This is a genomic window from Janibacter sp. UYMM211, assembly GCF_040547045.1.
GTDB lineage: Bacteria > Actinomycetota > Actinomycetes > Actinomycetales > Dermatophilaceae > Marihabitans > Marihabitans melonis.
The window spans coordinates 278216-381917 of sequence record NZ_JBEPOY010000004.1 but is presented as its reverse complement, the minus strand read 5'-3'; the positions used below and the strand labels follow the sequence as shown (position 1 = coordinate 381917).

Here is a 103702-nt window from a genome sequence, read left to right as displayed (position 1 = left end):
GTCACCTCCGGCCAGGCCCTGGCCGGGGTCGTCGGACCACTGATCGAGGTGCCCGTCCTCGTCGGCCTGGTCTACGTCTCGCTCGCCCTGCGCCGGCGTCCCCGATGGACGCCCGCCACCCCCTCGCCCCAGGAGACCCGATGACCGCCGCCCGCCCCTGCGTCCTCTTCGTCTGCGTGCACAACGCCGGGCGCTCGCAGATGGCCCAGGCCTGGCTCGCGCATCTCGCCGGTGACGCCGTCGAGGTCCGCTCGGCCGGGTCCGCGCCGGGCGACGCCGTCAACCCCGCGGCAGTCGAGGCCATGCGCGAGGTCGGCATCGACATCAGCGCCGCGCAGCCGAAGGTCCTCACGCCCGAGACGGTCCGCTCCAGCGACGTCGTCGTCACCATGGGCTGCGGCGACGCCTGCCCGGTCTTCCCCGGCACGCGCTACGAGGACTGGCCGCTCGACGACCCCGCGGGTCAGGGGGTCGCGGCCGTGCGCCCGATCCGTGACGCCATCCGCGACCGGGTCGTCACCCTGCTCGACTCGCTCGGGGTCGACCGGGCCTGACCACCCGGCGGGGGCCTCGCCCCTTCGCCGGGGTTAGGTTGGCGCTCGTGCCCCGCGACCTCGCCGCCCTCGTCCACCCGTCGTGGGCGCAGGCCCTGGAGCCGGTGGCGGGCACCATCGCCGCGCTCGGCGACTTCCTGAGGGGCGAGGTCGAGGCCGGCCGCGGCTACCTGCCGAGCGGCGAGCACGTCCTGCGCGCCTTCACCATCCCGCTCGAGGACGTCCGCGTCCTCGTCGTCGGCCAGGACCCCTACCCGACCCCCGGGCACGCGATCGGGCTGTCCTTCGCCGTCGCGCCGGACGTCAGCCCCGTGCCGCGCAGCCTGGGCAACATCTACCGCGAGCTCGTCGACGACCTCGGGGTGCCGATGCCGAGCACCGGCGACCTCACCCCGTGGACCGAGCAGGGCGTCATGCTCCTCAACCGCACCCTCACCGTGCGACCGGGTGCCCCGGCCTCGCATCAGGGCAAGGGGTGGGAGGAGGTCACCGACCGCGCCATCGAGGTCCTCGCCGCCCGCGGCGGTCCGCTCGTCGCGATCCTGTGGGGCCGCGGCGCCCGCTCCCTCGCCCCCGCTCTCGGTGACGTCCCGGTCGTCGAGTCCGCCCACCCCTCGCCGCTGTCCGCCCGGAACGGCTTCTTCGGCTCCCGTCCCTTCTCGCGCACCGACGAGCTGCTCACCCGCCAGGGCGCGCAGCCGGTCGACTGGAGGCTCCCATGACCCGCACCTGGTCCAGCTACGTCGCGATCGGCGACTCCTTCAGCGAGGGGATGTCCGACCCCGACCCCAGCGTCGAGGGCTCGTACCTCGGCTGGGCCGACCGGCTCGCCGACGCGCTCGCCCAGCGGCACGAGGACGCGGCCGGCGACGCGGACCAGCCCTTCCGCTACGCGAACCTCGCCGTCCGGGGGCGCAAGCTCGACGACGTCGTCGGCCGCCAGCTCGAGGAGGCCCTGCCGATGGGCGCCGAGCTCGTCTCCGTCGTCGGCGGGGGCAACGACATCTTGCGTCCGAGCGTCGACCTCGACGCCGTCGCGGACCGGCTCGAGGACGCCGTCGCGAGGGTGCGGGCCACCGGCGCCGACGTGCTCCTCGCGACGCCGACCGACCCGGCGAAGGCGGGGCTGCTGGCCTCCCTTCGCCCCCGGCACGCGGTGCACACGGCCAACCTCTTCTCCATCGCCCAGCGGCACGGTGCCAGCGTGCTCAACCTGTGGACGATGCGCTCGCTGCGCGACTGGCGGATGTGGTCGCAGGACCGCATCCACCTCTCCCCCGAGGGTCACCGTCGGGTCGCGCTCGCCGCCCTCGACGCGCTCGGCGTCGAGACCGACCGGGCCGAGTGGGGCGCGCCGCTGCCGACCGCTCCCGTCGCACCGCGCCGCGAGCGAGTCGTCGAGAGCGGTCGCTGGGCCCGCGAGTATGCCGGCCCGTGGGTGCAGCGCCGGCTCACCGGTCGCTCCTCCGGCGACACCCGCGACGCGAAGCGTCCCGAGCTGACGCCGCTGCGGCCGGGCGAGCTGCCCTTCGGCGGCTGAGGCACCACCGTCCCGGGCACCCGGGACGGCTCGTCAGCCGCTGATGCGCCCGTCGCGGAAGTCGCGGAAGGCGGCCCGGGAGGCGTCGTCGAGACGCACGACGGACTGGCCGGCGGCGGTGCCGGTCGGCCCCTTCGCCACGGCTCGACCCACCTGGCCCGGGTCGACCCGGTAGAAGGCGGCGGCGAAGAGGAGCATCTCCTCGCCGGTGAGGTCGGACTCGGTGTGCCGGTCGACGACCGTCAGCGCGCGCGGCAGGACGGCGGGACCGGCGAGCCGGGCCTGGATCGCCGCGGCCGCGAGGAGCAGCCCCTGGTTGCGCGAGCGGTCGAAGTCCCCGCCCGGCAGGCTCTTGCGCTCACGCGACCACGCGAGCGCCTGCCGGCCGCTGAGCCGGCGCGCCCCCTTCGCGATCGTGCCGCCGCTGAGGTGGCTGTCCATGCTGAAGGGCGCCCGGAAGCTCAGGCCGCCGAGGTCGTCGACGACACCCTCGAACCCCTCGAAGCCGGTGAGCACGTAGCCGGTCGGGGTGATGCCGGTGAGGCGGCGCACCGTGTCGACCTGTCCCTGGGGGCCTGCGTAGACGAGGGCGGAGTTGAGCTTGCCCTCGCCGTGGCCGGGGATCGGGACCCACAGGTCGCGGGCGAAGCCCATGAGACCGGCGCCCCCGGTGCCGTCGACGCCGAGCAGCTGCAGGGCGTCGGCCCGGGTGCGCGCGGGGTCCTCGCCGGGGCGGGCATCGGAGCCGATGAGCAGGACGTGCCCGCGGCCGCCGAGCCGGGTCTTGCCCTTCGTCGGGCCGAGCGAGGGCCACCAGCCACCGACGACCTTCCACCCCTGGCGTCCCCTCGGGCGCACGGCGAGGGTGACGTCGCCGTCCTGGTCGCCGCTGCCGGTGACCACGGCGACGTCGTCACCGCGCCAGCGGCCCCGCTCGGCCGAGCCGGTCACGGCCGACCCGTAGCGGGCGGTGACGGCGTCGCGCAGGCCCGCCGGGGCCTTGGAGATCCGGGAGGTGGGCGTGGACCTCGAGGCCGAGGCGGCGGCGGACGAAGGGGTGGCCGAGGACGTCGTCGACGGGGTCGCCGAGGCCCTGGGCTCGTCCGCGGAACCGGTGCAGGCGGCCAGGGCGAGGGCGCTCATCGCGGCGGTGAGCGTCACGGGCAGGGCTGAGGTGCGCACGTCCCCATGGCACCACACGGGGCTGGGTGGTCGCGAGGCTCGCTCGTCTACGCTGCGAGACATGCCCGCAACCCGGCTCATGCCCACGGAGATCGGTGACGACCTCATCGAGATGACCCGCACGATCTGCGACCGGGTGCTGCGCCCGGCCGTCGACGAGACCGAGCGCGCCGCGGAGGGCGGTGAGGTCTTCCCGCGCGAGGTCTTCGCCGAGCTCGGCGAGGCCGGTCTGCTCTCGCTGCCCTACCCCGAGGAGCTCGGCGGCGGCGGCCAGGCCTACGAGGTGTACCTCCAGGTCGTCGAGGAGATCGCGTCGGTGTGGATGTCGGTGGCCGTCGGCACCTCCGTGCACGGGCTCACCTGCTACCCGGTGGCGGCCTTCGGCACCCCGGAGCAGCAGCAGCGGATGCTCCCGGAGATGCTCTCCGGCGCTCAGCTCGGCGCCTACGCGCTCTCCGAGCCCCTCGCGGGCTCCGACGTCGGCTCGATGACGACCCGGGCGACGCGCACCGACGACGGCTGGGTCGTCCGGGGCCGCAAGGCGTGGATCAGCCACGCCGGGCACGCCGACTTCTACACGACCTTCGCCCGGACGAGCGACGACGGCGGTCGGGGCATCACGTGCTTCGTCGTGCCCGCGGACGCGCCCGGCCTGACCTTCGGCACCCCCGAGCGCAAGATGGGCCTGCACGGCGACACCGTCCGCGAGGTCTACTACGAGGACGTGCCGGTCGCCGACGACCACCGGGTGGGCGAGATCGGCCAGGGCATGACGATCGCCCTGTCCGCCCTCGACGCCGGCCGCCTCGGCATCGCCGCCGCCTCGACCGGTCTGGCCCAGGGCGCCCTCGACGCCGCCGCCCGCTACGCGGCCGAGCGCCAGCAGTTCGGCCGGAGCATCGCCGACAACCAGGGCCTGGCCTTCCTCCTCGCCGACATGGAGGCCGCGGTCACCTCGGCCCGGGCGACCTACCTCCACGCCGCACGGCTGCGCGACGCCGGGCGCGCCTTCGGCCGCCAGGCCGCGGTGGCCAAGCTCGTCGCGACCGATGCCGCGATGCGCGTGACGACCGACGCGATCCAGGTGCTCGGCGGCGCCGGCTACACCGCCGACTTCCCTGTCGAGCGCTACTTCCGAGAGGCGAAGGTGACGCAGATCTTCGAGGGGACCAACCAGATCCAGCGTCTCGTCATCTCGCGGGACCTGCTGCGCTCGGTGCGCTGAGGCGCGCGCCGGCGCAGGCACCGGCCGGCGAGCCGGTCAGGGCTCGACGTGCTCGCGCTCCCAGCGCCGCACGATCTCGGCGGTCTCGGCCGGGATCTCGAGCATCGGCACGTGCCCGACGCCGCTGAGCTCCTCGTAGGTGATGTCCGTGGCGACCTTCGCCGCCCAGCGGGCGGCGGAGACGTCGACGAGCCGGTCCTCGGTGCCGTGCACGAGGAGCACCGGCACCGACATCCGGCGCAGCCGCTCGGCGACGACGCGGTGACGCCCGAGGGCGGCGATCATCGTGCGTCCCGCCTCGGTCTGCGCGCGGGCCAGCTCGGTGAAGCCGCGCTGGCTGCGCGCCATGACGACGTGGGCGTCGAGCGCGGCGCGGTCCATCCGGCTCCAGTCGCCGACGCACATCCGCAGCGAGCGCTCGACCTCCTCCTCGAGGGTGATCGGCGTGCCGCGGCGTGTGCGCACCGCGCGGCTCAGGGCGGGCCGCACGAGGGTGGCGAGGGTGCGCGCCTGCACGTGGGGACGGCTGCGCGGAGCCGGCAGCGCCGGGTTGAGCAGGACGACCCCGGCGATCCCGCGCTCGTCCCGCGAGGCGACGAGGGTGACGACGAGCCCGCCCATCGAGTTGCCGACGAGGAGGACCTCGTCGGCGCCGGTGCGCGGCAGGACGACCTCGTCGACGAAGCGGCGCACGAGTTGGGCGTTGGACCCGACGCTCGGGGCGTGCACGTCGGCGCGGGTCAGCCCGTGACCGCCGAGGTCGACGGCGTAGACGTCGCGCTCGCGGCGCAGCTCGTCGGCGAGCAGGACCCAGTTCGTCACGTGCCCCCCGAGCCCGTGCACGAGGACGGCCGGGGTGGCGCTCGCCCCCTCCGGACCGGCGAAGACGGCCATGTGCGCGTCGCCGTCGAGGTCGACGGTCTCGAGCCGGCCGCCCCAGCGGTCGACGGCGGCCTCGAGGGGCGTGCGCTCAGCAGGGGTCATGAGCACAGAGTCTCTCCCGCGAGCCCCCTGGTCCGGTCAGCGGGGTGGTGGTCGTCTGGCTCACTATGCTCGCGGCCATGCGCATCACGGACACCACCGTCGCCCTGGTCACCGGCGGGGCCTCGGGCCTCGGCGAGGCCACGACCCGCCACCTCCACGACCTGGGGGCCGCCGTCGTCATCGCCGATCTCGCCTCGAGCCCCGGCGAGCAGCTCGCCGCAGAGCTCGGGGAGCGAGCCCGCTTCGTCGCCACCGACGTGCGCGACGAGGGCCAGGTCCTCGCCGCCGTCGCGGCCGCCTCCGAGCTCGGCGAGCTGCGCATCGCGGTCACCTGCGCCGGGATCGGCACGCCCGGCCGGGTCGTCGGCCGCAAGGGCCCGCTCGCCCTCGAGACCTTCCGCCAGGTGATCGAGGTCAACCTCGTCGGCACCTTCAACGTCCTGCGCCTCGCCGCCGCCGTGATGGCCGAGCTCGAGCCGGTCGACGGCGACCGGGGCGTCGTCGTCATGACCGCCTCCATCGCCGCCTACGACGGGCAGGTCGGCCAGGCCGCCTACGCCTCCTCGAAGGGGGGCGTCGTCGGGCTCACGCTCTCCGCGGCCCGCGACCTGGCCGACAAGGCCGTCCGCGTCACGACGATCGCGCCGGGGACCTTCGCCACCCCGATGCTGGCGGGTCTGCCCGCCGAGGCGACCGCCGTCCTCGAGGCGCAGGTGCCGCACCCCTCGCGCCTCGGCCAGCCGGCGGAGTACGCGAAGCTCGTCGCCCACGTCGTCGACAACTCGATGCTCAACGGCGAGGTCATCCGCCTCGACGGCGCGCTGCGGATGCCCCCGCGCTGACATTTGTCCTGTCTCCTTGACACAAGGTGACCGACGGGTGGATCCTCTGCTTGTCGCAGTTGCTTGATACAAGGAGTGGTCATGGCCGGTCTGCTCGTCCTCCCCCTCGCCCTGCTGGCGCTCGTCGCCGGGGTCGTCGTGGCCGTCCTGCGGCGCCAGTCCCTCGTCGTGCCGCCCGAGGCTCACGACGAGGTCGCGCGGACCCACCGCCGGCTCGTGCTCCTGCGTCTCGGGGCGCTCGTCGCGGCCGCGGTCACCGGTGTCGCCGTGACCTCCGGTGCCGGCGGCGGCCTGGGCGGCCCCGGTCAGGTCGCCTCGGCCGGGCCCGCCCTCGCCGCACTGGTCTTCCTCGCTGGCTGCTGCCTCGCGGAGCTCACGGTGCGCCGGGCCGCGACCCGGGTCCGCACGGCGAGCCTCGCGCCGCGCTCGGTGCTCGAGGTGCTCCCGCGGGCGCATGCCCGGACCGCCGCCGTGGCGCTGGGGGCCGTCGCGGCGACTCTCGCCCTCGGGACCGCCCTGGGCGACGCGGACGACCTCGGACGGGCCGGTCGCTCGCTGGCGACCCGGTGCGTCGATGCCTCGGGGCTGGAGGTCTCGCACCTGCGCGGGCCCTGGCCCGGGTCGTTCTACGCCCTCCCCGTCGCCGCAGCGCTCACCCTGGCAGCCCTGCTCGCCGCGGTCACGCTCGTCGTCGTGGCGCGGCGGCCGGTGGTCTCGCAGGACCGCGCCCTCGACGCCGCGATGCGACGTTGGTCGGCACGAGACGTCCTCCTCGGCCTGACGCTCGCGTCCTGCGTGACCCTCGTGCCGGTCCTTGTCCTCATGACCGCCGGCCTGGCGGGGGCGAGCTGCCGGCCGACGGGCTACGGCGCACTGGCGCTGCTGTGCGGGGCCCTCGCTCTCGCCGCGTGCTTCGGCACGGCCTGGGCGGCGAGCAGCCTGCTCGTCCGACCGGCCCTCGTCGCGATGCCCACCGCGCAGCCGAGAGAGGTGGCCGGCCGATGAGCGAGGTGAGCGTCGACGTCGCGGATCCGACTCCTCCCTTCGAGCAGGTCCGTCGCCAGCTCGCGGCACTCATCGAGACCGGTCAGATCCCGCATGACGAGCGGTTGCCGTCCGTCCGCCAGCTCGCCGGCGACCTCGGTCTGGCGACCGGCACGGTGGCCCGCGCCTACAAGGAGCTGGAGGCCGCCGGGCTGGTGCAGACGCGCCGCGGCGGGGGCACCCGGGCCTGGCACCCGGTGAGCGGCGGAGCGGAGGCGCGCCTGCGACGCTCGGCCGCGGTCTTCGTCGCCGAGATCGCCGCCCTCGGGGTGACACCGCACCAGGCACGAGCAGCCGTGGACGACGCCTTCGCCGCCCTGCGGGACGAGCCCGGCCCCGCATCGGCCCGCGCTACGGCGCAGTAGTGGTCGCGATCGCGACCAGTACTGCGCCGTAGCGCGTCAGCGCGGGAGCCAGGTCGCGACGAGGTAGCCGACGCCGTACGGCGCCTCGTCGAGCACGACGTCGCCGCGCAGCGCGGTCGCGTCGGCGGCACCGCCGAGGACCTGCAGGGCGGGCCGGCCCCGGCACCACAAGGCGTCCGCGAGGTGGGGGTCGACGGCGAGCAGGGCCGGGCCGTCGACGGCTGCCAGCGCCCGCGAGAGCTCCGCGTCGAAGGCCTCGCTGCGCTCGTCGAGGTGACCCGGAGCCTTGAGGGTCCGGGTCGCGGAGCCGTCGCCGACGACGACGAGCACCGTCGGGGCGTCCGCGACGATCCGGGCGCCGAGGGTCGCGCACTCCGCCGGCGCCGCGTCGTCGGCCACGCTGACCAGACGCACCCGCTCGTACGCGCCGAGTCCGTCGAGCAGCTCGCGCCCGATCTCCAGCCCCGTCGGCAGGGCGTCGGGCATGACCCGGCCGTGCGTGTACCGAGGCGCCCCGGTCGGCGCGTCGAGCGGCCACTCCTGGCGCACCGGGCGGCGGGCGTCTCCCCCTTCGCGATGGGTCGCGGACGCGACGACGACGACCCATGCGCCCGGTGCCGCGGCGAGGGCCTCGGCGACAGCATCGCGCGCGGTCGAGCGAAGGGGGCCGAGCGGGTCGACCGAGCCGCCGAGACCGGGCAGCAGAGCGGGGGCGGCGGGGACGACGACCGCGGAGGCGAGGCTCATGCCAGACCTCGCGTCGTGCGGGCCGGCGGGCGCTCGCCGCGCAGGGTGGCGACCATGTCGAGGACCTGACGCGTCTCGGCGACCTCGTGCACCCGGTAGACGCGCGCACCGAGCCAGGCGGAGACAGCGGTCGTCGCGAGCGTGCCGACGACCCGCTCGTCGACGGGCCGGTCGAGGGTCTCGCCGACGAAGTCCTTGTTCGACAGCGAGACCAGGACGGGCCACCCGGTCTCGACCATCTCGTCGAGGCGGCGGGTCACCTCGAGCGTGTGGTGGGTGTTCTTGCCGAAGTCGTGCGCCGGGTCGACGAGCACCGACTCGCGGTGGACGCCCGCGGCCACCGCGCGGTGGGCGTAGTCGAGGACGCCGTCGAGGACGTGGCGCACGACGTCGCCGTCGTAGCCGGTGCGGAAGGGGCGGGTGCGCACGGCGGCACCGCCCGTGTGCGTGCACACGACGGCCGCGCCGTGCTCGGCGGCGACGTCGAGCAGCAGCGGGTCCACCCCGCCCCACGCGTCGTTGAGCACGTCGGCGCCGACGGCGCACACCTCGCGGGCGACCTCGTGGCGCCACGTGTCGACGCTGATGACGAGGTCGGGGTGCCGATCGCGCACGGCGGCGACGAAGCCGACGACCCGGTCGACCTCCTCGGCGACCGACACCTCACCGCCCGGCGCCGCCTTGACCCCGCCGATGTCGACGAGATCCGCGCCCTGCGCGACGACGGCGTCGACCCGGGCCATCGCCGTGTCGTCGGCGAAGGTCGCCCCCCGGTCGTAGAAGGAGTCGGGCGTGCGGTTGACGATCGCCATGACGAGCAGATCGGTGTCGGCGAAGGTACGCCGCCCCAGGCGCAGGCTCATCGGGGTCCTCCTCCGCCCGAGGTCGCCCCGGGCACGTCGGCGGCCGGTGGCCGCACGGCGAGCGGCACCGGCCGCTCCCGCCAGCCCTCGGCCCGGGTGTGCTGCTGGAGGACCGCGGCACGCGGCGCCCCCGCGTCGCCGTCGCACCGCGAGCGGGCGACGGCGAGCAGCTCGGCGGCCATGACGGCCAGGTCGTGGTCCTGCTGGTGCTCGTGGGCGCGGACGCCGAGGTCGACCTGGGCGATCGCGTCGAGGCCGTACCGCGCGTAGGTGTCGAGCAGGGTCGCGATCTCGACGCCGTAGCCGGTCGGCACGGCGAGCGAGCTCATGAGCTCGCGGCGCGCCGCCCACTCCCCCGCGAGCGGCTGGATGACGCCGGCCAGCTCGGGCCACCACAGGTCGAGCAGGGGCCGGGCGACGAGCTCGGTGACCCGCCCGCCCTGGGTGCTCGCGGCCTCGCCGTCGCGGTCGAGCACCCGGTCGTAGTAGCCCTTGACGAGCTGGGTCTGCGGGTGGGCGAGCAGCGGTCCGAGCAGCCCGGTGACGAAGTGGGTGCCCCACAGCCGGAGGTCGGCGTCGACGAAGACGAGGAGGTCGCCGCTGGTGACGAAGAGCGACTTCCACAGCGCCTCGCCCTTGCCGGGGTGGGTGCCGAGGTCGGGGCGGATCTCGGCGCTCGCGTGGACGACCGCGCCCGCGGCCCGCGCGATCTCGGCGGTGCCGTCGCGGGAGTCGGAGTCGACGACGACGAGCTCGTCGACGAGCGGGTGCCCGTGGTCGCGCGCGGCCCGCTCGACGAGCTCGGCGCGGATCCCGCCGACGACGTCGGCCACGGTGGCGGCCTCGTCCTTCGCGGGGACGACGACGCTCACCCGGGTGCCGCCGGCGACCTTGCGGGCGACGAGATCGGCGAGCGGCCAGTCCTCGTGGCTCGAGCTGCGCGCGTCGAGCCAGGCGAGGGTCTCCGCGCGCATGCCGTCTCCGTCCGTCAGCCGGGGCGACCCGGCGGTCGTCCCGGGCCGACGCTAGCCGACGCCTCCTCCCCCTTCGCCGGGAGATGCCTGACGGCTCCCCGGGAGATCTCCCGGGGAGCCGTCAGGGTGCGGCGCGGTCAGCGCAGGAAGCCGTCGCCGACGACCCGGCCCCACCACCGGCCGATGCCGAGGGTGTCACCGCTGAAGGTGTAGGCCAGGGCGAGCAGCGCGAGCGCCTCGACCCAGTGGCTGTCGACGAGCGGGTTGGTGAAGCCGGCATCCGGACGGCCGATCGGCAGCTCGGCGAGGTACATGAGGCCGAGGAGGACGACACCCGCCCAGGCGGCGACCTTCATGCCCGCGCCGAGCAGGACCGCGACGCCGATGCCGAGCAGACCGGCCATGAAGAGCCAGTCCCAGACCCCGCCGGCGAAGCCGGCGAAGACGTCGCCGAGGGGGCCCTCGGTGACCGCGGGGTTCTTCGTGAGGAAGCCCGTCGTCGGCGAGCCGCCGTCGAGCCAGCCGGCGCCGGCCGGGGTCGTGTAGCCGAAGCCGAAGAGCTTGTCGACGAAGGCCCAGAGGAAGGTGAAGCCGAGGACGACGCGCAGCGCGCCCATGACGTACCGGGCGATCGGCGAGCGGACGACGTCCTCGTGGTGGGTGACCTGCGCACCGGTGGTGCGGCGGGCGTCCTGTGTGGCGGTCATGGTGTCCTCCTGATCGGGAACCGAGTCCGGCAGGATCCCTTCCTGCTGGCACTACCCAATGTAGTACTACGCGATGTCGTAGACAACTCCCCCGGATGTGACGCACGCCGCCTCCCGCGGACGGGAGACGGCGTGGGCACGGGCGAAGGGGGTCAGCGCAGGGCCTGCGCGAAGGCCTCCTCGAGGATGTCGAGCCCCTCGGCGAGGAGGTCGTCGCCGATGGTGAGCGGGGGCAGGAAGCGGAAGACGTTGCCGTAGGTGCCGCAGGTGAGGGTGACGAGACCGCGCTCGTGGCACGCGGCGTTGACCGCGGCGGCCAGCTGGGGCGCCGGCGTCTTGAGGTCGAGGTCCGACACGAGCTCGATCGCGATCATCGCGCCCCGGCCGCGGACCTCGCCGATGACGCCCGTCGAGTCGGCGAGCGCCTGCAGGCGCGGGACGAGGACCGCCTCGATCTCGCGGGCGCGCCCGGCGAGGTCCTCCTCGCGCATCGTCTCGATGCTCGCGAGGGCCGCCGCGCAGGCGACGGGGTTGCCCCCGTAGGTGCCGCCGAGACCGCCGCCGTGCACGGCGTCCATGAGCTCGGCGCGCCCGGTGACCGCCGCGAGCGGCATGCCGCCGGCGATGCCCTTCGCCGTCGTCATGAGGTCGGGCACGACGCCCTCGTGGTCGCTGGCGAACCAGTCACCGGTGCGGCAGAAGCCCGACTGCACCTCGTCGGCGACGAAGAGGATGCCGTGCTCGCGGCACCAGTCGGCCACCCGCTTGGTCCACCCGGCGGGCGGGACGATGAATCCCCCTTCGCCCTGGATCGGCTCGAGGATGACGGCTGCGCAGTTCTGCTCGCCGACCTGCGCGTGGACCATCGAGGTGAAGGCGTCGAAGGCCTCGTCGGCGCACTGCTTCTCGCCGGTGAGCCAGCGGTAGGGGTAGGCCATCGGTGCGCGGTAGACCTCGCCGGCGAAGGGGCCAAAGCCGTCCTTGTACGGCATGTTCTTCGCCGTGAGCGCCATCGTGAGGTTGGTGCGGCCGTGGTAGCCGTGGTCGAAGGCGATGACCGCGCTGCGGCCGGTCGCGTGCCGCGCGATCTTCACGGCGTTCTCGACCGCCTCGGCGCCGGAGTTGAAGAGCGCGGACTTCTTCGCGTGGTCGCCGGGAGTGACCTCGGCGAGCGCCTCGCACACCTCGAGGTACTCCTCGTACGGGGTGACCATGAAGCACGTGTGGGTGAAGTCCTGCACCTGCGCGGTCACGGCGTCCATGACGCGCTGGTTGCGGTTGCCCACGCTCGTCACGGCGATGCCGGAGCCGAAGTCGATGAGCTGGTTGCCGTCGACGTCACGCACGATGCCGCCCTCGGCGGCCTCGACGTAGACCGGCAGGCCGGTGCCGACCCCGTCGGCGACGGCGGCGAGCTTGCGCTGCTGCATCTGGACCGACCGCGGGCCGGGGATCTGGGTCGCGAGGACGCGCTGCTGGGTGATCACGAGCCGATGGTAGGGCCGGGGACCGACTCCCCCGCAACCACCGGTCCGTCGGCCTCCCAGCGCACGAGCCCGAGCGCCTCGAGCTCGGCGAACCATCCACGCATCGGCCAGCGGCCCCACCGCCGGTGCGCCACACGGGCGTTGCGCACGATGTCGACGACGTGCTCGACCGGCGGCGAGGAGACGGGGTGCCACTGGTGGTACGCCTGCGCGCCGCCCACCCAGGTGAGCCCGACGCCGCGGTCGCGGGCCGTCCACGCGAGATCGGTGTCCTCGCCGCCGTACCCGACGTACTCCTCGCAGAAGCCGCCGAGCGTGCGCCAGGTCGACGGGGTGACGGCGAAGGAGAGCGACCAGAAGAGGTCGTGGTCGCCGTCCCTCACGAGCTCCCCCGGCGGGGGTGCCGGACGGGCCGGGTGCGGCCGGGAGAGCCCGGCGAGCTCGTCGGCCCGCTCGGGCAGGACCCCTTCGGGCAGGTAGGTGACCGGCCCGCAGAGCAGGTCGTCGGGCACCTGGGCCGCGGCCCGTTCGTAGCCCTCGAGCAGTCCCGGTCCGGGCAGGCAGTCGACGTCGAGCAGGACGACGAGATCGGCGCCGGCGTCGAGCGCGGTCGAGACGCCCGCGTTGCGGGCGGCGGCGAGCGGCAGCCCGTCGGGGTGGCCGGCCACCTCGACGACGCGGACGTGGGGGTCGTCGCGCAGCAGGGCGACGATCTGCGCGTCGTCCATCGCGACGACGACGTGCGGGGTGCTCGGGGCCACCTCGCGCAGCAGGCGGCGCTGGCGCAGCAGATGGTCGTGGCGGCCGTGCGCGACGGTGACGACGACGGTGCCCTCAGCCACGGCCGACCCTCAGGACGACCTCGGCGGCGCGCTCGGCGGCCCCGTCGGTGCCCCAGTCCTGCCACCGGGTGGGGAAGTCCTGGGCCGCGTGGACGACGTGCGACCAGTCGACCTCCTCGGGGTGCGCGGCGAGGGCCGCGCCGACGGTGACGCAGTAGCGGCCCTGGGCGAGGGCGAGACCCATCCAGTCCTGCTCGTCGAAGGGGCGCGGCTGGGGCACGACGACCGCCGGGACCTCGAGGGCGGCGAGATCGGCGACCGCGTTCTGGCCCGCGTGGCTGACGACGACGCAGGCCCGCTGGAGCAGCGGTCCGAGGTCGCTCACCCAGCTCGACCCGCCGACGACCTGCCAGCGCAGGTCGGGCACGGCCGAGGTGACCATCTCGGGCAGCGCGGGGTCGGGCCAGCCGTCGCCCCCGCCGAGGAGGACGGCGAGCGGCTCGCGGGGCACCGGCGGGCCGGGGCGCAGCGCGCTGATCCCGCCGACGTGGGCGACCTTGTCCTCCCAGCGGCGCAGGTGCGGCGCCGGGCAGACCGACGAGGGCCAGGGCGCGATGATCGCCTCGGCGAGACGGCAGCCGAGCTCGTGGGCGGGGTCGTCGCGCAGCCCGGGCTGGGCGACGACGACGACGGGGACGCCGAGCAGGCGGACGAAGGCGGTGACCTCGACGGAGACGTCGACGACCATGACGGCGGGGTCCTCCTGCGCGACCCAGGCGGCGACCGCCGCCATCCGCTCGCGCAGTCCCTCGTGGCGAAGGGGGACCCAGTGCAGCTGTCCGTCGGCGGTCGTGCCGACGAGGTCTGCGGGCGGCCCGTCGTCGTCGCGGGGCAGGGCGATGTCGACGTCGCCGCGCGAGCCGAGGAGGGTGACCTCAGCCCCTCGTGCGCGCAGCTCCTCGGCGATCGAGCGGGCCCGGCGCAGGTGACCCGCGCCGTGGTGGTGGACGTAGATCCCGACCTTCATCGCGACCTCACGACGTCCTCGAAGAGCTGCTCGTAGCGGTCGACCATGAGCTCGATGTCGTGCGTGCTGCGCGCCCAGTCCGCGACGTCCTCGCGGTCGAGGCGGAGGGCCGCCCGCACCCCCTCGACGACGCGGCAGACGAGCCCGTCGTCCTCCTGGCCCGGCACGAGCACCCCGCCGCGCGGCCCGACGACCTCGCGCAGCCCCCCACGGTCGAGCGCGACGACCGGGGTGCCGCGCACCATCGACTCGGCCGCGACGAGCCCGAAGGGCTCCTCCCACCGCGAGGTCACCAGGCTCACTGCGCTGTGGTCGCGCTCGTGCACCAGCTCCTCGGAGCTGAGGTGGCCGAGCAGCTCGACGTCGGGGCCGAGCACCGGGGCGATGACGGACTCGAAGTACTCGGGGTCGTAGACGGGCCCGGCGATGCGCAGCCGGCAGCCCATGGCCCGGGCGACGGCGATGGCGATGTCGACGCCCTTCTCGGCGGTGATCCGACCGACCCACAGCAGGTGGTCGCCGCCCGGGCCCGGTGGGCCGCCACCGGTGGGCACGCCGTTGCGGATGACCGTCGCGGGCTGCGGCAGGGTCGTCCAGGCGCGGGCCGTCGTCTCGCTCACGCCGACGTAGCGGTTGCGGGGGTCGGCGAGCGCGACGCCCATCTCCATCATCGGCAGGGGCGGGGTGTGCAGGGTCGTGACGAGGGGGAGGTCGAGCACCGCGCTCATCGCGAGCGGCAGGTGGTGCAGGCTCTGGTTGTGCACGAGGTCGACCCCGCCGTCGCGCAGGAGGAGCGACATCGCGCTCGTGAAGGCCGCGTGGTCACGCATCATCGCGGCCGGGGGCACGTCGGGGTCCGCGGCGGCCGCCACCGACAACGGCGGCAGGTCCGGGTAGGGCACGATCTCGTCGGCCAGCGCCGGGTCCGACCCGGGCCGGGCGTGCAACGTCACGTGGTGCCCCCGAGCGCGCAGGGCCTGCGCGAGCAGACCGGTGTGCGACTCCTGGCCCCCGAGCCAGGGCTGGCGAAGGGGGTTGCGAGACGTCGCGAGGACCGCGATGCGCATCTAGACCGCCTCTCTGGTGATCTCGTCGATATAGGTGGCGAAGCCCCCGTCGCAGCGGCCGGCACGACGGCCGGAGCTGCAGACGCGGGTGCGGTCCGTGGCGACCCAGCGGTCGGTGGTCGCGCGGACCGCGTCGACGAGGACGGCGTCCTCGTGGAGCGGGAGGGGCGGGTACCCGCCGGCGGCGAGGTAGGTGCTGGCCCGTACGCCGAGGTTGGCGCCGTGCACGTACGGGTGACCCTCGCCGAGCTCGTGGCGGCAGTGCCAGGCGAGGAGGGCCCGGGGGTCCTCGACGTCACCGGGCTCGACGGTGCCGACGACGGCGTCGAGACCGCTCTGCGCGAGGTCGACCTGGACGGCCAGCCAGTCGACCGGCACGACGGTGTCGGCGTCGGTCGAGGCGAGCCACAGCGCGGCGTCGGGCACCCCGGCGGCGCGGGACCGGGCGAGCACGCACCGGGCGCCGGCGGCGCGGGCCGCGCCCACCCGGCCGTGGTCGCTGACGACCGCGGGCACCCCGGCGGCCGCGACGACGGGTGCCGTCGCGTCGGTGCAGCGGTCGAGGACGACGAGCAGGTCGACGACGACGTCGGGTCGTGAGCGCCGGAGGTGGTCGCGGCTCGTGAGCAGGGCCGCCAGGCACGAGCCGACGAGCAGCTGCTCGTCGCGGGCGGGCACGACGACGGCGACCCGCGCGACCCGGTCGCTCACCGGACCTGCCCTCCGTAGACGTCGAGGAGCACGTCGGCGTCGCGGTAGGCGACCCGCGGCTCGCCGAGCACGGAGCGCACCTGGGCGTGCACGGCGACGCCGTCGAGCGGGATGTCGGTCGTCGGGTGGCTCCAGTGGGCGAGCACGAGCTCGCCGCCGTCGGCGAGCAGACGGCGCACCGACCGCAGCGTCGAGAGCAGCTCGGAGCCGGTGAGGAAGTACCCGATCTCGGAGAGCACGACGAGGTCGTAGACCTCGCCGGTCTCGAGCAGCTCGCGCAGGACGTCGGGGCACTCGCCCTGCACCCACCGGACCTGCGGCGCCGAGCGCGCCGGCGGACGGGCACGGGCCATCTCGAGCGCGCTCTCGCTGAGGTCGACCGCGGTGATCGCGTCGGCCCGCCCGGCGAGCCCGTGGGTGAGCTCGCCGGTCGCGCAGCCGAGGTCGAGCACCCGGCCGTAACGCTCCTTCGCGAGCACGGCGAGCGTCAGCGCCCGCTTGCGCCGCTCGTACCAGGACCCGAAGTCCCACGGGTCGTCGTCGGCGGCGTACATCGCGTCGAAGGCCGCGCTGCGCTCCCAGGACCCGTCCTCGCGGGGCACGCGCGGCAGCGGCGTCGTGCGGATGATCGTCTCGACGACCCGCTCGAAGCGCACGCGCACGTGCGGCCCCAGCAGCACGCCGTCGCCGTGCCCCGGGCCGAGCGGCTCGACCTGGCTGCGGTGGCTCGCCACGGCGGCAGCCTTCGCGCGGAGCTCGGCCGGGCCGAGGTCGACGAGCTCGAGCTGGTCCCACGGCAGCTCGTCGGGGGTCGCCCAGTGCCACAGCCACACGGGCACGAGAGCCACCTGGGCCTGCGTCGTGCGCTCGACGAGGCAGGCGGCGTCGGCGGCTGCGTGGTGGTCGGGGTGCCCGTCCTCGCGCCACGGGGCGAGGACGAGGGCGAGCCGGTCGCCGACGAGGTCGACGACCGCCGCGGCTATCGTCTCGACGTGGTCGGCGAGCCCGCCGTCCGGGAGGGCGAGGCGGTGCAGCTCGACCGAGGCGCCGAGGTGGGCCACGGCGGCGGCGACCTCCTCGCGCCGCACCTCGGCGAGCGCGGCGGGGTCGGTCGAGCCCTGCGGGTGCGAGCGCTCGCCGTCGGAGGCCAGGACGACGTGGGTGGGGATCCCGGCGGCCGCGGCGGCCGCGAGGACCCCGCCCGGGCCGAGGCTCTCGTCGTCGGGGTGGGGGGCGAGGACGACGACCTGCTCGAAGGGGGCGACGAGGTCGGCTGCCGACGTCGAGGGCACCGTGTCCCACCGCGGGTCGAGCAGCCAGGTCGCCTCGTCCGTGCCGGGGTCGGCTGCGTCGAAGGGGCGGGGCCCGCTCATCGCCCGCCCCCGAGCACGAGGGAGCCGAGCCGGGCGAGGTCGCGCTCGGCGTGGTGCTGGCGGACGTAGACGGTGAGGTCGGCGACCCGTCGGGCGTGCTCCTCGTCGCCGGTGAGCGGGCCCGGCCCGAGGGCGTGGCCGGTGATGCGCACGAGCTCCTCGGCTGCCTCGGCGCACGTCGCCCGGACCCGCGCCGCAAGCAGCTCGCCCGCGCCCCCGGTGGCCTGCCCGGCGTCGATCGCCCGGGCCGCGTCGCCGAGCACGCTGGTCGCGGCATGGAGCAGGGTGTCGGCTCGGCCGAGGTGCACGAGGGCCACCTGGTCGGGCTCTCGTCGGGCGCTCGCGGCGCAGAGCGCGTCGCGCAGCGCCGTCGCCGCACCGAGCCACACGGCAGCGACGCCGATCCCGCCCCAGGCGAAGCCCGGGCGTCGCAGGTACCAGCCGTCCTCGCCGAGAGGGAGGGCGGGCACGCCGTCGAGCTCGAGGCTCGTCGAGCGCACCCGGGTCAGCCCGCGCGAGACCCACCGCTGCTCGGGGTGCGAGACGCCCGGGTGCCCGAGGTCGACGGCGAAGGCGCGTCGCATGCCCGGACCGGTGTGGGCGGTGATGACGGCATGGCTCACCTCGGAGGCCAGCGAGCACCAGGGCTTGCGACCGGTGAGCGTCCAGGCGCCGTGCTCGTCCGGCGTGCCGGCCAGGTGGTGACCGGGGCCCTCGGCGGCGTACACGCCCCACACGCCGTCGCTCGTCACGTCGCTCGTCTCGTGCGCGACGGCACTCTGGGCGAGGATCGCGACGGCGTCGAGGTGCGGCTCGACGACCCGGGCGACCGTGAGGTCGCCCGCGCCGACCGAGAGCAGCGCGGTGAGGTAGGGCGCGCTGTCCGACCCGAGGCGCTGGGCCGTCGGGCTCAGCTCGCGGGCGAGGGCGAGCACCTCGTCGAGGTCCCCGCCGTCGGCGACGGCCGCCCCGAGGGTGCGCGCGCGGTCGACGAGGCCGGGGTCGGGTCGCAGGCTCATGCGCCGCCGTCCACGCGCTCGTTGGTGCGGCGGGCGGCGCGGTCGCCGAGGACGCTCAGGGCGTCGACGACGCGCGAGCCGAGGCGCTCTCGAGCCGTGGCCCCGGTGACCCGGGGACGCTCGCCGGACATCGACGGGCCGCGGTCGGGCCCGTCGGGCAGCAGCCGGGCGGCGAGCCCCATGACGCCGACGGTGAGGGCGGGGGCGATGCCGTGGACGCGTCGCCCGATCATCGTCAGGGGGGTGAGCTCGACCTGCGAGCGGCCGGCGAGCACGCCGTCGACGATGCGCCGGGCCGCGCGCTCGGCCCCGATCGACAGCACCGGCAGCGAGGCGCCGGGGGCGAACCACGCGTAGTCGCGCTCGGCGTCCCCGACGAGCTGGGCGGCGACGTGGCCGCCGGTGCGCATGAGGCCGGGCACAACGGTCGTCGCGGTGACGCCGGTCCCGGCGAGCTCGGCCCGCAGGCCCTCGGTGAGCCCGACGGCACCGAACTTCGCGACGGAGTAGGGCAGGAGGTGCGGCACGCTGACGACCCCGCCGACGGAGCTGACGACACCGATCCGCCCGCTGCCGGCGGCGCGCATCGAGGGCAGCACGGCGAGCGCGACGTGGACCGGGCCCATGAGCATCGTGTCGACGGCGTCACGGAAGTGCCCGAGCGTCGTCGAGGACACCGGCCCGACCTGGATGATCCCGGCGACGTGGATCGCGACGTCGACCCCGCCCTCGAGGTCGACGACGGAGCGCACCCAGCTCTCGACGGCGTCCGCGTCGCGGACGTCGCACACCGCGGGGACGAAGGGGGAGCCGGCTCCCCCTTCGCCACGCCCGGACCGGGCCGCGACGATGGTCGCGGCCCGGTCGAGGGTCCCTGCGTCACGGCCGCAGCCGTGCACCCGGTAGCCGCGGCGGGCGAGCTCGATGCTCACGAGCAGGCCGAGCCCGCGCGACGCCCCCGCGACGAGGGCGACGCCCCCGGACGCGGGGACGGCGTGGGACGCGTCGGTGCTCACGGCTTGAGAACGACCTTGATGCAGCCGTCTTCCTTCTTCTGGAAGATGTCGTAGCCGTGCGGCGCGTCCTCGAGCGGCAGCCGGTGCGTCGCGAGGGTCTCGACCCCGAAGACGTCGGCGTCGTCGGTGAGGACCGGGATGATGTCGTCGACCCAGCGCCGCACGTGGCACTGGCCCATCCGCAGCGCGATGCCGCGGTCGAACATCTCCATCATCGGCATCGGGTCGGACTGACCCCCGTAGACCCCGCTCACCGAGACCGTGCCGCCGCGACGGACGGACTTGATGGAGTCGTAGAGCGCGGCGAGACGGTCGACCCCGGCCTTCTTGATGAGCGGCTTGGCGATCGCGTCGGGCAGCAGTCCCGCGCCCTTGACGGCCGCGCCGAGGACCGGCGTGCCGTGCGCCTCCATGCCCACCGCGTCGAGGGTGCCGTCGGCGCCGCGGCCGTCGGTCATCTCCTTGATCGCCGAGGGGATGTCGTCGACCTCGTCGGTGCTCAGCACCTCGACCCCGTACGCCTGGGCGGCGGCGAGCCGCTCGGGCACGTTGTCGACACCGATGACGCGGATGCCGCGGTGACGGGCGATGCGCGTGGCGAGCAGGCCGACCGGGCCGAGCCCGAAGACCGCGAGCGTGTCGCCCTCGCTCACCTCGGCCCACTCCACGCCCTGCCAGGCGGTGGGCAGGATGTCGGAGAGGTAGAGGAAGCGCTCGTCGGGCACCCCGTCCGGCACCTTGATCGGCCCGAAGTGCGCCTGCGGGACGCGCAGGTACTCCGCCTGGCCGCCGGGCACCGAGCCGTAGAGCTCGGTGTAGCCGAAGAGGGCCGCCCCCTTGTCCTGCGAGGTGACCTGGGTCGTCTCGCACTGGGCGGTGTAGCCGCGCCGGCACATCCAGCAGTGCCCGCAGGAGATGTTGAAGGGGATGACGACGCGGTCGCCGGGCTTGATGTGGGTGACCTCGGCGCCGACCTCCTCGACGACGCCCATCGTCTCGTGGCCGAGGACGTCGCCCTGGGCGAGGAAGGGCCCGAGGGGCTCGTAGAGGTGGAGGTCGGACCCGCAGATCGCCGTCGACGTCACCTTGATGACGGCGTCGGTGGGCTCCTGGATGCGGGGGTCCGGCACGTCGACGACCTGCACGTCGCGGGTGCCCTGCCAGGTGAGTGCTCTCATGCTGCTCCTCTCGTCAGGCCGTGATGGCCCGGTCCCAGTGGCGGGGTCCCGCGCACCGGGTGATGAAGGTCTGCGCGTCGTCCGCGCCGGACACCGTGAGGACGGCGTCGTCGGCGTCGACCTTGCCGTCGAGACCGGCGGCGGCGACGAGCGTGCTCGTCGCTCCCCCGAGCCCGATGACCTTGAAGTGGGTGAAGGCGTCGGTGACGAAGTCACGGGCGGCCGGCTCGTCGGCGAGCGCCGTGCCCCCGGCATCGCCGGCGATGATCGCGACGGCGTCGTACAGCACCGAGGGGGCCCCGGCGATCGCCTGGTCCGCGGGGATGCGGCGACCGTCGGAGAGGGTCGTGCCCCCCACGGCGATCGCGATGACCTCGACCATGCCGCCCGCGTCGGTGACCGACTTCTCGACGGCGGCCACGGTGCCGGCGTCCGCGCCCTCGCCGAGGAGCAGCCCCAGCTTGCGCCCGGCGAAGGTCTCCGGGGCGTTGGCCAGGATGCTCAGCGCCGGCGAGGGGTCGAGGTCGGTGCGGGTCTCGACCGCGGCGGGGCTGGCCTCCGGCAGGTCGAGGGCCAGGCCCTTCGCGACCCGGCCGGCGAGCTCCTCGTCGACGTTGCGCAGGTTGGCGACCATCCGTGAGCGGATGGCCTCGACCTCGCACTTGCCGAGCTCGAAGACGTAGGCCGCGACGATGTGGTCCTGCTCGACCGGGGTCTGGCTCACCCAGAACTGCCGCGCCTGGCTGTAGTGGTCGGCGAAGGACTCGCTGCGGATGCGCCGGGTCGTGCCCTCGACCCGCTCCGGCACGGGCACGTGCCCCTCGGCGCCGGCCTCGCGGGGACCGCGCTCGGCGCCGCTGAAGGAGTTCGGCTCGTAGGTCGCACGCCCCGGCTGCAGCGAGGTCTGCATGTGCCCGTCGCGCTGGAAGTGCGCGACGGGGCAGCGCGGCGCGTTGACCGGCAGCTGGCTGAAGTTCGTGCTGCCGAGCCGCTTGAGCTGGGTGTCCAGGTAGGAGAAGTTGCGCCCCTGGAGCAGCGGGTCGTCGCTGAAGTCGATGCCCGGCGGCACGTTCTGCGTCATGAAGGCGACCTGCTCGGTCTCCGCGAAGACGTTGGTCACCGTGCGGTCGAGGGTCATCCGGCCGATCGGGCGGACCGGCAGGACCTCCTCGGGGATGATCTTCGTCGCGTCGAGGACGTCGAAGTCGAAGGAGTCGGCGAAGTCGTCGTCGAAGACCTGCACGCCGAGCTCCCACTGCGGGAAGTCACCGGACTCGATGGCGTCGTAGAGGTCCCGTCGGTGGAAGTCGGGGTCGGCGCCGTTGATCTTCACCGCCTCGTCCCACACGACCGACTGCATGCCCTGCAGCGGGGTCCAGTGGAACTTCACGAAGGAGCTCTTGCCCTCGGCGGTGACGAAGCGGAAGGTGTGCACGCCGAAGCCCTGCATCGTGCGGAAGGAGCGCGGGATCGCGCGGTCCGACATCTGCCACAGCGTCATGTGGGTCGACTCGGGCATGAGCGAGGCGAAGTCCCAGAAGGTGTCGTGCGCCGACTGCGCCTGCGGGAAGCCGCGGTCCGGCTCCTCCTTGACGGAGTGGACGAGGTCGGGGAACTTCAGCGCGTCCTGGATGAAGAAGACGGGGATGTTGTTGCCGACGAGGTCCCAGTTGCCCTCGTCGGTGTAGAACTTCGTCGCGAAGCCGCGGACGTCGCGCGCGAGGTCGAAGGAGCCGAGGTTGCCCGCGACCGTCGAGAAGCGCACGAAGACCTCGGTCTTCTTACCGGCCTGCGCGAAGACGCTCGCCCGGGTGATGTCGGCGAGCGACTCGTAGGCCTCGAAGACGCCGTGCGCGCCGTAGCCGCGGGCGTGGACCACGCGCTCGGGGATGCGCTCGTGGTCGAAGTGGAAGATCTTCTCGCGGAAGTGAGCGTCCTCGAGCAGGGTCGGGCCCCGGTCACCGGCGCGAAGGGAGTTCTGGTCGTCCTCGACGGGCACGCCGTGCGCGGTCGTCAGCGGGGGGCTGTCGCCGCCGCTGCGCTGGTGGAGCTCGTCGCCGGCCCCGCGGACGTCCTCGGAGGTGTTCTTGGCTGCCATGGCTGCTTCCCGGTCGGGTCGGCGTGAGGTCTCGCGCCGTCCCTCGACACAAGCACGCGGGTCCGTCGCAGGACGCGGGAGGAGGCACCCCCCTTGGGGTGTATGCGTGGGCTCGGCAGTGAGCATCGGACGGGCTATTTTGGGCCCATGCACGAAGCCGGTCCGAGCGGACCCATCCGCCTGTCTGTCCTCAACGACTACGAGGTCGTCGTCCACGGGGTCGCCGCCATGCTCGCCCCCTTCGCCGACGAGATCGACGTCGTCGAGCTGGACTGCGACATGCCGCTGTCGCAGCCCGTCGACATCGCGCTGTACGACGCCTTCGCCGCGCCGTCGAACGCCCCCCGCAAGCTCGACACGATCGTCTCCGACGACAAGGTCGGGCACACCGTGCTCTACACCTGGGCCGCCGGGCCCGAGGTCATCGCCGCGGCGCGCGACCGCGGCCTGTCCGGCGTGCTCTCGAAGTCGATGAGCGCCCAAGAGCTCGTCTCCGCGCTGCGCCGGATCTGCGCCGGCGAGACCCTGCTCACCCCGCAGGCCGCGACGGACGTCGAGCCCCGCGCGGCCGGCTGGCCCGGGCAGGAGCAGGGCCTGACCCCGCGCCAGTCCGAGGTCATCGCGCTGGTCACCGAGGGGCTGAGCAACCAGGAGATCGCCAAGCAGTGCTACCTGAGCATCAACTCGGTGAAGTCCTACATCCGCGCCGCCTACCGGACGATGGGCGTCTCCTCGCGCAGCCAGGCCGTGCTGTGGGGCATCGACCACGGCTTCCACCGCGACCAGCTGCGTCTCATCGCCCGTGACGGCGACGGCGCCCGCACCTCCTTCGTCGTCGACGACGGCCAGACGTCTGGCTGAGCGATGCGTGCGGCGGCTCTGCTGCTCGTCCTCGCGCTGCTCACCGGCTGCGCGAGCATCCCTCGCGACCCCGACGGCACCCTGGAGCAGGTCCGCTCCACCGGCGAGCTGAGGGTCGGGGTCTCGCACCACCCGCCGTGGACCGACGTCACGACCGACCCACCGACGGGCTCCGAGGTCGAGCTCGTCACCGCGTGGGCGGAGTCGCTCGGCGCCCGCCCCACCTGGCGGGTCGACGGCGAGGAGGCGCTCGTCGCCGCCCTCGAGCGCGGCGACGTCGACGTCGTCGTCGGCGGGCTCACCGACAAGAGCGCCTGGAGCTCGAAGGTCGGGATGACCCGTCCCTACGTCGAGATCTCCGGGCCGGACGGCAGGCACGCGCACGTCATGGCCGTGCCGGCCGGCGAGAACGCCCTGCAGTCCTCGCTCGAGCGCTGGCTCGACGACCACGGGAGGGCGCCATGAGTACCGAGGGGGCTCTGTCCTTCGGCCGCACCCAGCTGCCCGACGAGCAGCGCCGGGCCCTGACGCGCGCGATCCACCTCGAGTGGGTGACCATCGCCTTCATGACGACCGCCGTCGCCGTCGTCTACCTCGCGATGGGCAGCTCGCAGGCGATGAAGACGGCGTGGGTCGAGGACCTCCTCGCCTTCATCCCGCCGATCGCCTTCCTCCTTGCCCAGCGCCGGGCCCGCCGCCCGGTCGACCCCGACCACCCGTACGGCTACCACCGCGCCGTCGGCGCCGGTCATCTCGCCGCAGCCGTCGCCCTGCTCGGCACGGGCACCTACCTCGCCGTCGACTCCGCGATGGGGCTGATCAAGGCCGAGCACCCCCCGGTCGCCACCGTCGAGCTCTTCGGTCACGCGGTGTGGGCGGGCTGGGTGATGATCGCCGCCATGGTCTACACGGGTGTCGGCCCGGTGATCCTCGGACGGATGAAGATGCCGCTCGCCGACGCGCTGCACGACCGGGTCCTCTACGCCGACGCCGACATGCAGAAGGCCGACTGGCGCACCGCCGCCGGGACGGTCGTAGGCGTGCTCGGCATCGGTCTCGGGCTGTGGTGGGCCGACGCGGTCGTCGCCATCGCCATCTCCTTCTCGATCATCCACGACGGCTGGACCAACGTCCGGCACGCGTCCGGGGCGCTCGTCGACTCGCAGGCCCGCACGGTCGAGGGCTCGCAGCCGCACCCGCTGACCCGCCAGGTCGACGAGGCGCTCGAGGAGATCGCCTGGGTGCGTCGCAGCGGCAGCCGCGTGCGCGACATGGGCCACGTCTTCCACGTCGAGAGCTTCGTCGTACCGCACGCCGGCCACACCCCCGACCTCGGCGACCTCGAGCACGCCGCGCAGGTCGCCCGGGGGCTGGACTGGAAGGTCGACGACGTCGTCGTCGTGCCCGTCCGCGAGATCCCCGAGGAGCTCGACCGTCGAGCACGGGCGAAGGGGTGACCCCTCCCCTGCCGTAGCATCGTGGCCGCGTCCCGCGCGGGGCGCAGGGCGGCCTCGGCCGCCGCCGCTGGCGTGGCGCAACTGGCAGCGCACCTGTCTTGTAAACAGGTGGTTGGGGGTTCGAGTCCCCCCGCCAGCTCTCCCCCTTCGCCGCAGCATGCCGATGGCCGCGACCTGTCAGGTCGCGGCCATCGGTGCGCCCGGGTGGGCGAGCGGGTCAGCGCAGGACGTTGCCGTTGAGGTAGCTCTGCAGGCGCGAGGTGGTCTGCGGGCCCCAGGCGCCGTCGGGGGTGGCGCCGACGCGACGCTGGAGGGCCTTGGTCGTCAGCGGGCCGATGGCGCCGTCGCGGGCGACGCCGAGCTTGCCCTGCATCTTCATCTTGTCGCTCGTGTCGAGCCAGCCGTTGACGGAGCCGCCGACCCAGGTCTCGATGCCGGCGTTCGTGCGCGGGCCCATGACGCCGTCGACGGCGAGCTTGCCACCGGTCGAGGTGACCGGGGGGCGGGTCTCGTCGCGCGAGGGGCGATCGCTGCCGGTGTAGGGGTTGACGGCCAGGCCGTTGGTGCGGGTCAGGCCCGCGCGACGCGAGCACACCGGCCAGGCGCCGGGGCCCTGGACCCGGAGCACCTTCTGGGCGATCTCGATCTGCTGCGAGCGCGTGGCCTGGTGGGCGTAGGCGGCGTAACGCCCGCCGCCGAAGCCGCTCCACGTCTGCGCGGAGAACTGCAGCCCGCCGTAGTAGCCGTTGCCGGTGTTGATCGACCAGTTCTGGCCGGACTCGCACGCGGCGACGCGGTCCCAGACCGTGCCGGCGGCGCCGGCGCTGCTCGCCAGGCCGATCCCGCCGACGACGGCACCCGTCGCGCCGAGGACGGCGACACCGGCGCGCAGGCGCATGCGGCGGCGAAGGGAGGAGCGTTCGGGGAAGTCGGTGGTGGCGAGCATGTGGCGGGCCTTTCGGTTGGCGCGAGGTCAGGGGGTCCTCGCGGGAGCCGTCCGCGACGCTATGTGCACTCCAGTCACACCAACAACACCTGGCGCGTAAATACAGACCTGTAACTCAGGCCCCATCTGCCCCACCCCGGCCCGTCCAGACCCCGGCTACCACGCCGTACTGGTGGTGATCACGACCAGTACTGCGTGGTAGCCGGGTGTCTCGTCGAGTGGGGTCGAGCGTGGGGGCTGCCAGGGCGCCCGGGCACGGCGAAGGGGGCCTGCTCACCGTGGTGAGCGGGCCCCCTTCGCTGGACGCGGGTCGGGTCAGCCGACCGTGTTGAGGTGGTTCTGCAGCGCCTTGACCGTCCTGACGTCCCACGAGCCCGTCCGGCTCACGCCGAGCGTGCGCTGGAGCGCGGAGACGAAGGTCGCGTCGTTGATGTTGCCGTTGCGCTGCGCGGCGGGCACGCCGACCTTGCGCTGGAGGCGGTGCACCTCCCACTTCGCGGAGAGGACGCCGTTGCGCGCCTGGCGCGAGCCGATCCAGCTCTCGATGGCCCGGTTGGTCTGGCGGCCGCGGATGCCGTCGACGGCGACGTAGCCGTTCTCGGAGACGCGCACCTGCGAGCGGGCGGCGCGCTGCGGCTCGGTGCCGACGGCCAGGCCGTTGGCGGTCGTCAGACCGGCACGGCGCGAGCACACGGGCCAGGCGCCGGGGCCCTGGGCCTTGAGGACCTTCTTGGCGATCTCGATCTGCTGCGACTTGCTCGCCTGGTGGGCGTAGGCGGCGTACCGGCCGCCGCCGAAGCCGCTCCACGTGCGCGGGTGGAACTGCAGGCCCCCGTAGAAGCCGTTGCCCGTGTTGATCGACCAGTTGCCGCCGGACTCGCACGCGGCGACGCGGTCCCACACGGTGCCGGCGGAGGCGGAGCCCGCGGTCGCGACGGTGCCGACGGCGGCGGTCGCACCGGCGACGGCGACACCGGTGACGCGCCGGCGGGCGGTCGAGCGGTGGGTGGGCAGGGCGTGCTTGGGCGCGTAGAACATCAGGGGAGGGTCCTCTCAGGGGGATCAACGCACGTGCGCGCCGTCCAGGGGTCAGAGGCGCGACGCGCACGGACGTTACCTTCCCGTGACCTTTCGGGTCAACCGCCCCTCGACGAAGGGGGACCCGCTCACGTCCCCGGGTGGGTCGCCCCCGAGGGGTCGTCTCGCGTGTCCCGCACGCCCGCGAGACGTCGTCTCTGGTTGACCGGCGAGTCCAGCGGGGCGGCGAGCACCTCGCCGAGGGTGACGCCGGTGGCGATGGCCAAGATGATGCCGAGCGCGGTGAGCACGCTGGTCCACCCCTGCGCGCCGGCGTCCGACCCCGGCACCGTGAGGTGGTAGAGCCCGATGAAGATCGACAGACCGGGCATGAGGCCGAAGCTCGCGGGGATGCCGAGGGTGATCGGCGGCGAGTCCATCCGCAGCGCGACGAGACGGGCGGCGAAGCCGAGCGTCACCGCCGCGATGCCGGTCGCCGTCACCCGGCCCAGACCGCTCTGGGTGAGATAGCTCGCGAGGCCGACGGCGACGACCCCGAGCAGGGCCGCAGGCACGAGCATGCGGCGTCGCGCCTGCACGGTGATCGCCCCGGCCGCGCCGACGATCGCCGAGCCGATGAGCACCGTCTGGGGGCTCGCCGATGCCCAGGCCAGCCGGCCGACGTCCGGCGGGCTGAGCACGACGCCGAGCATCTCGACGACGGCCAGCGAGGCGGTCAGACCTGCGGCGACGCCGACGATGAGGCCGAAGGAGTGCAGGAGCACCGCGAAGAGCCGGGCGGTGCCGGTCACCGGGTAGCCCCCGATGATGTCCTCCATCGCCGAGGTGATGGTGCGCGCGGGCAGGAGCATGACGATGCCCCCCGCGACGACGTAGGCGAAGTCCGAGGGCGTCATCGGGAACCACTCGATGGACCCCAGCGCGTACGCGACGAAGGCGACGACGGTCGCGACGGCGCCCCCGATCGCGCCCGTGTAGAAGTCGGGCAGGTGCACCGCCGACAGGGCCCGCAGCACCCGGTCGACGACGATCGCGGTGAGCAGCGCGACGAGCACGCCGACCCACCCGGCGCCGAGCGCCATCGCGACGCCCGCGGCGACCGCGCCCTGGCTCGTCGTGACGATCCACCGGGCCCACGTGCGCGGCGCCCGACGGATCTCCTGCAAGCGCACCCGTGCCTGGTCGATGCTCGTCTCGCCGGAGATGACGTCGTCGACGAGAGAGTGCACGGACGCCAGCCGTCCGAAGTCCATCTGGGGCGCGCGCACGACCCGCAGCCGCGAGATGCTCGACCCCGACGGCGTGCGCGCCTGGATGTGCAGGGACTGCATCGTCAGGTCGATGTCCATCTCGTCGACACCGGCCGCGACGGCGACCCCGATGACGGCGGCCTCGACGGACGGCGCACCGGCGCCGCTGCGCAGCATGAGCTCGCCGACGCGCAGGCAGACGTCGATGACCTCGGCGACCGCGTGCTCCTCGGCGACGGCACGGGTGACACGGGGGTCGCGGTACGGCGTGCCGCGCAGCGACCCGAGCATCGGCAGGGTCTCCGTCGGGGCCTCGCCGCGCACGGTCGGGCGGCGCCGCGGCCTCGGCTGGGCCGCCTTGGTGCCCTGCGGCGGCTTCGTCGGTGCGGTCGCCGGCTTGACGGGGATCGGCTGGCTCGGCAGGCCGGGCTGGGTCGGGATCGGCTGGGTCTGCCGCGGCTGGCGGTACTGCCCGGGCAGCCACGCCTGCCGACCGGTCCGGGCGCCTCGAGGTCGGTCGCTCATCGGTGCTCGCTCACTGCTGCTCGCTCACCGCGCCGGGAGCCAGGTCGTGTCGGGCAGCGGCGACTCGACGAGCGGCCACCACGTCGAGGGGAAGCCCGCGCTCAGCGCGAGGCCGAGCAGGACGACCCCGAGCGCCCACAGCGCGAGGGTGATGCCGGTGCGGGCGGCCGGGCTGCCCGTGACCGCCCGGGTCATGCTCCGGGTGCCGCGCCGCAGCGAGGCGCTGCCCGGCCCCCACCAGACGACGAGCGCCGTCATCAGCCCGGCGAGCGCGAGCCCGGCCGGGTGGTCGGGGCCGACGTCGACGGCGAGCAGCGAGAAGGCGACGGAGACGAGCAGCAGCGTGCTCGCACCGACCGCGAGGGGCAGGAGCATCGCCGCGAGCGCGCCGACGACGGCGACGACGATGTGGAGCGGGGACTTCGCGGCGGCGACCGCGCCGTCGCTGCGGCGCCGGCCGTGCTGGTAGCGGCGCATGACCGTCGAGGTCATCGAGCGGTCGACGAGACGGGCCAGCGCCGAGCCGACGAGGACGGCGACCGCGGTGAGCAGCGGCGCGACCGCCGCTCCCCCGACGACGGCCGCGAGCAGACCGAGGAGCACGCCGGTGCGCCGGGGCAGCCCGATCCGGGGGTCGCCCTCACGGGAGGACGGCGTCGTGCCCGGCCAGGCCTGGGGCGAGGGGTCGAGCTGCTGCGGCGCGGGCTGGGGGGCGAGCTGCTGCGAGGCGTAGGCCTGCGGCGAGTACGGCTGGTGCGCGGGCGGCTGGGTCGTCGTCCGCGGGGCGACGGAGGGCGCGGGCTCCGGCCGGGGCGCCGGGGCGGGGGCGACCGCGGGCAGCACGGAGGTCTGCGGCGCGGCCGGCACGACGCTCGTCGGCTCGCTGCCGGGCATCGCCCGCGCGCGCTGCGGGAGCGCCTCGGTGACCGGGTGCCCCTTCGCGTACGTCTCGAGGGCCTCGAGCACCTCGTCGGCGTGCGGCCGCCGGGCGGTGTCGGGGGTGAGCGCGGCGTAGAGGAGCGGCGCGAGGCGAGGGTCGACCCCGGTGAGGTCGACGTCGCCCCGGGTGACGCGCGACAGGACGGCCTCCATGCCGCCCCGGCCGAAGGGGGGATGCCCGCTCGCCGCGAAGACGAGGGTGGCCGCCCAGCCCCACCAGTCGGTGGCGGCGTCGACCTCGGCGCCCTCGATGATCTCGGGCGAGAGGTACCCGGGGGTGCCCATGACGAGACCGGTCATCGTCATCCGCGACGCGTCGGCGTCGTGGGCGATGCCGAAGTCGATGAGCACGGGGTCGCCGTCGACGAGCAGGACGTTGCCCGGCTTGAGGTCGCGGTGGACGACGCCGATCTCGTGCAGCGATCGCAGCGCCTCGGCCAGACCCCGCCCGAGGCGCAGCAGCTCCTCGGCCGAGAGGGTGCCGTGCTCCTTGACATGGGCGTCGAGCGAGGGCCCGGGGACGTAGCGGGTGACGATGTAGGGCTGGTCGCCGTCGAGGTCGGCGTCGAAGACCGGGGCCACCCGGGGCGAGCGCACCCGCGCGAGGGTCGCGACCTCGCGGGCGAGCCGGGCCCGGGCGTCCTCGTCGTGGGCGACGTGAGGGCGCAGCACCTTCACCGCGACGGCGCGACCGCGCTGGTCGAGGGCGAGGTGGACGACGCCCATCCCCCCTTCGCCGAGCTGCTGGACCACCCGGTAGGGGCCGATCCGCGCGAAGTCGTCGACGACGAGGTCCTCGGAGGTGCTGTCCTGGCCGTCCGGCTCCTCGGGCGCGGGATCTCCCGGGATGAGCTCGGTCGTCATGCCGTCCAGGGTAGGGGCACCGCGCTGGGCGCTCTCGCAGCACCGGCTGTGCGCCGGCTGTGCGTGTCGGGCCGCGCCGCGTCCTACTGGCGGATGTAGGCCTCGAGCTGGTCGCGCTCGGCGGCGAGGTCGCGGATGCGGTGCTTGACGACGTCGCCGATCGAGACGATGGCGACGAGCCGGCCGTCCTCGACGACGGGCACGTGGCGGATCCGCCGCTGGGTCATCGCGCTCTCGAGGTCGACGAGCTGGTCGCCGGCGCTGCACGTGTGCACCTCGGCAGTCATGATCGAGCGCACCGGCCCGTCGACGATCGCCGCGCCCTCGGAGTGCAGGTGGCGCACGACGTCGCGCTCGCTGACGATCCCGTCGACGCTCGCGCCGTCCGTGGAGACGACGACGGCACCGATGCGGTGCTCGGCGAGGAGGGCGAGGAGCTCGCCGACGGTGGCGTCGGGACCGATGGTCACGACGTCTTGGCCCTTGTCCCGCAGCACGTCCGAGATCTTCATGATCAGACGGTAGTCCCCAGCCCTCTCCACGTGAAGGGGTCATATGGTGGCGGGGCAGGGGCCGCCGCAGTGAGGGAGACCATGGCACGCCGCACGACCTTCGACTTCGTCATCGCAGCCAACCGGCTGCCCGTGGACCGGGTCGTCGGACCGGACGGCGAGGTCGAGTGGCACCGCTCCCCCGGCGGTCTCGTCACGGCGATGGACTCGGTGATGCGCGGCCGCGACGGCGCCTGGGTGGGCTGGGCCGGCGACACCGGTGACGCGCCCGAGCCCTTCGACGAGGCGGGCATGTGGCTCCACCCGGTGCCGGTCTCGGCCGAGGAGGTCGAGCAGTACTACGAGGGCTTCAGCAACGACACCCTGTGGCCGATCTACCACGACGTCATCGTCCCCGCCCGCTTCCGCCGAGTGTGGTGGCAGGCCTACGAGCGGGTCAACCGCCGCTTCGCCGAGGCCATCTCCGAGGTCGCCGCGAAGGGCGCCGTCGTGTGGGTCCACGACTACCAGCTCCAGCTCGTCCCGGCGATGGTGCGCGAGCTGCGCCCCGACGTGCGGATCGGGTGGTTCGACCATATCCCCTTCCCTCCGGTCGAGCTCTTCGCCCAGCTCCCGTGGCGCCAGCAGCTCCTCACCGGCCTCCTCGGGGCCGACTACCTCGGCTTCCAGCGCCAGGCCGACGCGCAGAACTTCGTGCGGGCGTGCCGGCAGCACCTGGGCGCGAGCACGAAGGGGGAGACCGTCACCCTCCCCTCCGACGAGGGGCGCCCCCAGCGCACCGTCCGGGCGAGCGCCGTGCCGATCAGCGTCGACTTCGAGGGCCTCGACGCCCTCGCCCGAACCCCGGAGGTCCAGGAGCGGGCCGCGGAGATCCGCGCGTCGCTCGGCAGCCCGAAGACCCTCCTCCTCGGCGTCGACCGGCTCGACTACACCAAGGGCATCCGGCACCGGCTCAAGGCCTACGAGGAGCTCCTCGCCGACGGCCGGCTGAGCACGCCCGACGTCACCTTCGTCCAGGTCGCCACGCCGAGCCGCGAGCGCGTCGAGGCGTACAAGCAGCTGCGCACCGAGGTCGAGACGACCGTGGGTCGGATCAACGGCAACCACGGCGCGATCGGGTCGCCGGCCGTGCACTACCTGCACCAGAGCTATCCGCGCGAGGAGATGGCTGCCCTCTTCCTCGCCGCCGACGTCATGCTCGTCACCCCCCTTCGCGACGGGATGAATCTCGTGGCCAAGGAGTACGTCACCTGCCGCCACGACAACGGCGGGGCGCTCGTGCTCAGCGAGTTCACCGGCGCCTGGCACGAGCTGCACCAGGCCTTCGTGTGCAACCCCCACGACATCGAGGGGCTCAAGCAGACGATCTTGCGCGCCATCGGCACCGAGACCAAGGACAAGGAGCGCCTCATGCGCGCTCTGCGCCGGCGGGTCGCCGACCACGACGTGCGGGTGTGGGCCGACCGCTTCCTCGCCAACCTCGAGGCCGCGCCGGAGCGCCCCGAGCGCCGGCGGGACGCGTCGTGACCGCAGGCCTGCCCGACGACCTCGTCGCGGCGCTGCAGCGGGTCGCCGGGGTCGAGCGGCTGCTCGTCGCCTCCGACTTCGACGGGGTGCTCGCCCCGCTCGTCCTCGACCCCATGCAGGCCCGTGCCCAGGACGGCACGCTCGAGGACCTGCGCGCCCTCGCCGCCGTCCCGGGCACGGACGCCGCGCTCGTCTCCGGGCGCGACCTCGAGACGCTGGTGACCCTCACCGGGTCCGACGACGGGCTCACCCGGCTGGGCAGCCACGGCGGGGAGTCCAGCCGCGGCACCGCCCCCGAGCTCGACCCCGCTGCCCGGGCCCGGCTCGCCGCGCTCGTCGGGCACCTCCAGGCACAGGTCGCGCAGCGCAGCCCGCGGGCGCGTCTCGAGCTCAAGCCCAGCGCGGCGGTCCTGCACACCCGCGGGCTCGACGAGGCCGACGTGGCGGTCGTCGACGAGATCGCCGACGACGCGGCGACGGCCGACGGGGTGCGCCTCATGCGGGGCAAGTCGGTCGTCGAGCTGAGCGTCGCCGAGGCGGACAAGGGGACCGCCCTGCTCACCCTGGCTCGCGAGCTCGGCAGCGACGCGCTCGTCTACCTCGGCGACGACGTCACCGACGAGCACGTCTTCGAGGCCGCCGGCCCCGACGACGTGACGATCAAGGTCGGCGAGGGCGACACCGCCGCCCACCACCGCGTCGAGCGCTGCGAGGACGTCCCCGCCGTGCTCGCGCTCCTGCGCTCCCTGCGCTCGGGGGGCTGACCCCCCTTCGCCCCGCCTCAGCTTTCCCGCCCAGGGCGGGAAAGCTCGACCTCGGGCAAGAACATTTCCTTCCCGAGGTCGCATGTTCCCGCCCTGGGCGGGAAAGTTCGGGCTCCAGGGCGGCTCAGGTCGGGACGGCCCCGGTGGAGCGGCGCACGACGAGCTCGGGGCGGAAGACGAACTCGCCGCGGGCCGCGGCGTCGCCGGCGATCTCGTCGGTGAGCGCACGCACCGCTGCCTGACTCATCGCCTGCACGCTCTAGCGGATCGTCGTGAGCGGCGGGTCGGTGAAGCCGACGAGCGGCGAGTCGTCGTACCCGACGACCGAGACGTCGTGCGGCACGGAGCGCCCCGTCGTGCGGATCTGGCGGATCGCGCCGAGCGCCATGAGGTCGGAGCCGCACACGATCGCCGTGACGCCGCGCTCGACGAGGTCGGCGGCCGCGACCGCTCCCCCTTCGACGCTGAAGAAGGTGTGGACGACGTGCTCGTCGGGCACCTCGAGCCCCAGCGCCACCATCGACGCGCGGAAGCCGGCGACCTTGCGCCGCGCGGGCACGAAGCGCTCCTGCCCGAGCGCCAGGCCGATCCGCTCGTGGCCGAGCTCGGCGAGGTGGGTGACCGCGAGGTCCATCGCGGCGACGTCGTCGTCCGAGACGAAGGGGGCGTCGACCCCTTCCATGTAGCCGTTGACGAGGGCGATCGGCAGCCCGCGCTCGCGCAGCCGGGCATAGCGCTCGGGCGAGGTGCCGGCGTCGGCGTGCTGCCCGGAGACGTAGATGATCCCGGCGACCCCGCGGCTGAGGAGCATCTCGACGTACTCGTCCTCGTGGACGCCGCCCTCGGACTGCGTGCACAGCACCGGGGTGAAGCCGCGGTGCGCGAGCGAGACCTCGATGGCCTGGGCGAAGGCGGGGAAGATCGGGTTGGTCAGCTCGGGGATGACGAGGCCGACGAGCGAGACCGCCGTCGTGCGCAACCGGGTCGGGCGGTCGTAGCCGAGGACGTCGACCGCGGTGAGGACGGCCTGCCGGGTGCTCTCGGAGACCCCCGGCCGCTCGTTGAGGACCCGCGAGACGGTCGCCTCGCTCACGCCGGCGTGGGCCGCGAGATCGGCGAGCCGGGAGCGGCGCGCGGCCGGGCTCCCGGGCGCGGGCTGCGAGGGATGGTCCACGGGCGCACGATAACCGGGGCTGCAAGAAGTCGGCAACGGCCGACACTTCTTGCAACCGGCCGGTAACGGTTGGGGCGACCACCGGGCGAAGGGGGCGCCGCCGGGCTACGATCGGCGCGCACCACACCACCCTTTACGACGGATCGTCCGGCACGTACCTGCCGGTGAAGGAAAGGCAACGACGCCATGGCAACAGTGAAGTTCGACAGCGCCACCCGGGTCTACCCGGGCAACGACACGCCCAGCGTGGACGCTCTGGACATCGACATCGAGGACGGCGAGTTCCTCGTCCTCGTCGGCCCCTCGGGCTGCGGCAAGTCCACGTCCCTGCGCATGCTCGCCGGCCTCGAAGAGGTCAACGACGGCAAGATCTGGATCGGCGACCGCGACGTCACCGACCTCTCGCCGAAGGACCGCGACGTGGCGATGGTCTTCCAGAACTACGCGCTCTACCCGCACATGTCCGTCGCCGACAACATGGGCTTCGCCCTGAAGATCGCCGGCGTCGACAAGAGCGAGATCCGCAAGCGGGTGGAGGAGGCGGCGAAGATCCTCGACCTCACCCAGTACCTCGACCGCAAGCCCAAGGCCCTCTCCGGTGGTCAGCGTCAGCGTGTCGCCATGGGCCGCGCGATCGTGCGCTCGCCCCAGGTCTTCCTCATGGACGAGCCGCTGTCGAACCTCGACGCGAAGCTGCGCGTGCAGACCCGCACCCAGATCGCCAGCCTCCAGCGCCGTCTCGGCGTCACGACCGTCTACGTCACCCACGACCAGGTCGAGGCCATGACGATGGGCGACCGCGTCGCCCTGCTCAAGGACGGCATCCTCCAGCAGTGCGACACCCCGCGCCGCATGTACGACCACCCGGACAACGTCTTCGTCGCCGGCTTCATCGGCTCGCCCGCGATGAACCTCGTCTCGACCCCCGTCAAGGACGGCGGCGTCCGCTTCGGCTCGACGACCGTGCACGTGGAGCGCGACGCGCTCTCGCAGGCCGGTGACCGGGTCATCGTCGGCGTGCGTCCCGAGGACGTCGAGCTCACCCGCGAGGGTGACGGCCTGGCGATCACCGTCGACGTCGTCGAGGAGCTCGGCGCCGACGCCTACATCTACGGCACGGCCGAGGGCGCCGAGCAGGTCGGCACCACCGACGACGACACGGCGAAGCCCTTCATCGCCCGCGTCGACGGCCGCCGCCCCCCGATGAAGGGCGAGACCGTCTACATCAAGCCCACCGAGGGCCACCTGCACGTCTTCAACAGCGAGTCCGGTCTGCGGATCGGCGACTGACGACGCGCAGCACGCGACGACGGGCCGGCACCTCCACGGGTGCCGGCCCGTCTCTGCCTCCTCCGACCACGGACCGGCAGCCCTCCTGCGTGACACGATGAGGTCGTGACGCTCGAGATCTCTGCGGCCCAGCCCGACCCGGCCCTGCTGAGCCTGCCCTGGAGCACCCCGCTCGAGGAGTGGCCCGAGGACCGCCTCGCCGCGCTCCCCCGAGGCATCTCCCGGCACGTCGTGCGCTTCGTGCGCCTCTCCGGCGGGGTCATCGCCGTCAAGGAGATCAAGGCCGAGATCGCCCGGGGCGAGTACCAGATGCTGCGCCAGCTGCGCCGCCTGGACCAGCCGTGCGTCGAGCCGCTCGGCGTCGTCACGGGGCGGGTCGACGAGCACGGCGAACCGCTCGACGCCTGCCTGCTCACCCGGCACCTGCAGTTCTCGTTGCCCTACCGCGCCGTCTTCAGCCAGCACCTGCGCGCCGACACCGCGACCCGGCTGCTCGACGCCCTCGCCGTCCTCCTCGTGCGCCTGCACCTCATCGGCTTCTGGTGGGGCGACGTCTCGCTGTCGAACACGCTCTTCCGGCGCGACGCGGGGGCCTTCGCCGCCTACCTCGTCGACGCCGAGACCGGTGAGCTGCACAACGCGCTCACCCTCGGGCAGCGCGAGCACGACATCGACATCGCCCGGGTCAACATCGCCGGCGAGCTCATGGACCTCGAGGCCTCGGGCGTGCTGCCCGAGGGCGTCGACCCCGTCGCGGTCTCGGAGCAGATCGTCACCCGCTACCACGCGCTGTGGGCCGAGCTCACCGAGGACGAGTGGTTCGACAGCGGGGACACGTGGCGGGTCGACCAGCGCGTGCGGCGGCTCAACGCCCTCGGCTTCGACGTCGACGAGCTGTCCATCGCGACCGACCTCGACGGCACCCGGCTGCAGATCCAGCCCAAGGTCGTCGACGCCGGGCACCACAGCCGACGGCTGCTGCGCCTCACCGGTCTCGACGTCGAGGAGAACCAGGCCCGCCGCCTGCTCAACGACCTCGACAGCTACCGCGCCGGCACCGACCGCCAGGGTGAGGACGAGGAGATCGTCGCCCACGCGTGGCTCTCGCAGATCTACGAGCCGACGACCCGCGCCATCCCGGCGACGATGCGCGGCAAGCTCGAGCCCGCCGAGCTCTTCCACGAGGTCCTCGAGCACCGGTGGTACCTCGCCGAGCGCCTCGGCCACGACGTGCCCATCGACGAGGCCCTCGCGGACTACCTGCGCGACGTCCTGCCCGGCAAGCCCGACGAGCGTGCCGTGCTCGGCACCGACACCCAGATGCTGCCCGTCACCCCGAAGGAGAGCCCGTGAGCGACACCCCGCCGGTCCCGCCCCTCCCCGGGCAGCCGATCCCGGCGCCCGGTCTCGCCATGGCGATGGGCGACCCGGCCCAGGTCCCGGGCACGAAGGCCTACGTCGAGGCCCGCTTCGGGCGGCAGGCGACCTTCGTCGAGCGGATCCTGCCCTCGCTCCTCGACAGCCTCCTCACCCTCCCGGTCGTCCTCGTGCCGGTGCTCCTGGGCACCTGGCTCGTCGTCGCCGGCAGCCCCGACCAGGTGTCGTGCGGGAGCTACGACGGCACGTGCACGGTGCCGGGCACCGGCAACGGCGTGCTCGTCGCCCTCGGCGTCCTGGCCATGCTGCTCTCGGTCCTGCTCGCGCTCGCCTTCGAGCTGTGGAACCAGGCCTACCGCGTCTCGCGCACCGGCCAGAGCCTCGGCCGCAAGATCTGCGGGCTCCGGGTCGTCAACGCGCGCACCGGCGAGCTGCCGACCTTCGGGCAGGCCCTGCTCAAGGCGCTCGTCGCCGGCTTCGCCGGTCTCATCAGCGCCGTGTGGATGCTCTTCGACGACGAGGGCCGCACCCTCAGCGACAAGGTCGCCGACGCCGCGGTCCTTCGCACCCGCTGACTCCCCCGTCGCCCGACCCGAGGATCAGGCGTCGGCGCGCCGCCGCGAGATCTCGTACATCGTCACGCCGACAGCCATGCCGGCGTTGAGCGACTCGACGGTGCTGCTCATCGGGATCGAGACGATCTGGTCGCACGTCTCGCGCACGAGGCGCGACAGGCCCTTGCCCTCGCTGCCGACGACGACGACGAGCGGCTCGGTCGCCAGGGACAGGCCAGGCAGCTCGACGTCCCCGTCCATGTCGAGACCGACGACGAAGAAGCCGGCCTTGCGGTAGTCCTCGAGCGCGCGGGTGAGGTTGCTCGCCTGCGCGACGGGCACGCGCACCGCGGCGCCCGCGGAGGTCTTCCACGCGCTCGCGGTCATGCCGACGGAGCGACGGCTCGGCACGACGACGCCGTGCCCGCCGAAGGCGGCGACGGACCGGATGATCGCCCCGAGGTTGCGTGGGTCGGTGATGCCGTCGAGGGCGACGACGAGCGGGGCGTCGGTGCCCGCGACCTGGACGAAGTCGCTCGGGTGGGCGTACTCGTAGGGCGGCACCTGGATGGCCAGACCCTGGTGGGTCGCGCCGTCGGTGATGCGGTCGAGCTCGGTGCGCGGCGTCTCGAGGACGGGCAGGCCGCGCGACGCGGCGATGGTCAGCGCCTCTCGGACGCGGTCGTCGCTCTCGACCCGGCCCGCGACGTACATCGTCGAGACCGGCACGTCGGCGCGCAGCGCCTCGATGACCGGGTTACGACCGGCGACGATCTCGGACCCGCCGCTCTTCTTGCGCCCACCGCTGCCGGGCTTGGAGCGCGAGCTCGAGCGGTCGGGCTTCGTGTACGCCTTGTGGTTCGGGCGGTCCGATGCCTTGGGCGTCGGCCCCTTGCCCTCGAGACCCCGACGGCGCTGGCCGCCGGAGCCGACCTGGGCACCCTTCTTGGACCCGGTGCGGCGCACCGCGCCCCGGCGCTGGCTGTTGCCTGCCATCAGCTCTCCTTCTTCGCCAGGCTCCACCGGGCACCGCGGGCGGTGTCCTCGACGGTGATGCCGGCTGCGGTCAACGCGTCACGGATCTTGTCTGCGGTCTCGAAGTCGCGAGCGGCGCGAGCCTGCTCACGGGTCTCGACCTGCAGCTGGACGAGGGCGTCGAGGGCATCGACGAGCTCGTGGTCGGTGCTGCCCGCTCCACGGCCCCACGTGGCCGAGAGGGGGTTGAGCCCGAGGACGTCGGTCATCGCGACGACCGTGCGGGCGATGACGGCGGCCTCCTCGCGGTCGCCGTCGTCGAGGGCGATGTTGCCGCGGCGCACGTGCTCGTGCACGACGGCGAGCGCACCCGCGACCCCGAGGTCGTCGTCCATCGACGCCGCGAAGTCGTCGGGGATCGCGACGGTCGGGTCGGCCTCGAGGGTCGTCTCGTCGGGCAGCGCCCGGCGCAAGAAGCCCTCGATCCTCTCGACGGCGGCACCGGCCTCCTCGAGCGAGCCCTCGTGGTACTCGATCATCGAGCGGTAGTGGGCGGCGGTGAGGAAGTAGCGGATCGTCAGCGGTGCGTACGTGCGGGTGAGCGCGGAGACCTCGAGCGCGTTGCCGAGGGACTTGCCCATCTTCTCGCCGCGCACCGTGACCCAGCCGTTGTGCAGCCAGTACCGGGCGAAGCCCAGCCCCGCCGCGTGCGACTGCGCCTGCTCGTTCTCGTGGTGCGGGAAGCGCAGGTCGATGCCGCCGCCGTGGATGTCGAAGGCGTCGCCGAGGTACTTGCGCGCCATCGCGGAGCACTCGAGGTGCCAGCCGGGACGACCCGCGCCGAAGGGGGTCGGCCAGCTCGCCGTCGCCGGCTCGTCGCTCTTCGCGCCCTTCCACAGCGCGAAGTCGCGGGGGTCGCGCTTGCCCCGGGGGTCGGCGTCGTCGGCGGCGACCATGTCGTCGAGGGACTGGTTGGACAGCTGGCCGTACGTCGGCCAGCTGCGCACGTCGAAGTAGACGTCGCCGCTGCCGTCCTCGGCGGCGTACGCGTGGCCCGCCTCGACGAGCATCTCGACGAGGGTGACCATCTCGGTGATGTGACCGGTGGCGCGCGGCTCGTAGGTGGCTGGCAGGACGCCGAGGGTGTCGAGGGCCTCGGAGGTGAGGCGCTCGTTGCGGTAGGACAGCGCCCACCACTGCTCGTCGGAGTCCGCGGCCCGACGCAGGATCTTGTCGTCGATGTCGGTGACGTTGCGCACGAGCGTGACGTCGTAGCCGTGGCCGCGCACGAGCCAGCGGCGCAGCACGTCGAAGGCGACGGCGAAGCGCAGGTGGCCGATGTGGGGGGCACCCTGGGTGGTCAGCCCGCAGATGTACATGCCGACGTGGCCAGGGGTGAGCGGCTCGAAGTCGCGCGGCTCGCGGGTCGCGGTGTCGTGCAGGCGAAGAGTCACCCGCGCAAGGCTACCGGCGGGTCGGGGCTGCCCCTGCCACTGCGGGGCAGGGGCAGCCCTGCTCACCCGGCGAGGGCGGCGGTGGCCGCCTCGCGGGCCTGGGCTGGTGAGGACGCGGCGAGCGCGGCCCGGGCCGCCGCCGCGCACTGCTCGCGCGACACCTGGGCGAGGCGGGCGCCGACGCCGGGCAGGGCTCCGCCGGCCATCGACAGCGAGGTGATGCCGAGACCGACGAGGACGACGGCGAGCGCCGGGTCCGCGGCGGCCTCGCCGCACACGCCGACCGGCTTGCCCGCCGCGGTGCCCGCGGCGGCCGTCATCGCGACGAGGCGCAGGACCGCGGGCTGCCACGGGTCGGTGAGACCGGCGAGCGAGGGTGCCATGCGGTCGGCGGCCATCGTGTACTGCGAGAGGTCGTTCGTGCCGATCGAGAGGAAGTCGACGTGCTCGAGGACCTGCTCGGCCTGCAGGGCGACCGAGGGGACCTCGACCATGACACCGGGCTTCATCCCGCGCTCGCGCACGAGCGCCGCGAAGTCGGCGGCCTCCTGCGGCGTGGCGATCATCGGGGCCATGACCCACGTGTCGGCGAGCGGTCGGCCGACCTCGCCGGCCGCCTGCGCGAGGGCGTCGAGCTGACGGGTCATCATGCCGGCGTCGAGCTGGACGATCCGCGCGCCGCGCACGCCGAGCGCCGGGTTGGGCTCGTCGGGCTGGGTGACGAAGGCCAGCGGCTTGTCCGAGCCGGCGTCGAGGGTGCGGGTGACGACCTTGCCGTCGGGGAAGGCGCGCAGGACCCCGGCGTAGATGCTCGCCTGCTGCTCGACGGAGGGCTCGGTGTCCCGGCCGAGGAAGCACAGCTCGGTGCGGAAGAGGCCGACGCCCTCGGCCTGGCCGCGCGCGGCGACCGCGGCGGAGTCGCCGTCCTGGACGTTGGCGAGCAGGTCGACGCGCTGCCCGTCGCTCGTGGCGGCCGGGCCCCGCCAGGCCCGGACGCGCTCCATCTCCTGCGCGGAGACCTCGGCGCGGGAACGCGCCTGCTCGGCGTCCGGCTCCACCTCGAGCAGACCGGTCTCGCCGTCGACGAGCACGTAGGACCCCTCGGCGACGACGTCGAGCCCCGAGGCGGCGACGACGCACGGGATGCCGCGCTGCCGCGCGATGATCGACGTGTGGCTCGTCGGCCCGCCGAGCGAGGTGACGAGCGCCTGGACGAGGGCCGGGTCGAGGTCGGCGGTGTCGGCCGGCGCGAGGTCCTCGGCGAGGAGGACGAAGGGGTGGTCGGGGTGGGGCACGCCCGGCTCGGGCAGCCCCTCGAGCTCGGCGACGACCCGCGAGCGGATGTCGCGCAGGTCGGTGGTGCGCTCGGCCATGACGCCCCCGAGCTTCTCGAAGAGGGCGATGAAGTGGTCGACGGCGCCGACGGTCGCGGCGGTGGCGTCCGCCCCCTTCGTCACGCGCTTGCGCGCCTCGGCGATCCAGCCCTTGTCGCGGGCGAGCCCGGCGGTCGCGCTGAGCACCTCGGCGGCGACCCCGGTGACGCGCCCGGCGCGCTCCTCGAGCCGCGAGGCGACGGCGTCGGCGGCGGCGACGAGGCGCTCGACCTCGGCGTCGCGCTGATCGGCGGGCACCTCCTCGGTGCGCACCGGCACCTCCGGCTGGGGCTTGGCCCACACGGCCCGGGCGTAGGCCACCCCGGGCACCACACCGGTGCCCTGGACGGCCGTGGGGCTCGTCGCGGTCTCGGACGTCGTCGTCATCTCGCCTCCGTGAGGTCACAGGTCGGCGCCGACGACGGCGCCGTTGAGGGTCGTGAGCCCGACCTTACTCCCCAACCCTTGACAAAGCCACACATACGGGCATACAAATCTCCCTAAGTCCACACGAACGGGCACAACCGGTGACCGTTTCGGACTCTCGCCCGGGACACCCCCGGCCGCCGCACACGCAAGGAGGCGTCGTGTTCGCCGACGAACGTCAGCAGCTCATCGCCGACCTCGCCCGCCGGGACGGTCGAGTCGTCGTCACCGCGCTCGCGGCCGAGCTCGACGTCGCGCCCGAGACGGTGCGCCGCGACCTCGACGCCCTCGCCACCCAGGGCCTCGTGCGGCGTGTGCACGGCGGAGCCGTCCCCGTCGACGAGACCTCCGGCCGCGAGGCGAGCGTCGACCACCGCGCCGAGGTCAGCTCGGAGGCCAAGGCCCGCATCGGCCAGGCCGCCCTCGCCCTCATCCCCCAGGGCCGCACCTCGATCGTCCTCGACGCCGGCACGACGACCGCCCAGCTGGCCGCCGTGCTCCCGGCCCGCCCCGAGCTGCTCGTCGTCACCAACTCCGTGCCGATCTCCGCCCAGCTCGCGAGCGACCACCCGGGCGAGGTCCACCTCCTCGGCGGTCGCGTCCGCGGGGTCACCCAGGCGACCGTCGGCGAGACCGGGGTGCGCCAGCTGCAGCGCCTGCGCACCGACGTCGCCTTCCTCGGCTCCGACGGGCTGACCGTCGAGCACGGCCTGTCCACGCCCGACCAGAGCGAGGCCTCGGTCAAGCGGGCCATGCGCCTGGCCGCGCGCACCGTCGCCGCCCTCGTCGACTCCTCGAAGGTCGGGCGCGAGCTGCTCTACTCCTTCGCCCGCCTCTCCGACGTCGACGTGCTCGTCACCGACCGCGACGTCGACGTCCGTACCGTCGCCGCACTCGAGCAGACCGGGATCGAGGTCGTCATCGCATGATCACCACCTTCACCGCCAACCCCAGCGTCGACCGCTCGGCCGCCCTGCCCGGGCCGCTGTCGCGCGGCGCGGTCCTGCGCCTCGCCGAGGTCCACGACGAGCCGGGCGGCAAGGGCGTCAACGTCGCCCGCGTCGTGACGATGGCCGGTGTCGCGGCGACCGCGGTGCTGCCGGTCGGCTCCGAGGACCCGCTGCACCGCCTGCTCGACGCCGCGGGCGTCGGGTATGCCGAGCACCGCACCGCCCACCCGGTGCGCACCAACCTCACGATCACCGAGCCCGACGGCACGACGACGAAGCTCAACGAGCCGGGCGCCCCCCTTCGCGCCGAGGACGTCGCGGCCCTCGAGACCCTCCTGCTCGAGCGCACGACCGGGTCCCGCTGGGCCGCCCTGTGCGGCTCGCTGCCCCCCGGCGCCCCCACCGACTGGTACGCCCGGCTCGTGCCGCAGCTGCGCGCGGCCGGCGTCTCCGTCGCCGTCGACACCTCCGACGCCCCCCTCCTCGCGCTCGCCGAGGCCGGCCCGCAGGCCGCCCCCGACCTGCTCAAGCCCAACGCCGAGGAGCTCACGCAGCTCGGCGGGGGCGACCCCGAGGAGCTCGAGGCCGCGGCGGCAGCCGGCGACCTGCGCCCCACCGTCGTCTCCGCCCGCCGGCTCCTCGAGCGGGGCGTGGGCGCCGTCCTCACCACGCTCGGCGGCTCCGGCGCCGTCCTCGTCACCGCCGAGGGCGCCTGGTTCGGCCGGGCCCCGAAGATCACGGTCCGCAGCACCGTCGGCGCGGGCGACTCCGCCCTCTCCGGCTACCTCCTCGGCTCCCTGCGGGGCCTGCCCGAGCGCGACCGCGTCGCGCTCGCCGTCGCCTACGGCTCGGCCGCCGCGCAGCTGCCCGGTACCGGCCTGCCCGGCCCCGACCACGTCGACCCCGCCGGGGTCGAGACCTCCGACATCCACCTCTGACACCCGCTCCGCCCGGGGCACCACTCATGGAAGGCCAGTCATGACAACGCCGTCACCAGACCTCATCACCACGGACCTCGTCCGCCTCGACCAGCCCCTCGGGGCGAGCAAGGACGAGGTCATCGCCGCTCTCGCCGGCCTCGTCGCCGACGCCGGCCGCGCCACCTCGACCGAGGGGCTCGTCGCCGACGCGATGGCCCGCGAGGAGAAGTCGGCCACCGGCCTGCCGGGCGGCATCGCGATCCCCCACTGCCGCTCCGCCGCGGTGACGCAGGGCTCGCTCGCCTTCGCCCGGCTCTCGCCCCCCGTCGACTTCGGCGCGAAGGACGGCCCGGCCGACCTCGTCTTCCTCATCGCCGCGCCCGAGGGCGGGGGCAGCGACCACATGAAGCTGCTCACCAAGCTCGCCCGCGCGATGGTCAAGAAGGACTTCGTCGCCTCGCTGCGCGCCGCCGGCAGCGACGCGGAGGTCGTCGCGCTCGTCGAGGGCGTCGTCAACCCGGCCCCCGAAGGGGGGTCCGCCCCCGCGTCGAGCACGACGGGGAGCACCACGGCCGGTGCGGCCGCCGCAGCCCCTGCCGCGGCGGCCGTCACCTCCGCCGAGCCGGCCCGCCGACGCTCGGTCGTCGCCGTGACCGCCTGCCCGACGGGCATCGCGCACACCTACATGGCTGCCGACTACCTCGTCGCCTCCGGACAGGAGAAGGGCATCGACGTCCACGTCGAGCCCCAGGGCAGCTCGGTCACCGACCCCCTCTCGGCGGAGCAGATCGCCGCCGCCGACGCCGTGATCTTCGCGACCGACGTGGGCGTCAAGGGCCGTGAGCGCTTCGCCGGCAAGCCGGTCGTCGAGTCGGGCGTCAAGCGCGCCATCAACGAGCCCGGTGTCATGCTCGACGAGGCCGTCGCGGCCGCCGACAACCCCTCCGCCCCGCGCGTCGCCGCGGCGAGCGGCAGCGGGGACGAGGTGATCGGGTCCACCGGTCGCCAGCTCGGCTGGGGCAAGCGCATCCAGCAGGCGCTCATGACCGGGGTCAGCTACATGATCCCCTTCGTCGCCGCGGGCGGTCTGCTCATCGCGCTCGGCTTCCTCTTCGGCGGCTATGACATCACCGGCACCGCCGGCGACATCGTCTCCGGCAACAGCCTGACCAACCTGCCGGCAGCCGGCGAGCACGCCCTCTTCGGGTCGGCGCTCATGACCTACATCGGTGCGGTCCTCTTCACCCTCGGCGGGCTCGCCTTCGGCTTCCTCGTCCCGGCGCTGGCCGGCTACATCGCCTTCGGCCTGGCCGACCGGCCCGGCATCGCCCCCGGCTTCGTGGCCGGCGCCGTCGCCGTCGCCACGGGCGCGGGCTTCATCGGCGGTCTCGTCGGCGGTCTGCTCGCCGGTCTCGTCGCGTACTGGTTCACGACGCTGCGGCCGCCGCGCTGGCTCGCCGGGCTCATGCCGGTCGTCATCATCCCGCTGGCCACCTCGCTCGTCGTCGGCGGCCTCATGTACCTCTTCCTCGCCCGCCCGCTCGCAGCGATCACCGAGGGCCTCACCGACACGCTCAACGGCATGACCGGCAGCTCGCTGGCCGTCCTCGGCATCGTGCTCGGCCTGATGATGTGCTTCGACCTCGGCGGTCCGGTCAACAAGGCGGCTTACCTCTTCGCCACGACCGGTCTCAACCCCGACAACCCCGCCTCGCTGAAGATCATGGCCGCCGTCATGGCCGCGGGCATGGTCCCCCCGATCGCCCTGGCGCTCGCGACGACGATCCGCCCGGCCCTCTTCAGTAAGCAGGAGAAGGAGAACGGTCGCGCGGCCTGGCTGCTCGGCGCGTCCTTCATCTCCGAGGGGGCCATCCCCTTCGCCGCGGCCGACCCGCTGCGCGTCATCCCCTCGATGATGCTCGGCGGCGCCGTCACCGGCGCGCTGTCGATGATCTTCGGCGCGGCCTCCCGCGCCCCGCACGGCGGGATCTTCGTCTTCTTCGCCATCGACCGCTTCCTGCTCTTCGCCCTGGCCATCGCCATCGGTACGGTCGTGGCATGCGTGAGCGTGCTCGCGCTCAAGCAGGTCTGGAAGCGCGGCCAGCCGGCCGCGTCGAGCACCACCCCCGAGCCCGCGACCGCCGCGGCCTGACCCCCGAGGAGACACCACATGCCCAGCACGAAGGTCGTCGTCGGCTCCGCCGTCGGACTGCACGCCCGCCCCGCCGGGATCATCGCCGAGCGGGCCGAGGCCCTCGACGCCGAGGTCACCCTCGCGGTCGACGGCGAGGAGCCGGTGGACGCCGCCTCCGCGCTGCTCATCATGACCCTGGGTGCCGAGAAGGGCACCGAGGTCACCGTCGAGTCCGACAGCCAGGAGGCCGTCGACGTCATCGCCGACCTCGTGCGTCAGGACCTCGACGCGGAGTGACCCCGCACGACGAAGGCCCCCGCGTCCCTGACGCGGGGGCCTTCGTCATGCTCCGCTGCCCCGCCTGACGGCGATACCTGCACCTGGCACGGGGTATGTCGCGTACCAGGCGCACACATCGACGTCAGGCACCGGGCGGACGTGCGCCGGTGGTCTCGAGGCTCCTCCGTCGCACCTCGACCAGCGAAGAACGCGACCCCGTCGTCGCACCGATCGACGAAGGGGGCTACTCGCCCCAGCTGTCCCGGCCGGCGGCCTCGGCGCCGATCGTCGTGGAGTCGCCGTGACCGGTGAGGACGACGGTCTCGTCGGGCAGGGTGAGCAGGCGTTCGGTGATGGACTCGACGATGGTCCCGAAGTCGGAGTACGAGCGTCCCGTCGCCCCGGGACCGCCGTTGAAGAGCGTGTCGCCGGAGACGAGCAGCCCGAGGGCCGGCAGGTAGAGGCAGCACGCGCCGGGCGAGTGCCCGGGCGTGTGGATGACGTGCATCTCGAGGTCTCCGACGACGATCACCTGCCCGTCGGACAGGTCGGCGTCGGGCACGCGCTGCGGGTAGGTCATCTCCCACAGCTCGCGCTCCTTCGGGTGCACCCAGATCGGCGCCCCGAGCGCCTCGGCGAGCTCGACGGCGACGTCGACGTGGTCGTTGTGCGCGTGGGTGCAGATGATCGCGTCGAGCGTCCGGTCGCCGACGGCGTCGCGGATCGGCCCGGCCTGGTGGCCGGCGTCGACGACGACGCACTGCTCGTCGTCGCCGACGACCCACACGTTGTTCTCGACCTCCCACGAGCCCCCGTCGAGCTCGAAGGTCCCCGAGGTGAGGACCCGCTCGACGCGGACCCCCATCGGCGAGGTGGGCAGCCGCTGCTCGGCCATCAGATCGTCACCACCGAGCGCAGGACCTCGCCGGAGTGCATCTTGGCGAAGGCGGCCTCGACGTCCTCGATGCCGATCCGCTCGGTGACGAAGGCGTCGAGGTCGAAGCGTCCCTGGCGGTAGAGGTCGACGAGCATCGGGAAGTCGCGGCTGGGCAGGCAGTCGCCGTACCAGCTCGACTTCAGCGCGCCGCCGCGCCCGAAGATCTCGATGAGCGGCAGCGTGACCTCGAGGTCGGGCGTCGGGACGCCGACGAGGACGACGGTGCCGGCGAGGTCGCGCGCGTAGAAGGCCTGCTCGTAGGTCTCGGGACGGCCCACCGCCTCGACGACGACGTCGGCGCCGAAGCCGCCGGTGAGCTCGCGGATCCGCTCGACGACGTCCTCGTCCTTGCCGTTGACGGTGTGCGTCGCGCCGAAGCCCTTGGCGGTCTCGAGCTTCCGGTCGTCGACGTCGACGGCGATGATCGTCGTCGCACCGGCGACGTGCGCGCCGGCGATGGCCGCGTCGCCGACACCGCCGCAGCCGATGACCGCGACCGAGTCGCCGCGGGTCACGCCACCGGTGTTGACGGCCGCGCCGAAGCCGGCCATGACACCGCAGCCGAGCAGGCCCACGGCTGCCGCGTCGGCGTCGGGGTCGACCTTCGTGCACTGGCCGGCGGCGACGAGCGTCTTCTCGGCGAAGGCCCCGATCCCGAGCGCCGGGGTGAGCTCCTCGCCGGTCTCGGCGATGGTCATCTTCTGCTCGGCGTTGTGCGTCGCGAAGCAGTACCACGGCTGGCCCTTGGCGCAGGCGCGGCACTGCCCGCAGACGGCGCGCCAGTTGAGGACGACGAAGTCGCCGGGCGCGACCTCGGTGACCCCGTCGCCGACGGCCTCGACGACACCGGCGGCCTCGTGGCCGAGGAGGAAGGGGAACTCGTCGTTGATCCCCCCTTCGCGGTAGTGGAGGTCGGTGTGGCAGACCCCGCACGACTGGATCGCGACCACCGCCTCCCCCGGTCCGGGGTCGGGCACGACGATGTCGACGAGCTCGACGTCGGCCCCCTTCGTGCGGGCGATGACGGCCTTGACGGTCTGCGGCATGTGGACTCCTTGCTCGGGCGGGTGGTCTGCCCCCATCTTGTCGCGAAGGGGGTGGCCACGGGCGGGCGGGTCCGACCCCGTCGCCGGACCGGCGGGCACGGCCCGCCCCCGCGGCCTACGATCGCGGCCATGGGCATCCACCTCCACGAGATCACGCGCTGGTTCATGTGGTCCGCGCCGTTCCTGCTGCTCGGGGCGGGCATGATCGCCGTGGCGCTCATGCGCCGCGACTCCGGCCGGTGGTGGCAGCTGCTCGCCGGCGCCGGCGTGATGATGCTCGTCTCGCAGATGTGGCAAGTGATCTCCGTCCTCGCGACCCCGCGCCTGTACCGGACGGGCCTGCCGTGGTGGATCCTCTCGGCCCCCCAGACGATCCTCACGCTCGTGACCTTCGGCCTGCTGCTCGGCGCCGTCCTCGTCGACCGGCCCCGCGCGGCGGGCACCACCAGGGCCCCCGGCGCCGTCCCGCCCCCGCCCCGTGCCTGAGCGCCGCGTCCTCGTCGTCGAGCACCAGCAGTCCTGCCCGCCGGCCCTCGTCGGTCGGTGGCTCGAGGACGCCGGTGCCACGCTCGACGTCGTGCGCCCCTACCTCGGCGAGAGCGTGCCGAGCGCGCTCACCCACGACGGCCTGCTCGTCCTCGGCGGGTCGATGGGGGCCGAGCAGGACGACCGCGCGCCCTGGCTGCCCGCGGTCCGAGCGCTCATCCGTGACCACGCAGAGGCGGGGCGACCGGTCCTCGGCATCTGCCTGGGCCACCAGCTCGCCGCGGTGGCCCTCGGCGGCGAGGTGACCCGCAACCCCCTCGGCCAGACCGTCGGGGCGCGCGCGGTGACCCGGGTGCTCGCCGACGACCCGCTCGGCGCGGCGCTGCCGGAGGACTGCCACGTGCCGCAGTGGAACGACGACACCGTCGTCGCCCTGCCGCCCGGCGCGAGCGTCGTGGCCGTCAACGACCGCGCCGACGTGCTCCTCGCCCGGCTCGCGGGCTCGGTCTGGGGCATCCAGGGCCACCCCGAGGCGACGAAGGAGGTCGTCGAGGTCTGGGCGCGCACGGACCTGGCCGAAGGGGGCCTGACCGGCGCCTCGGAGGACGAGCTGCCCGCCGTGCTCGAGGAGGTCGCCCGTCGCCAGCCCGAGACGGACGCGGCCTGGCAGCCCGTCGTCGCGGCCTGGGCGGGCCTGCTCGGCCCGCGCTGATCCTCAGAGCGGGATCGGCAGCGGGAGGTCCTGCTCGACGACGGTGCGCTCGTCCTCGACCGTCCCGTCGGTCGCGACCGTGAGGACGTGCCGCACGAGGTCGCGGTCCTCGGTGGACCAGCGCTGGGTGCGCCAGCCGCCGTCGAGCGCCGTCACCGACCGGTCGGCGACGTCCGCGGCGTGCTCGCGCTGCAGCTCCTGCGCCTGGTCCGCGGCGCCGGAGGGCAGGTCGAGGTCGTCGATCGAGTCGAGCAGCCTGGCCCCCCCGGTGGTCGGGCGCAGCGCCGCAGAGTACGCGTCGGCGACCTGGGTCGCCGTCTCCTCGTCCGCGACGGTGACGCCCTTGACGACCTCGGCCCAGCGCTCGGGGTGACCCGACAGGACGACGCCGCGCGGCTCCCCGTCGCGCGTCACCGCGACGACCTGCAGCCGGTGACGCGCCTCGAGCTGGATGACGAACCACCGGTCGGTGAAGGGGGTCGCGATCGGGCGCGGCCTCGTCTCGTCGGAGCGGGCGAGAGAGGCGACCGAGGGGTCGCTGCTCTCGAAGGCCTCGACCGTGCGCTCCTGCATCATCTGCGTGCCCTCCGTGCTCGTGTCCTGTCCACCGCACCCTGCCAGCAGCCCGCCCGCGACGACGAGCGCCGCGACCCGGCGGCTCACCACCAGGGCCACCAGTCGTGCCGGTCGTCCCAGTCCTCGCGGTGCCGGTCGTAGTAGTTCTGGCCGTCGGTGGACTGCGAGTAGTTGACGCTGGGGTGCTCGCCGCGGAACATCAGCTCGATCTCGTCGTGCCCGGCCTGCGCGGCCTCCTCCTGCGAGGCCCCGCCGGCCAGGGCCGCGTCGTAGGCGTCGCGCCAGGCCTGCTCGTCCGCGCCGACCGGCACGTCGATGCCCTCCCGGCGAGCCTCCTCGTTCCACGTCCACCGGTCGACCTGACCCTCGATCTCCTCGTCGACCTGCGACTGCACGTACTCGTCACGGTCGTCGTGGCTGATCTCGAGACCCTCGTCGCGAGCGTCCCACTGCGCGTGGTTGGCCTCGTGGATGAGCGTGTCCGGGGTGTCGTTGTACTGCCGCTCGTCCTCCGGCAGGCTCGGGTCGTCGACGCCGAAGGTGATGGAGTTCGAGCCCGGGTCGTACCAGGCGCCGGCCTCGCCGTCGTCGTAGCGGATCTCGATGTCGTTGATCCGCAGCCACTCGAGCATCTCGCGCCCCGAGGGCGTGGCCATGAGGTCGCGGGCGAGCTGGGAGTCCGGGTCCAGACCGTCGGGCATCTCGACGTCGGGACCGGGGTCCCCGTCGGTCTCGTAGTCGGCCTCGTCCTTGCGGTCCCACCACCAGCGGTTGTCGCGAGCGTCGTTGTTGTCGGCCCGGGCGTCGCCACCGGGGCCGCCGGTGTCCTGGGCCCGGGGGCCGCCGCCGGTGCCCGCGCCCGCGCCACCGGCCCGCGCGCCCGACGCCTCGTCCTGCTGGTCGGCCTGGTCGACGAGCCGCGCGGCGAAGGCGATGAGGGCCTGCTGAGCGCCGTCGAGACGGCCCTGCGAGTCGCGCGCCGCCTGGAGCAGGTACGCGGAGTCCGGGCCCTGCCAGCCGCCGTCGAGCACCCCGGCCGAGTGCGCGATGACCTGCCCGCAGTCACCGATCCGGCGTCCGGACTCGACGAGCTGGCGGGCCACCTCCCGCATCTGCTGCGGGTCACCACCGTGAGTGAGGCTCATCGCGCCGCGCACCTCCCCTGTCGTCGCGGTCCCGGCCGATGCTAGCCAGACCCGACGGCGGCGCCCATGGGGAGGACTACCCGCTGACGACGAGAGCCGTCGCGATCGCGGCGGCGCCCTCGCCCCGGCCGGTGAGCCCGAGCCCGTCGGTCGTCGTGCCGGCGAGCGAGACCGGCGCACCGCACGCGTCGCTCATCGCCCGCTGCGCCTCGTCGCGCCGGGAGCCGATCTTCGGGCGGTTGCCGACGACCTGCACGGCGACGTTGCCGATCTCGAAGCCCGCCTCGCGCACGAGACGCGCCGCCTCGGCGAGCAGGGTGAGCCCGGAGGCGCCCGCGAGCTCGGGCCGGTCGGTGCCGAAGTGCGCGCCGAGGTCACCGATGCCGGCAGCGGAGAAGAGGGCGTCGCAGGCGGCGTGGCAGGCGACGTCGGCGTCGGAGTGGCCCTGGAGGCCGGTCTCGCCCGGCCACAGCAGCCCGCCCACCCACAGCTCCCGCCCGCTCGCGGGGTCGGCGAGGGCGTGGACGTCGACACCGATGCCGGTGCGGGGCAGCGCAGTCATGGCGCCAGTCTCCCCCAGCCCGGGCACAACCAGGCGGGGGCCGGTGTTGCACCCGACGTGCAGATCTGGGAGTCGGTCGTCATCGGCGCGGGGCAGGCGGGCCTGTCGACGTCCTACCACCTGCGCCGGCTCGGCGTGGAGCACGTCGTCCTCGACGCCGACGAGCGTCCCGGTGGCGCCTGGCAACACCGCTGGGACTCGCTGACGATGGACGACGTGCACGGCGTCGCCGACCTGCCCGACGCCCCCGCCCCGGGCCGCGGCGACGAGCCGGCCAACCAGGTCATCGCCTCGTGGTTCGACGAGTACGAGCAGGCCCAGGAGCTGCCGGTGCTGCGCCCCGTGCGGGTCGACGCCGTCACCGACGAGGACGGGCTGCTCGTCGTGCGCTCGGGCGGACGCTCGTGGACCAGCCGCACGCTCGTCAACGCGACGGGGACGTGGACCCACCCCTTCGTCCCGACCTACCCGGGTCAGCGCGACTTCGCCGGCGAGCAGTGGCACACCGTGTCCTACCCGGGCCGCGAGCACTTCGCGGGCATGCGCGTGCTCGTCGTCGGGGCGGGCGCCTCGGCCGTGCAGCTCATCGGCGAGATCGCGACCGTCGCGGACGTCGTGTGGGCGACCCGGCGGCCGCCGCGGTGGTCCGACGGGGACTTCTCCGGGCGCGCGGCGATCACCGCGGTCCAGGAGCGGCTCGATGCCGGGCTCCCCCCGGCGAGCGTCGTGAGCGTCACCGGTCTGCACCTGCGCCCGCAGGAGGAGGCAGCCGCCCGCACGGGGGTCTACGACCGGCGTCTGCCGATCTTCGAGCGGCTGGAGCGCGACGGGGCGCGCTGGGACGACGGGCGGCTCGAGCGGGTGGACGCGATCGTGTGGGCGACCGGCTTCCGGCCGGCCCTGCGCCACCTCGCGCCGCTCGGCCTGCGCGGCCCGAGGGGAGGGATCCCCCTTCGCCGGGGCGGGTCCGACGTGCAGACGACGGTGACGAGCGTGCTCGACCCCCGCGTGCAGCTCGTCGGGTACGGGCCGTCGGCGAGCACCATCGGGGGCAACCGGGCCGGTCGCGCCGCGGCACGGGCGGTCCGGGACCGGCTCGACGCCGAGCTGGCGGAGGTCAGCGCCCCTCGACGAGCCAGCGCTCGACCCGCCGCAGGTCCTCGACCGTCGTCACCTTGAGGGCCCGCTCGTCGCCCTCGACGACGAGCACCTCGTGACCGAGCACCTCGACGAGCGCGGCGTCGTCGGTGGCCTGGACGCCCGTGGCGTGCGCCGCCCGCAGGAGGTCGGCGCGGAAGCCCTGCGGCGTCTGCACGGCTCGCAGGCTCGCGCGGGCCGGGGTCGCGGTGATCGCCCCACGCTCGTCGACGACCTTGATCGTGTCGACGACGGCGAGACCGGGGACGGCGCCCGCGGCCCCCGCCCGTACCGCGGCGGTCACCCGCTCGAAGAGAGAGGCCGGGGCGAGGCAGCGCGCCGCGTCGTGGACGAGCACGACGTCGAGACCCGGCGGCAGCGCCGCGAGCCCGGCGGCGACGGAGTCGGTGCGCTCGGCCCCACCGGGCACGACGGTGACGGCGGCCCGGGTGCGCAGACGGGCCACGACCCCTTCGGCCTGCGCGAGGTGGTCGGCCGGGGCGACGACGACGACGTGCCCCGCGCCCGAGCCGGTCGCCCCGACGAGCGCGTGCTCGAGCAGGGTCGCGCCGGCGACCTCGACGAGCGCCTTGGGGCGGTCCGCGCCGAGGCGGGTGCCCGAGCCCGCTGCCACGACGACGACGCCCGCACCGTCATCGGTGCGGGCGTCGTGCGTGACGTGCTGCGTCAGCATGCGTCGTGGATCAGGACGCGAGGACCTCGTCGAGCATGACCTCTGCCCGGTCCTCGTCGGTCTTCTCCGCGAGCGCGAGCTCGGAGACGAGGATCTGCCGCGCCTTGGCGAGCATCCGCTTCTCGCCCGCGGACAGACCGCGGTCCTTCTCGCGGCGCCACAGGTCGCGGACGACCTCGGCCACCTTGATGACGTCGCCGGAGGCGAGCTTCTCGAGGTTGGCCTTGTAGCGGCGCGACCAGTTGGTCGGCTCCTCGGCGTGCGGCGTGCGCAGGACCTGGAAGACCTTGTCCAGACCCTCCTTGCCGACGACGTCGCGGACACCCACGAGGTCGCAGTTCTCCGCCGGGACCTCGATCGTCAGGTCGCCCTGGGCGACCTTGAGCTTGAGGTACTGCTTCTCGACACCCTTGATGGAACGGGTCTTGATCTCTTCGATCAGTGCGGCCCCGTGGTGGGGGTACACGACCGTCTCGCCGACCTTGAAAACCATATGGAGGAAACCCCTTTCGCGACCCTCAGGATATCACGGCGTGTCGCTTGACTCCTGGGCTCACGAGATCGACGGGCCCCCTGGGCGCCCCGCTGCGGGCGATCCGGCGGCCGGTACGCTGTGCCTCGTGAAGCCTTCCCAGACCACGCGTGCACGCGCGGGTGCAGCCGCGCTCCTGGCCGTCGCTGCGACCACCGGGTGCAGCTACACCTCCCCCTTCCAGACCGACGAGACGATGTCGCTGGGCGACGGCGTGCCCGTCGACATCGGCGACCTCGAGCTGCGCAACCTCGTCGTCGTGAGCGGCGAGGAGGGCGGCGAGGGCACCCTCACGGGCACGGCGGTCAACACCGGGTCGAAGGACGTCCAGCTGCAGGTCGCGGTCGCCGACGGCGGCGAGCCCGTCACCGCGGACGTGCCCCCGGGCGAGGTCGTCCTGCTCGGCGAGGGCTCCGACGCCGTCAAGCTCTCGAAGGTCCCCGCACCCCCCGGCGCGATGGCCGAGATGACCGTGGCCACCGGCTCCTCCGACGTCACCCCGGTGAGCGTGCCCGTGCTGCCCCCCACCGGCTACTACGAGGAGTTCGCTCCCCCCGGCTACACCCCGCCGGCCGAGCCGTCGGAGTCCGAGACGGAGTCCGAGGAGCACTGAGCCGCTCTGGGGCGCTGACGCAACGGGTGCGCATGACGAAGGGGGCCGGGTCACCGGCCCCCTTCGTCGTCCCCTGGGGGTGTCAGCCCTCGAACTTGTAGCCCAGACCGCGCACCGTGATGATGTGCACCGGGTGGCCCGGGTCGGGCTCGATCTTCGCGCGCAGGCGCTTGATGTGGACGTCGAGGGTCTTCGTGTCCCCGACGTAGTCGCTGCCCCACACGCGGTCGATGAGCTGCACGCGGGTGAGCACCCGCCCGACGTTGCGCAGGAGCATCTCGAGCAGCTCGAACTCCTTGAGCGGGAGCGGGGTGGGGGTGCCGTCGATCGAGACGACGTGGCGCTCGACGTCCATGCGCACGGGCCCGCCCTCGACGGTCGACGGCAGCAGCTCCTCGGGCTCGGCGTTGCGCCGCAGGACGGCCTTGATCCGGGCGAGCAGCTCGCGCGAGCTGTACGGCTTGGTCACGTAGTCGTCGGCGCCGATCTCGAGACCGACGACCTTGTCGATCTCGCCGTCCTTCGCGGTGAGCATGATGACCGGCACGTTCGAGCGCTGCCGGATCGAGCGGCACACGTCGATGCCGGACAGCCCGGGGAGCATGAGGTCGAGCAGGACGAGGTCGGCGCCGTTGCTGTCGAAGGCGACGAGCGCGGCGGGGCCGTTGTCGACCACCTCGACGTCGTAGCCCTCCTTGCTCAGCAGGTAGGACAGCGGGTCCGAGAAGGAGATCTCGTCCTCGACCACGAGGATGCGGGTCATCGTGCGGTTTCCCTTTCGTGCGGCTCTCGCTCGGCGGCGAGAGTCTCCTGTGCGGCGGGCAGGCGGATGGTGAAGGTCGAGCCGTGACCGCCCGAGCTCCAGACGGAGACGTCGCCCCCGTGGTTGGCGCAGATGTGCTTGACGATCGACAGCCCGAGGCCGGTGCCCCCGGTGGCGCGGCTGCGCGCGGCGTCGATGCGGTAGAAGCGCTCGAAGATGCGGCCCTGCTCCTCGGCGGGGATCCCCGGGCCCTGGTCCGAGACCGCGATCTCGACCCGGTCGCCGACGAGGCGCGCGCCGACCCCGACCCGGGTGCCCTCCCCCGAGTACGCGACGGCGTTGCCGACGAGGTTGCGCACCGCGGTGACGAGCAGGGTGTGGTCGCCGAGCACGTAGAGGTCGTCCGCGCACTTGTCGGCGAGGCTGACCCCCTTCGCGTTGGCCGCGACCCGCAGGTGGTCGAGGGCCTCGTCGACGACGTCCTCGACGTCGACGAGCTCGGGGTCGATGAGGACCTCCTGGGCCTGCAGGCGCGAGAGGTCGACGATCTCCTTGACGAGGGCCGAGAGACGCTCGGCCTCGACCTGCATCCGGCTGGCGAAGCGGCGCACGGCGACGGGGTCGTCGGCGGCGTCGAGGACGGCCTCGGCGAGCAGGGCGAGACCGCCGACGGGGGTCTTCAGCTCGTGCGAGACGTTGCCGACGAAGTCGCGGCGCACCTGCTCGACGCGGCGGGCCTGCGTCATGTCCTCGACGAGGAGCAGGACGTGCTTGTCGCCGAGGGGGGCGACCCGGGCGTGGACGAAGGTGCCGGCGCCGTGGGACTCCGCGCGCTGGTCGGCGCGGTGGAGCTCGAGCTCGACCTCGCGGATGACGCCGTCGGCGCGCACGGCCCCGGCGAGATCGGACAGCGACGGGTGGGCCAGGCGGCCGTGCCGCACGAGCCCGTGGGCGACCGCGGCGGGCGAGTTGTTGACGACCCGGTTGTCGGCGTCGACGACGATGCCGCTCGAGCGCAGGACGGCGAGGACGTCGCCGACGCCCGAGGGCAGCTCGGGCTCGGGGGCCGGCGGGGCCGACCGCTCGTGGTCGCTCCAGGCGATGCCCGCCCAGGCGAGACAGACGATGACGACACCGGCGAGGCCACCGAGAATTGCCGCTGTCGTCGGGTCCACGTCACCGAGAGTACGCGTCGGGGCGGGCACACTGAGGAGCGCACACGTCCGGGCTCCGGGGCGCTGGGTGTTGTTCACCTGCCCGCCAGCACGCGTTCACAGATCCCGGGCAGAGTGGCACGCTGATGCACCCGACGGGCCCCGCGCCCACCCGAGAAGGACACCATGCGCACTGTCTTCCACGACGAGCTCGCCCAGATCACCGAGGACCTCGTCGGCATGGCCCGGCTCGTCTCCTCGGCGGTCACGCAGGCGACGACCGCGCTGCTCGACGCCGACATCCAGACCGCCGAGCAGGTCATCGACGCCGACGAGGCGATCGACCTCAAGCGCAACGACCTCGACGCCCACGCCATCGACCTGCTCGCCCGTCAGGCGCCGGTCGCCACCGACCTGCGCACCATCGTCACCTCGATGCGCATGTCCGCCGACCTCGAGCGGATGGGCGACCTCGCCCGCCACGTGGCCAAGCTCGCCCGGCTGCGCCACCCCGAGCCGGCCGTGCCCACCGAGCTGCGCGAGATCGTCACCGACATGTCCCTCGTGTGCGAGCGGATCGTCGCGAAGGTCGCCGACTGCCTGATCAGCCAGTCGATGGAGCTCGTCGACGAGATCCAGCTCGTCGACGACGAGCTCGACGAGCTGCACCGCCGGCTCTACGCCCACTTCGCCGACGGCCAGTGGGCCCACGGCACCGAGGCGGCCGTCGACATGGCGCTGCTCGCCCGTTACTACGAGCGCTTCGGCGACCACGCCGTCTCGATCTCGCAGCGCGTGCGCTTCCTCGTCACCGGCCAGGAGGTCCACACCGACCTCGCGGACTGACGCAGGCCGCCGCACGACGAAGGGGTGGCTCCGGGATCTCCCGGGGCCACCCCTTCGCCATCGGTGGGGTCAGGACCGCTCGACATGACAAACCCCGGCTTCGCACGAGTTTCTTACTCATGCGAAGCCGGGGTTTATCGGGTGACCCGAGAAACTGGTGACGGGTGGGGCGACCGGCGAAGGGGTCAGCGGCCCTGGTTGGCGACCGCGGCGGCCTCGGCGGCGGCGGCCTCGGGGTCGAGGTAGCGGCCGGGACCCGTGGGCATGAGGTCGTCGCCCAGCTCGTAGACGAGCGGCATGCCGGTGGGGATGTTCAGGCCCGCGATGTCCTCGTCGCTGATGCCGTCGAGGTGCTTGACGAGACCGCGCAGGCTGTTGCCGTGGGCGACGACGAGCACGGTGCGCCCGGCGCGCAGGTCCTCGGCGAGCGGGCCCTCCCAGTACGGCATGAAGCGCTCGATGACGTCCTTGAGGCACTCGGTGCGCGGCACGTCGATGCCGGCGTAGCGCGGGTCGTCGGTCTGCGCGTACTCGTCGTCGGGCTCGATCGGCGGCGGCGGGGTGTCGAAGCTGCGGCGCCACAGCATGAACTGCTCGTCGCCGTACTTCTCGCGGGTCGCGGCCTTGTCCAGGCCCTGCAGCGCGCCGTAGTGGCGCTCGTTGAGCCGCCAGTCGCGGCGCACCGGGATCCAGTGCCGGTCGCACGCGTCGAGGGCGAGGTTGGCGGTCGTGATCGCCCGGCGCAGCACCGAGGTGTGCACGACGTCGGGCAGGATCCCCGACTCGGCGAGCAGCTGCCCGCCGCGTACGGCCTCCTCACGGCCGCGGTCGATGAGGTCGACGTCGACCCACCCGGTGAAGAGGTTCTTCTCGTTCCAGTCCGAGCGCCCGTGGCGCAGCAGGATCAGTGTCGGCATGACGCCAGACTAGTCACCGGCCGTGGCGGGCGCCGGGTCGTCCGGGCGCTGCAGGACCGAGCGGAAGGCCTCGAGGTTGCGCAGCGACTCGCCGTTCTTGACCCGCCAGTCCCACTCCTTGCGCATCGAGGACAGGAAGCCCATGACGAGCAGCTCGTCGAAGGGGCCGTCGGCCGCCTCGAGGACGACGCCGAGCAGCCCGTCGAGGAGCTCGTCGTCGACGGAGCGAAGGGGGAGCCGCCCGGAGACGTAGACGTCACCGGAGGAGTCGACCGAGTACGCGAGCCACGGCATGCGCAGGTTGCGGCGCAGCAGGTAGCGGTAGACCTGCTCGTGCCCCTCGTCGGGGTTGCGGATGACGAAGGCGGAGACCGACAGCGCCCGCTCCCCGACGACGAGGGAGACGACGGTGCGCAGCTTGTGCTCGCCGGGCAGGGTGACGACGAACTCGCCGTCGCGCGCCCCGCGCTCCCACTCGACGTCGCCCCCGGCGAGGTAGGTCTCGACGGCGGCGCGGGCCGCAGCCGTGTCGTCGCCCCGGTCCTCGGGCGTGGTGTTTGGCGTGCTCATCGGGCCTCCTCGTGCCGCGCCTGGCGGGCGGCGGCGATCGCGTCCTCGTAGACGCCCACGAGGGCGTCGGTGGTGTGCTCCCAGCCCATCTGCGACGAGCGCTCGACCGCGCGCTCGCGCATCCGGCGGGCTCGGTCCGGGTCGTCGACGACCTCGAGGACGGCATCGGCCCAGACCTGCGGGTCGTGCGAGTCGAGCAGGACGCCGCCGTCGCCGACGGCGTCGGGCAGCCCGCCGCGCCGGGCGGCGACGACGAGCGCACCGCTCGCCGCGGCCTCGACGGCGACGAGGCCGAAGGACTCGTTGTACGAGGGCACCGCGACGACGTCGGCCGCCTGGAACCACCGCGCGAGGTCGGGCCGGCTCACCGGCGGGGCGAGCCGCACGACGTCACCGAGACCGAGCTCGTCGACGAGGTCGCCGAGCCACGTGGGCGCCGACAGCCCGCTGCCCGAGGCGCCGCCGAGCACGGCGACGACGAGCCGCTCGCGCAGCTCGGGGCGCTGCTCGGCGACGCGCGCGGCGGCGCGCACGAGCACGTCGGGCGCCTTGAGCGGCTGGATCCGGCCGACGAAGAGCAGGAGCACGGCGTCGCGGGCGACCCCGACGTGGTCGCGGGCGGCGTCGCGGTCACCGGGCACGAAGGTGTGCAGGTCGACCCCCGGGGGCACGACGGCGACGCGGTCGGGGTCGGCGTCGTAGAGCTCGACGAGCTGGCGGGCCTCGGTCTGCGTGTTCGCGACGAGCCGGTCGGCGATGGCCACGACCTGCGCCTCGCCGATCTCGCGACCCGGGGGCTCGAGGGCGTCTCCCTGCGCCGGGCTGGCGTTCTTCACCCGCGCCATCGTGTGCATGGTGTGCACGAGCGGGACCTGCCAGCGCTCCGCGGCGAGCCAGCCCACCTGACCCGAGAGCCAGTAGTGCGAGTGGACGACGTCGTAGTAGCCCTCCTCGCGCGCGGCGAGCTCGCGCATGAGGCCGGCGGTGAAGGCGCACAGCTGACCGGGCAGGTCCTCCTTCGCCAGGCCCTCGTACGGCCCGGCGAGGACGTGGCGGACGACGACGCCCGGCTCGACGTGGACGACGTCGTCGTCGGCCGCGGCGGTGCGCCGGGTGAAGATCTCGACCTCGACGCCGCGTCGGGCCAGCTCTCGGGCGGTCTCGAGGACGTAGACGTTCATCCCGCCCGCGTCGCCCGTGCCGGGCTGGGCGAGGGGCGAGGTGTGGACGCTGAGCATCGCGACGCGGTGCAGCTCGCTCACGACTCCTCCTCCGGCTCCGGCTCGGGCCGCGCCGAGCTCGTGACGCTGAGGTCGAGCACGGACCCCCACGCGTGCAGGTCGGTGTGTCCCCGGCGCCGCAGGTCGACCGCGCGGGCCACCCCTTCGGGGCCGAGGGCCTGGTCGGTGCGGCGGTCGCTCGTCATCACCGGGGTGGCCCGGCCGATGCCGGGCTCGACCCACCACGCACGACCGCGCAGCAGCCGGTCGGGCAGCGCGGGCGGGTAGCCGAGCGAGCCGAGCTCCTCGGCGCCGTGGAGGACGACCGCGTCGGCCCCCTGGATGTCGACGTAGAGGCGCACCCAGCGGTCGTCGAAGGTCACGGTGATGACGGTCGGCAGCGAGCGCCCGTCGGAGGACAGCGTGCCGGTGTAGCGCGCGATGCCGGGCGAGACGCCGACCCGGTCGATGCGCAGGTCGGACACGGCGTCCTCGACGTCCTCGCGCGGCGAGTCGTCGGAGTCGTCCAGGCTGCCCCGCAGCGCCGAGACCGGGGACCCGCCGCGGACGGTGCGGTAGAGCACGTCGTCGCCGTCGGTGATCCGCAGGCCGCTCTGGTCGAGGGCGACGGCTCGGCCCTCGCCGAGGGTGATCACCCCGCCGGCGCCGTCGGCGATCGTCAGCATGCCGGGCGTCACCGCCTGCACCCCGCTGTCCTTGCCGATGAGCGAGGGCACCCAGCCGATCGCGCCGACCAGCGCGGCCCCGGCGAGGGAGGCGACGAGCGCGAGCATGCTCCAGCTGACCCGACGCTCCCTGACACGCACCAGGCCACCATAGGCGCCGCCTACCCTGGTCCCGTGCCCAGCCAGCGCCCCGTCGGGTCCCCCACGCGCGGCACGACGGCTCCGAACAGGCTGCGCCGGGCCGACCGCTGGCTCGTCGGCACCCAGGCTGCACGCATCCGGCTCGGCGACGACCCTCCCGTCATGGTCGACCTCGGCTACGGCCGGCTCGGCACGACGACCCGCGAGTGGGCCGACCGGCTGGCCACGGTGCGCGACGACCTCGACGTCGTCGGCGTGGAGATCTCGCCCGACCGCGTCGCGGCGGCCCAGCCGCTCGCCCGGCCCGGTCTGCGCTTCGTCCTCGGCGGCTTCGAGGTGCCGACGCCGCCCGCGCGCGTCATCCGGGCCTTCAACGTCCTGCGCCAGTACGACGAGGGCGAGGTCGGACGGGCGTGGGCCGGTCTGCAGGCGGCCCTCGACGAGCACGGGGTCGTCGTCGACGGCACGTGCGGCGAGCTCGGCCGGCTCGGCTCGTGGGTGATGCTCGACCGCGAGGGACCGCGCAGCCTCACCCTCTCGTGGCGGCTGCGCGACCTCGACCTCGACGCGACGCCCCCGTCGGTCGTCGCCGAGCGTCTGCCGAAGGCGCTCATCCACCGCAACGTCCCCGGCGAGGGGGTGCACGACCTGCTGCGCGACCTCGACGACGCGTGGGCGCGCACCGCCGGGTGGGCGACGTACGGCGCCCGGGCGCACGCGGTCGAGGCCTTCGGGCTGCTCACCGAGCGCTGGCCGGTGCTCGACGGGCCGAGGCGCTGGCGGCTCGGCGAGCTCACGCTCGGGTGGGACCCGGTCGCGCCGGCGTCACCAGCGTGAGCGCCCGCTGCCCCGTCCCATGACCTGGTCGATGGCCGGCTTGACGTCGGCGAGGTAGACCCCGGCGGCGACGACGCCGATGAGCCCGAAGAGCCCCAGGCCCCCGAAGGTCGCGACACCGAGGAGGACCGCGACGGCGAGGATGCCCAGCCAGATCGGCTTGGTCTGCTTGCCGGCCGCGACGAAGGCGTCGGCGCGCTGCGTCGCGGCGTGGGCGAGCGCGTAGACCTCGATGGCGACGGCGATCACGCCGAGGCCCATGACGACGAGCCCCTGGATCATCGCGACGGTGTTCATGCGGGCGAGCCTACGGGGGGCACGTCCAGGACGATGGTCACGGGGCCGTCCCCGACGAGCGCGACCTCCATCATCGCGCCGAAGCGACCGGTCGCGACGCCGATCCCGCGCTCGCGCAGGCCGTCCGCGACGGCCGCGACCACGGGCTCGGCGACCGGGCCCGGCGCGGCGGCGCCCCACGACGGCCGCCGCCCCTTGCGCACGTCGGCGTGGAGGGTGAACTGGCTGACGACGAGGACCTCGCCGCCGGTCTCCTCGACCGAGCGCTCTCCCCCGTCGCCCTCGGGCGTGAAGAGGCGCAGCTCGGCGATCTTGCGCACGGTCGTCGCGACCTCGTCCGGCCCGTCCCCGTGGGTGACGCCGACGAGCGCGACGAGACCGGGGCCGATCGCGCCGACGATCTCGTCGTCGACGCGGACCTGGGCCGAGCTGACCCGCTGCAGGACGGTGCGCACGCTCAGAGCCCGACGACGCGGACCTCGCCAACCGGACGGCCGTGGCCGAGCGTCGGCGAGGTGGAGTGCTCCCGGGTGGCCGGCGAGTCGACGCCGAGGCGCAGCAGCGCGGCCGCGAGGACCGCGGTGCGCGCGCGGGCGAAGGGGGCGCCGTCGCTGATCTTCACGGCGAGGCCGAGCCCGTCGGCCGTGCCCGCGGCGAAGACCGCCTCGGCCCCGTCCTTCGCGACGAGGCCGGGCGTGCGGGCCATGAGGTCGGTGACCTCGCGGCCGTCGCCGCCCACGTGCTCGGGGTGGGCGCGCATCGCGTCGGCGACGCGGCGAGCAGCCGTGCCCTCCTCGGCGCCGGCGAGCCGCCCGAAGGCTGCCGCGAGCCCGCCGAGCGGGACGGCCGGCAGGGGGGCACCGCAGCCGTCGACGCTCGTCGTCGTGATCGGGCCGATCTCGCGGGTGACGACCTCCATGACGGCCTGCTGCAGCGGGTGCTCGGGGTCGAGGTAGTCGTGCGTCGACCAGCCGTTGACGACGCAGGTGACGAGCATGCCGGCGTGCTTGCCGGAGCAGTCCTGGGCGATCGGCTCGGGGGCGCGACCGGCGGCGAGCCACTGCGCGTGCTCGAGCTCGCCGATGGGCAGGGCGGGGGTGTTCTGCAGGGCGGAGATCTCCAGCCCGACGCTCGCGAGGATCTCGGTCACCGCGGTGAGGTGACGCTCCTGCGCGGAGTGGCTCGAGCACACCGTCCCGAGGTGGTGGGGGGCGAGGTCGAGGCCGTGCTCGACCATCGCGAGCGCCTGGATCGGCTTGAGGGTGGAGCGCGGGTAGACCGCCGCCGCGGTGTCGCCGACCGCGAGGCGGGTCCGGCCGCCGGCGTCGACCGCGGCGACGCGGCCGTGGTGGGCGGACTCGACGAGGCCCCCGCGGGTCACGTGGACCAGCACGGGGGCCTCGTCGAGGGCGGTGGTGTCAGGGGTCGTGGTGCTCACGGGCCCTGACGATAACCGCCCGGTGCGAAGGGCGTCAGTCGCCGACCTTCTCGGCGGCCTTCTCGGTGGCGGTGGTCGCCTTGGCCGCGGTCTTGCGGGCGCTCGTCGAGGTGGACTTCGCGGTGGAGCGGGTGCGGGTCGCGCCCTTCTTCGCCGTCGTCGTCGTGCGCTTGGCGGCGGTGCGGGTGCGCTTCGCGGAGTCCTTGACGGCCTTCTGCGCGGCGTCGGTGTCGACGGTGACCTCGACCGACTCGGCGACGGCGTCGGCGGCCTTGGCGGCCTCCTTGCGACCGATCGTCAGCGTGGCCTTGGCGGAGCGCTCGACCTCGGCGACCGCGTCGCGGGCCGTGGTGACCAGGCCCTTGCCGAGGGCGACGGTGGCGCGGGCCTGACCGGCGAGGTCCTGGGTGGCCTTCTGCTTGCGGACGCGCTCGACGAGCTTCTCGCCACGGGCGGCGAGGTCGGCGTAGGACTTCTGGGCCGCGGCGGGGGCGCCGGAGATGCGGGCCTGGACCTTCGCGGGGGCCTCGTCGCGCAGCGACTCCACGCGGGCGCTCGCCGTGCGGACGCGCTCGACCGCGAGGTCGGTGGCGCCGAGGGCGGCGTACGGGTAGTCGGTGACGACCTTCTTGACGGTGGTGGTGACAGTCATGGTGGTGCTCCTTGCTGCTGTGATCAGGACGTGGTCTTCGTGGAGCGCGACGTCGCGCTCGAGGTCCGGGTGGCGCTGGTGCGCTTCCGGGGCGTGGTCGTGCGCTTCTTCGGCGTCGTCGACGAAGGGGTGGCCTCCCGCGAGCGGGCGGCGGTCTTCTCCGGGCGGGGCGGCGCCGGGGCGTCCGCCGGCGACCCGACGAAGGAGTCGTAGATGTCGATGAGGGTCTGGCGCTGCCGGCTCGTGAGCCGCAGGTCGGCGGCGATCGCCTCACGGGCGGTCGGGCGCTCGGCCGGGGCCTCCTCGTCCGGGTCGAGCAGGCCCGCCTGCACGTAGAGGGTCTCGGCGCTGATCGACAGCCCCTTCGCGATCTGCTGGAGGATGTCGGCGCTGGGTCGCTTGAGACCCCGCTCGATCTGCGAGAGGTAGGGGTTGGAGATCCCGGCGAGCTCGCTCAGCTGGCGCACCGACAGGCGGGCGCTGAGCCGCTGCTCGCGGAGGTAGTCACCCAGGCCGTTGCCCAGGTCTCCCAACGGATTTCGTGCCATGTCCCCAGTGTGCTTGCCAGAGCAAGCACAATGCAAACTCCAGGCACCCGACGTGACCGACCTCACCCTGGGCCGCTGGACGTCGGTCGTGCCGCTCGGCGGGCCGGGCCGGGCCGCGAGCGCGCCTCGCCTGGGTCGAGGTATCCGGGTGAGCCCGGGCTCGCCCGATCACCTCGACCCGCGAAGGGGGTGAGGTCAGGGGGCGACGACGACGCTCTGGGCGGCGGCGACGGGGTTCTCCTCGCCGGCGGCGAGGGTCGCGGTGGGGTCGACGTTGCGCTTGACCAGCCCGAGCGCGATCGGGCCGTCCTCGTGGTGCCGGGCGACGGAGGTGAGGTGGCCGACGACCTTCTCGCCGAGGCGCAGCGGCTCGCCGGCCGAGGGCAGGAGGTGCCCGGAGCCGTCGAGGTGCAGCGCGACGAGACGGCGGGGCGGGCGGCCGAGGTTCTTCACCCGGGCGACCGTCTCCTGGCCGCGGTAGCAGCCCTTGTGCAGGTGCACGGCGCTGCGCAGCCAGTCGACCTCGTGCGGGATGGTGCGGTGGTCGGTCTCGGCGCCAAGCCGCGGGCGCCACGCGGCGACGCGCAGCGCCTCCCACGCCCACAGACCGGCGAGCTGGCGGTCGCCGATCGCCGACGAGACCTCACCGGCGGGCACGAGCAGCTCGCGCGTGCGCCACAGCCGGCCCGGGTGCTCCTCGCTCGGCGGCCCGTACTCGAAGGTGTCACCCACGGGGCCCGGCCACGGGTCGACCCAGGCGAGGGGCTCCCCTTCGCCGCTCTCGCGCGACCCCGCCTCGCCGAGCACGACGTACTCGCCCGTGCGGTCGGTCACCGTGACGTCGAGCATGAAGCGCATCGAGTCCAGCCAGCCGGCGACGGCCTCGTGGGTGCCGGGCTCGACGGTGATCCACGTCTGCTCGCCGTCGTCGACGACGTGCAGGTCGTGCTCGACATGGCCCTTGGGCGTGAGGATCAGGGTCTGCGCGCTCGTGCGCGGCGCGAGGTCGGTGACCTGCTGCGTGGTGAGCGAGTGCAGCCAGGACAGGCGGGCCGACCCGGCGAGGGTGATGACGCCGCGGTGGCCGAGGTCGACGGCGGCCAGGCCCTCGGCGAGGAGGCGCTGCTCGCGCATCGGGTCGCCGTAGTGGGCGGCGACGGCGCTGTCACGGCCCTCGCCGGCGACGGCTCCCGGGGACTGCAGCAGGGGGCTGGGGGTGCTCATCTGTCTCCTTCGCTCGCGGAGCAGCTGGCGCAGTACCCGTGGATCGCCATGTGCGTCGGGTCGGCGCGGAAGCCGGTCTCCTGCCTCAAGGCTGCCACGAGCGGGTCGGCTCGCTGCACCTCGACCTCGAGGACGGCCTTGCAGCTGCGGCAGACGAGGTGCAGGTGGCCGTGCGGGCGGGCGAGGTGGTAGGTCGGCGGGCCGTGGTCGAGATGCGTGTGCGTGACGATGCCGACGTCCTCGAGGCTCTGCAGCGTGCGGTAGATCGTCGACGGCGGCAGCTCGGCGCCGCCGTCGCGTCCGACGAGGTGGGTGAGGACCTCGGGCGTGAGGTGCTCGCCCCGCGCGAGCACCCCGAGCACGCGGCGGCGCGGAGCGGTGAGCCGCAGCCCGCGAGAGCGGACGAGCGCGCCGAGCGGGTCGGTGGCAGCCATGCCGACAAATCTAGACGCCGACGAGATCCCAGGTGCCGCACCTAGACTCGGCCGGGTGATCGACGACCTCCTCGACGAGCCCGACGACCAGCGGGACCCGCCGCCGAAGAAGAAGCGGCGGCTGCGACGCGCCCTGCTGGTCATCGCCAGCGTCGTCGTCCTCGTCCTCGCCGGGGTCGCCGGCTACGTCGGCTACCTCAGCACGAAGGTCGACGACATCGCCCGCGAGCCGCTCCTGCCGACGCAGGAGGACGGCCAGGAGGGCACGACGAGCGAGGGCACGAAGCTCGTCAGCGGGCGCGGCACGAACTACCTCGTCATCGGCTCCGACGCCCGCCCCGGCGAGTCCGCGTCGCGCGCCGACGTCATCCAGCTCGTCCACGTGCCGGCCGACAGCAGCGGCGTCTACCTCGTGCACTTCCCCCGCGACCTGTACGTGCCGATCCCCGGCAAGGGCGAGGACAAGATCAACGCGGCCTACGCCTACGGCGGGGCGCCCCTGCTCGTGCGCACCATCCAGGACCTCGTCGGGGTGAAGATCGACCACGTCGCCAAGACCGACTTCGAGGGCTTCAAGCAGATGACCGACGCCGTCGGCGGCGTGCGCGTCTACGCCGAGGAGGCGAGCGGCTCCAGCGGCAACGGCGGGGTGGCCATCACGAAGGGGTGGAACGACCTGGACGGCGAGCAGGCCCTGGGCTTCGTGCGCGAGCGCTACCAGCTGAGCGAGGGCGACATCTCGCGCGGCCAGCGCCAGCAGGCCTGGATGAAGGCGATCATGACCAAGGCCCTCTCCCCCGGCGTCCTGCTCAACCCGATGAAGTTCTCCAGCTTTGTCGAGGCCGGCACGTCGAACTCCGTCGTCGACGACACCCTGACGAGCAAGGAGATCCGCGACCAGGCGCTCGCCCTGCGCAGCATCCGCGGCGACGACATCCACTTCATCACCGCGCCCTTCTCCGGCTACGGCACGAGCCCGGGCGGGGCCTCCATCGACGTCCTCGACGAGGAGGGCATGGCCGAGCTCGGCGACGCCCTCAAGGCCGACGAGATGGACACCTACGAGGCGCGCTGATCCCCCCGTCGCCGGGGTGGGACGAGCGCCTCAGTCGACGCGCTTGAGCTCGGCCGAGACGTGGCTCTGCAGCTGCTGGCCGACCGCGGCCATGTCCATGACCCACATGAGGTTGCTGTTGACGTAGCCGTACATCCGTGAGGCCGCCGCGTACTCCTTCGCGTGCGGGCTGCGGATGACGCCGTCGGTGCGCACCTCGACGCGGGCCGGCTCGACGCTGCCGTAGTACATCTCGACGATGCCCGTCGGGTGGCTGAGCAGCAGCTCGGCCTCGCCCTGCCCGCCCGGCCGCCAGAAGCCGAGCTCGGTCGCGAGCGGGCGCACCCGGGTGCCCGCGTCGTCGAGCAGCCAGGTCTGCGACTCCCACCGCAGGAAGGGCCGCCCGTCGTGGGTGCAGATGATCTCCTGCCCGAAGTTCGCGGACTCGATCGTCGGGTAGCCGACGACGCCGGCCCCCTCCCACCGGCCGACGAGCCAGGCCAGGGGGGCGATGTCCGGGTGCAGGGTGGGGTCGATGGTGAACACGGCGCCAGCCTAGGACCCGAGAAGTTGGCAGCCGCCCGGGTTGCAACCAGCGCGCGTGTCGAGATCTCGGGCGAAGGGGGGTCAGCCGAGGAAAGTGCGGGCGAGGGTGAGGACGACCGGGCCGACGACGAGCACGGAGGTCGCCCCGGCGGCGAGCGCGGCGACGGGGTGCTCGAGGGCCTGCTGGCGCGAGACGAGACGGCGCACCGCGAGCGCGACACCGGCGCTGAGGACACCGACGAGGACGGCCCACAGGAGCACCTCGCCGCTGACGACGAGCTCGACGAGGAGCCCGGCGGCACCGCCGGCGACCATCGCGACGGGCAGCATCCACACGTGCAGCCGGGGCCGCTCGAGCGCGAGGTCGACGAGCGCCGAGACGGCGACGGCCACGCCGGCGACGACGACCGGGGCTCGCTCGTCGCTCTCGACGATCGTCAGCACGATGCCACACAGGGCGACGGCGATGCCCATGGCCGTCGCCGTGAGCCACGGCGTGAGCTGGGCACGGGCGCGGGCGTGCACGAGCGGCACGAGGCACATGAGGACGATGCCGATGCCGGCGGCGACGGGCGCCACCTCGAGCAGCGGCTCGGTGTCGGTGGCCAGCCGGGCGCCCGCGAGGCCGATCGCGGTCGCAGCCACGACGAGCCCGGAGGCCGTCGGGGCGAGCACCCCGGCGAGCCGGGGCAGGCCCGCGGCGACGGCGAGCGAGGCGAGGGTGACGACGAGCACGAGACCGATCGGGGACGCGGCACCGGCGGCGAGGGCGAGCGCCAGACCGAGGACGATGCTCGCCGCGGCGACGACCGGACGGGGCCGGGAGGGCTCGCTGGCGGGCAGCTCGGAGCGGGTCGCGTGCTGACCTCGGCGCGAGGCGCGGGTCGGCGCGGTCTCCGGGTTCGACACGCGCCGACCATATCCGACGCCCCCTTCGTAGACTGACGCCCGATGGCCAGGCTCATGCTCCTCACCGACGACCTGGCGCCGAGCGCCGAGGTGCTGCCGGCGCTGGCGCTGCTCGGGCACCACGTACGGACCCTCCCCGCGGAGGCGTCCGCCCTCGTCGACGCCCCGGAGATCGACGTCTGCCTCGTCGACGCCCGCCGCGAGCTCATCCAGGCGCGCACCCTGTGCCGCGTCATCGACGCCACCGGGTCCTCCGCGCCGGTCATCGCGATCCTCACCGAGGGGGGCCTGACCGCCGTCACCGCCGAGTGGTCGGTCGACGACGTCGTCGTCGACACCGCCGGGCCGGCCGAGGTCGAGGCGCGCATCCGCCTGGCGATGGGCCGGGCCAACGCCGACGTCGACGACGAGATCGCCGCGGGCGGCGTGAGCATCGACGAGGCGAGCTACACCGCGCGCCTCGACGGCACGCCCCTCGACCTCACCTACAAGGAGTTCGAGCTGCTCAAGTACCTCGTGACGCACCCGGGGCGGGTCTTCACCCGCGCCCAGCTGCTGCAGGAGGTCTGGGGCTACGACTACTTCGGCGGCACCCGCACCGTCGACGTCCACGTGCGCCGGCTGCGGGCGAAGCTCGGCGTCGACCACGAGGTGCTCATCGGCACCGTGCGCAACGTCGGGTACCGCTTCGTGCCGGACGCCACCGACGCCGAGGAGATGGAGACCACCTCATGACCCGCGAGAGCCCTCGCCCGACGACCCTCGACGAGACCGGGGCCCAGGGCGTGCGCGCCCTCGCAGACGCGGCCGCCCAGGCCGACGGCGTCGCACCGCTCGGCGAGGACTTCCTCCTGCGCCTGGGCACCGAGGAGGGCACCCACCTCGTGAGCCCGGTGGGTCCCCCCTTCGCCGGGTACGCCGGGATCGCCCCCGACGGCGCCGCCGAGCTCGTCGTCCACCCCGACGAGCGCGGGCACGGGCTCGGCACCGAGCTCGCACGCGCGGTCCTCGACCGCGAGCCGCAGGCCCGGCTGTGGGCGCACGGCGACCTGCCCGCCGCCCAGGCCCTCGCCGCCGGGCTCGGGCTGACCCGCGTGCGCGAGCTGCTCGTGCTGCGCCGCCCGCTCGCCGGGGTGCCCGACGCGCCGCCCGCGCCCGACGGCTTCGCCCTGCGCACCTTCCGCCCCGGGCAGGACGAGGACGCCCTCCTCGCGATCAACGCCGCGGCCTTCGCCCACCACCCCGAGCAGGGACGCCTCGACCGGGCGGGCCTGGCGCAGCGCACCGATCAGGCGTGGTTCGACCCCGCCGGTCTCTTCCTCGTCGAGGACGCGAGCGGTGACCTCGCCGCCTTCCACTGGACGAAGGTCGCCGACCCGGCGAGCGGCACCGGCGAGGTCTACGTCGTCGGGGTGAGCCCGCAGCACCAGGGCCACGGCCTCGGCGGGTACGTCACCGCGGTGGGTCTGGCCCACCTCGCGGGCCTGGGTCTGCAGAGCGTCGAGCTCTACGTCGAGGGCGACAACGCGCCGGCTCTGGCGACCTACGCGCGCGCCGGCTTCGGTCGTCACGCGGTGCACTCGATGTACGCGCGTGCCACCGCTGACGCGCTGCCATGATGGGCGCATGAGCGCGGAGCCCTCGACCGAGTCCGAGACGGGTCGCAGCGAGATCTCGACCGTCACCTCCTCCCCCGGCGACAGCCCCGACCTGCGTCCCCGCGCCGCCAACGGGCGCTTCGTGCGCGCGACCGGCGCGACGCCGCCCGCCCCCGACGGCCTGCCAGCCGACCGCTTCCTCGACCGCGAGATCTCGTGGCTGCAGTTCAACGAGCGGGTCCTGCAGATGGCGGCCGACCCCGACATGCCGCTGCTCGAGCGGGCCCGCTTCCTCGCGATCTTCACGAGCAACCTCGACGAGTTCTTCATGGTCCGGGTCGCCGGGCTCAAGCGCCGCATCGCCACGGGCATCGCCGTGCGCAGCGCCTCGGGCCTGGAGCCGCGCGAGGTCCTCGAGCAGATCTCGAAGGTGTCGCACGACCTCACCGCCGCCCACGCCCGGATCTTCGAGGAGTCGGTGCGCCCCGCCCTCGCCGAGGAGGGCATCTCGATCATCACGTGGTCGGAGGTCGACGACGCCGAGCAGGCCCGCGTGAGCGAGATCTTCACCCACGAGATCTTCCCGGTGCTCACCCCGCTCGCCGTCGACCCGGCGCACCCCTTCCCCTACATCTCGGGGCTCTCGCTCAACCTCGCCGTCGTGCTCATCAACCCCAAGACGGGCAAGGAGCACTTCGCCCGGATCAAGGTCCCGCCGTCGCTGCCGCGCTTCCTCGCCGTCCGCCCGGCCCAGGCCAGCGTCACCGCGGAGCTCTTCGAGGCCCGCTTCCTCGCGCTCGAGGAGGTCATCGCGGCGCACCTCGACCAGCTCTTCCCCGGCATGGAGGTGCACGAGCACTACACCTTCCGGGTGACCCGCAACGAGGACCTCGAGGTCGAGGAGGACGACAACGAGAACCTCCTCACCGCGCTCGAGCGCGAGCTCACCCGGCGCCGCTTCGGCCCGCCGGTGCGCCTCGAGGTCGAGGAGGGCATGGACGACCACGTCATGGAGCTGCTCACCCGCGAGCTCGCCGTGCACGAGGACGAGGTCTACCGCCTGCCCGCCCCGCTCGACCTGCGCGGGCTCAACACGATCGCCGACATCGACCGCTCGGACCTGCACTTCGCCCCCTTCGTCGCGCGGACGAACGCCGAGCTGGCCCCCACCGAGTCGGCCAAGCCGCGCGACATCCTCGCGAAGATCTCGCGTCAGGACGTCCTGCTCCACCACCCCTACGACTCCTTCTCGACCTCGGTCCAGGCCTTCGTCGAGCAGGCCGCCGCGGACCCGAAGGTCCTCGCGATCAAGCAGACCCTCTACCGCACGAGCGGCGACTCCCCGATCGTCGACGCCCTCATCGACGCCGCCGAGGCCGGCAAACAGGTCCTCGCGGTCGTCGAGATCAAGGCGCGCTTCGACGAGCAGGCCAACATCGAGTGGGCCCGCAAGCTCGAGCACGCCGGGGTCCACGTCGTCTACGGCATCGTCGGGCTGAAGACCCACTGCAAGCTCTCGCTCGTCGTGCGCCAGGAGGCCGAGGGCGTGCGCCGCTACTGCCACATCGGCACCGGCAACTACAACCCCAAGACCGCGCGCCTGTACGAGGACCTCGGTCTGCTCACCGCCGACCCCGAGGTCGGCGAGGACCTCACCCGCCTCTTCAACCAGCTCTCCGGGCTCGCTCCGCGCAGCAAGTTCAAGCGCCTCCTCGTCGCCCCCCGCTCGCTGCGACCCGGTCTCGTCGAGCGCATCGAGCGCGAGGCCGAGCGCGCCCGTGCCGGCGAGGACGGCTACGTCGGCATCAAGGTCAACTCGATGGTCGACGAGGAGCTCATCGACGCGCTCTACCGGGCGAGTCAGGCCGGCGCCCGCGTCGACGTGTGGGTGCGGGGCATCTGCGCGCTGCGCCCCGGCGTCGAGGGCCTGTCGGAGAACATCCGGGTCCACTCGGTCCTCGGGCGCTTCCTCGAGCACAGCCGGGTCTTCGTCTTCGGCACCGACGAGCACCGCGAGGCGTGGATCGGCAGCGCCGACATGATGCACCGCAACCTCGACCGCCGCGTCGAGGCGCTCGTGCGGATGCGCGACCCGCGGCACGTCGACGAGCTCTTCGAGCTCATGGCGAAGGGGATGTCCGGGGACTACGCGCACTGGAGCCTGCGCGGCGACGGCCGGTGGACCCGCCAGCACCGCGGCGAGGAGGAGCTGCTGCCCGACGTGCAGGCCCAGCTCATCGCGATGTACGCGAAGCGGCGCCGCAAGGCGCGCCGCTGATGCCCGTCGTCTGCGCCGCGGGCACGCTCCCGTGGCGTCGTCGGCGCGGGCACCTGCAGGTGGCGCTCGTCCACCGCCCGCGCTACGACGACTGGGCGTGGGCGAAGGGCAAGCTCGACCCGGGCGAGATCTTCCCCGTCGCCGCGACCCGCGAGACCCACGAGGAGACCGGTCTCGAGGTCCGCCTCGGCCGGCCCCTGCCCTCCTCGACCTACCGCATGCGCGACCGCTGCGGCGAGCCGGTCGTCAAGGACGTCCGGTACTGGTGCGCCGAGGTCGTCGGCGGGCGCGGCCTGCTCGAGCACGAGATCGACGAGGTCGCCTGGCTCGGCGTCGAGGACGCCCGGCGCCGGCTGACGTACCGACGCGACCTCGACCAGCTCGAGGACCTCGTCGAGGCCGACGCCGCCCGCACCCTCACGACGTGGCCGCTCGCGCTCGTACGGCACGCGAAGGCCCACCCCCGCTCCCGGTGGACCGGGGAGGACTCCCTTCGCCCTCTCGACGAGCGCGGGCTGCGTCAGGCCGACGAGCTCGTGCCCCTGCTGCGGGCCTTCGGGGTCGAGCGGGTCGTCAGCTCGCCGTCCGTGCGCGCCGCCGGCACCGTCTCCCCCTTCGTGCAGAGCACCGGCACCCGGCTGCGGCTCAAGCCCGGCCTGTCGGAGGAGGGCTACGCCGAGGACCCGACCCGCGCGGTCCACCACCTCGAGCGGCTGCTCGAGCGCGGCACGCCCGCCGCCCTCGTCTCGCACGGACCCGTCCTGCCCGACCTCGTCACCGCCCTCCTCGCCCGCGTCGACGGGCCGAGGCGTCAGCGCACGCTGGCTCGCGCGGTCCTGCAGGACCACGCCGAGGACGGGATGGCGAAGGGGGAGGTCCTCGTCTGCCACGTCGTCGGGACCGGGGCGGACGCCCGGGTCGTCGCCGCCGAGCGGCACCACCCGGAGGACCGCGCCTGAGCCGCGATACCCCAGGTGCGGGTGGTCCCGCCTCCTGAGGGCGGCCTGGGGATGCTCTGTGCAACCACCGTTCACTGCTCGTTCACCGTCGACCGACCATCCGGTCACCGACGCTCCCTAGCGTCCTCGGTGTACGGCACGGGTGCCGTCCTCATACTCCCTTCGCCCAGGACCGGGCGAGAACCTCAGAGAGGCCCTTTCGTGAAGAGCTCCACGATGAAGCGCGGTGGCATGTCCCTCGCCGCGATGTCCCTCGTCCTCGGCGTGGCCGCCTGCGGCGCCGCCAACGAGACCTCCTCCAGCGCCGGCGGCTCGAGCGAGAGCTCCGGCTCCTCTGCCGCCGGGTCCATCAAGGGCGCGGGCGCCAGCTCGATGGAGAAGGCCCAGGGCGAGTGGATGGCCAAGTTCACCGACACCAACCCCGACGCCACCGTCGAGTACTCGCCGGACGGCTCCGGCACCGGCCGGGAGAAGTTCATCAACGGCGCGGTGAACTTCGCCGGCTCCGACTCGGCGATGGACGAGGAGGAGATGGCGCAGGCGAAGGACAAGGGGTGCACCGGCGAGACCATCCAGTTCCCGGTCTACGTCTCCCCGATCGCCGTGGCCTACAACCTCGAGGGCGTCGACGAGCTCAACCTCTCGCCGGAGGTCATGGCCGACATCTTCAACCGCAAGATCACCCAGTGGGACGACGCGAAGATCAAGGCGGACAACCCCGACGCCGAGCTGCCCTCGACGAAGATCACGACGGTCAACCGCTCTGACGACTCGGGCACCACCGAGAACTTCCAGAACTACCTCGCCGCTGCTGCGCCAGAGAACTGGCCGCACGAGCCGGGTGACGCCTGGCCGGTCAAGGGCGGCGAGGCGGCCAAGGGCACCTCTGGTGTCGTCGACGCCATCGGCGCCGGTGAGGGCACCATCGGCTACGCGGACGCCTCGCAGATCGGTGACCTCGGCGCGGCCAAGGTGAAGGCCGGTGACGAGTTCATCGAGTACAGCCCCGAGGCCGCGGCGAAGGTCCTCGAGACCGCGAAGCGCACCGACGAGGGCAGCAAGACCAACTTCGCCGTCGAGCTCGACCAGGCCAACGCCGGGGACGGCGTCTACCCGGTCGTCCTCGTGTCCTACGCCATCGCGTGCACCGACTACGACGACGCCGAGGCGGCCACGACGACGAAGGCCTACCTCGAGTACATCTCCTCGCAGGAGGGCCAGGACGCCGCCACCGAGGCCGCCGGCAACGCCCCGCTCTCCGAGGCCGCGCAGGAGAACGCCAAGAGCGCGCTGAGCAACATCAAGGTCGACTGAGTCCCCTGGACGCTCCTCGACCACGCATCGATGGCCCCGGACACCCGTCCGGGGCCGTCGGTCTGCCCCTCTCCCTGATCTCCTGAGGACTCCCACGTGAGCACGACAACCCCCACCAGCGGTTCCGCGAAGGCGGTGACCCGCCGCGGCGACCGGATCTTCTCCGGCCTGTCCGTCGGGTCCGGCATCCTCATCCTCGCGACCCTCGCTGCCGTCGCCGCCTTCCTCGTCTACATGGCGATGCCCGCGGTGACCGCCGACTCGACCGACGTGCGCGGGGGCGAGGGCCTGCCCAGCTATGTCGCGCCCCTGATCTTCGGCACGCTGTACTCGTCGATCATCGCGCTGCTCATCGCGATGCCCCTGTCGATCGGGATCGCGCTCTTCATCACCCACTACGCCCCGCGTCGTCTGGCCGCCGGGCTCGGCTACGTCATCGACCTGCTCGCCGCCGTGCCGTCGATCATCTTCGGTCTGTGGGGCCTGCAGATCGCCGGCAACGCCGTGCCGGCCTTCGGGTGGCTCAACCGCAACCTCGGGTGGTTCCCGCCCTTCGGCGGCGACGTCACGGTGACGGGTCGCACGATGCTCATGATCGGGATCGTCCTGGCCATCATGATCCTGCCGATCATGACCGCGGTGAACCGCGAGGTCTTCCTCCAGACGCCGCGTCTGCACGAGGAGGCCTCGCTCGCCCTCGGCGCGACCCGGTGGGAGATGATCCGCCAGGCGGTCATCCCCTTCGGCAAGTCCGGTGTCATCTCCGGGGCGATGCTCGGCCTCGGTCGGGCCCTCGGCGAGACGATGGCTGTGGCCATCGTGCTGTCGGCGAGCGGCTCGGTCATCTCGTGGGAGCTGCTCAGCTCCAACGCCTCGGGCACGATCGCCGGGGACATCGCGCTGAACTTCCCCGAGTCCTTCGGCGTGGAGCGCAGCACGCTCTTCGTCTCCGGGCTGGCGCTCTTCGCCGTCACCCTCCTCGTCAACATCTTCGCCCGGTGGATCATCTCGCGCCGGTCCGAGTTCTCCGGAGCCAACTGATGACCGACATCGACGACAAGGCCCCCGACGCGGCCCCGACGACCACCGGCCAGACGCTCACCGGGTCGAGCAGCCTGGGATCCGGTCCGCAGGCCGGCGCCCTGAGCCAGACCGTCCGCTGGGCCGTCCTCGCGTGCTCCGTCCTCGCCGGTGCCGCCCTGGTGACCCTGGTGTGGGGCTTCAACCTGCTGGGCGTCATGGCGGTCGCCGCGCTCGTCTACTCCGTCGCGATCTACACGACCGCACGTGTGGTCGAGGGCAGCCGGCACGCGACCGACCGCCTCGTCACCGCTGTCGTGACGACGATGTTCCTCCTCGCGCTCACACCCCTGCTGTCGGTGATCTGGACGATCGTCTCCAAGGGCGTCAACCGGCTGGACGGCGCGTTCTTCACCTTCTCCATGCGGGGGGTCGGGGCCGGGGAGATCGGCGGCGCGTACCACGCGATCATGGGCACCCTCATCGTCACGAGCCTGGCGGCCGTCATCTCGATCCCGATCGGGATCTTCGCGGCGATCTACCTCGTCGAGTACGGGCGCGGCAGCAGGCTGGCCAAGGCGCTGACCTTCTTCGTCGACGTCATGACCGGCATCCCCTCGATCGTCGCCGGCCTCTTCGCCATCTCGCTCTTCACCCTTTTCTTCGGGCCGGCCTACCAGGCCGGGATCGTCGGTGCGGTCGCGCTCGCGGTGCTCATGATCCCCGTCGTCGTCCGCTCCACCGAGGAGATGCTGCGCCTCGTGCCCAACGAGCTGCGTGAGGCGAGCTACGCGCTGGGCGTGCCGAAGTGGCTCACCGTGACCAAGGTCGTCCTCCCGACCGCCATCGCCGGGATCGCCACCGGCGTCACCCTCGCGATCGCGCGGGTCATCGGCGAGACCGCGCCGCTGCTCATCACGATGGGCGCGGCGAAGGGGGTCAACCTCAACCCCTTCGAGGGCTCGATGTCGGCTCTGCCGCTCTTCGCCTACAGCTCGTACTCCAGCCCGGGCCTGAACAAGCAGGACAGCCTCGACCTCGCGTGGACCGCTGCGCTGACGCTCATGGCGATCGTCATGCTGCTCAACATCGTGGCCCGGCTCATCAGCAAGTACTTCGCCCCCAAGACCGGCCGCTGACCCGGCCTGCAGAAGGAAGACAAACGACGTGTCCAAGCGCATCGACATCCGCGACCTCGACATCTACTACGGCGACTTCAAGGCCGTCGCAGGGGTCAACATGGTCATCCAGCCCCGCAGCGTCACCGCCATGATCGGCCCGTCCGGCTGCGGCAAGTCCACCGTCCTGCGCTCGCTCAACCGCATGCACGAGGTCATCCCCGGCGCCTACGTCGACGGGCAGGTCCTCATGGACGACGAGAACCTCTACGGCAAGGGGGTGGACCCGGTGAACGTCCGACGCAAGATCGGCATGGTCTTCCAGCGCCCCAACCCCTTCCCGACGATGTCGATCCGCGAGAACGTCCTCGCCGGGGTCAAGCTGAACAACAAGAAGATCAAGAAGGCGGACGCCGAGGAGCTCGTCGAGTCGAGCCTGCGGGGCGCCAACCTGTGGAACGAGGTCAAGGACCGGCTCGACAAGCCCGGCTCGGGCCTGTCCGGCGGCCAGCAGCAGCGCCTGTGCATCGCCCGGACGATCGCGGTCAAGCCCGACGTGGTCCTCATGGACGAGCCGTGCTCGGCCCTCGACCCGATCTCGACGCTCGCCATCGAGGACCTCATCCACGAGCTCAAGGACGAGTACACGATCGTCATCGTCACGCACAACATGCAGCAGGCGGCGCGCGTCTCGGACATGACCGGCTTCTTCAACCTCGAGGCGACGGGCAAGCCGGGCCAGCTCGTCGAGTACGACGAGACGACCCACATCTTCAACAACCCGTCCCAGAAGGCCACCGAGGACTACATCTCGGGCCGCTTCGGCTGACCGGGCCAGCACCCAGACCGAGGGCCGGTCGCACCTGCAGGGAGGTGCGACCGGCCCTCTTGTCGTGCCGGCGGGCGAAGGGAGCTCGCACCCCCGTCGTCTCAGAAGAGGCGCAGCAGGCCCATGGTGACCGCGGCGGAGATGCCGGCGCCGGGGAAGGTGAGCACCCAGCCGCCGACGATGGACTTCGCGACGCCCCAGCGCACGGCCTTGAGCCGCTTCGTCGCGCCGGCGCCCATGATCGCCGAGGTGATCGCGTGGGTCGTCGAGATGGGCGCGTGCAGCGCGGTCGCGGTGTAGAGGATCGCCGCGGCGGTCGCCTCGGCGGCGAAGCCCTGCGGCGGGCCGAGGTCGATGATGCGGCGGCCGAGGGTGCGCATGATCCGCCACCCGCCGGCGTAGGTGCCCGCGCTGATGACGACGGCGCTCATGACGAGCACCCACAGCGGGATCGAGTCGTCGCCGACGGTCTGGAAGCCGCCAACGGTGAGGGCGAGGACGACGACGCCGGCGGTCTTCGCCGCGTCCTGCATGCCGTGGCCGAAGGCCATGGCGGCCGCGGAACCGGTCTGCGCGATGCGGAAGCCGCGTCGCGTGCGGCCCGGGTGGGAGTGGCGGAAGGCCCACAGGATCGTCGTCATCACGAGGTAGCCGACGATGACGCCGATGATCGGGCTGAGCACCATGGGGACGACGACCTTCTCGAAGATCCCGAGCCAGTGCACGACACCACCGCCGACGAGGGCCGCGCCGCCGAGCCCGCCGATGAGCGCGTGCGAGGAGGACGACGGCAGGCCGAACCACCACGTGAGGAGGTTCCACACGATGGCGCCGACGAGGGCCGCGGCGCAGATCTTCAGGCCGAGGGTGCCGGAGGGTGCGTCGATGATGCCCTTGCCCACGGTCTGGGCGACCTTCGTGCCGAAGAAGGCGCCGAAGAGGTTGGCGACGGCAGCCATGGCGAGCGCGGCGCGGGGGGTGAGCGCGCGGGTCGAGACCGAGGTCGCGATCGCGTTCGCCGCGTCGTGGAAGCCGTTCGTGTAGTTGAACCCCATCGCGAGCAGCACGACGAGGGCGACGGGGAGCCAGTCCACCGGTCAGGACTCCTTGACGGCGATCATCTCGACGTGCTGGGCGACGACCTCGAAGGAGTCGGCAGCGCGCTCGAGGCCCTCGATGAGGTCCTTGCGCTGCACGACCTGGATCGGGTCGATGATCGACCCGTCGAAGATCTGCGTGAGCAGGCGGCGGTAGAGCTGGTCGGCCTGGTTCTCGAGGCGGTTGACCTCGATCCAGTAGTCGTCGAGCGACTTCATCGACTGGAGGCGGGGCATCGCGTCGGCGGTCACCTGCGCCATGCGCGAGATGATCTCGATGACCGCGACGACGTCCGCGGGCAGGTCCGGGATCCGGTAGAGCCCGATGAGGAAGCCGACGCTCTCGATCTCGTCGACGCAGGTGTCGATCGCCGCGGCGAGCTCGACGATGTCGACGTGGTCGAAGGGGGTGATGAAGGCGGCGTTGACCTTGCGCACCACCTCGTGGGTGGTCTCGTCCGCCGCGGCCTCGACGTCACGCAGCTGCTCGGTGATCCGCAGCGCCTCCTCGCCGCGGGCCCCGAGGAGGTCGGTCAGCAGGCGCGAGGCCTCGACGCCGTGCTGGGCGGCCACCGCGAGGAGGTCGAAGAAAGAGGTGTCCGACGGGGTGAGGCGGAAGGCCACGGGGGAGCTCCGGTGCGGTGAGGGGCAGACGGTCGTCGCAAGCGTAGGCGCTCCCCGACACCTCCTGCTAACCCGGAGTTCAGCCGGAGGTCGTCCGGGGCCGGCCGTCGGGGCTGCTGCCAGGCTGCACACCGAGCGCTGCGTCGATCTCGGGCTGGCTCAGCGGGTGGTCGGCGTCACGCGCGACCTCGATGAGGGCTCGCACGAGCTCTCGGTCATGACCCGGGGCGACGACACCGGGCTCTGCCTCGTCGGCGCCCTGCTCTGTCGTGGACATGCGACCACGGTAGGAGCCTGCTGCGGGGCGTCGGCGTCGCGACGGCCCCTCCGTGCGGCGAACGGTCTGATGTGCGCCGGGCCGGGAGCGCCTCTCGGCACGAGGCCGCTCGTGGCGGCTATTTTTGGGACCCGGGGCTACCGCGACCCGGCGCACAGACGAGAGTAACGCCCCTCCCCCGGGGAGCATTCCCGGACGGGGGTGATCCCCGGACGGGGGTGATCCCCGGACGGGGGTGATCCCCGGACGGGGTGCCTCGGACGCCGGCAGGTCGCAGGAGCCGGCGGGCTCAGACGAGCTGGCCGGCCCGCCAGAGCACGGCGCACGCCGCGAGGTCGTCGGCCGTGGTCGCCAGGGCCGCGGCCGAGCCGACGTCGGAGCGCTCGTCGGCGGCCCGTCCGGTCGCCGCGACGGAGCAGAAGGCCGCGCACCGGTCGAGGGCGACGTCGAGGTCGCGGTGGAAGGCCCCGCCGAGGACGCCGTCGATCATCTCGCGCACCTCGCCGGGCTCCGGCGGGTCGGGGACACCGGCGATGACGTGCTCGACGGGTGCGACGGGCATGCCGGTCGCGTACTCCCGGCTGGCGCTGTCGGGGCTGCGCTGCACCCACTCCCGCACGAGGTAGAGCCGCCACAGCGCACCCGGCAGGCTGCGGGCCGGGCGGTGCGACCACAGCTCGGCGAGGGTGTCGAGCCCGACCTCCTGGACGAGCCCGACGAGCCGGGCGCCGACCTGCGGGTCGGCGCTGCGGCCCGCGTCGACGACGAGCATCGCCGCGGCGTGAGCGGCCTCGGCCGCCTCGGCCGGGCCGGGGGTCGTGCCGCCGTGCGCCTCCATGGCCTGCGGTCCGTAGTGCAGCGGACGGCGCGGGCGCCGGGGCTCCTCGCCGGTCAGGGTCAGACCTTCGCCCGCAGCATCGCGCGGACCATCGTCGCGGCCTCGGACTGGGCCAGGGAGGTGCGGTCGGTGTCCCACGACGCCCGGAGCAGGCGACGGGTCTCGCCGTTGGCCCACAGGCCCTCGCCGGTGAGCGAGCGGGCGATCCCGTCGACCGCGGCCGGGAGGTCGCCCTCGACGACGGTGACGACGCCCCAGCTCTCCGCGGTCGTCGCGTCGATGGTGCGCCGGCCGAGGGCGAAGGAGAGGGCGCGCTGCTGGCCGATGGCGCGCGGCAGCTGCCAGGCCAGGCCCGGGTCGGGGGCGCCGAGACCGCCGTGGGGTGCCACGCGGAAGGTCGCGTCGGGCGTGCACAGGCAGATGTCCGCCGCGAGCGCGATGCCGAGGCCGGAGCCGGCGGCCAGCCCCTGCACCCCGGCGATGACGGGCTTGGTCGAGGCGTTGAGGATGCCGAACATCTCGTCGAGGGCGGCGGCCTGCTCGAAGACCTGGGTCGTCGGGTCGTCCGCCTGACGGGCGGCCTCGGTGTCCGTGCCGACGCAGAAGTCGCCGCCGGTCGACGTCAGCTCGAGGACGTCGACCGTGTGCGAGCGCAGCGCGCGCTGCACCGCGTCGCGCAGCTGGTGGGTCATCGTCAGGTCGAGCGTGTTGCCGAACTCCGGCCGGGCCAGCTCGATGTGCGCGACGCCGTCGGAGGCGGAGTAGGTCACGTAGGCGCGGTTGTCAGACACGTCGGACAGCCTAGTCAGGAGTGCTCGACGAGCACGACGACGAGGGTCCTCGGCCCGTGCACCCCCTCGACCCGCTGCAGCTCGATGTCGCTCGTCGCGCTCGGGCCGCTCACCCAGGTGAGCGGACGACCCCGGTGAGCCTGCCCGCCGAGGCGGGCGACGGCCTCCGGGACGTCGTGCACGACCTGGTCCGCGCGCACGACGCAGACGTGGCAGTCGGGCACGAGGGTGAGCGCCCGGCGTCCCTGGTCGGGCCCGTGGTCGAGGACGATCGTGCCGGTCACCGCGATGCCCAGAGCGCTCGCGGTGACGACCGCGTCGACGGCGTCCAGCGCGCCCGCCGAGGCCCCCCGGCCCTCGGGGACGACGGTCGCGACCTGCTCGAGCGCGGCCCGCCAGGCGGGGTCGAGCCCGTCGGGCAGGACGACCGAGGTCCGGCCCCGGTCGCGCAGCGCGCCGGCCACGACGTCGGCGACCTCGTGCTCCTGGGCGCGCAGGACGCTCGCGCGGTAGTCGGCGACCCGCTCGACGAAGAGCTCGAGCGTCGCCTCCGGGCTCGACGCGGTCTCCTCCACGACGACGGGGGCTGGTCGCTCCCCCTTCGCCGTCGTGATGTCGGCGGTCGCCGCCCGCACGCGGGCGAGGATCTCGTCACGGGCGCTCATCGCTCGCCCCCCTCTGCGCGCTCGCGCTCCCACCACTGGCGGAAGGTCTCCTTCGGCGGCGTCGGCACGTCACGGGCGTCGCTCCACGCGCCCAGGCCCGGGACGGAGCGGATGGTGCGGTCGCCGACGAGCCGTCCGGCGACCGTGGCGGCCTTCTGCGCGGCGGCGAGCCGGCGCGGGTCCGACAGGACCCAGGCTGCGGCGCTCATCGCCGCGGACTCGGCACGGTGGCCGCCCTGCTGGACGACCTCGCCGCGCAGCTGGACGAGCATCTCCGGGATGTCGATGCGCACCGGGCAGGCGTCGAAGCACGCCCCGCACAGGCTCGACGCGTACGGCAGGGACTGGTCGACCTCGCTCGCCGTGCCGCGCAGCTGGGGGTTGAGCACCGCGCCGATCGGCCCGGGGTAGACCGAGCCGTACGCGTGCCCGCCGGTGCGCTCGTAGACCGGGCAGACGTTGAGGCAGGCCGAGCAGCGGATGCAGCGCAGGGCCTGACGGCCGAGGGCGTCGGCGAGGACGTGGCTGCGACCGTTGTCGAGCAGGATGACGTGGACGTCCTGCGGCCCGTCGCCGTCGTGCGCCCCGGACCACATCGTCGTGTACGGGTTCATCCGCTCCCCCGTGCTCGAGCGCGGCAGCAGCTGGAGCATCGGGGCGAGGTCGGCCCACGTGGGGAGGACCTTCTCGATGCCGACGACGCTGACGAGCGTCTCGGGCAGGGTGAGGCACATCCGGCCGTTGCCCTCGGACTCGACGACGACGAGCGTCCCGGTCTCGGCGACGGCGAAGTTCGCGCCCGAGACGGCGACCTTCGCGCGGAGGAACTTCTCGCGCAGGTGCAGGCGCGCGGCCTCGGCGAGCCGGGCAGGGTCGTCGGTGAGGTCGTCGGGCGCCGGGCGGCCCACCTCGCCCATCTCGCGGGCGAAGATCTCGCGGATCTCGCTGCGGTTGCGGTGGATCGCGGGCACGAGGATGTGGCTGGGGCGGTCGTGACCGAGCTGGACGATGAGCTCGGCGAGGTCGGTCTCCCAGGCGCTGATCCCGGCCTCCTCGAGCGCCTCGTTGAGCTCGATCTCCTGGGTGGCCATCGACTTGACCTTGACGACCTCGTCGGCCCCCTTCGCGCGGGCGATCTCGACGACGACCGCGTTGGCCTCCGCCGCGTCGCGCGCCCAGTGCACGGTGGCGCCGGCGGCGGTGAGGCTCGCCTCGAGCTGCTCGAGGTAGTCGCCGAGGTGGTGCAGCGCCTCGTCCTTGGCCGCCGCGCCGCTGACCCGCAGGGCCTCCCAGTCCTCGATCTCGCCGACGACGCCGGCACGCTTGGCGCGGATCGTGCGCGTGGCGTGGTGGAGGTTGGCGCGCTGCTGGGTGTTCGCGAGCGCCTCCCGGGCGGCCTCGGGGAAGGCCGGCATGCCGACGAAGGTCGGCGAGGTCTGCTGGACCGGTCCGACGCTCATGCGGGGTCCCCTTCGGTCGAGGCGAGGATCTCGGCGAGGTGCATCGTGCGCACCCCGGTGCGCTGACGGCCGAGGATCCCGCCGATGTGGGCCAGGCAGGAGTTGTCGCCGGCGACGACGACCTCGGCGCCGGTCTCGACGACGTGCTGGGCCTTGTCCGTGCCCATCGCGACCGAGACGTCCGAGTTCTTCATCGCGAAGGTCCCGCCGAAGCCGCAGCACTCCTCCGCCCCCGGCAGCTCGACGAGGTCGATCCCCCGCACCGCGCGGAGGAGCTGCAGGGGCCGGTCGGCCACCCGCAGCATCCGCAGCGAGTGGCACGTCGGGTGGTAGGTGACGCGGTGCGGGAAGGACGCGCCGACGTCGGTCACGCCGAGCACGTCGACGAGCAGCTCGGAGAGCTCGTAGACCTTCGGGGCGACGGCGTCGACCTGCGCGACGAGGTCGGCGTCACCGGCAGCCGCCGCGATGGTGCGGTGCTGGTGGCGCACCGACCCGACGCACGACCCGGAGGGGGCGACGACCGCGTCGTAGCCGCCGAAGACGTCGACGAAGCGGCGCACGAGGGGCAGCGCGCGGTCGGCGTACCCGGTGTTCGTCATCATCTGGCCGCAGCACGTCTGCGCCTGCGGGAAGTCGACCTCGCAGCCGAGCCGTTCGAGGAGGCGGACGGTCGCCTTGGGGGTCTCGGGCCACATCGTGTCGTTGAAGCAGGTGGCGAAGAGCGCCACCCGCAGACCGGTGGTCCTCGGGGTGCCGGGCTGCCCGGTGGCCGGGCTCGGGGTGCGCGCGCTCATGGCAGCATCCAAGCAAGGATCGTCGACTGCAGCCCGACGAGGAGGCAGACGGCGAGGATGAGGCCGACGCTCCACGGCAGCACCTTGCGCAGGATGTCGGCCTCGCGGCCGACGAGCCCGACGGCGGTGGCGGCGATCGTGAGGTTCTGCGGGCTGATCATCTTGCCGACGACTCCTCCGGAGGTGTTGGCGGCGACGAGCAGGGTCGGGTCGAGCCCGGCTTCCTGCGCGGCGGCCTGCTGCAGGGTGGCGAAGAGCGCGTTCGCGCTCGTGTCCGAGCCTGTGACGGCGGTGCCGATCCAGCCCAGGAGCGGGGAGAGGAAGGCGAAGGCCCCGCCCGCCCCGGCGATCCACGTGCCGATGGCGATGGTCTGGCCGGAGAGGTTCATGACGTAGGCGAGGGCGAGCACGCTGGAGACGGTGAGGAAGGCGAAGCGCATCTGGCGGGCCGTCGCCGCCATCTCCGCGCCGAGCCCGCTCACGCCGACCCGGTAGACGAGGGCGACGACGAGCGCGGTGAGGAGCAGGAGCGTGCCGGGCGAGCTGAGCCAGGCGAAGGTGTACGTCGTCGCCGTGCTCGGGGTGCCGGCGGCGGTGAGGACCTCGCCGGACAGGCCCGGCCAGGCGATCTTCACGTCGGTGCCGAGGAGCCACTCCTTGACGGCGGGGACGAGCTTGGCCACGGAGAAGACGGCGATGACGAGGACGTAGGGGAAGAGCGCCATGGCGATGCGGCCCGGGGTGAGGGAGCGGGCGCGGGCGTCGAGCTCGGCGACGGAGACCGAGTGGTCGGTGCCAGCCTTGTCGACCGCGCCGGTCGAAGGGGTGCCCGTCGACGCGGTGCCGGTCGACGCGTCCCCCTTCGCGCCGACGAGGGCGAGGTCGCGCTGCCGCTCGACCTCGAGCACCTCGAGGGCCTCCTCACGGCCGGTGGGCTGCCACACGCGCAGGAAGACGACGGCGGCGGCCAGGCCGGCGAGCGCCGCGACGATGTCGGCGAGCTCGACGGAGATCCACGTCGCCGAGACCCACTGGGCGACGGCGAAGGCGAGACCGACGACGACGGCGATGGGCCAGGTCTGGCGCACCCCGCGGCGGCCGTCGGCCATGAGGACGAGGAGCAGCGGCACGAAGATCGCGATGACCGGGGTCTGGTGACCGACGTACGCGCCGATCTCGGTGTAGGGGATCTTCGTCAGGGCGCCGGCGGTGATGATCGGGGTGCCGATGGCGCCGAAGGCGACGGGCGCGGTGTTGGCGAGCAGGACGACGGCGGCGGCGCGCAGCGGCGAGAAGCCGACCGCCATGAGCATGACGCCGGTGATGGCGACGGGTGCGCCGAAGCCGGCGAGCGCCTCGAGCAGGCCGCCGAAGCAGAAGGCGATGATGATCGCCTGCACCCGGGGGTCGTCGGAGATGAGGTGGAAGGTCGCCCGCAGGTCCTCGAAGCGGCCCGACCTCACCGTCACCTGGTAGAGCACGATCGCGGTGAAGACGATCCACATGATGGGGAAGAGGCCGAAGACCGCTCCCTCTGATGCCGAGAGCACCGCGAGGTGGACCGGCATCTCGAAGGCGAGGACGGCGACGGCGACCGCCACCGCGACGGCGCTGAGCCCGGCCCAGTGGGCCTTCCACCGCAGCACCCCGAGGGTGGTGAAGACGGTGAGGAGCGGCAGCAGGGCGACGAGCGCGGACAGCAGGAGGCTGTCGGCGACCGGTGACAGGTCGGGCTGGAATGCGGCTGGTGCGGTCATGGGGGCCTCCGAAGGGCGCTGGACGCGGCGTTGAGTCGGCGCAGCGAATGGTCAGACCATTCGACTGGAGAAGACGGTAGGGGTCGCCGCGTCCCGCCGTCAAGAATGGTCGGACCATTGACCGCTCGTCGTGCGATGATCGGTCGGTGACGACCGCTCATCCCCTGCCCGAGGCCCGCGAGAGCAGACGCGCCTTCGAGGTCGTCCTCGCCTGGGTCGAGGAGCGGATCCTCGCCGGCGACCTCGGCGTCGGCGACCAGCTGCCCGCCGAGCGCGACCTGGCCCAGCAGCTCGAGGTGAGCCGCTCCGCGGTCCGCGAGGCCGTGCGCACCCTCCAGGCGCAGGGCGTCGTGCGCTCGTCCGTCGGGGCGGGGGCGGCCGGGGGGACGACGATCACCTCGGTCCCGAGCGACGCCCTCGGGCGACTGCTGCGCCTGCACGTCTCGCTCACCCACTTCGAGCTGCCGGACGTGCTCGAGGTGCGCATCGCGCTCGAGCGGCTCAGCGTGCGGCTCGCCGCCGCGCACGCCACCGAGGACGACCTCGAGACGATGCGCGGTCTGCTCGAGACGATGGCCGACCCCGACGTCGACCGCCGGGTCTTCAACAACCACGACACGGCCTTCCACGTCGCGCTGGCCCGGGCGGCCGGCAACCGGCTCGCGACCGACCTCACCGCCGCGATCCGCGAGTCGATGCAGCTGCCCATCCTCGACCGCTTCCGCACCCTCGCGTCCTGGGACGACGTCGCCGACGAGCTGCGGCGCGACCACCAGGCGATCTTCGACGCCGTGGCGGCGGGCGACGGGGACGCCGCGCAGGAGCAGGTAGAGACCCACATCCGCTCCGCCTGGGCGGCGCTGTCGACGGGGGCGTGACCGCCCCTTCGGCGGTGGGCCCCGTCGGGCTCGAACCGACGACCAACGGATTAAAAGTCCGTAGCTCTACCAACTGAGCTAGAGGCCCCTGCTGCGCCAGGTCGCCTCCCGGGACGTCCACCGGACGACCCGCGGGACGACCACCGACCGTCCCGACGACCTGCCTGGCGAAGACTAGCCGAGGACGCCGAGGCGACGTCCGTCACGGACCCGAGCAGCGGGGACGCACCCAGAGGTGGTCGAGCGGCCGTCAGCCACGCGTGCACGACGTGGGCTCGTCGTCGTCGGCGAGCATGAACCGCGATCGGGAGCTGTTCCGGAAGTCGTGGTCGACGCCCCACAGCACCGCCTGGGTGCGTGAGCGCACGCCCATCGTCCGGTACGCGGCGCGGATGTAGGACTTCACGGTGCTCGTGCTGAGGTAGCAGCTGCTCGCGATGTCTCTGTTGTCGAGACCCGCGACCACGAGGGTGATGATCTCGGACTGGCGGGGGGTCAGCCCCTGGGCCTTGCCGGGCCAGTTGTTCCAGGTGGGCTGGTCGTCGTGGGGCTCTCCGGGGTCGGCGGGCAGCACCACCCGCTCTCCGGCGTGGATCCGTTCGAGGGCCTCGACGAGTCGACCGGCGCCGACCGACTTCGACACGACACCGGACAGACCGTGGGCCTCCGCGAACTCCACCGACTGCGCGGTGACCTCCCAGGTGTAGAGCACCGCCCGACTGGCGAGAGGGTTCGACATGAGCAGGTCGAGGTCGAGGTGGACACCGCTCTTGGTCCTGGCGAAAGCGTCGTAGAGCACGAGGTCGACGGGCTCGGAGACGTGCAGGTACACGTTCACCTCGGCGACACGGACACGCCTCGGGTAGTCGGCCAGCATGGCCGCCACACCCAGGGCGACGACCTCGTAGTCGTTGAGCACCGCGATCCGGACCGGCTCTACATCTGTAGCAGGGCTCATCTTGTGACACTAGTCCCCGGCGTGGGGGGCTCGACGTGGTGTGACGTCACCCCCTGGGCCGGTCGAGCAGCGCCCCGACCTCGGGCCACGGCCTAGCCACGACCAGCCGGGTGCTCCGGGTGGCGTCTGCGCAGCTCGGCGCGCAGCGCCCGCACCAGCGGTGTGGCCTCGAGCCAGGCCGCCGAGGTGATCTCCCACGGGGCCGGCGCACCGGCCGACCGGGCGACGAGCTCGGCGGCCCACCGGCCCTCGGCCACCGTCGCCGTGTCGTCATGGGTCACGCCCACCTGCCACCACGTGCGATAGGTGTCGGCGTGCACGAGGAGGTGACCGATGACGTTGCTCAGGTACTCGTCGGTCATCTCGGCGAGCCGGTGCGGCCGGTCCTCGACGTCGACCCACCACGTGCCCTGCCCGAGCGCCGCGAAGGAGCTGGTCGGGGCCGGCTCGTCCATCGCTAGTCGTCCTCGGGCTCGCCGAGGATCTCGGTGAGGGCGTCGGCGAGACCGTCCTCGGCGACGACGGAGATGTGCCCCGCCTCGTCGACCTGGGTCGCCTGGACGACCTGCCCGTCGGCGGCCCGGTGGAAGACGTGGGGGCTCACCGGGCCGGGCTGGGTCTCGTGCTCACCGCGGGCGAAGGCGACCATCCAGCGCAGCGCGGCCAGGACGCCAGGCCCGACCAGCGGGTGGACGACGAGGACGTGGCGGCAGGGCGCGCACAGCAGGACGCCGCCCGGGCCGACCTCGACCCCGGCCCGCTCGAGCAGCTCATCGAGGACGAGCAGGCGCGCGGCGCCGAAGAAGTCGTCGGTGACGAAGAGGTGCACCTGCGAGGTGGGGTCGTCCTCCTCGGGGCAGTAGCTCTGGTGCTCCGGCGGAGGCAGCTCGCGCAGGTTGCTGCGCGCCAGCGTCATCGCGGTCGCCGTGTCGGGGATGCCGTCGGGCAGGTCGACGGACTCGACGACGTGGTCCGGGAAGTCGAGGGCGATCATCGCGATGACCCCCGGCAGCGGCTCCTGGGCCGGGTAGGCCGGCTGGGTCGGGATCTCGGTGCGGGTCCGCAGCTGGGCGAGGACCTGACCAGGGTCGGGCGGGCCGCTCGTGTCGGGCGGGTTGAGCAGCGCGTCGAGGTGGGAGGCGACGACCTGCGGCCACCGTCGCTCACGGGTGCCGGCGGCGACGACGGAGAGGTTGTGCAGCCCGAAGACCTGACCGCCCGCCAGCTGCAGGGCCCCGGCGTCGATCGTCGCCTCCAGCCCGCGGCTCGCGAGCTCCGATCGGGTGAGGGCCAGCAGCCGGTCCGCGGCGTCAGGGGCGAGCGCCGGCAGCACCGACCCCTCGTGGCCGCCCGTCGGGGGCGGGGTCGGTCGCTGCCATCGGTCGAAGAGCCCCATGGCGGCAGTCTCTCAGGAGGGACAGGTCGTGGTCTCGAGGCTCACAGGGCCGTGCCACCTCGACCGGCGAGCGGCTCAGCGGGCGCCGGACAGGGCGACGGTGCGCACGAAGACGCACGCCGTCGCCCCGGCGTTGGCGTACCGGTAGGCCCGGTCGCTGAGCAGCCGGGCGGAGGAGCCGGCACGGACGACGACCCTGTCGTCGTCCGCGGTGAGGGTGAGCTCACCCTCGAGGACGTGGAAGAGCTCCTGCGAGCCGGCCGGGTCGGCCAGCCCCTGGTAGCCCGCGCCGGGCTCGAGACGCCACCGCCACAGGTCGGCGGCCCGCCCGTGGCTCGTCGCGACAAGAAGGTGGGCGCTGCTGCCCCCTTCGTCGGACCACACGAGGACCTCCGCGCCCGCCTCGACGACCGAGATCGCACCGCTGGGGCGAAGGGGGTCGAGCAGCTCGGTGAGCTCGGTCCCGAGAGCCCGGGCGACCCGGGTGATCGAGACGAGGCTCGGGTTGGCCTGGCCGTGCTCGACCTGGGTGAGCAGACGGCGGCTGATCTCGGCGCGGTCGGCGAGCTGCTGGACGGTGAGGCCCTGCTCGGTGCGGGCGGACCGCACCCGGGCGCCGACCTGCGCGAGGAAGCCCTCGCTCAGCGCCCCCTCGTCGGTCCGCTCCGCACCCACGTCAGACCGCGAAGAGCTGGTCGAGGTCGGCGAAGGCCTTGAACTCGAGGGCGTTGCCGGAGGGGTCGAGGAAGAACATCGTCCACTGCTCGCCGGGGGTGCCCTCGAAGCGGACGTAGGGGTCGATGACGAACTCGACACCGGCGCCCTGGAGGCGCGCGGCGAGCTCCTGGAAGCGCGGGACCGGCAGCACGAGGCCGAAGTGCGGCACCGGGACCATCTTCCCGTCGACGGGGTTGTGGCCCGCGACCGCGTTGGAGTGGTCGTCGACCATGTGCGTGACGACCTGGTGGCCCTCGAGGTCCCAGTCGGTCCAGCGCTCGTCCTCACGGCCGCGACCGAAGCCGAGGACCTCGCCGTAGAAGTGCCGGGCGGCCTCGATGTCGTGGACCGGGATGGCCAGGTGGAAGGGGGGACGGTTGCGCTCGTTCTCGCTCATGACGAGCACGTTAGTGCACACAGCGTGCGCACACCAGTGCGCATCCGTCATCCGGTCTAGGTGACGAGCTGGCTCACGGCGTGGATGACGAGACCGACGAGGGCTCCGACGACCGTGCCGTTGATCCGGATGAACTGCAGGTCGCGCCCGACGTAGAGCTCGATGCGGCTGCTCGCCTCGTCGGCGTCCCACCGACCGACGGTGACGGAGATGACCTGGGCGAGCTCGTCGCCGTAGGTGTTCACGGCGAAGGCGACGGCCTCGCCGAGATGGCCCTCGAGCCGGTCGCGCCAGGCCGGGTCCTGCTCGAGGTGCTTGCCGAGGTGGGCGAGCAGCTCCTCGCCGCGGGACCAGAAGTAGCTCTCGCGGTCCTCCATCGCGCCGACGAGCGCGACCTTGAGCGACTGCCAGATCGCGACGGCGCTGCGGGGCACCTGCGGGTGGGCGAGCAGCGCCTCCTTGAGCCGCTCGGCGCTGGCCTGGACCTCGGGGTCGTGCTGGAGGTCGTCGGCGAGCCGGCGCAGCAGGTCGTCGAGCGCCTTGCGGGCGGGGTGGTCGCGGTCGCTGCGCACCTCGGCGAGCCACTCGACGGCCTGCTTGTAGCCCCAGCCGATGACGCGGTCGTCGAGCCACGGCGGGGTCCACCACGGGGCCTTCTCGCCGACGACGTCGGCGAAGGCCTCGGGGTTCTCCGCCAGCCAGGCACCAACCTGGTCGAGCCCGAGGTCGACGAGACCGGCGTGGGTGCCCTGGGCGACGACGGAGTCGAGGAGCGAGCCGGCGATCGGGCTGATCGGCTCGCGGGCCAGGCGCGGCAGGAGCAGCGAGGTGAGGAAGTCCTCGACGTCCTCGTCGGACATGCGCTCCAGGGCCGGGCGACCGGCGCGGGCGATCTCCGTGAGCACGCGCTCGCGGCTCGCCGGGCGGGCGAGCCAGCGTCCCAGCCGCAGCCCGACCTCGGCGCTCGCGAGACGCTCGCGGGCGATCTCCTCCGTGAGGAAGTTCTGCGCGACGAACTCCTCGAGGCTGCGACCGAGCTCGTCCTTGCGCCGCTTGATGAGCGCGGTGTGCGGGATCGGCAGGCCGAGCGGGTGCTTGAAGAGCGCGGTGACGGCGAACCAGTCGGCCATCGCGCCGACCATCGCCGCCTCGGCAGCGGTGTTGACGTAGCCCCACACGCCGTCGTGGTCCATCCGCACGGTGAGCAGGTAGACGACCGCGGCGAGGACGAGCAGGGAGGTGGCGACCACGCGCATGCGGCGCAGACCGGCCCGTCGGGCCTGGTCCGCGGGGGTCTCGACGAGGAAGCTCACGGGGCGATTCAACCCCAGCCCGGCTCCCTAGACTCGCCGGGTGGACTTCCTGCCCGGACACCAGCCGCCCCATGACCTCACCTACGACGACGTCTTCATGGTGCCGCGCCGCAGCGAGATCACCTCGCGGCACGGCGTCGACCTCGCGAGCGTCGACGGCACGGGGACGACGATCCCGCTCGTCGTCGCGAACATGACGGCCATCGCCGGGCGGCGGATGGCCGAGACGACCGCCCGCCGCGGCGGGCTGACGATCATCCCGCAGGACATCCCGACCGATGTCGTCGCCGAGGTCGTCGCGTGGGTGAAGTCGCGCCACCTCGTGCACGACACCGCGATCGAGCTCGACCCGACCGTCACGGCCGGCGAGGCGCTCGTCCTCATCCACAAGCGCGCCCACGGCGCCGGAGTCGTCACCGTCGACGGCCGCCCGGTCGGCATCGTCACCGACAGCGACCTCGACGGGGTGGACCGCTTCACCCAGGTGCGCGACGTCATGCAGACCGAGGTCGTCACGCTCGCCGAGGACCATGACCCGGCTGCCGCGTACGACGAGCTGCACCACGCCCGCCGCCGCGTCGCCCCTGTCGTCGGGGCCGACGGGCGGCTCGTCGGCATCCAGACCCGCATGGGCGCCGTGCGCTCCTCGCTCTACCGCCCGGCCCTCGACGCCCAAGGCCGGCTGCGCGTCGGCGCCGCCGTGGGCATCAACGGCGACGTCACCGGCAAGGCACAGGCCCTGCTCGACGCGGGCGTCGACGTCCTCGTCGTCGACACGGCGCACGGCCACCAGGCCAAGATGTTCGAGGCGCTCGCGGCGGTCCGCGCGCTCGACCCGCAGGTGCCGGTCGTCGCCGGCAACGTCGTCTCCGCGGAGGGCACCCGCGAGCTCGTCGAGGCGGGCGCCGACATCGTCAAGGTCGGCGTCGGGCCGGGCGCGATGTGCACGACGCGGATGATGACGGCGGTCGGCCGCCCCCAGCTCTCCGCCGTCCTCGAGTGCTCCGCCGCGGCGCGCGAGCTCGGCGCCCACGTGTGGGCCGACGGCGGCGTGCGGCACCCCCGTGACGTCGCCCTCGCGCTGGCAGCGGGCGCGAGCAACGTCATGATCGGCTCGTGGTTCGCCGGGACGCTCGAGTCGCCCGGCGACCTCTTCACCGACGCCGACGGTCGGCGCTACAAGGAGTCCTTCGGCATGGCCTCCGCCCGAGCCGTCCGCAACCGCACGGCCGAGGACTCCCCCTTCGAGCGGGCCCGCAAGGGCCTCTTCGAGGAGGGCATCTCGACGGCCCGGATGTACGTCGACCCGGCCCGGCCGAGCGTCGAGGACGTCATCGACCAGATCGTCGCCGGCGTGCGCAGCTCGTGCACCTACGCGGGCGCCGCCTCCCTCGAGGAGTTCCGCTCCCGCGCCCTCGTGGGCGTCCAGTCGACCGCGGGCTACGCCGAGGGCCGCCCGCTCCACACGTCGTGGTGACCACCCGTCCGCCCCGCGTGCTACGGCGCAGTACTGGTCGCGATGACGACCAGTACGGCGTGGTAGCCGGCGGCGAAGGGGGGTCGACATGCACTCGCTGAGCCCCCTCGAGGCCGGGGTCGGCCCCCACGAGGCGCTGCGGCGCACCGCCTTCGTCCTCGAGCGGAGCCGGCAGCACAGCCGACGGGTCGAGGCCTTCCGCGGGGCGGCGAAGGTCGTCACCGAGGTCGGGGAGGACGAGATCGCCGAGCGGGCCCGCCAGGGCACCCTCACGGACCTCCCGGGCATCGGCTCCTCGACGGCCGGCGTCATCGAGCAGGCCGTCGCCGGTGAGCTGCCCGCCTACCTCGAGCGCCAGCAGGACGAGCACGGCGGTCCGCTCGTCGAGCTCGACGACGACGCCGCCGCGCTCTTCGAGGCGGTCGTCGGTGACTGCCACACCCACTCGGACTGGTCCGACGGCGGCTCGCCGATCCAGGAGATGGTCCTCGCCGCCGTCGAGCTCGGCCAGGAGTGGCAGGTGCTCACCGACCACTCCCCCCGGCTGCGCATCGCCAACGGGCTGAGCGCCGAGCGCCTCGCCAAGCAGCTGACCCTCGTCGACGGGATCAACGACGCGCTCGGCGACCGCTTCCGCCTGCTCAAGGGCATCGAGGTCGACATCCTCGACGACGGCGCTCTCGACCAGAGCGAGGAGATGCTCGGCCGGCTCGACGTCGTCACCGCGAGCGTCCACAGCAAGCTGCGCATGCCCGGTGGCGCGATGACCACGCGGATGCTCGGCGCGGTGACCAACCCGCGCGTCGACGTCCTCGGCCACTGCACCGGGCGCCTCGTCACCGGTGGTCGAGGCACCCGACCGCAGAGCGACTTCGACGCCGAGGCCGTCTTCCGCGCGTGCCTCGAGCACGACGTCGCCGTCGAGATCAACAGCCGCCCCGAGCGCTGCGACCCGCCCGACGACCTGCTGGTCCTCGCCTCCGAGATGGGCTGCACCTTCGCGATCGACTCCGACGCGCATGCCCCCGGCCAGCTGGAGATGAAGGCGTACGGGTGCGCGCGGGCGGCGGCCCTGGGCATCGAGACCGACCGCATCATCACGACGTGGGAGGTCGAGCGGCTGCTCGAGTGGTCGGCCCGCCGACGGGGGTGAGGGGGCCGTTTTGGCATCCGCGCCGATCGGCACGTATGCTCCTGAACGTCCTCGACGGATCCGGGCGCTGCCTGCTGCGTGGCGAGGGGTCCAAGAGATTGGTCCCCATCGTCTAGCGGCCTAGGACCCCGCCCTTTCACGGCGGTAGCACGGGTTCGAATCCCGTTGGGGATACGTAGTACTGGTTTGATCGCAGCACATCGGCCTTGCACCATCAAGGCCCCGTAGCGCAGTTGGTTAGCGCGCCGCCCTGTCACGGCGGAGGTCGCGGGTTCGAGTCCCGTCGGGGTCGCTCGTCACGTCGTCGGACGTGACTCGGCCAGGTAGCTCAGTTGGTACGAGCGTCCGACTGAAAATCGGAAGGTCGGCGGTTCGACCCCGCCCCTGGCCACATATCGCACCTCACGAAGGCGCCACGCACATCGCGTGGCGCCTTTCGCGTGCTCCGGGACGGTGGGTACCTCCGAGGCGAAGGGGTACCGGGTCGAGGGATGCGAAGGGTGAGCCCGGCGAAGGGGCACCCGTACGGGTGTGCAGCCACCCCCTTCGACCGGGGCACGGTGAGGGCGGCGCGTCCGCGCCGCACCCCGGGCGAAGGAGCAGCGATGAGCCTCACGGAGCACACCCCCGCGATCGTGCGGTGGACCCGCCGGCTCGAGGAGACGACCGGTCTCGACGGGGTCGTCGACGCGATCGAGCCGAGCATCCAGGCCGCCTTCGGCAACGGGGCACGGGGCGAGCTGCTGCGGGGCGAGTGGCTCGGGCACGCGCTGCACCCGATCCTCACCGACCTCGTCGTCGGCCCGTGGGTCTCGGCGAGCGTCCTCGACCTCGTGGGCGGGCGCGAGTCCTCGACCGCGGCGAAGACGCTCGTGGGCATCGGGCTGCTCGCCGTCGGGCCGACGGCCTGGACCGGCTGGGCGGAGTGGTCGCAGACCGGGCGGCGCGACAAGCGGGTCGGCCTCGTCCACGCCGCGACCAACGCCGTGGCGATCGGCGCATACACCGGGTCGTGGCTGGCCCGGCGCAGCGGCCGGCACAGCACCGGGGCCCGGCTCGCCCTCGTCGGCGCGACCGTCTCCGGGGTCGGCGCGTACCTCGGCGGCCACATCGCGTCGGCTCGCGACGTCGCGAGCAACCACCCCGCCTTCGACGAGAGCTGAGCCACCTCGGGGGACGCCCGTTCGCCGGGGAGGATCCGCTCCTGGGATGTCGTCGGGCTCGGGTGCGTCGTCAGGGCTCGGGTGCGTCATCAGAATCGATGCGTTGTCGGTGGTCGCCCCTAGCGTTGGTCCATGGCACCGACGCCCGCTCCGACCACCCCGATCAGGGGTGTGTGGTCCGTGCCCACGGGCAGTGCCGCGGTCGACTGGACCTGTGCTGGTCCGGCTCCCGGCGTCCCGATCCGACAGGCGACCGCTGCTGGTGCCGGCACCGCGCCCGACGACCCGATCACCTGGGCCGAGCGCCGCGGCGCGCTCGACGCGGCGGTGCGGGCCTTGCGCGGTCTGAGCAGCGCGATCCACCAGGCCAACGGACCCGAGCTCATGGAGGTCATGGGCGTCCTGGACGACCTGACCACCCTGGCCGCCGCTGGGCGCTACGTCGTCACCGCGCAAGCCCACGAGCGCGGTGAGGTCGCCCAGTCAGACGCCCCGTCCCTGCCCGCCTGGGTGCGCCAGCACGCCACGAGCACCCGCCAAGGAGGAAGCGGCACCATCGCCCAGGCCGTGCTCGACCTGTCCCGACCCGCCAACACCCTGCTCCGCGACGCCGTCGAGGACGGCACCCTGACCCTGCCCGTCGCCCGCACCGTCATCACCGAGATCTCCCGGATCGAGTCCCGCCTCGTCGACGGAGCCCGCGACAGCGTCCTCGCAGCGATGATCCAGATGGGCCACCTGCACGGCTCCCCCGGGGTGCGATCCGTACGCCCCGAGCTCCTCGCCCGCCACGGGATCCCCGGCGAGCTCGACACCGAGCACGACCGGCTCCGCCGCGCGCGGGCCCTGTCCCGGCCCGTCGTCGACGACGGGCTGCACGAGTACCGCCTCGTCCTCGACCCCGAGGGAGCCGCCGTCCTCGAAGCCGCCATCGAGGCCCTGTCCGCACCAGCACCCACCCACGACCCCGACACCGGCACCCGCGAGCCCGACCTGCGCACCAGCGACCAGCGCCGCGCCGACGCCCTCCTCGACCTCGTCCGCACCGCGGTGGCAGGCATGGACACCAGGGCCGGACGCGGCGCCAAAGCCACCCTCCTGCTGACGATGACCTTCGAGGACCTCCGTGCACGCACCGGCGCGGCCCGCACCCTCGGCGGCCTGGACACCGGCACCCTCCTCGCGCCCGACACCACCCGCCGCCTGGCCTGCGACGCCGAGATCATCCCCGTCGTCCTGGGCAGCCGCAGCCAGGTCCTCGACCAAGGCACCGCGATACGGCTCTTCACCCCCGCCATGACCCGCCAGCTGTGGCTGCGCGACGGCGGCTGCACCTACCCCGGCTGCACCGCCCCCGCCCGATGGACCGACGCCCACCACCTCCACCACTGGGCCGACGGCGGACCCACCAACACCACCAACGCCGCCCTGCTCTGCGCCCGCCACCACACCATCGTCCACACCCGCCGCCTCCACGGACACCTCGACACCCAGCCACCCGACAACGGGCCACCACACGTGATCTGGGACCTCACCCCCGGCTCCTGCGACCAGGCGCTGACGATCCTCCCCCGCGCCGGCTGAGGACAACCCCGCGCCGGCGTGGACCGAGACCGCGGTGACGGCTCGCCCGCCACGGGCGCTGGCAGGATCGGGTCATGACGACCATCGGCATCCTCTGGCCCGGCGCGATGGGCAGCGCGCTCGCACGCGCCTGGCGCTCGGCGGGGGTCGAGGTCGTCACGAGCCTCGACGGACGCAGCGCACGCACGCGTGCTCTCGCCGGCGACCTCACCGCCCTCGGCTCGCTGGAGGAGGTCGTCCGGGCGAGCGACGCGGTCGTCAGCGTCGTGCCCCCGGCGCACGCGGTGACCCAGGCGAAGCAGATCGCGGCCGCGGTCCGACGCACCGGGAGCACCCCCGTGGTCGCCGACCTCAACGCGGTCTCCCCGGCGACCATGGGGCAGGTCGCGACCGTCCTGGAGGCCGTGGGGTGCGTCGTCGTCGACGGCGCGATCAGCGGCCCGCCGCCGCGGCCCGACGGCGACACCGCGCTCTTCCTCTCCGGGGCGAGCTGCTCCCCCTTCGCCGATCTCGCCGCACCCGGCCTGCGCGCGGCGGTCGTCGGCAGCGAGGTCGGTGCCGCCTCGGCGACGAAGATGAGCACCGCGGCGATCTACAAGGGCACGAAGGCCCTGCTCCTGCAGTCCCTGCTCACCGCCCGCCACCACGGGGTGCTCGACGCGGTCGTCGCGGACCTCTCGACGGGCGCCCCCGAGCTCACCGCGCACCTCGCCCGCGACCTGGCCGTCGCCGCCTCGAAGTCCGACCGCTTCCCCGCCGAGATGCGCGAGATCGCGAGCACCCAGGCGGCGGCCGGTGCCGGCGCAGGGCTGTACGAGGCCGTCGCGGAGGTCTTCGAACGAGCGGACGCGAGCGCGGCGGGCGTCGCGACCCCCGAGGAGGCCGCGAGCGCGACCGATCTCGACGCGGTGCTGGACGCCCTCACCAGGCGCCGCTGACCGGGCACCGACCCGCCGCTCTCCCGGCACCGACCGCACCGGGGCGGCTTGACTCCCGGACGCCCCTCGTCGACGATGACATCTGATCATCCGCTCAGACATGGAGGGCTCATGCGCCCGGTCTCCTCGCTCGACGGGTGCGCCGTCGAGAGCGTCCACCCCGACAAGGTCGCGCTCGTGCTCGCCGCGGCGCCCGACCCCGACGAGCTCGCGACCGTCACCGGCGTCTTCCGGCTGCTCGGCGACCCGACGCGAGCCCGGCTGCTCTACGCCCTCCTCGAGGCCGGCGAGCTCTGCGTCTGCGACCTCGCCGCGTCGACGAGCACCGCCGAGTCGACGGTGAGCCAGTCGCTGCGGATGCTGCGGGCCTCCGGGGTCGTCACCGGACGGCGCGAGGGTCGCAACGTCTACTACCGGCTCTCCGACGGGCACGTGCGGATGCTCCTCGACGTCACCCGCGAGCACGTCGTCCACACGGCCGCGCCCGACGACGCCCCGACCCGGCCGCGCCGATGAGCGGCGGGCACTCGCACGGCGCGGCGGGACACGCCGGCGGACGGCACCGGTGGCGCCTGCTCGTCGCCTTCGTGCTCGTGGGCTCCTTCTTCGGGATCGAGCTCGCCGCGGGTCTGGTCTCGGGCTCCCTCGCGCTGCTCTCCGACGCCGGCCACATGGCCGCCGACGTCGTGACGCTCGGGGCGGCGCTCGTCGCCACCTGGGTCGCGACGCGTCCTGACACGACCGGGCGGCGCACCTTCGGCTCCTACCGTGCCGAGATCTTCGCCTCCGGCTTCGCGGTCCTCATGATGATCGGGGTCTCGGTCTACGTCGTCGTCGAGGCACTGAGCCGGATCGGCTCGGCCCCCGAGGTGGGCTCGACGGCGATGCTCGTCGTCGGCGGGCTCGGCCTGGCCGTCAACGTCGTCGCCCTGCTCCTCCTGCGCGGCGGGGCCGGGGAGAGCCTCAACGTCAAGGGCGCCTACCTCGAGGTCGTCGCCGACACCGTCGGCTCGGTCGGGGTCATCGCCGCAGCGCTGCTCGTCATGACGACGGGCTCGGCGGTCTGGGACACCGTCGTCGCCCTCGCGATCGGCGTCTTCGTCCTCGTCCGCGCGCTCCACCTCGGTCGAGAGGTGCTCGCCGTCCTCGGGCAGCACGCCCCGGCAGGGGTCGTGCCGGACGACGTGACCCGCGCGCTCGAGTCCGTCGACGGGGTCGCCGAGGTCCACGACCTCCACGTGTGGACCCTCACCTCGGGCATGGACGTCGCCACGGCGCACCTCGTCGCCGACGACGACGCGGACGGCGTCCTCGTCGCGGCGAGCGCCGTGCTGCGCGAGCGCTTCGGCATCGCGCACGCCACCCTGCAGGTCGAGACCCGGGGCTCTCGGCAGTGCCAGGGCGTCGACTGGTGACCTGCGCTGTGCCCGGCGCGGTGCGCCAGAGTGGCGCGCGCCACGCGGGGTGCGAGGATGTGTGCCCGTGAGCACCAGGGACTCCGCCGTGACCAAGCTGCGCCGAGCCGTCGCCCGCAGCGCCACCACGCTGGCGTCGGCCGCGGCGCCCGCAGCCGACCCCCGCGCCGCAGCGCCGGCCCCCGCGCAGCCCGCGACCCCGGCACCGGCGCCCAAGCCGGCCCGCCCGAGCGGTCCGCACCGGGTCGACGACGGGCGACCGGTCACCTCCGTCGGGGCGCCGCACTCCCCCTTCGCCCCCCTCGACCTCGACGTCGCCGCCGCGGTCAGCCCGCGTCTGGCCGAGCTCCTCGCGCCCGAGTGGCGCCAGCACCCCTTCGACCGGCACGGCTGGCGGGCGACGCTCGAGGGCACCGCCCCCGACCTCGTCCTCGTCGAGCACTGCGCCGGCGCCGTCACCGGGTGGACCGGTGCGGTCGACGAGCTCGTCACCGCCCTGTCGGCCGCCCGTGACGCGGGCGCGCGGATCGCCCTGTGGGTCACCGACCGGGCCGTCCCCCCGACCGAGCTGCTCGTCGCGGCCGACGTCGTCGGCGGGGTCGACGAGGCCACCGTCTCCGCCCTCGAGGGCGCCGGGACCGCCGCCCAGCTGTGGCCCGCCGCCGGTCAGCCGCGCCAGTCCGGGCTCGCCCGCGACGACGAGACGACGACCCGTCGCGGCGGGGCCCTGCTCGTCGTCGACGGCTTCGGCCGCCTCGGTGACGACACCGCGCTGCGCGAGGTCGCTCGCGGCATCGCCCCGCTCGCCCCGAGCCAGGCCGCCCTCGTGCGGCTGTCCGGCAAGTCCGCCTCGGTCACCCTCCCGCCGACCCTCGCCGAGCGCCAGGTCGCCCACGGCCCGTGGGCCGCGGAGGCCGGAGTCCTCGCCGACGCGCGCGTCCTCGTCGACCTCGGCGACGGCGCCCCCGGCTCGGCGTGGACCACCGTGGCCGCGGCGACCGCCCGCACCCCCGTCGTCGGTCTCACCTCCCTCACGAGCGCCGCCCCGCCCGAGATCGCAGCGCTCGTCCCCCGCGTCGAGGACGAGAAGTCCCTGCGCAGCGAGGTCGTCGCCCGGATCCACCAGGAGGAGCTCGTCTCCCGCGAGGGCCTCCTCCTCCAGCGCGCCGTGCTCCAGGGGCACACCGCGGCGCACCGCGCCCGGGCGATCACCCAGGCCGTGCTGCCCGACCGAGCGACGCCGCTCACGGTGCCGACGATCTCCGCCGTCGTGCCGACCAACCGCACCCACGAGCTCGACAACGTCTTCGCCAACCTGGGCCGTCAGCGCCACGAGGCGCTCGAGCTCGTCCTCGTGCTTCACGGCCTCGACACCGACGACGAGGACCTGCGTCGCCGCGCGCAGCACGCCGGGGTCGAGCACCTCACCCTCGTGCACGCCGACGCCGACCTCACCCTCGGCGCGTGCATGAATCTCGGCGTCGACGCCGCGAGCGGCCAGTACGTCGCGAAGATGGACGACGACAACATCTACGGCCCGGGCTACCTCTCGGATCTGCTCGCGACCTTCGCGTACACCGACGCCGGGGTCGTCGGGAAGTGGGCGCACTACGTGTGGCTGCGCTCCACCGGCGCCGTCGTCCTGCGCTACCCCGACTCCGAGCACCGCTACGAGCGCCGCATCCAGGGCGGGTCGATGCTCTTCGCCGGCGACGTCGTGCGCGACGTGCGCTTCTCCGACATCCCTCGCGCCGTCGACTCCGACATCCTCGACCGCAGCGCCGAGGCCGGCGTGCGCATCTACTCCGGCGACCGGTACAACTACGTGTCGGTGCGCGGCGACGACCGCCTCGCCCACACGTGGACGGTCACCGACTCGACCTTCTTCACCGCCACGGGCCGCCTGCTCTTCTACGGCGACCCCACCACGCACGTCAGCATCTGATCGTCGACTCGAAGGACAACATGGCCAGCATCGACCCCGCATCCGCCAAGAGCGCAGGGCGCCGCGCCGCACGAGCCGTCGTGCGTCGTGCCCCGCTCGGGCCCGTCGCGACCCTGCCCTCCTCCGGGGGCGCGGTCGGGCAGCGCGCCGTCTTCACCCAGGCGCGGATGCTCATGGTCAACGGCTCGCAGCACGCCCGCGGCGTGCGCCTGCTGTCGCGCCTGCCCGAGCCGGCGCTCGGCGCGACCGGGCACGCGATGCTCGCGTGGAGCCACCTCAACCTCGGCGAGGTCGACCTCGCCCTGCCGCACGCGCGGAGCGCGCTCGACCTCGGCCCGGACGCCGAGGCGTCCGGCCTCGTCCTCGCCGTGGCCCGCCGTGGTCACGACGACGAGCTGCACGACCGGGCCCGCGAGCTCGCCATGACGGTCGTGCCGAGCACGACGCGCGACGCCGAGCGGATCATCTCGTGGTTCTCGACCTCCGACCCCGTGGTCGCGCAGCGCTTCATCGACCACGTCGAGAGCTGGCAGGTCAGCTACACCCGCTCCAGCCTCGACCGGATCAAGGCCGAGACCCGCATCCGCGCGGCCGGCGACCGCGAGGCGCAGGCCGCGGAGGCCTTCGCCGTCGGGCAGGAGGGCGGCCAGGTGAAGTTCAAGGCCGCCGTCACCCTGCTCAACGAGATCGCCGGGTACGACGAGCTGCGCGAGCTCTACGCGGCCGCCCCCGCGGACCACCTGCGCGCGATCCACCACAAGAACGTCCTGCCCATGGCGGCGAAGGCGGCCCGCGCCGGCTGGCTCGACACCGCCCAGACGATCGCCGGCCGGGTCATCGAGGAGCGCAACGACAAGCGCGCCCGCGCCCTGCACGCCCGCGTGAGCGACCAGATCGCCATCGGGCGCACCGGCTGGCCGGTCGACGAGGCGCAGGAGCGCTCCTACGAGCCGCGTCCCGGCGCCGTGCTCTCCGTGCTCGCCCAGTCGCTGCCCCACCGCTCCGGCGGCTACGCGACCCGCAGCCACGGCGTCCTCACCGGTCTGCGGGCCCTCGGCTGGGACATGCAGGCCGCGACCCGCCTCGGTTTCCCCTACGACTTCTGGTCGCCGGCCGACAAGCGGGTCGTCGAGGAGCGCGACGTCGTCGACGGCGTGCCCTACGTGCGTCTGCTCGAGCCGGGCGAGCGGGTCTACGAGACCGTGCCGATGGCCGGGTACATCGAGCGCTTCGCCCGCCGCATCGAGGAGACCGCGCGCGAGCACCGCGCCGGGCTCATCCACGCGAGCAGCTTCCAGAACAACGGGCTCGCCGGTCTGCGCGCCGCCCGCCGCCTGGGCATCCCCTTCGTCTACGAGATGCGCGGTCTCGAGGACCTCATGAAGATCTCGCGCAACCCGGCCTTCGGCCGCACCGACGCGTACCGGTACATGACGACGCTCGAGCTGCACGTCGTCCAGAACGCCGACCTCACCTTCGTCATCACCGAGGCGCTGCGCGAGGAGATGATCGCCCGCGGCGGCCCCGCCGACCGGATCAAGGTGCTGCCCAACGGCGTGCACACGAGCCAGTTCGAGCCGCGCGAGCCCGACCAGGCGCTCATCGACGAGCTGGGCATCCAGGGCAAGACGGTCATCGGCTACGCCGGCAGCCTCGTCGACTACGAGGGCATCGAGCTGCTGCTGCGCGCCGCGGCCCAGCTGAAGACCGAGCGCTCGGACTTCGCGGTCATCATCGTCGGCGACGGCCACCACGAGGGCTTCCTGCACCGGCTGGCCCGCGAGCTCGACGTCATGGACGTCGTGACCTTCACCGGGCGCGTGCCCCACGAGGACGTCGCGCGGTACCTCTCGATCTTCCAGATCACCCCTCTCATGCGCCTGCCGCTGCCGGTCT

General features: G+C 73.6%; 107 protein-coding genes, 5 tRNA genes and 1 pseudogene (1 of these 113 only partly in view). 49 read left to right on the top strand and 64 right to left on the bottom strand.

Annotated features, from left to right (window positions below; genetic code table 11):
• The 4 genes and pseudogenes from ABIB53_RS13060 to ABIB53_RS13045 form a co-directional block, all read left to right on the top strand.
• A pseudogene (locus ABIB53_RS13060) lies at positions 1 to 144 on the top strand (ACR3 family arsenite efflux transporter); the annotation flags it as partial.
• The gene (locus ABIB53_RS13055; RefSeq protein ID WP_354588465.1) at positions 141 to 554 is read left to right on the top strand and encodes an arsenate reductase ArsC; all 414 of its coding nucleotides are present in this window, start codon (positions 141 to 143) and stop codon (positions 552 to 554) included. The pseudogene ABIB53_RS13060 and the gene ABIB53_RS13055, both read left to right, overlap by 4 nt.
• A gap of 47 nt (positions 555 to 601) precedes the next feature.
• Positions 602 to 1276, top strand: a complete 675-nt coding sequence (locus ABIB53_RS13050; RefSeq protein ID WP_354588464.1) for a uracil-DNA glycosylase — start codon at positions 602 to 604, stop codon at positions 1274 to 1276.
• Positions 1273 to 2094 carry an SGNH/GDSL hydrolase family protein gene (locus ABIB53_RS13045; RefSeq protein WP_354588463.1) on the top strand — a complete coding sequence of 274 codons (822 nt, stop codon included), beginning with the start codon at positions 1273 to 1275 and terminating at the stop codon, positions 2092 to 2094. The genes ABIB53_RS13050 and ABIB53_RS13045 overlap by 4 nt, the downstream gene beginning before the upstream one ends.
• Positions 2095 to 2127: 33 nt before the next feature.
• Here the strand turns inward: ABIB53_RS13045 and ABIB53_RS13040 are convergent, their stop codons facing one another.
• Complete coding sequence (locus ABIB53_RS13040; protein ID WP_354588462.1) at positions 2128 to 3276, bottom strand: LCP family protein; 1149 nt, start codon at positions 3274 to 3276, stop codon at positions 2128 to 2130.
• Between the two features lie 61 nt (positions 3277 to 3337).
• Here ABIB53_RS13040 and ABIB53_RS13035 point away from each other — a divergent pair, with 61 nt between their 5' ends.
• Entirely contained in the window at positions 3338 to 4501 is a 1164-nt protein-coding gene (locus ABIB53_RS13035; RefSeq protein ID WP_354588461.1) for an acyl-CoA dehydrogenase family protein, read from the top strand.
• A gap of 36 nt (positions 4502 to 4537) precedes the next feature.
• Here ABIB53_RS13035 and ABIB53_RS13030 read toward each other — a convergent pair whose 3' ends face one another.
• Positions 4538 to 5485, bottom strand: coding sequence for an alpha/beta fold hydrolase (locus tag ABIB53_RS13030; protein WP_354588460.1), 948 nt, complete (start codon positions 5483 to 5485; stop codon positions 4538 to 4540).
• Between the two features lie 77 nt (positions 5486 to 5562).
• Between ABIB53_RS13030 and ABIB53_RS13025 the strand changes: the two genes are divergently transcribed.
• The 3 genes from ABIB53_RS13025 to ABIB53_RS13015 all read left to right on the top strand — a co-directional run bounded on the left by ABIB53_RS13025 (position 5563) and on the right by ABIB53_RS13015 (position 7736).
• Positions 5563 to 6327 (top strand): SDR family NAD(P)-dependent oxidoreductase, encoded by a 765-nt coding sequence (locus ABIB53_RS13025; RefSeq protein ID WP_354588459.1) that lies wholly within the window; start codon positions 5563 to 5565, stop codon positions 6325 to 6327.
• Positions 6328 to 6408: 81 nt separating this feature from the next.
• Positions 6409 to 7332 (top strand): hypothetical protein, encoded by a 924-nt coding sequence (locus ABIB53_RS13020; RefSeq protein ID WP_354588458.1) that lies wholly within the window; start codon positions 6409 to 6411, stop codon positions 7330 to 7332.
• Positions 7329 to 7736 (top strand): GntR family transcriptional regulator, encoded by a 408-nt coding sequence (locus tag ABIB53_RS13015; protein ID WP_123093517.1) that lies wholly within the window; start codon positions 7329 to 7331, stop codon positions 7734 to 7736. The genes ABIB53_RS13020 and ABIB53_RS13015 overlap by 4 nt, the downstream gene beginning before the upstream one ends.
• Positions 7737 to 7772: 36 nt before the next feature.
• Here ABIB53_RS13015 and ABIB53_RS13010 read toward each other — a convergent pair whose 3' ends face one another.
• From ABIB53_RS13010 to ABIB53_RS12945, 14 genes are all read right to left on the bottom strand, one after another.
• Entirely contained in the window at positions 7773 to 8483 is a 711-nt protein-coding gene (locus ABIB53_RS13010; protein ID WP_354588457.1) for a class III extradiol ring-cleavage dioxygenase family protein, read from the bottom strand.
• Positions 8480 to 9346, bottom strand: coding sequence for a dihydropteroate synthase (gene folP, locus ABIB53_RS13005; RefSeq protein WP_354588456.1), 867 nt, complete (start codon positions 9344 to 9346; stop codon positions 8480 to 8482). Before folP ends, ABIB53_RS13010 begins: the two co-directional genes overlap by 4 nt.
• Positions 9343 to 10320 carry a glucosyl-3-phosphoglycerate synthase gene (locus ABIB53_RS13000; RefSeq protein WP_354588455.1) on the bottom strand — a complete coding sequence of 326 codons (978 nt, stop codon included), beginning with the start codon at positions 10318 to 10320 and terminating at the stop codon, positions 9343 to 9345. The genes folP and ABIB53_RS13000 overlap by 4 nt, the downstream gene beginning before the upstream one ends.
• Before the next feature lie 137 nt (positions 10321 to 10457).
• Positions 10458 to 11027, bottom strand: a complete 570-nt coding sequence (locus ABIB53_RS12995; RefSeq protein WP_123093521.1) for a DoxX family protein — start codon at positions 11025 to 11027, stop codon at positions 10458 to 10460.
• A gap of 152 nt (positions 11028 to 11179) precedes the next feature.
• Positions 11180 to 12457: a 4-aminobutyrate--2-oxoglutarate transaminase gene (gene gabT, locus ABIB53_RS12990; protein ID WP_354588471.1), complete on the bottom strand. Its 1278-nt coding sequence runs from the start codon at positions 12455 to 12457 to the stop codon at positions 11180 to 11182.
• Positions 12458 to 12510: 53 nt separating this feature from the next.
• Entirely contained in the window at positions 12511 to 13356 is an 846-nt protein-coding gene (locus ABIB53_RS12985) for a glycosyltransferase family 2 protein (RefSeq protein ID WP_354588454.1), read from the bottom strand.
• Positions 13349 to 14323, bottom strand: a complete 975-nt coding sequence (locus tag ABIB53_RS12980; protein WP_354588453.1) for a glycosyltransferase — start codon at positions 14321 to 14323, stop codon at positions 13349 to 13351. The genes ABIB53_RS12985 and ABIB53_RS12980 overlap by 8 nt, the downstream gene beginning before the upstream one ends.
• On the bottom strand, positions 14320 to 15390 hold the full coding sequence (locus ABIB53_RS12975; protein WP_354588452.1) for a glycosyltransferase: 1071 nt from the start codon (positions 15388 to 15390) through the stop codon (positions 14320 to 14322). Before ABIB53_RS12975 ends, ABIB53_RS12980 begins: the two co-directional genes overlap by 4 nt.
• Complete coding sequence (locus tag ABIB53_RS12970; protein WP_354588451.1) at positions 15391 to 16101, bottom strand: glycosyltransferase; 711 nt, start codon at positions 16099 to 16101, stop codon at positions 15391 to 15393. It abuts the gene before it with no gap.
• Positions 16098 to 17474, bottom strand: a complete 1377-nt coding sequence (locus tag ABIB53_RS12965) for a PIG-L family deacetylase (RefSeq protein WP_354588450.1) — start codon at positions 17472 to 17474, stop codon at positions 16098 to 16100. The genes ABIB53_RS12970 and ABIB53_RS12965 overlap by 4 nt, the downstream gene beginning before the upstream one ends.
• Positions 17471 to 18493, bottom strand: a complete 1023-nt coding sequence (locus tag ABIB53_RS12960) for an acyl-CoA dehydrogenase family protein (protein WP_229299927.1) — start codon at positions 18491 to 18493, stop codon at positions 17471 to 17473. The genes ABIB53_RS12965 and ABIB53_RS12960 overlap by 4 nt, the downstream gene beginning before the upstream one ends.
• Positions 18490 to 19509, bottom strand: coding sequence for an SDR family NAD(P)-dependent oxidoreductase (locus ABIB53_RS12955; RefSeq protein WP_191563751.1), 1020 nt, complete (start codon positions 19507 to 19509; stop codon positions 18490 to 18492). Before ABIB53_RS12955 ends, ABIB53_RS12960 begins: the two co-directional genes overlap by 4 nt.
• Entirely contained in the window at positions 19506 to 20687 is a 1182-nt protein-coding gene (locus ABIB53_RS12950; protein WP_354588449.1) for a zinc-dependent alcohol dehydrogenase, read from the bottom strand. Before ABIB53_RS12950 ends, ABIB53_RS12955 begins: the two co-directional genes overlap by 4 nt.
• A gap of 13 nt (positions 20688 to 20700) precedes the next feature.
• Complete coding sequence (locus tag ABIB53_RS12945; RefSeq protein ID WP_354588448.1) at positions 20701 to 22785, bottom strand: catalase; 2085 nt, start codon at positions 22783 to 22785, stop codon at positions 20701 to 20703.
• 147 nt (positions 22786 to 22932) lie between these two features.
• Between ABIB53_RS12945 and ABIB53_RS12940 the strand changes: the two genes are divergently transcribed.
• The 4 genes from ABIB53_RS12940 (at position 22933) to ABIB53_RS12925 (ending at position 25242) form a co-directional block, all read left to right on the top strand.
• On the top strand, positions 22933 to 23646 hold the full coding sequence (locus ABIB53_RS12940) for a helix-turn-helix transcriptional regulator (protein WP_354588447.1): 714 nt from the start codon (positions 22933 to 22935) through the stop codon (positions 23644 to 23646).
• Positions 23647 to 23649: 3 nt separating this feature from the next.
• A complete protein-coding gene (locus tag ABIB53_RS12935) occupies positions 23650 to 24111 on the top strand; it encodes a transporter substrate-binding domain-containing protein (protein ID WP_123093532.1) in 462 nt (153 codons plus the stop codon).
• Positions 24108 to 25103, top strand: a complete 996-nt coding sequence (locus ABIB53_RS12930; RefSeq protein ID WP_354588446.1) for a cation diffusion facilitator family transporter — start codon at positions 24108 to 24110, stop codon at positions 25101 to 25103. The genes ABIB53_RS12935 and ABIB53_RS12930 overlap by 4 nt, the downstream gene beginning before the upstream one ends.
• Before the next feature lie 66 nt (positions 25104 to 25169).
• Positions 25170 to 25242: transfer RNA gene (locus ABIB53_RS12925), tRNA-Thr, on the top strand.
• A 78-nt stretch (positions 25243 to 25320) separates the two neighbouring features.
• Here ABIB53_RS12925 and ABIB53_RS12920 read toward each other — a convergent pair.
• From ABIB53_RS12920 to ABIB53_RS12900, 5 genes are all read right to left on the bottom strand, one after another.
• Positions 25321 to 26049, bottom strand: a complete 729-nt coding sequence (locus ABIB53_RS12920) for a transglycosylase family protein (RefSeq protein WP_354588445.1) — start codon at positions 26047 to 26049, stop codon at positions 25321 to 25323.
• 315 nt (positions 26050 to 26364) lie between these two features.
• Positions 26365 to 27087, bottom strand: a complete 723-nt coding sequence (locus ABIB53_RS12915) for a transglycosylase family protein (RefSeq protein ID WP_123093535.1) — start codon at positions 27085 to 27087, stop codon at positions 26365 to 26367.
• A gap of 128 nt (positions 27088 to 27215) precedes the next feature.
• A complete protein-coding gene (locus ABIB53_RS12910; RefSeq protein ID WP_354588444.1) occupies positions 27216 to 28862 on the bottom strand; it encodes a threonine/serine exporter family protein in 1647 nt (548 codons plus the stop codon).
• A gap of 24 nt (positions 28863 to 28886) precedes the next feature.
• Positions 28887 to 30665, bottom strand: coding sequence for a serine/threonine-protein kinase (locus tag ABIB53_RS12905; protein WP_354588443.1), 1779 nt, complete (start codon positions 30663 to 30665; stop codon positions 28887 to 28889).
• Between the two features lie 83 nt (positions 30666 to 30748).
• Positions 30749 to 31177, bottom strand: a complete 429-nt coding sequence (locus ABIB53_RS12900) for a CBS domain-containing protein (protein WP_068272151.1) — start codon at positions 31175 to 31177, stop codon at positions 30749 to 30751.
• A gap of 81 nt (positions 31178 to 31258) precedes the next feature.
• On the opposite strand from ABIB53_RS12900, the gene ABIB53_RS12895 reads away from it, so the two are divergent.
• Both ABIB53_RS12895 and otsB read left to right on the top strand, forming a co-directional pair.
• On the top strand, positions 31259 to 32704 hold the full coding sequence (locus tag ABIB53_RS12895; RefSeq protein ID WP_354588442.1) for an alpha,alpha-trehalose-phosphate synthase (UDP-forming): 1446 nt from the start codon (positions 31259 to 31261) through the stop codon (positions 32702 to 32704).
• On the top strand, positions 32701 to 33468 hold the full coding sequence (gene otsB, locus ABIB53_RS12890) for a trehalose-phosphatase (protein ID WP_354588441.1): 768 nt from the start codon (positions 32701 to 32703) through the stop codon (positions 33466 to 33468). The genes ABIB53_RS12895 and otsB overlap by 4 nt, the downstream gene beginning before the upstream one ends.
• Before the next feature lie 124 nt (positions 33469 to 33592).
• Here the strand turns inward: otsB and ABIB53_RS16255 are convergent, their stop codons facing one another.
• Both ABIB53_RS16255 and ABIB53_RS12885 read right to left on the bottom strand, forming a co-directional pair.
• Positions 33593 to 33715 carry a hypothetical protein gene (locus ABIB53_RS16255; protein ID WP_502914645.1) on the bottom strand — a complete coding sequence of 41 codons (123 nt, stop codon included), beginning with the start codon at positions 33713 to 33715 and terminating at the stop codon, positions 33593 to 33595.
• A 12-nt stretch (positions 33716 to 33727) separates the two neighbouring features.
• On the bottom strand, positions 33728 to 34642 hold the full coding sequence (locus ABIB53_RS12885) for a LacI family DNA-binding transcriptional regulator (RefSeq protein WP_502914644.1): 915 nt from the start codon (positions 34640 to 34642) through the stop codon (positions 33728 to 33730).
• Positions 34643 to 34828: 186 nt separating this feature from the next.
• Between ABIB53_RS12885 and ABIB53_RS12880 the strand changes: the two genes are divergently transcribed.
• The 3 genes from ABIB53_RS12880 (at position 34829) to ABIB53_RS12870 (ending at position 37884) form a co-directional block, all read left to right on the top strand.
• Positions 34829 to 35932 (top strand): ABC transporter ATP-binding protein, encoded by a 1104-nt coding sequence (locus ABIB53_RS12880; protein ID WP_354588440.1) that lies wholly within the window; start codon positions 34829 to 34831, stop codon positions 35930 to 35932.
• A gap of 105 nt (positions 35933 to 36037) precedes the next feature.
• Positions 36038 to 37285: a DUF4032 domain-containing protein gene (locus tag ABIB53_RS12875; protein ID WP_354588439.1), complete on the top strand. Its 1248-nt coding sequence runs from the start codon at positions 36038 to 36040 to the stop codon at positions 37283 to 37285.
• On the top strand, positions 37282 to 37884 hold the full coding sequence (locus ABIB53_RS12870) for an RDD family protein (RefSeq protein ID WP_354588438.1): 603 nt from the start codon (positions 37282 to 37284) through the stop codon (positions 37882 to 37884). Before ABIB53_RS12875 ends, ABIB53_RS12870 begins: the two co-directional genes overlap by 4 nt.
• A 24-nt stretch (positions 37885 to 37908) precedes the next feature.
• Here ABIB53_RS12870 and rlmB read toward each other — a convergent pair whose 3' ends face one another.
• The 3 genes from rlmB to ptsP form a co-directional block, all read right to left on the bottom strand.
• Positions 37909 to 38859 carry a 23S rRNA (guanosine(2251)-2'-O)-methyltransferase RlmB gene (gene rlmB / locus ABIB53_RS12865; protein WP_354588437.1) on the bottom strand — a complete coding sequence of 317 codons (951 nt, stop codon included), beginning with the start codon at positions 38857 to 38859 and terminating at the stop codon, positions 37909 to 37911.
• The gene (gene cysS / locus ABIB53_RS12860; protein ID WP_354588436.1) at positions 38859 to 40292 is read right to left on the bottom strand and encodes a cysteine--tRNA ligase; all 1434 of its coding nucleotides are present in this window, start codon (positions 40290 to 40292) and stop codon (positions 38859 to 38861) included. Before cysS ends, rlmB begins: the two co-directional genes overlap by 1 nt.
• 62 nt (positions 40293 to 40354) lie before the next feature.
• Positions 40355 to 42052: a phosphoenolpyruvate--protein phosphotransferase gene (gene ptsP / locus ABIB53_RS12855; RefSeq protein WP_354588435.1), complete on the bottom strand. Its 1698-nt coding sequence runs from the start codon at positions 42050 to 42052 to the stop codon at positions 40355 to 40357.
• A 200-nt stretch (positions 42053 to 42252) separates the two neighbouring features.
• On the opposite strand from ptsP, the gene ABIB53_RS12850 reads away from it, so the two are divergent.
• From ABIB53_RS12850 to ABIB53_RS12835, 4 genes are read left to right on the top strand one after another with little or no spacing between them, the layout of a single operon-like run.
• The gene (locus tag ABIB53_RS12850; RefSeq protein WP_354588434.1) at positions 42253 to 43020 is read left to right on the top strand and encodes a DeoR/GlpR family DNA-binding transcription regulator; all 768 of its coding nucleotides are present in this window, start codon (positions 42253 to 42255) and stop codon (positions 43018 to 43020) included.
• The gene (locus tag ABIB53_RS12845; protein ID WP_123093546.1) at positions 43017 to 43979 is read left to right on the top strand and encodes a 1-phosphofructokinase family hexose kinase; all 963 of its coding nucleotides are present in this window, start codon (positions 43017 to 43019) and stop codon (positions 43977 to 43979) included. Before ABIB53_RS12850 ends, ABIB53_RS12845 begins: the two co-directional genes overlap by 4 nt.
• Positions 43980 to 44019: 40 nt before the next feature.
• Complete coding sequence (locus ABIB53_RS12840) at positions 44020 to 46113, top strand: PTS fructose transporter subunit IIABC (protein ID WP_354588433.1); 2094 nt, start codon at positions 44020 to 44022, stop codon at positions 46111 to 46113.
• Between the two features lie 18 nt (positions 46114 to 46131).
• Positions 46132 to 46392: an HPr family phosphocarrier protein gene (locus ABIB53_RS12835; RefSeq protein ID WP_068269872.1), complete on the top strand. Its 261-nt coding sequence runs from the start codon at positions 46132 to 46134 to the stop codon at positions 46390 to 46392.
• A 226-nt stretch (positions 46393 to 46618) separates the two neighbouring features.
• Here the strand turns inward: ABIB53_RS12835 and ABIB53_RS12830 are convergent, their stop codons facing one another.
• Both ABIB53_RS12830 and ABIB53_RS12825 read right to left on the bottom strand, forming a co-directional pair.
• Positions 46619 to 47269 carry an MBL fold metallo-hydrolase gene (locus ABIB53_RS12830; RefSeq protein WP_354588432.1) on the bottom strand — a complete coding sequence of 217 codons (651 nt, stop codon included), beginning with the start codon at positions 47267 to 47269 and terminating at the stop codon, positions 46619 to 46621.
• Entirely contained in the window at positions 47269 to 48357 is a 1089-nt protein-coding gene (locus tag ABIB53_RS12825; protein ID WP_191681269.1) for an S-(hydroxymethyl)mycothiol dehydrogenase, read from the bottom strand. Before ABIB53_RS12825 ends, ABIB53_RS12830 begins: the two co-directional genes overlap by 1 nt.
• Positions 48358 to 48486: 129 nt before the next feature.
• On the opposite strand from ABIB53_RS12825, the gene ABIB53_RS12820 reads away from it, so the two are divergent.
• Together ABIB53_RS12820 and ABIB53_RS12815 are read left to right on the top strand one after the other, a co-directional pair.
• A complete protein-coding gene (locus tag ABIB53_RS12820; protein ID WP_123093549.1) occupies positions 48487 to 48843 on the top strand; it encodes a hypothetical protein in 357 nt (118 codons plus the stop codon).
• Complete coding sequence (locus ABIB53_RS12815) at positions 48836 to 49555, top strand: type 1 glutamine amidotransferase (RefSeq protein ID WP_229299912.1); 720 nt, start codon at positions 48836 to 48838, stop codon at positions 49553 to 49555. The genes ABIB53_RS12820 and ABIB53_RS12815 overlap by 8 nt, the downstream gene beginning before the upstream one ends.
• A gap of 3 nt (positions 49556 to 49558) precedes the next feature.
• Here ABIB53_RS12815 and ABIB53_RS12810 read toward each other — a convergent pair whose 3' ends face one another.
• The 3 genes from ABIB53_RS12810 to ispF all read right to left on the bottom strand — a co-directional run bounded on the left by ABIB53_RS12810 (position 49559) and on the right by ispF (position 51838).
• The gene (locus ABIB53_RS12810) at positions 49559 to 50221 is read right to left on the bottom strand and encodes a hypothetical protein (protein WP_354588431.1); all 663 of its coding nucleotides are present in this window, start codon (positions 50219 to 50221) and stop codon (positions 49559 to 49561) included.
• Positions 50215 to 51276 (bottom strand): DUF4344 domain-containing metallopeptidase, encoded by a 1062-nt coding sequence (locus ABIB53_RS12805; RefSeq protein ID WP_229299910.1) that lies wholly within the window; start codon positions 51274 to 51276, stop codon positions 50215 to 50217. The genes ABIB53_RS12810 and ABIB53_RS12805 overlap by 7 nt, the downstream gene beginning before the upstream one ends.
• 76 nt (positions 51277 to 51352) lie before the next feature.
• Entirely contained in the window at positions 51353 to 51838 is a 486-nt protein-coding gene (ispF, locus tag ABIB53_RS12800) for a 2-C-methyl-D-erythritol 2,4-cyclodiphosphate synthase (protein ID WP_354588430.1), read from the bottom strand.
• 57 nt (positions 51839 to 51895) lie between these two features.
• Between ispF and ABIB53_RS12795 the strand changes: the two genes are divergently transcribed.
• A complete protein-coding gene (locus ABIB53_RS12795; RefSeq protein WP_354588429.1) occupies positions 51896 to 53017 on the top strand; it encodes an NAD(P)-binding domain-containing protein in 1122 nt (373 codons plus the stop codon).
• Here ABIB53_RS12795 and ispD read toward each other — a convergent pair.
• A complete protein-coding gene (ispD, locus tag ABIB53_RS12790; RefSeq protein WP_354588428.1) occupies positions 52956 to 53669 on the bottom strand; it encodes a 2-C-methyl-D-erythritol 4-phosphate cytidylyltransferase in 714 nt (237 codons plus the stop codon). The genes ABIB53_RS12795 and ispD overlap by 62 nt on opposite strands.
• Positions 53670 to 53679: 10 nt before the next feature.
• Entirely contained in the window at positions 53680 to 54162 is a 483-nt protein-coding gene (locus tag ABIB53_RS12785) for a CarD family transcriptional regulator (protein ID WP_068269899.1), read from the bottom strand.
• Between the two features lie 127 nt (positions 54163 to 54289).
• On the opposite strand from ABIB53_RS12785, the gene ABIB53_RS12780 reads away from it, so the two are divergent.
• On the top strand, positions 54290 to 54814 hold the full coding sequence (locus tag ABIB53_RS12780) for a hypothetical protein (protein WP_354588427.1): 525 nt from the start codon (positions 54290 to 54292) through the stop codon (positions 54812 to 54814).
• Positions 54815 to 54896: 82 nt separating this feature from the next.
• Here ABIB53_RS12780 and ABIB53_RS12775 read toward each other — a convergent pair whose 3' ends face one another.
• Both ABIB53_RS12775 and ABIB53_RS12770 read right to left on the bottom strand, forming a co-directional pair.
• A complete protein-coding gene (locus ABIB53_RS12775; RefSeq protein ID WP_068269902.1) occupies positions 54897 to 55577 on the bottom strand; it encodes a response regulator in 681 nt (226 codons plus the stop codon).
• Positions 55574 to 56752 (bottom strand): sensor histidine kinase, encoded by a 1179-nt coding sequence (locus tag ABIB53_RS12770; RefSeq protein WP_354588426.1) that lies wholly within the window; start codon positions 56750 to 56752, stop codon positions 55574 to 55576. The genes ABIB53_RS12775 and ABIB53_RS12770 overlap by 4 nt, the downstream gene beginning before the upstream one ends.
• Positions 56753 to 56917: 165 nt before the next feature.
• On the opposite strand from ABIB53_RS12770, the gene phoU reads away from it, so the two are divergent.
• Positions 56918 to 57577 carry a phosphate signaling complex protein PhoU gene (phoU, locus tag ABIB53_RS12765; protein WP_354588425.1) on the top strand — a complete coding sequence of 220 codons (660 nt, stop codon included), beginning with the start codon at positions 56918 to 56920 and terminating at the stop codon, positions 57575 to 57577.
• A 185-nt stretch (positions 57578 to 57762) separates the two neighbouring features.
• Here the strand turns inward: phoU and ABIB53_RS12760 are convergent, their stop codons facing one another.
• From ABIB53_RS12760 to ABIB53_RS12745, 4 genes are read right to left on the bottom strand one after another with little or no spacing between them, the layout of a single operon-like run.
• Positions 57763 to 58494, bottom strand: coding sequence for a phosphoglyceromutase (locus ABIB53_RS12760; protein ID WP_191680641.1), 732 nt, complete (start codon positions 58492 to 58494; stop codon positions 57763 to 57765).
• Between the two features lie 9 nt (positions 58495 to 58503).
• A complete protein-coding gene (locus ABIB53_RS12755; RefSeq protein ID WP_354588424.1) occupies positions 58504 to 59064 on the bottom strand; it encodes a type III secretion system chaperone family protein in 561 nt (186 codons plus the stop codon).
• A complete protein-coding gene (gene mshA, locus ABIB53_RS12750; protein WP_354588470.1) occupies positions 59061 to 60302 on the bottom strand; it encodes a D-inositol-3-phosphate glycosyltransferase in 1242 nt (413 codons plus the stop codon). The genes ABIB53_RS12755 and mshA overlap by 4 nt, the downstream gene beginning before the upstream one ends.
• 20 nt (positions 60303 to 60322) lie before the next feature.
• On the bottom strand, positions 60323 to 61111 hold the full coding sequence (locus ABIB53_RS12745; RefSeq protein ID WP_354588423.1) for a hypothetical protein: 789 nt from the start codon (positions 61109 to 61111) through the stop codon (positions 60323 to 60325).
• A 33-nt stretch (positions 61112 to 61144) separates the two neighbouring features.
• Here ABIB53_RS12745 and ABIB53_RS12740 point away from each other — a divergent pair, with 33 nt between their 5' ends.
• Positions 61145 to 61948, top strand: coding sequence for a class I SAM-dependent methyltransferase (locus tag ABIB53_RS12740; RefSeq protein WP_354588422.1), 804 nt, complete (start codon positions 61145 to 61147; stop codon positions 61946 to 61948).
• Here the strand turns inward: ABIB53_RS12740 and ABIB53_RS12735 are convergent.
• The 7 genes from ABIB53_RS12735 to ABIB53_RS12705 all read right to left on the bottom strand — a co-directional run bounded on the left by ABIB53_RS12735 (position 61937) and on the right by ABIB53_RS12705 (position 66541).
• Positions 61937 to 62245: a DUF2516 family protein gene (locus ABIB53_RS12735; RefSeq protein ID WP_251718175.1), complete on the bottom strand. Its 309-nt coding sequence runs from the start codon at positions 62243 to 62245 to the stop codon at positions 61937 to 61939. The two genes, ABIB53_RS12740 and ABIB53_RS12735, sit on opposite strands and share 12 nt — an antisense overlap.
• The gene (gene dtd, locus ABIB53_RS12730; protein WP_354588421.1) at positions 62242 to 62700 is read right to left on the bottom strand and encodes a D-aminoacyl-tRNA deacylase; all 459 of its coding nucleotides are present in this window, start codon (positions 62698 to 62700) and stop codon (positions 62242 to 62244) included. Before dtd ends, ABIB53_RS12735 begins: the two co-directional genes overlap by 4 nt.
• A gap of 2 nt (positions 62701 to 62702) precedes the next feature.
• Positions 62703 to 63683, bottom strand: coding sequence for an asparaginase (locus ABIB53_RS12725; protein WP_354588420.1), 981 nt, complete (start codon positions 63681 to 63683; stop codon positions 62703 to 62705).
• A 34-nt stretch (positions 63684 to 63717) separates the two neighbouring features.
• Positions 63718 to 64335 (bottom strand): hypothetical protein, encoded by a 618-nt coding sequence (locus tag ABIB53_RS12720; protein ID WP_068269933.1) that lies wholly within the window; start codon positions 64333 to 64335, stop codon positions 63718 to 63720.
• Positions 64336 to 64358: 23 nt separating this feature from the next.
• Entirely contained in the window at positions 64359 to 64883 is a 525-nt protein-coding gene (locus ABIB53_RS12715) for a helix-turn-helix domain-containing protein (RefSeq protein WP_229299902.1), read from the bottom strand.
• 195 nt (positions 64884 to 65078) lie between these two features.
• Positions 65079 to 66107: a CAF17-like 4Fe-4S cluster assembly/insertion protein YgfZ gene (ygfZ, locus tag ABIB53_RS12710; RefSeq protein WP_354588419.1), complete on the bottom strand. Its 1029-nt coding sequence runs from the start codon at positions 66105 to 66107 to the stop codon at positions 65079 to 65081.
• The gene (locus tag ABIB53_RS12705) at positions 66104 to 66541 is read right to left on the bottom strand and encodes a Fur family transcriptional regulator (RefSeq protein WP_123093567.1); all 438 of its coding nucleotides are present in this window, start codon (positions 66539 to 66541) and stop codon (positions 66104 to 66106) included. Before ABIB53_RS12705 ends, ygfZ begins: the two co-directional genes overlap by 4 nt.
• A gap of 55 nt (positions 66542 to 66596) precedes the next feature.
• Between ABIB53_RS12705 and ABIB53_RS12700 the strand changes: the two genes are divergently transcribed.
• Positions 66597 to 67616 carry an LCP family protein gene (locus tag ABIB53_RS12700; protein WP_229299900.1) on the top strand — a complete coding sequence of 340 codons (1020 nt, stop codon included), beginning with the start codon at positions 66597 to 66599 and terminating at the stop codon, positions 67614 to 67616.
• A gap of 30 nt (positions 67617 to 67646) precedes the next feature.
• On the opposite strand, the gene ABIB53_RS12695 is transcribed toward ABIB53_RS12700, so the two are convergent.
• Together ABIB53_RS12695 and ABIB53_RS12690 are read right to left on the bottom strand one after the other, a co-directional pair.
• The gene (locus tag ABIB53_RS12695) at positions 67647 to 68141 is read right to left on the bottom strand and encodes a heme-binding beta-barrel domain-containing protein (protein WP_068269948.1); all 495 of its coding nucleotides are present in this window, start codon (positions 68139 to 68141) and stop codon (positions 67647 to 67649) included.
• A gap of 81 nt (positions 68142 to 68222) precedes the next feature.
• Entirely contained in the window at positions 68223 to 69050 is an 828-nt protein-coding gene (locus ABIB53_RS12690; RefSeq protein ID WP_354588418.1) for a hypothetical protein, read from the bottom strand.
• Between the two features lie 42 nt (positions 69051 to 69092).
• On the opposite strand from ABIB53_RS12690, the gene ABIB53_RS12685 reads away from it, so the two are divergent.
• The 8 genes from ABIB53_RS12685 to pstB all read left to right on the top strand — a co-directional run bounded on the left by ABIB53_RS12685 (position 69093) and on the right by pstB (position 78166).
• Positions 69093 to 69785: a winged helix-turn-helix transcriptional regulator gene (locus tag ABIB53_RS12685; protein WP_068269953.1), complete on the top strand. Its 693-nt coding sequence runs from the start codon at positions 69093 to 69095 to the stop codon at positions 69783 to 69785.
• Entirely contained in the window at positions 69782 to 70669 is an 888-nt protein-coding gene (mshD, locus tag ABIB53_RS12680) for a mycothiol synthase (RefSeq protein WP_354588417.1), read from the top strand. The genes ABIB53_RS12685 and mshD overlap by 4 nt, the downstream gene beginning before the upstream one ends.
• 7 nt (positions 70670 to 70676) lie before the next feature.
• Positions 70677 to 72926 carry an RNA degradosome polyphosphate kinase gene (locus tag ABIB53_RS12675; protein ID WP_354588416.1) on the top strand — a complete coding sequence of 750 codons (2250 nt, stop codon included), beginning with the start codon at positions 70677 to 70679 and terminating at the stop codon, positions 72924 to 72926.
• Entirely contained in the window at positions 72926 to 73885 is a 960-nt protein-coding gene (locus ABIB53_RS12670) for an NUDIX hydrolase (RefSeq protein ID WP_354588415.1), read from the top strand. The genes ABIB53_RS12675 and ABIB53_RS12670 overlap by 1 nt, the downstream gene beginning before the upstream one ends.
• Positions 73886 to 74086: 201 nt before the next feature.
• Complete coding sequence (pstS, locus tag ABIB53_RS12665; RefSeq protein ID WP_224766741.1) at positions 74087 to 75199, top strand: phosphate ABC transporter substrate-binding protein PstS; 1113 nt, start codon at positions 74087 to 74089, stop codon at positions 75197 to 75199.
• A 96-nt stretch (positions 75200 to 75295) separates the two neighbouring features.
• Positions 75296 to 76240, top strand: coding sequence for a phosphate ABC transporter permease subunit PstC (gene pstC, locus ABIB53_RS12660; protein WP_354588414.1), 945 nt, complete (start codon positions 75296 to 75298; stop codon positions 76238 to 76240).
• Entirely contained in the window at positions 76240 to 77358 is a 1119-nt protein-coding gene (pstA, locus tag ABIB53_RS12655) for a phosphate ABC transporter permease PstA (RefSeq protein WP_251718153.1), read from the top strand. Before pstC ends, pstA begins: the two co-directional genes overlap by 1 nt.
• A gap of 28 nt (positions 77359 to 77386) precedes the next feature.
• Complete coding sequence (gene pstB / locus ABIB53_RS12650; RefSeq protein ID WP_123093575.1) at positions 77387 to 78166, top strand: phosphate ABC transporter ATP-binding protein PstB; 780 nt, start codon at positions 77387 to 77389, stop codon at positions 78164 to 78166.
• Positions 78167 to 78267: 101 nt separating this feature from the next.
• Here the strand turns inward: pstB and ABIB53_RS12645 are convergent, their stop codons facing one another.
• From ABIB53_RS12645 to ABIB53_RS12605, 9 genes are all read right to left on the bottom strand, one after another.
• On the bottom strand, positions 78268 to 79260 hold the full coding sequence (locus tag ABIB53_RS12645; protein WP_191562964.1) for an inorganic phosphate transporter: 993 nt from the start codon (positions 79258 to 79260) through the stop codon (positions 78268 to 78270).
• A gap of 3 nt (positions 79261 to 79263) precedes the next feature.
• Entirely contained in the window at positions 79264 to 79887 is a 624-nt protein-coding gene (locus ABIB53_RS12640; protein WP_354588413.1) for a DUF47 domain-containing protein, read from the bottom strand.
• 79 nt (positions 79888 to 79966) lie between these two features.
• Entirely contained in the window at positions 79967 to 80164 is a 198-nt protein-coding gene (locus tag ABIB53_RS12635) for a hypothetical protein (protein ID WP_123093576.1), read from the bottom strand.
• Between the two features lie 289 nt (positions 80165 to 80453).
• Positions 80454 to 81002 (bottom strand): hypothetical protein, encoded by a 549-nt coding sequence (locus tag ABIB53_RS12630; RefSeq protein ID WP_354588412.1) that lies wholly within the window; start codon positions 81000 to 81002, stop codon positions 80454 to 80456.
• A gap of 59 nt (positions 81003 to 81061) precedes the next feature.
• The gene (locus tag ABIB53_RS12625) at positions 81062 to 81793 is read right to left on the bottom strand and encodes an enoyl-CoA hydratase/isomerase family protein (RefSeq protein WP_163562421.1); all 732 of its coding nucleotides are present in this window, start codon (positions 81791 to 81793) and stop codon (positions 81062 to 81064) included.
• A 14-nt stretch (positions 81794 to 81807) separates the two neighbouring features.
• Complete coding sequence (locus tag ABIB53_RS12620) at positions 81808 to 82458, bottom strand: LutC/YkgG family protein (RefSeq protein ID WP_354588411.1); 651 nt, start codon at positions 82456 to 82458, stop codon at positions 81808 to 81810.
• Entirely contained in the window at positions 82455 to 83918 is a 1464-nt protein-coding gene (locus tag ABIB53_RS12615; RefSeq protein WP_354588410.1) for a lactate utilization protein B, read from the bottom strand. The genes ABIB53_RS12620 and ABIB53_RS12615 overlap by 4 nt, the downstream gene beginning before the upstream one ends.
• The gene (locus ABIB53_RS12610) at positions 83915 to 84715 is read right to left on the bottom strand and encodes a (Fe-S)-binding protein (protein WP_123093581.1); all 801 of its coding nucleotides are present in this window, start codon (positions 84713 to 84715) and stop codon (positions 83915 to 83917) included. The genes ABIB53_RS12615 and ABIB53_RS12610 overlap by 4 nt, the downstream gene beginning before the upstream one ends.
• Positions 84712 to 86472: an L-lactate permease gene (locus tag ABIB53_RS12605; protein ID WP_354588409.1), complete on the bottom strand. Its 1761-nt coding sequence runs from the start codon at positions 86470 to 86472 to the stop codon at positions 84712 to 84714. Before ABIB53_RS12605 ends, ABIB53_RS12610 begins: the two co-directional genes overlap by 4 nt.
• A 146-nt stretch (positions 86473 to 86618) precedes the next feature.
• On the opposite strand from ABIB53_RS12605, the gene ABIB53_RS12600 reads away from it, so the two are divergent.
• The gene (locus tag ABIB53_RS12600) at positions 86619 to 87350 is read left to right on the top strand and encodes a FadR/GntR family transcriptional regulator (RefSeq protein WP_354588408.1); all 732 of its coding nucleotides are present in this window, start codon (positions 86619 to 86621) and stop codon (positions 87348 to 87350) included.
• Between the two features lie 15 nt (positions 87351 to 87365).
• Here the strand turns inward: ABIB53_RS12600 and ABIB53_RS12595 are convergent.
• From ABIB53_RS12595 to ABIB53_RS12565, 7 genes are all read right to left on the bottom strand, one after another.
• Positions 87366 to 87438, bottom strand: a tRNA-Lys gene (locus tag ABIB53_RS12595).
• A 162-nt stretch (positions 87439 to 87600) separates the two neighbouring features.
• Positions 87601 to 88308, bottom strand: coding sequence for a response regulator transcription factor (locus ABIB53_RS12590; RefSeq protein ID WP_354588407.1), 708 nt, complete (start codon positions 88306 to 88308; stop codon positions 87601 to 87603).
• A 92-nt stretch (positions 88309 to 88400) separates the two neighbouring features.
• Entirely contained in the window at positions 88401 to 88763 is a 363-nt protein-coding gene (locus tag ABIB53_RS12585) for a hypothetical protein (RefSeq protein ID WP_123093585.1), read from the bottom strand.
• A 2-nt stretch (positions 88764 to 88765) separates the two neighbouring features.
• Positions 88766 to 89704 (bottom strand): hypothetical protein, encoded by a 939-nt coding sequence (locus ABIB53_RS12580; RefSeq protein ID WP_354588406.1) that lies wholly within the window; start codon positions 89702 to 89704, stop codon positions 88766 to 88768.
• Positions 89705 to 89779: 75 nt separating this feature from the next.
• Positions 89780 to 90379 (bottom strand): helix-turn-helix domain-containing protein, encoded by a 600-nt coding sequence (locus tag ABIB53_RS12575; RefSeq protein WP_123093587.1) that lies wholly within the window; start codon positions 90377 to 90379, stop codon positions 89780 to 89782.
• A gap of 1 nt (position 90380) precedes the next feature.
• Positions 90381 to 90818, bottom strand: coding sequence for a VOC family protein (locus ABIB53_RS12570; RefSeq protein WP_354588405.1), 438 nt, complete (start codon positions 90816 to 90818; stop codon positions 90381 to 90383).
• A gap of 56 nt (positions 90819 to 90874) precedes the next feature.
• The gene (locus ABIB53_RS12565; protein ID WP_354588404.1) at positions 90875 to 92131 is read right to left on the bottom strand and encodes a DUF445 domain-containing protein; all 1257 of its coding nucleotides are present in this window, start codon (positions 92129 to 92131) and stop codon (positions 90875 to 90877) included.
• Between the two features lie 40 nt (positions 92132 to 92171).
• Here ABIB53_RS12565 and ABIB53_RS12560 point away from each other — a divergent pair, with 40 nt between their 5' ends.
• The 12 genes from ABIB53_RS12560 to ABIB53_RS12505 all read left to right on the top strand — a co-directional run.
• Positions 92172 to 93608 (top strand): GuaB1 family IMP dehydrogenase-related protein, encoded by a 1437-nt coding sequence (locus ABIB53_RS12560; protein ID WP_354588403.1) that lies wholly within the window; start codon positions 92172 to 92174, stop codon positions 93606 to 93608.
• Between the two features lie 88 nt (positions 93609 to 93696).
• Complete coding sequence (locus tag ABIB53_RS12555) at positions 93697 to 94761, top strand: PHP domain-containing protein (RefSeq protein WP_354588402.1); 1065 nt, start codon at positions 93697 to 93699, stop codon at positions 94759 to 94761.
• Between the two features lie 101 nt (positions 94762 to 94862).
• Positions 94863 to 94935: transfer RNA gene (locus tag ABIB53_RS12550), tRNA-Glu, on the top strand.
• 44 nt (positions 94936 to 94979) lie between these two features.
• A tRNA-Asp gene (locus ABIB53_RS12545) sits at positions 94980 to 95053 on the top strand.
• Between the two features lie 25 nt (positions 95054 to 95078).
• Positions 95079 to 95152 (top strand) — tRNA-Phe (locus tag ABIB53_RS12540).
• Between the two features lie 214 nt (positions 95153 to 95366).
• Positions 95367 to 95924, top strand: a complete 558-nt coding sequence (locus tag ABIB53_RS12535) for a DUF2231 domain-containing protein (protein WP_354588401.1) — start codon at positions 95367 to 95369, stop codon at positions 95922 to 95924.
• Between the two features lie 132 nt (positions 95925 to 96056).
• Positions 96057 to 97508: an HNH endonuclease signature motif containing protein gene (locus ABIB53_RS12530; RefSeq protein WP_354588400.1), complete on the top strand. Its 1452-nt coding sequence runs from the start codon at positions 96057 to 96059 to the stop codon at positions 97506 to 97508.
• A 74-nt stretch (positions 97509 to 97582) separates the two neighbouring features.
• On the top strand, positions 97583 to 98446 hold the full coding sequence (locus ABIB53_RS12525; RefSeq protein WP_354588399.1) for an NAD(P)-dependent oxidoreductase: 864 nt from the start codon (positions 97583 to 97585) through the stop codon (positions 98444 to 98446).
• A gap of 111 nt (positions 98447 to 98557) precedes the next feature.
• Entirely contained in the window at positions 98558 to 98962 is a 405-nt protein-coding gene (locus ABIB53_RS12520) for an ArsR/SmtB family transcription factor (RefSeq protein WP_354588398.1), read from the top strand.
• Positions 98959 to 99861: a cation diffusion facilitator family transporter gene (locus ABIB53_RS12515; protein ID WP_354588397.1), complete on the top strand. Its 903-nt coding sequence runs from the start codon at positions 98959 to 98961 to the stop codon at positions 99859 to 99861. Before ABIB53_RS12520 ends, ABIB53_RS12515 begins: the two co-directional genes overlap by 4 nt.
• A 67-nt stretch (positions 99862 to 99928) precedes the next feature.
• On the top strand, positions 99929 to 101806 hold the full coding sequence (locus tag ABIB53_RS12510; protein WP_354588396.1) for a glycosyltransferase family 2 protein: 1878 nt from the start codon (positions 99929 to 99931) through the stop codon (positions 101804 to 101806).
• Between the two features lie 20 nt (positions 101807 to 101826).
• On the top strand, positions 101827 to 103702 hold the 5' portion of the coding sequence (locus tag ABIB53_RS12505; protein WP_354588395.1) for a glycosyltransferase family 4 protein. 287 nt of this gene lie beyond the right edge of the window; only the first 1876 of its 2163 coding nucleotides appear in the window; its start codon is at positions 101827 to 101829; its stop codon lies off the right edge, out of view.

Bases quoted from the DNA above. Each gene is read 5' to 3' on its own strand.
- ABIB53_RS13055 (WP_354588465.1), top strand. From the start codon at position 141: ATGACCGCCGCCCGCCCCTGCGTCCTCTTCGTCTGCGTGCACAACGCC.
- ABIB53_RS13045 (WP_354588463.1), top strand. From the start codon at position 1,273: ATGACCCGCACCTGGTCCAGCTACGTCGCGATCGGCGACTCCTTCAGC.
- ABIB53_RS13035 (WP_354588461.1), top strand. From the start codon at position 3,338: ATGCCCGCAACCCGGCTCATGCCCACGGAGATCGGTGACGACCTCATC.
- ABIB53_RS13030 (WP_354588460.1), bottom strand. From the start codon at position 5,485: ATGACCCCTGCTGAGCGCACGCCCCTCGAGGCCGCCGTCGACCGCTGG.
- ABIB53_RS13025 (WP_354588459.1), top strand. From the start codon at position 5,563: ATGCGCATCACGGACACCACCGTCGCCCTGGTCACCGGCGGGGCCTCG.
- ABIB53_RS13020 (WP_354588458.1), top strand. From the start codon at position 6,409: ATGGCCGGTCTGCTCGTCCTCCCCCTCGCCCTGCTGGCGCTCGTCGCC.
- ABIB53_RS13015 (WP_123093517.1), top strand. From the start codon at position 7,329: ATGAGCGAGGTGAGCGTCGACGTCGCGGATCCGACTCCTCCCTTCGAG.
- ABIB53_RS13010 (WP_354588457.1), bottom strand. From the start codon at position 8,483: ATGAGCCTCGCCTCCGCGGTCGTCGTCCCCGCCGCCCCCGCTCTGCTG.
- folP (WP_354588456.1), bottom strand. From the start codon at position 9,346: ATGAGCCTGCGCCTGGGGCGGCGTACCTTCGCCGACACCGATCTGCTC.
- ABIB53_RS13000 (WP_354588455.1), bottom strand. From the start codon at position 10,320: ATGCGCGCGGAGACCCTCGCCTGGCTCGACGCGCGCAGCTCGAGCCAC.
- ABIB53_RS12995 (WP_123093521.1), bottom strand. From the start codon at position 11,027: ATGACCGCCACACAGGACGCCCGCCGCACCACCGGTGCGCAGGTCACC.
- gabT (WP_354588471.1), bottom strand. From the start codon at position 12,457: ATGCAGCAGCGCAAGCTCGCCGCCGTCGCCGACGGGGTCGGCACCGGC.
- ABIB53_RS12980 (WP_354588453.1), bottom strand. From the start codon at position 14,323: ATGAAGGTCGGGATCTACGTCCACCACCACGGCGCGGGTCACCTGCGC.
- ABIB53_RS12975 (WP_354588452.1), bottom strand. From the start codon at position 15,390: ATGCGCATCGCGGTCCTCGCGACGTCTCGCAACCCCCTTCGCCAGCCC.
- ABIB53_RS12965 (WP_354588450.1), bottom strand. From the start codon at position 17,474: ATGAGCGGGCCCCGCCCCTTCGACGCAGCCGACCCCGGCACGGACGAG.
- ABIB53_RS12960 (WP_229299927.1), bottom strand. From the start codon at position 18,493: ATGAGCCTGCGACCCGACCCCGGCCTCGTCGACCGCGCGCGCACCCTC.
- ABIB53_RS12950 (WP_354588449.1), bottom strand. From the start codon at position 20,687: ATGAGAGCACTCACCTGGCAGGGCACCCGCGACGTGCAGGTCGTCGAC.
- ABIB53_RS12945 (WP_354588448.1), bottom strand. From the start codon at position 22,785: ATGGCAGCCAAGAACACCTCCGAGGACGTCCGCGGGGCCGGCGACGAG.
- ABIB53_RS12940 (WP_354588447.1), top strand. From the start codon at position 22,933: ATGCACGAAGCCGGTCCGAGCGGACCCATCCGCCTGTCTGTCCTCAAC.
- ABIB53_RS12935 (WP_123093532.1), top strand. From the start codon at position 23,650: ATGCGTGCGGCGGCTCTGCTGCTCGTCCTCGCGCTGCTCACCGGCTGC.
- ABIB53_RS12930 (WP_354588446.1), top strand. From the start codon at position 24,108: ATGAGTACCGAGGGGGCTCTGTCCTTCGGCCGCACCCAGCTGCCCGAC.
- ABIB53_RS12920 (WP_354588445.1), bottom strand. From the start codon at position 26,049: ATGCTCGCCACCACCGACTTCCCCGAACGCTCCTCCCTTCGCCGCCGC.
- ABIB53_RS12915 (WP_123093535.1), bottom strand. From the start codon at position 27,087: ATGTTCTACGCGCCCAAGCACGCCCTGCCCACCCACCGCTCGACCGCC.
- ABIB53_RS12910 (WP_354588444.1), bottom strand. From the start codon at position 28,862: ATGAGCGACCGACCTCGAGGCGCCCGGACCGGTCGGCAGGCGTGGCTG.
- ABIB53_RS12905 (WP_354588443.1), bottom strand. From the start codon at position 30,665: ATGACGACCGAGCTCATCCCGGGAGATCCCGCGCCCGAGGAGCCGGAC.
- ABIB53_RS12900 (WP_068272151.1), bottom strand. From the start codon at position 31,177: ATGAAGATCTCGGACGTGCTGCGGGACAAGGGCCAAGACGTCGTGACC.
- ABIB53_RS12895 (WP_354588442.1), top strand. From the start codon at position 31,259: ATGGCACGCCGCACGACCTTCGACTTCGTCATCGCAGCCAACCGGCTG.
- ABIB53_RS16255 (WP_502914645.1), bottom strand. From the start codon at position 33,715: ATGAGTCAGGCAGCGGTGCGTGCGCTCACCGACGAGATCGCCGGCGAC.
- ABIB53_RS12880 (WP_354588440.1), top strand. From the start codon at position 34,829: ATGGCAACAGTGAAGTTCGACAGCGCCACCCGGGTCTACCCGGGCAAC.
- rlmB (WP_354588437.1), bottom strand. From the start codon at position 38,859: ATGGCAGGCAACAGCCAGCGCCGGGGCGCGGTGCGCCGCACCGGGTCC.
- ptsP (WP_354588435.1), bottom strand. From the start codon at position 42,052: ATGACGACGACGTCCGAGACCGCGACGAGCCCCACGGCCGTCCAGGGC.
- ABIB53_RS12845 (WP_123093546.1), top strand. From the start codon at position 43,017: ATGATCACCACCTTCACCGCCAACCCCAGCGTCGACCGCTCGGCCGCC.
- ABIB53_RS12840 (WP_354588433.1), top strand. From the start codon at position 44,020: ATGACAACGCCGTCACCAGACCTCATCACCACGGACCTCGTCCGCCTC.
- ABIB53_RS12835 (WP_068269872.1), top strand. From the start codon at position 46,132: ATGCCCAGCACGAAGGTCGTCGTCGGCTCCGCCGTCGGACTGCACGCC.
- ABIB53_RS12830 (WP_354588432.1), bottom strand. From the start codon at position 47,269: ATGGCCGAGCAGCGGCTGCCCACCTCGCCGATGGGGGTCCGCGTCGAG.
- ABIB53_RS12825 (WP_191681269.1), bottom strand. From the start codon at position 48,357: ATGCCGCAGACCGTCAAGGCCGTCATCGCCCGCACGAAGGGGGCCGAC.
- ABIB53_RS12820 (WP_123093549.1), top strand. From the start codon at position 48,487: ATGGGCATCCACCTCCACGAGATCACGCGCTGGTTCATGTGGTCCGCG.
- ABIB53_RS12805 (WP_229299910.1), bottom strand. From the start codon at position 51,276: ATGAGCCTCACTCACGGTGGTGACCCGCAGCAGATGCGGGAGGTGGCC.
- ispF (WP_354588430.1), bottom strand. From the start codon at position 51,838: ATGACTGCGCTGCCCCGCACCGGCATCGGTGTCGACGTCCACGCCCTC.
- ispD (WP_354588428.1), bottom strand. From the start codon at position 53,669: ATGCTGACGCAGCACGTCACGCACGACGCCCGCACCGATGACGGTGCG.
- ABIB53_RS12785 (WP_068269899.1), bottom strand. From the start codon at position 54,162: ATGGTTTTCAAGGTCGGCGAGACGGTCGTGTACCCCCACCACGGGGCC.
- ABIB53_RS12775 (WP_068269902.1), bottom strand. From the start codon at position 55,577: ATGACCCGCATCCTCGTGGTCGAGGACGAGATCTCCTTCTCGGACCCG.
- phoU (WP_354588425.1), top strand. From the start codon at position 56,918: ATGCGCACTGTCTTCCACGACGAGCTCGCCCAGATCACCGAGGACCTC.
- ABIB53_RS12760 (WP_191680641.1), bottom strand. From the start codon at position 58,494: ATGCCGACACTGATCCTGCTGCGCCACGGGCGCTCGGACTGGAACGAG.
- ABIB53_RS12755 (WP_354588424.1), bottom strand. From the start codon at position 59,064: ATGAGCACGCCAAACACCACGCCCGAGGACCGGGGCGACGACACGGCT.
- mshA (WP_354588470.1), bottom strand. From the start codon at position 60,302: ATGCTCAGCGTCCACACCTCGCCCCTCGCCCAGCCCGGCACGGGCGAC.
- ABIB53_RS12735 (WP_251718175.1), bottom strand. From the start codon at position 62,245: ATGAACACCGTCGCGATGATCCAGGGGCTCGTCGTCATGGGCCTCGGC.
- ABIB53_RS12720 (WP_068269933.1), bottom strand. From the start codon at position 64,335: ATGACTGTCACCACCACCGTCAAGAAGGTCGTCACCGACTACCCGTAC.
- ABIB53_RS12715 (WP_229299902.1), bottom strand. From the start codon at position 64,883: ATGGCACGAAATCCGTTGGGAGACCTGGGCAACGGCCTGGGTGACTAC.
- ygfZ (WP_354588419.1), bottom strand. From the start codon at position 66,107: ATGAGCACCCCCAGCCCCCTGCTGCAGTCCCCGGGAGCCGTCGCCGGC.
- ABIB53_RS12705 (WP_123093567.1), bottom strand. From the start codon at position 66,541: ATGGCTGCCACCGACCCGCTCGGCGCGCTCGTCCGCTCTCGCGGGCTG.
- ABIB53_RS12685 (WP_068269953.1), top strand. From the start codon at position 69,093: ATGGCCAGGCTCATGCTCCTCACCGACGACCTGGCGCCGAGCGCCGAG.
- mshD (WP_354588417.1), top strand. From the start codon at position 69,782: ATGACCCGCGAGAGCCCTCGCCCGACGACCCTCGACGAGACCGGGGCC.
- ABIB53_RS12675 (WP_354588416.1), top strand. From the start codon at position 70,677: ATGAGCGCGGAGCCCTCGACCGAGTCCGAGACGGGTCGCAGCGAGATC.
- ABIB53_RS12670 (WP_354588415.1), top strand. From the start codon at position 72,926: ATGCCCGTCGTCTGCGCCGCGGGCACGCTCCCGTGGCGTCGTCGGCGC.
- pstA (WP_251718153.1), top strand. From the start codon at position 76,240: ATGACCGACATCGACGACAAGGCCCCCGACGCGGCCCCGACGACCACC.
- ABIB53_RS12635 (WP_123093576.1), bottom strand. From the start codon at position 80,164: ATGTCCACGACAGAGCAGGGCGCCGACGAGGCAGAGCCCGGTGTCGTC.
- ABIB53_RS12630 (WP_354588412.1), bottom strand. From the start codon at position 81,002: ATGGAGGCGCACGGCGGCACGACCCCCGGCCCGGCCGAGGCGGCCGAG.
- ABIB53_RS12620 (WP_354588411.1), bottom strand. From the start codon at position 82,458: ATGAGCGCCCGTGACGAGATCCTCGCCCGCGTGCGGGCGGCGACCGCC.
- ABIB53_RS12615 (WP_354588410.1), bottom strand. From the start codon at position 83,918: ATGAGCGTCGGACCGGTCCAGCAGACCTCGCCGACCTTCGTCGGCATG.
- ABIB53_RS12610 (WP_123093581.1), bottom strand. From the start codon at position 84,715: ATGAGCGCGCGCACCCCGAGCCCGGCCACCGGGCAGCCCGGCACCCCG.
- ABIB53_RS12605 (WP_354588409.1), bottom strand. From the start codon at position 86,472: ATGACCGCACCAGCCGCATTCCAGCCCGACCTGTCACCGGTCGCCGAC.
- ABIB53_RS12590 (WP_354588407.1), bottom strand. From the start codon at position 88,308: ATGAGCCCTGCTACAGATGTAGAGCCGGTCCGGATCGCGGTGCTCAAC.
- ABIB53_RS12585 (WP_123093585.1), bottom strand. From the start codon at position 88,763: ATGGACGAGCCGGCCCCGACCAGCTCCTTCGCGGCGCTCGGGCAGGGC.
- ABIB53_RS12580 (WP_354588406.1), bottom strand. From the start codon at position 89,704: ATGGGGCTCTTCGACCGATGGCAGCGACCGACCCCGCCCCCGACGGGC.
- ABIB53_RS12570 (WP_354588405.1), bottom strand. From the start codon at position 90,818: ATGAGCGAGAACGAGCGCAACCGTCCCCCCTTCCACCTGGCCATCCCG.
- ABIB53_RS12555 (WP_354588402.1), top strand. From the start codon at position 93,697: ATGCACTCGCTGAGCCCCCTCGAGGCCGGGGTCGGCCCCCACGAGGCG.
- ABIB53_RS12535 (WP_354588401.1), top strand. From the start codon at position 95,367: ATGAGCCTCACGGAGCACACCCCCGCGATCGTGCGGTGGACCCGCCGG.
- ABIB53_RS12530 (WP_354588400.1), top strand. From the start codon at position 96,057: ATGGCACCGACGCCCGCTCCGACCACCCCGATCAGGGGTGTGTGGTCC.
- ABIB53_RS12525 (WP_354588399.1), top strand. From the start codon at position 97,583: ATGACGACCATCGGCATCCTCTGGCCCGGCGCGATGGGCAGCGCGCTC.
- ABIB53_RS12520 (WP_354588398.1), top strand. From the start codon at position 98,558: ATGCGCCCGGTCTCCTCGCTCGACGGGTGCGCCGTCGAGAGCGTCCAC.
- ABIB53_RS12515 (WP_354588397.1), top strand. From the start codon at position 98,959: ATGAGCGGCGGGCACTCGCACGGCGCGGCGGGACACGCCGGCGGACGG.